Raw genomic sequence first — 112,242 nt, forward strand, 5'->3', positions numbered from 1 at the left:
TTGCCTATGACGCATGGTTTGTTGCTGTATGAATCACTTAAAACCACTGGTTAGCACCTTAGAACATCTCGCGGTTCAAGCGGCGCAAATTGATCGCAAGCGCAGCGAGCATCATCAACCTTTATTTGATGAAACGCTATTTCATTGCAAAGCGCGCTTACTCGTGCCTTGTGTCAAAGAAACACAATCGACTCTCAACACCATTGTGCGAGAGCAAGACAGCGGTCGCTTGACCACATTACGGGCAGAATATTTAACCGAGCGACTCTTTGCTCAGCTCTCTGCGTTGCAACGTGAGATCGCCACACAACCGATCCGAAAAAATGAGCCTAAGCACTATAGCCATTATCAAAAACCGATTAATGTGCTTTATCAAGAGCTGGCCCAGCACCAAGATTGGGAACGACGTTTGATGGAAATGGCGCGCGACAAACTCGCAGAGCTAGAGTGCGCCCCACCCTTTGCCCAACAAAATGCACAACAAGCGTTGTTGTCGACTGAGCAACGCCTAGAGCGATGCCGAGTTTCAAAACTGAAAATTGAAAAACAAATTTCTTACCGTGAGAGACATCAATAATATGACGATGCCTGCAACTGGCCTTGATAGCGCCCCAGATGAAATCAAACTGGCGGTCGACCTCATCTATCTATTAGAAAGCAATAACGTTGATCCACAAACTGCCCTAGAAGCGATTAAAATCGTCCAATCAGATCTACAAGCCAAATTGGCACCGGAAGCATAGATGTTCAAGCTAAACCTCGATATCCCTGATTTTTTAAACACCTATTGGCAGAAGAAACCTGTCATCATCAAAAACGCCTTCAGCCATTTTGCTGATCCTATCTCAGCAGATGAAATCGCTGGATTATCACTGGAAGAGATGGTCGACTCACGTTTTGTCACCAACAAAGACGCCCAATGGACCGCGCAACACGGCCCATTTGAGGAATCGTTTTTTGATACGCTGCCAGAGACCCATTGCCAGCTGATCGTTCAAGCGTGTAACCATTGGCACAGTGAAACTGCGCAACTTATTGAGCCGTTCAAAGCGCTACCACACTGGTTATTTGATGATGTGATGGTGTGTTACTCAGCGCCGCATGGTGGTGTTGGTCCTCATATTGACCAATATGATGTATTCATTATCCAAGGCCAAGGTAAGCGTGAGTGGAAAGTAGGCGCGAAAGATGTCGGCCAATACACGGAAGTGATTCAAGGTGGTGCTTTAAGACAAATTGAAGGCTTTGATGCCATAATTGACGATATTTTGCTGCCTGGTGACATGCTTTATATCCCGCCAGGTTTCCCTCATGAAGGGACAACGCTTGAAGCCAGCTTAAGCTATTCGTTGGGTTATCGTTCACCAACCGAGCAAGAGTTATTGAGCCACTTTGCCGATCACACTATCGCCAATGATCTCGGTAACCATCACATGCATGATCCGGATTTACCGGCGCAAAGCCATTATGGTCAAATCGGAAATCAAAGCCTGACGATGCTCAAACAAATGCTGCACAATGCGATGAATGCCGATGATGTTTTAAATACCTTTATCGGGACTCAGTTGAGCCAATCGCGTCATCAGATGAATCTGATTGAACCGGATCCAGAATATCGCTTGGACGAACTTAACGACCTTTTACAACAAAGTGTCTCCATCGAAAAAGTGCCTGGCTTAAAAGCCTTGTACTTAGAAGATGCAACAGAGCAGTTATTCGTGAATGGCGAATGCTTCACGATTCATAGTGACGATAAAGCGCTACTGAGCCTGCTTTGCGACCAAAACGCGTTCAACAGCGACGATATCATTATGTCGCCCCAGCTTGAAACGCGCGAAACGTTACTCACACTGATTAACAGCGGCTATTGGTACATCGCTTAATCATCGTATTCACTGAAAAGGAATCTAAAATGAAAGTCGTTTCATTTAACATCAATGGCCTCCGTGCCAGATTGCATCAATTAGAAGCGTTGATAGAAAAACATCAACCGGATGTGATTGGCCTACAAGAAATCAAAGTGCATGATGAAGCGTTCCCGTTAGACGCGGTGGAAGCGATGGGTTACAAGGTGTATTACCACGGCCAAAAAGCCCATTATGGTGTGGCAATGCTGTGTAAACAAACACCGATTTCGGTTCAAAAAGGTTTCCCAACCGATAATGACGATCATCAAAAACGCATGATAATGGCGACATTTGAAGACGCGAATGGTGAAAAAATCACGGTGCTTAACGGCTACTTCCCTCAAGGCGATAATATTAGCCATGAAACTAAGTATCCATATAAACGCCAGTTTTATACAGACCTGATGACCTATTTAAACGATCATCATACTAATGATGAAAATATCATTGTCATGGGCGATATTAATATCAGCCCACTCGACTTAGATATTGGCATTGGTGAAGTTAACCGTAAACGTTGGTTAAAAACCGGAAAATGTTCTTTCCAACTGGAAGAACGTGAATGGTTACAGTCTTTATTAGATTGGGGATTCATTGATACCTTCCGTCAAATTCATCCTGACGTGACCGACAAATATTCATGGTTTGATTATCGCTCACGTGGCTTTGATGACAACCGTGGCCTACGCATCGATGTTATTCTAGCAACATCATCACTGGCTGCGCGATGTGTTGAATCCGACATTGACTACCCATTGCGTGGTATTGATAAACCGTCTGATCACGCCCCTATTTGGTCGTCATTCGAATAACAACCACTAATTAAAAGGTTTCTTAAATATAGGAAACCTTTTTAAACAACTGTTTTAAATAAGATTTAAACCACACCACCCCCATCAGAACCATATTAGCAATTTAGTGCTATCGCACCATCAATTAAACCAATGTTAGGATGTCGTCAACTCCTAGTGAAATAATACGGTTTGATATGGAAATCAAAAAAGTCGACTGGCGTACTCTTTCGCCATTTAACAAGACGACGTTTTATACCCTAATTATTGCAGGGTTTTTTCTCAATTCTCTAATATTGGTTGTACCCATCTATAGCTTGCAGGTTTTTGATCGCGTATTAACCAGCCGAAGTCTTGATACCTTATTTTTGATCAGTGCCATCGTGCTCTTTTTGCTTATTATTCAATCCGCACTGGATATTATAAAAAATAAATATTTATATAAAAAATCGGCACAATTGGATGCGCTGGCTTCGAGTTATCTCTATCAAAACTTAATTCACGTTATGCCTAGCGATCAGGCATCACAGCAAGATATCCGTGAAATAAAAACCTTCATGGTTTCACCTGCCTTTGCATCCGCTTTCGATATGATCTGGGCGCCGTTGTTTTTAATGGTGATGTTCTTCCTCCACCCCATTATTGGCTTGGTTGGGCTTTCTGCGGTTATCGTTGTCGGCGGTTTCTCGATTTATATCTTTCGAAGCAAACACAAACAAAATACCGACGCTCAAACCGCAAGTTCAGCCTGTCGCTTTGCGGCAGAACAAGCCGTCATTCATCGCGATCACTTAAAAGCTCAATATCTGTCTGTCGGTCTTAGCCAGCAATTTCAACACATGACCGCAGAAAGAGTCTGGAATGAGCAACAGTTGGGATTAACGTCATCAGCATTGAGTTCAATCGCAAAATGTCTTCGTTTTAGTCTACAGATGGGCATCATGGCCGTTGGGGCCTGGTTGGTCATGGCCAATATGTTATCCGCTGGCGGGATCATTGCGGGATCAATTCTGATGTCTCGCGTATTGCAGCCGTTTGAACAATTAGCAAGTACCTTACAAGCATGGCAAAGCGCGCTGTCTGCAAATAAACGCGTGGCGCACTACTTCGCCCTTCAAAGTGATACCCGCCCAGAAACCACCTTTCCCGATATAAGAGGGGCACTGCACATTGACAATCTTTCTTGGTTCCCACCAAAAGCGACGCTACCGCTACTAAAGAATATTCGCTTGAAACTGGAAGCGGGTAATCGTGTGATGATCATGGGCGACAGCGGCTCAGGGAAAACGGCGCTGTGCCAATTGCTTGTCGGGTTGTATCAACCGAGCTCGGGATCGGTTCGACTCGACGGAGCGGATCTCTCACAATGGCGTGCAGAACAGCTGAAACACACCATTGGGTATGTACCACAAAAATTCGACTTCTTCCCCGGCTCCATCAAACAAAACATCGCCCACTTTGATATAGACATGAGCGATGAAAAGGTCATCTCTGCGGCAAAAGCCATCGGGGTTCATGGCGACATCATTAAACTACCTCAAGGCTACAGCACGCTGCTTGGCCCGACAGGTTTGCCTATTTCTGCTGGTTTACTGCAAGCCATCGCCATTGCACGTGCACTGTATTATCAACCAAAACTCTTGATTCTTGATGAGGCCAATGCGCATCTCGACAACACGCGGCTCAACGCACTTAAGCAATTATTGAAAACGCTCAAAGATAACGGCTCAGCCGTCATCATGATTTCTCACAACGCAGAATTGATCGCCCACGTCGATTGGGTGGTCAAACTGGACAACGGCGAAATAGCGACCGCCCATAAAGCGGAACAACTCAGTAAAGTGCGCGATATAAAACAGGCGGTATCGAATGGCTAATTCAGATTTTCATCAAATAAACCACCATGGAATTGAGTACAAAGATGCCCGTCGCTTAAGCTTTACAACGTCAACCACAAGCAAAATTGCGTTGATGATAGTGCTGACAATGCTCGTGGTTTTTGTCGTTTGGGCTGCGTTGGCTAAATTAAGTAGCGCCGCAATCGCCCCTGGCGTGATCATTGTCGAAACCAAGCGCAAACCCATTCAACATTTTGAAGGTGGCATTGTTAAAGCCATCCATGTTGCGGATGGTCAATCCGTCGAGCAAGGCGACTTACTGATCACATTAGACGATTCAAAAGCCTATGCCGAGCTTTATGGGTTACGCGCACAATGGCAAAGCGAATTGGCCCGTATTAATCGATTGCAAGCGGAGTTGGGGGATAAGAGCATGATCACTTTTGATCCACAGCTGTTGCAACAGGCTGATGAAACCTATGTGAACACCATTCTCAACACGCAGCGACAATTATTTGAAAAACGCCGCTCACTCCACAATGGCGAAGACAAAATTCTGAATGAGAAAATTGCCCAAGCGAATCTTGATTTGGAGGCATTACGTAAACGCTATCAAGCCGACGAACAGAGTCTCTTGTATCTGAACCAACAGTTAGCCATGCATGTAGAACTGCTTAAAACAGGCAATACCTCTAAATCCCGCCTATTGGATTTGAAGCGAGAATATACCGACCTCAACGGTAACCTTGCGGAACTGGATATTAAAATTAATCGCGCACAACGCGAAGTTTCCGAAGCCAGACTGCAAGACACCAATGCGGATTTTAACTACGCCAAGCAGCTTGGCGAAGAAATTCAGCAACTAGAGCGTTCTATAAACGAAACCAATCAGGCGATGAATAATGCCAGACAAGTCCTAAAGCGAATTGAAATTCGCGCTCCCCAATCGGGGATCGTGGTGGGTTTGTCGGTCTTTGCTCAGCAATCGGTGATCGCTCCGGGTGAAAAAATCATGGAGATTGTCCCACAGCATGACCAGCTCATCGTAGAAGCGTTACTTAAGCCAGAAGATATCGATGTGGTATCACTCGGCTTAGATACCGAAGTTCGCCTCAGCGCTTACAATTTTCGCCGCACACCGCCGGTGCGAGGCAAGCTGATCCATATTTCAGCCGACAGAATTACCGACCAAGCATCAGGGTCATCCGCCTACCTTGCTCAAGTGGCTCTTAATCAAGAGGATCTCGCCGCATTGCAAGGGGTAACACTCTATCCAGGAATGCCCGCCGAAGTAATGATTTTACTGAGCGAGCAAACCCCCTTGGATTATTTACTAAGCCCGCTGTCTGTGAGTGCTTATAAAGCCATGCGAGAAATTTAGCTTAGTATACCGCCGGAGTGCTCGACTTAGATTCTTAAGTCAGTATGCCTTCAATATAAAACAAGAGAAACGCCAAACCTATCGTGAGGTGGGGACGGAAAGTTACAGATCTCACGCGTTGAGATGGCTGAACTGCCTCCAATTAATCATAAGATTGATAGAGGAAATGTCATGACAGTAAAACAGGGACACCCTGATCACCTAGAAAACCGTGCAATTGCCCAAGATGCAACACCGCTTTCTATCGACTCACCGATTGACCAAATCATCGTGGATATTGACCGAATTAATGACATCGATACCCAAGATGGCAATGACATCATTATTGGCTTAGGGGGCAATGATGAGATTCATTCCAATGGCGGTCAGGATGTCATTGACGGGGGTAACGGTAACGATGTGATCGCCGCTGGCAGTGGTGAGGATTTTGTTGCAGGGGGCAATGGCCATGACCGTTTAATTGGAGAGAATGGCAACGATGTGCTCATTGGTGACAACGTTGAAAAAGCACTTTCTATCGATCCGTTGAGCGGCAAAATCGCCGTTAATTTTTGTGATGCCACGACGGTAGATTTAAGCCAAGCGACCGCCTTCAACCCAGACGGTTCTGAAGCTCAGCTCTTTGAGAACAATGGTAAATTTGGCGTTTTAGGCAACGGTGAAAGTGGTCGCGCGGGTCAAATAGGCTACAGCTTTGTAGACGAAGACCAAGAAGGCGATCGCACAGGCGCATCCGAAGTACTGTCTATTTCTGTTGATGAGCATTCTTATGCTGCACAAGTATCGATTGATAAACTGTTTAAAGATGAAGGTAAATCCGACGGTTCTAAAGTTCGCGATATCGATGAAGTCGGCGTTTGGACGGTATTACGTGAAGGGATTGTCGTCGCTCATGGTTACTTCACTGCGGGCGAGTTTGATCAAGCCACATTAGAGGCTTATGGCCTTGACCCAGCAAAAGACAATTTAAAAGTGCTGAGCGATGGTAACGGCAAATCAAATGGCATTTTTACTATCGAACCAGAAGATACTGGCTTTGTCGCGTTTGATGAAATTCAATTTTCTGCCGCCATTGGCCACTTCGATAAAAGTGGTTATGGATACTTAGATTCAAGCGACTTCTTTGTTCGTGACGTCAAAACGGTCGGGCTAGACGCCGCTCCTAACAAGCCGCAAGGTGATGAGTTAAATGGCGGCAATGATGACGATGTCCTTATCGGTGGACACGGCAAAGATCACTTAGTGGGTGATGAAAGCCACAACTTCACAGATGGCGTTAGCCTTGATTTATCCGCGGCGAGAGCGACAAACCCCGTTTCCGGATCAGGCGTTGTGAGCCAAGATATCGATGGTGTTGGCGTTGAAGGCAACCAAGAATCTGGCGTTGCTGACCAGTTAGGCCACACGTTTGACCCTGATACTTTAGAGGGGACATCAGAAACGCTAACTTACGATTTGGGTGAAGACCAATACGCCGCTCGCGTGCAAATAGATCGCTTGTTTGCTGACGAAGCGCTTGATGGCAGTAACGAAGTGGGTGTATGGCGTGTGTTTAATGACGGCCAACTTGTGGCATCGGGCTATTTTACCTCTAAAGACATCGACCAAGCCACGATGGACAGCTTTGGGATCGCGCTCACCGACAATATTAAAGTGCTCGACAATGGCACCGGCTCAATAGACGACGGCTTCTTTGATATCACACCTCAAGATACAAACGGCCAATATTTTGACCAAATTCAGTTTGCAGCAGCCGATGGAGTTTTCGATAAAAATGGCCTCGGTACATGGGACTCTAGTGATTACTTCATCAAAGACATCACGGTACTCAATACCGATTCTCTTGATGGCAGTAATCCAGAAGGCAACGACTGGCTAGATGGCGGCGCTGGCAATGATCTTTTAGAAGGCGGCTATGGCCAAGATGTCCTGATTGGCGGAACAGGCAACGACATTCTGATTGGCGATTACACACAAGCCACCGCGATAACAGCGGGTGAAAACGAAGACCTCAACCAATCGGTCGCGTTAAGCCCTGACGGCAGCCAAACAACGCTAACCGAAGACAAAAATGGCTTTGGTGTTGAGGGCAATAGCGAGAGTGGTGTCTCAAACCAAATTGGCTTCAGTTTTGTTGAAAACCCAGAGACTGGCGACATCACCGGTGAATCAGAGACACTGTGCATTTCAATCGATGAAAAAACCGCGGCGGCCGCAATTTCCGTGGACAACTTGTTTGCTGACGAGGCATTCAATGGGGCGAACGAAGTGGGTGTTTGGACAGTGTTTGAACAAGGTATTGAGGTGGCTACTGGGTATTTCACCAGCAGTGAAATCGATGATGAAACCCTTGCCACTTATGGTTTTGACCCAAAAACTGACAATATTAAGGTGCTCGAAAACGGCGACGATTGCTGCCATGGCGAGTTCACTATCTCCCCTTCTGATACCGGCAACGCGACGTTTGATGAAATTCAACTTTCTGCCGCAAAAGGAACCTTTGATAAGAGCGGTTATGGTGCGACAGATTCAAGCGATTACTACCTATCCTCAATCACCACGTACCAAAAAGATGACGTGCTATTAGGTGGTGAAGGCCACGATATTATTGCTGCCGGTCAAGGCTTTGATATTGTTGATGGCGGTGCCGGCCATGACCTTATCCATAGCAACGGTAATGATTATGTTAATGGTGGTGACGGTTTTGACGTTGTTACCGCGGGTGAAGTGAGCACTCAATTCAACGGTGAGCTCATCGATGTTGCCCAAGAAGTTAAACATGCAGTGGATTTTGAGGTCACACAAAGCTCAAAATTGCAAAATATTGAGGCGGTGGTTGGCAGCAGCCAAAATGACACCTTGTTGCTGGATCTCAATGTGGTGGCCGAATCAACACAATCATTGAATGGTCAATCATCCGATGCTTTCTTTGCCTCAAATATCGAGCACTTGGAAATCGCTAATGAGGATTTTACGCTGATGCATGCGGAAACGACCGACGCTAGCGCTTTAGATGGCGCTCTACAAGCGCACTTAGACCAGCTTGGTATGGAAGGGACCGTTTACAGCTACACATTCGCCAATGGCTCGGAAACCCTCTCGGTCTACAGTGATGTCGAGTGGGATCAGGCAGACTTCAACCTACCGGCGTAATCAACCACTATCGGTATATGCCGACAATAAAAAACCGGAGCGCAAGCTCCGGTTTCTTTTAAAGCATAAGAAGGTTAGATAGCAATAAAGTTTGCTTCAACCATTGGATTCACATCCGCTTCGTAATCAACGCCTTCAATACCAAAACCAAACAGCTTCAAGAACTCTTCTTTGTACTCAACGTAGTCAGTCAGTTCTTTTAGGTTCTCAGTGGTAATTTGTGGCCACAGTGCACTGCAGTGCTGTTGAATGTCATCGCGTAGCTCTAAGTCATCCAAACGCAGACGATTCGTATCATCGACTTCTGCCGCGCTGCCATCTTCTTTGTAAAGACGTTGGTTAAACATACGCGAGATTTGTTCAATACAACCTTCGTGCACGCCTTGCTCACGCATTTTCTTGAAGACCATTGCAATGTACAACGGCATAACCGGAATCGCAGAACTTGCTTGAGTCACAACTGACTTCAGCACAGCCACGTTTGCGCTGCCGCCCGTTGCGCCCAGTTTTGCATTCAACTCTGCCGCCGCGCGGTCAAGATCCATCTTCGCTTTACCTAACGCGCCATCCCAGTAGATAGGCCAAGTAAGCTCAGTACCAATATAGCTGTAAGCGACGGTTTTACAGCCGTCCGCCAATACGCCAGCGTCTGCTAGAGAATTGATCCACAATTCCCAATCTTCGCCGCCCATGACCGTTACGGTGTCTTGGATTTCTTGCTCTGTTGCAGGCTCTACGCTTGCTTCAATGATCATATCTTTATTCGTATCAACCGCAGTTGAAGTATAAATTTGACCGATTGGTTTAAGAGTAGAACGGATAACTTCACCCGTTTCAGGCATTTTACGCACTGGAGAAGCCAGTGAGTAAACCACCATATCAATCTGACCAAGATCTTGTTTGATCAAATCGATGGTTTTTTGTTTCGCTTCATTAGAGAAAGCATCACCATTTAGGCTTTTCGCATATAGGCCAGCTTCGCCTGCTAGTTTTTCAAATGCAGCGGAGTTATAAAAGCCTGCTGTACCTGGTTTTTTCTCAGAACCTTCTTTTTCGAAGAACACACCAATTGTTGATGCGCCACCGCCAAATGCAGCCGTGATACGAGAAGAAAGACCGTAGCCACTTGAAGAACCAATCACAAGCACACGTTTAGGTGCGTTTTTGATAGGGCCTTGTGCTTGAGTGTAAGCAATTTGTTCTTTTACGTTAGCTTCACAACCGATTGGATGTGTAGTGGTACAGATAAATCCACGAATTCTAGGTTTGATGATCATATTCAACTTCCTTTAAAAATCTCCGCTAGGATAAAAGGTTCGTCGGGAGATCGCATCTAATTTCTTAAAAATTGCCGGGAAAAGATAAGTGGTTGGAGCACTTTGCAGCAAAATGGCGGCTCTATGCCCAAACATCTTGACGATGTAGGTAGGCGACAAGCGCACAAAGCTTCTAAGCTCCGCGATGTTATTTGATGGGGTTTGAGAGTGCCGGTCAACACCGCGGCAACATCAAGTCGCACGGGACAAGTAGCGCGAGAATAGAGACAATAAGGGCACCCTTTCGGTGCCCTTCGTCTTTACGGTTCAGTTTATTGGTTTAAACGTGACCCTGTCTCATTTCGCCACCAAGCGACTATACTAGGTGCCACTAAGCAGGCACTAAACAAGACTAGGCGACACTATTGAGCTTCGTTGTCCGCTTACTTGTTCGCTTCGCTCGCTGCGGTTTATCGTGCGTACGCACTTGGCTAAGATCATGGCTAAAATGGTCGACCTGAATGGCTTTATATCGTAGCTTATCCGCCTGCAATACTTGCTCGACTTCTTGCGCGCTTAAGACACCCGCTTGCTGTGCTTGCTCTAAACGCATTTTCAAATCCCCTTTGCGAGCCACGATGCCCTCTTTGGCAGCACGATTAAGCTTACGCTCTTGGCTCTTCACGCTGTACATCGCTAGAAACGCATTTTCCATTAAGCCAACGCTGTCATCCTCATCAGCACCGATATAACAAAGGTGCGTCAAGCGATCACGGTGTGCGCCTGGGGTCATCAAACTTTCTGCGATATTCACGGTTAAATCATCACTTGGCTGTTTAAAGCGATTGCCCAACGGGAAAATGACCACTTTGAGTAAGCGACCCACGCCTTTGTGCGGGTAATTACTGAACGCGTTCTGCAACGATTGCGCCCCTTGGTAAAGACAGTGTTGAACCGCATAATGCACATAATTGAGGTCTTGCTGTTGGCGACCATCGTCTTCGTATTTTTTCAATACCGCTGATGCCATATAGAGATACGCGAGGGCATCACCCAAGCGCGCTGAAATAAGCTCTTTACGCTTGAGATCACCACCGAGTGTCAACATCGCAAAATCCGCACTCACAGCGAGTGCACGGCTCAATCGTGTTAAATCACGGTAATAAACTTGAGTTGCGCCACTCATGTCTGACTTAATAAAACGCGAGCCTGTTAATGCCGCACCAAAAGCACCAAAGGTATTTTTGCTGGCATGAGCAATATGCTTGAACAACAGTGCATCAAATTCTTCCGCCGCTTGCTTATGGTCTGGGTTGGCTGCCGCGGCCATCTCTTGCAAAACATAAGGATGACAACGCGTCGCCCCTTGACCAAAGATCATCAGATTACGCGTTAAAATATTCGCGCCTTCTACGGTGATGGCCACAGGAATACCAAGATAATGCGTGGCAAGGTAATTCATTGGCCCATCTTGAATGGCGCGACCAGAGTGAATATCCATCGAATCGTTCAGCACGGTACGTGCCATTTCTGTCATATGGTATTTGGCTATAGCGGTAACAATGCCGGGCTTTTCATCCATATCCAGTGAGGTAGTGGTCAATGTACGCGTTGCTTCCAACAGATACGTTAAACCACCAATTCGGCCAAGCGCTTCGGCCACCCCTTCAAACTTACCAATCGACATGCCAAATTGTTTACGCACATATGCATAAGCGCCAGTGGTTCTTGCCGTAAGATGCCCAATGGCCGTGCCCAACGCTGGCAACGAAATACCACGCCCTGCCGATAAACACTCCACCAGCATCCGCCAACCTTTTCCGGCGTATTCTTGTCCACCGATCAACCAGTCCATCGGAATAAAGACATCTTCGCCACGAGTTGGGCCATTCATAAATGCCAAGCCCAGTGGATCATGACGCTCACCAATTTCTACGCCGGGGTGATCCGCCGGAATTAGCGCACAAGTAATGCCAAAATCTTGTTCATCACCAATCAGGTTGTCTGGATCATACATTTTGAAAGCAAGACCCAAAACTGTCGCGACCGGCGCTAACGTGATGTAGCGTTTGTTCCAACTGATTTGAACACCAAGCACTTGCTCGCCGTTATGCTCGCCATAACACACGACGCCTTTATCAGGAATGCCCCCTGCATCTGACCCCGCTTCAGGGCCAGTAAGAGCAAAGCACGGAATGTCAGTGCCGTCCGCCAATCTTGGCAGCCAATAATCTTTTTGTTCTTGTGTACCATAATGTGTGAGTAGCTCGCCTGGCCCCAAAGAGTTTGGCACCATGACCGTCACAGCCGCACTGATACTGCGCGTAGCGATACGTGACACGATGGTGGAATTAGCCAATGATGAAAAGGCTCTTCCGCCATATTGTTTGGAAATAATGAGTGAGAAAAAACGCTCTTTACGAAGGTATTGCCACACCTCTTCTGGCAAATCACGGTCTTGTTTAATGATCTTATGATCATCAAGCATCGCCATGAGCGTGGCCAGTTCATTATCCATGAACGATTGCTCTTCCTCGGTAAGCGTCGGTTTAGGATATTGGTGCAGTTTATTAAAGTCAGGATGGCCAGAAAACAATTCGCCATCCCACCACACACTGCCCGCTTCCATCGCTTCTTTTTCCGTTTCAGAAAGCGGCGGCAAAACTTGTTTAAACAATTTGAATGCGGGATCGCTGATCCATTTTCTTCGTAGAGAGCTCATAATCCATTCCTTTTGTTCACGTTGTTGCCTTTGCAGGCCTGTTGTTATTGTTATTTCACATATCTCTGTTGCTTCATCTTGCGTCTGTTATTCCATGCTGAGCACTAGCGGGATTCCACACCCTGATTCGCCGCTTTGTATCCGTTTGTACATATCAAGTTATACGTATTAATTCATAAAAATATTCATTCATACCGTTAATCAAAAGAACGCAGCACAAGCTTCGCGAAAGCCCCTTTGATTTGCCCTATTAATCCGCCGCAACACCCGCCGCGAGATAAGGAATAAGCTCGTCCAACACGGTTTGGGCGTCAACCTCTTGTTGGTAATCATTACGCGCGATCTCCGCAAGCGCCTGACTTGATGCCATGGTAAAAACGCACGCGCCCAAGGTAAAATGTAGACGCCAAAATAAGGTTTCGCGGCTCAACTGAGGGTTCGCGGTCAGTACCGATTGGGTAAAGAGAACCAACGTTTCTTGGTAACGCGTGCTGATAAACCAGCGCAAATGACCTTGAACATCGGTATACCCACGTCCTATCAATAACATAAAGCGATTGGTGCCATTAGGGCGTACATGATTGAGTGACATCAATGGCCCTCTTAGCGCTTCAAACACCTGATTCATCGAATAATTTGGGTTGAGATTTAAGGTCAGCAGTGCGTCCGAGACTGCAGGCATGAACGCTTCTAAATATCGACCAAGTACTGCTCTAACCAAGGTTTTTTTGTCACCAAAATGATAGTTGACCGCCGCAAGGTTAACGCCAGCTTTTGAGGTAATGGTGCGCAAAGAAGTGTCATTGAAACCTTGCTCTGCAAACAGAGCTTCTGCGACATCCAGAATTTTCTCTTTGGTGTTTTGCTTTGCGGTCATTTCAATCATCCGTATTAAACGCCTGTTTGAAAATATACACACCAAAAACAACCTTAACAAGTGGTTAACATCACATTTTATAATACTGGTTAGACCAGAAAGAATGCGAGCGAAACTAACTCTCTGAAAACAGATAGAAAGAAAAATTGAAATATTTTTAAAATTTTTTGGAACTGAATCGAAAACGGTCGGTCTGAATAAGTGTAGAGAGCAAAGAGTATGAGTTTAACTGGCCGTCGAGCTCACCTTTTTACTGAAGTATTGGTTACTGAAGTATTTATTGCTGAAAGATTTTTACGCTGCTTTTCCTTATTAACTCCTAATTCATATTATATGTATCCGCCCAGAGCCTTATTGCTCTGGGTTTTTTTTATGTCTGAACATCGCTCAAAAGCATCCTATCTTGAATCGCAATCTGAATAGCCGCAATCAAGATAAGCCCTTATCCAAAGCTTTCCGCGACAAAGCCCTAAAAGTAATGCCCTAGAATCAATAGGTAAGATTGATACTGAAGACGAATATTGCTGAGTATTAAGCTCGAGACGAAGTAAACACGAAACGAGAACTCAATAAGTAATTACTCACCATTCCAGCGCCAATGCCACTCACCAGAGCCAAAAAAGGGAAAGCCCCCTGATCACCAAAAATAAAAAGCACGGTTTGAAAAACAGCAAAATTAGGCATCGCCGATATCAAAGCGCACCCTAAAAATTTCATCCACTGCTTAAGGTGGCCAGCCGCTTCTCCTTGGCTGGCCAATATTTGAAAAGTAAAACAACGATTACCCAACCAAGTGGCGGAAGCTGCGCAAAAAAAGGCCACACTTCTCGCCACTAACAGCGGCATCGAAAAACCATAAACACAAAGGGTAAACAGACTTGCATCGACGATAAACCCAATACCGCCGACCAGCGCAAATTTCACCATCCGGTGATGAAAGAAGGCCATTACACGGGCGGCCGACAGCGATAGAGGCTCCGTTTGCTCTTGGCAGTATATTCAATCACGCAGTTGAGTTTCAGATCTTCAACCAAAGGCTTGATATCTCGCTGCTTTCCGATCAATTGAAACTGCTTCATCGCCATTAAATCGGTCTCACCATCCCATTTCATTGCTTTCCCTGCACTGTAAAACTGCCCTGAGAATGGACGTTTCCCCACATAGTAGGTCTCGATAGATAAATCAGCCCGTGTCAGAATCACCTTATCACTTCGCTTGTTGCCAACCCCATAATGAATCACGCCAAGCGCGATAATGAGCAATAACGGCGTAAGACCGGCCAATCCTTTAAACCACTTGGGATCATGCTCAACATCTTGCAATAAAATAGCGATAATGATCGCCAATGCCGGCACGCCAGGCAGCACATAAGCAGGTAAAATATTGCCCGAAAATGTAAACAGAACCAAAGGTGATAGCATCCAACACGTGGCAAAACTGAGTACGCGACGGTATTGATTAAACGCGGTTTGGTTTTCGTTGTTTCGTCTGTTTTTTATTTTCCAACCGACTAAAATCGGCAAAACCAAGGACCACGGTGCGGCAGAATAAAGCCAAAAGAGCCAAATCATCCCTCTTGGCTCATCATGAGCCGATCCGTAAAGATCCCCTTCCCACCCGCTGACAACAAAGCGCTTAAAGTGCTCACCGACAATGAAATAGTCGATAAATCCTGGGGTCGCGCGTTCTGCTAATACATACCAAGGCAGCGCAATAATAAGCATCAATAAGGTGCCCGTGACGAGCGGGAAGCGACGCCAAAGCGTCATCAATGCGCCTTTTAAACCATGCTGCATGATCAGCCATGGCACCACCGCTAAACCGACCAATACAATCACTAAAGGCCCTTTGGCCAGCAAACCGATCGCCAAGCCAATAAAACCGAGATACCCCCAACCGCGTTGTCCCTGCCAGCAAAAATAGAAACCGACCATCGCAAGAGTCATGCCGAGAGTCAGCGCCATATCGGTCATCACGGCGCCTGCCGCAATGGAAAACACACCACAACTGGCTAACACCACCGACGCAACCAACGCATTGAGATTCAAACGCTTAGCATAGTAGGCAATCAATACCATCACGAATACGCCCGCAAGCCAGTGGGGAAAACGAACCGCAAATTCATTCACGCCAAACACTTCTATGCCCACTGCGCTCATCCAAGTAAACAGCGGCGGCTTCCCCCAAAACGGCACGCCATAATCAAATTGAGGCGTTAACCAATTGCCCGTATCAATCATTAAGCGAGCCATCTCGCCATAGCGGGCCTCGGTCGTATCCATCAATGGATAAGCCCCAAGAGAAATAAGACGAACGACTAATGCCGCGCCCAAGATTGCCCATAAATGTACTCGATTAAAACTCACGCGCGCTTCTCCATCGCTCTAAACACCATTACTGCGGGCTTTTCTTTGATTGATTGAACTAAGTACAACGGCCTTTGTTTGGTTTCGATGAATATCCGCCCGATGTATTCGCCCAACAGGCCAATACTCAATAACTGGATGCCGCCCAATGCCAGCTGTACCACCATTAATGATGGGTAGCCCGCCGTAAGATCGCCCCACAGCATGGTTTTCAGCACAATGACCACACCATAAAAAAACGCGCTGGCTGCAATCAAGGCGCCCGCAAACGTCGCCAAACGCAGAGGACGAATAGAGAATGAGGTGATCCCATCCATTGCCAACCCCAATAGTTTGAGGTAGTTCCATTTGGTTTCCCCACAAAAGCGCGCATCACGGTCAAACGTTAAGGTGGTTTGATTAAAGCCCGGCCATGAGAAAATCCCTTTCATGTACCGATTACGTTCAGGAAGGCGATTAATATGATCCACCACCCGGCGACTCAACAAACGAAAATCACCGACATTTTCCGGAATAGTCGATTTCACTAAGGTATTGAGCAAGCGATAAAACGCGGCGGCGGACAAGCGCTTAAACCAACTTTCTCCGTGACGATGTGCGCGTTGCATATTGACGACATCAAAGCCCTCTCGCCACAACGCCACCATTTGTGGAATCAGCTCCGGCGGATCTTGTAAGTCTGCATCAATCAGCACCATCGCTTCACCACGACTGTATTCCAAGCCCGCGCTCATGGCCGACTCTTTACCAAAATTTCGACTTAACGAGAGACTACGGACAATGCTACTGGTTGATTGGAAGTTCTCGACAATGTGCAGGCTGTTATCACGACTGCCATCGTCTACGTAAACAATTTCACAGCGTTCCTCCATGTTGTCTAATACCGCCACAAGGCGTTCATGAAGTTTTGGCAATACCTCCGCTTCATTAAAATACGGCACAATAACCGATAAGGTGATTGAAGATTCGGTAGACTGGGGAGTGGACGTAATCAGATCCATAAACGATCCTCGCTTGAATTATTCATGCTGCAACTCGTTTGAGTTGTGCGCTTTAAAATGCAATGCGGAAATTTTATGATCGTGGTTGTCGAAAGAATGTTATTGACGTTTTTTTCACATCATTTGTGTTGCTATAGTGTTTGATAACATGGCGCTATCTATGATGTTTACAAGCTCGACTTTTTGCCGGGCATTTAGGTGATAAATGAATAAAGTTTTGTTAGTTGAAGATAATCGCGAAGTTGCCGGCATTTTGTTTGATTACTTTGAATGCCTCGGTATGGAACTCGACTACGCCGACAACGGCGAGCTTGGTTTGCAATTGGCGTTGGCTGGCAATTTTGACATCATTATTCTCGATTTGATGCTACCCCGCATGGATGGCCTCACCGTTTGTAACAAATTACGTGATGCGGGCAATACGACGCCTATCCTGATGCTGACTGCATTAGATAACCGTGAGGATATGCTAAATGGATTTAGCCATGGCGCGGATGACTATTTAACCAAGCCATTCGATCTTGAGATACTTGAAGCGCGAATGCAGGCTTTAATGAAACGTTACCGAGGCAAAGTGGCTTCATGTAACATCGTATTTGGCCCGTTGACTATTGATCAGAAAATACGTCAAGCCTACCGAGAACAAAAGCGACTCGCGTTGAATCCAACCACTTACGCGCTCTTAGAAATTCTGGCACTGAAAGCCCCAGAGGTGGTCACTCGCCAGGAAATTACCCAACAATTGTGGCAAGACGAAGAACCCAATAACGATGTGCTACGCAGTCACATCTATCAATTGCGTGCTCAACTTGATAAACCCTTCAATCAGGCGATGTTAGTGACCGTACCAAAAATTGGCTTCCGTTTAGAGCTCCCTCAATGATCCGTCGATTGAGCAGTACCCGATCACTGACAAGCCGATTAGCGTATTTCTTTGTTGGTATTTCAGTCGCCATGGGATTCGTCACATTTATCGTATTTTCGGTGGCGTTACACTGGTCAGAAGATCGTGTGGGCGAGCGTCGCATCTTGCTGGATAAAGACATTGCGATCGATCGATTTATCGCTGGTGAAGAGGGAAAAATTAAAATCGATGTTTTGACGACTGCCTATAACGACGTCTTATTGTTACCTGAATCCTATCGCCGCTATTTAGAGAATGAGGACCGTTTTCTCGGGGAAATTGAATTCGATCATTACCCTGACTCCCGCATGGTTTACAAAGGCTATTACACCCTTAATGGCCAAGTCAAAGACGTGGTATTGCTCTCAACCATCGACAACGTAGAGTTCAGTTTAGAAGAGGTTGTTTACTCAGGCATTATTGTGGTTTTTATTGTCTCGCTACTGATGTTTTTATTTGGCACGTTACTATACCGCTTATCAATACGGTTGATTGAGCCACTCAATGGTATTGCCGATCAACTCGCACATCAAACTGGCAATAGCGAAAGCGCCTTTACCATCAGCAATGAAGCTGCGGAAGAATTTCAAGTACTGACGCAACGACTTAACCAATACCGTACTGATCTCAATCTCGCACTCAAACGCGAGCAAGCTTTTGCGCGTTATGCCAGCCACGAATTAAGAACGCCTTTGACCGTTTTGAAAGGTGCTGGAACACTGCTGGCACGGACAGAGCAACCTGAGTTTAATCAGCGCCAAATTACCCGAATAAAAAATGCCACCAATCAAATGAGTACGATGGTGGATGCCCTGCTCGGCTTAGTTCGCTATGAACGCAATACTGAGGATACGCCACTGCGTATCATCACCGAAAATGAACTGCAAAGCATCGTGATTGATAATTCCTCACAAGCCATGGAGAAAGATCTCAACATCCATCTGGTTATTGACGCATTGCCACACGTGCAAGCCACACAGCCGGTGATGAATATGATTATTGGTAATTTAATCCGCAATGCGATCGCAGCCTCTGCTGAGGGTGAAATCTCCATTCACGTCACAGACAAGATGATCGAAATTACAGACGATGGCCCTGGTTTAAACAACCAGCCAAATCAAGATGGTCATGGCTTGGGTTTATTGATTGTCGATGACTTGAGTCGTCGCTATCAATGGCGTTTTCGATTGTATAATCACGCCACGCGAGGTTGTGTGGCCAGCATTACATTCTGATCCTGGCACGTGACTCTCGACCTTCCGTACCTGCACCTTGCGAGCCTGCAACTAGCGTGCTCCCTTCTGGTAGTGATGCGATAACGAGCACAATCCACACTGATCATTTACAGCGTTTTGAGCGTGGCTAGGGTATGATTATGCATGCCTTAGACCTTGCTCATAGAACGACAAATGAAGCTTTCCGACACGCCAATCACGCAACATCAATTCGCCAATATCGATTTCTACCTCAAACGCGATGACCAATTGCATCCCCAGTTTAGCGGCAACAAAGCCCGCAAATTCATGGCGTTATTAGAACAAGATTACCCTCAGATCGATACTTTGATTGGCTATGGCAGCGCGCAAGCCAATTCTCTTTATTCGATGGCAGCATTAGCGGAGATAAAAGGCTGGCAGTTGGAATTTTATGTTGACCGTATTCCAACTTGGTTATCAGATTGCCCTATTGGCAACTATCGCGGTGCTTTAGCGCTGGGCGCTCATGTCATTCCCACCGCCCAAAGCGACTTGCACCCGAATGATTACATCGCACAAATTCGACAACCCGATGAACGCTGCTTGGTTGTTCCTGAAGGTGGCCGTTGTTCATTAGCAGAGTATGGCGTTCAACAACTCGCGTTAGAAATTTTAGATTGGACCCAGCAGCAAGCGAACAAGCAATGGGTTGTTGCCCTCCCCTCAGGAACGGGAACCACCGCTTTGTTTCTGCATAAAACGCTCGCAAAGCATGGCATTGAAGTGCTGACTTGTGCTTGTGTGGGTGGAAAAGACTACCTGACAGAGCAATTCCATCAATTGGGTGAAACGAGCCATCCGACGATTTTAGAACTTGAAAGCAAGCATCATTTTGGCAAGTTGTATCCGCGTGACTATGAGGTATGGCAGCAGTTACAAGCTGAGACAGAAGTGACGTTTGATTTACTCTACGATCCGATGATGTGGCAGTGTCTATTAAACTGGTCCCCCCATCATTCTGACAAGACGCTGATTTACATCCATCAAGGTGGCCTGTTGGGTAATGAAAGTATGCTGCCTCGCTATAAACGAAAATATGGAGAATCCAATGACCGACAGCTCAATGACCGATAGTCTAATGGCGCACATCCCTAAACAGCACAATTTTCGGGCACGATTGCCGCTATGCTTTTTCTTCGTGTTGTATACGTTTTCGATTGCCCAGGCGAGCGCAAGCAGCGAAATAAAACGTTATTCAACACCCAGTAAAGCTGCCGTCATCGTTGATGGCTCGGCATTAAACCAACGCGTTTGCTACTATCAAGATCATGCCTATTCGCTCGGAGCTGTTATCGAAGTGGGCAACACCATAATACGTTGTGGGGAAGCGAACGAGTTTGAAACCAATGGGCACTTGAAATGGGTAACGCTGCCCGCAACGCCCCATCAACGTAAGGATAAACATCAGGATCCATCGTAAGAAGTATTTTTTGTTTGCCTGTTACCTTCCAGGGGCGAGCCGTTAGAATTGAAACTCACAGAAATGCAACTAAACGCATAATAAAAACATGACGGTTTAGTAGGCAAAGATGAGATTCGAAACATGGATAGTCGCGCTCTTTATTTGTTCTCCCTTAACGATGGCGCAAGAGCAACACGCCTCTGATACACCTCAGTTCGACAGTCTTTTACTGGTAGAGCCGATACCGCAATATGTCGAGATCAATCGTGATATTGCAAAACTAGGCTGGGTACTATTTAACGACCCTAACCTCTCCTCCAATCAAGCAATCAGCTGTCAATCCTGCCACGACCTCACCACCAATGGTGCAGAAACGACCCGTGTATCCACAGGCGTCAACGGGATTGGCCTGCGCAATTCCCTCACCGTCTTCAATTCCTCACTGAATTATCGTTTTTTTTGGGACGGCCGATCGAACACATTAGAAGATCAAATCAACGGCCCCATTACCAATCCCCTTGAGATGGATTCTGATTGGCCGCAGGTAGAGCGCTATGTTTCACGCTCAGCGCAATACCAACAACTCTTCCTGTCAGCAAACGATCTGACTATCTCGAGTGACAATATTCGCTTGGCTCTGGCGGAATTTATGCGCAGCTTGCAAACCCCTAATTCCACGTTTGATCTTTTCTTACAGGGGGATGAGTTCGCACTATCTGAGCAAGAAAAACGAGGGTGGGACACCTTCCAATCTATTGGTTGTGTGCAGTGCCATCAAGGCCCAAACATTGGCGGAAACATGATGCAAAAATTTGGTTACTTTAGTGAAATCAATATATTGCAAGACACTGGCAAACACCTTGTTACCGAGGAAGACCAGGATAAATTTTACTTCCGTGTGGCTAGCCTTCGTAATGTGGCTCAAACCGCACCTTATTTTCATGATGGTCGAACCCCAACACTCGAAGCTGCGATCAGAATCATGGCAAAAGGTCAGTTAGGAATCGCAATGGAGAATGACACCGTCGCGGATATAGAGGCTTTTCTTCGCACCTTAAGTGCACCAAGGCCCGCCATTTTAGAGGAGTTCGAAAATGAATAGCCAAAAGGTCACAATCTTATTTTTCTCCTCTGTCATTATCGCATTGTTTACACTGGCATATATGAGCTACAAAAATAGTCGTCACATTGAGGGCATTCTCACCGAAGTCACTCATGTGGGGCATAAATTACTTGGGCATCGAGATTCCATTTTAAATTACCAATATCAAGAATCCCGACAGCATTTCAAGTTCACCCAACAAATCACCGACATTGAAAAAGAAGCAAAACAAATGCTCCTTGATGGGCAGAAAAGCCCTTGGCCCTCCATTAGCCAAAACATCAAAAAAGCCAATAGTGAACTGACACAATTTGATGAAAAATTACGCCAGAGTACCAGCATGCTCGATATGCTCGTGGGCATTCAAGTGGCACGAAAGTACGCCTACCTCACACTAGAATCCCTTTTTCAAGAAACCCTAACTAACCGAGGATCATCTGATCTTGAATGGCATTTTATCGATTTCATGAATCAACATTTACTCAATGAGAACATTGCCCACCCGCAAATAAAACAATTTGCTGTTCAATTACGTCTCATTGATAAACGTAGAATTCCATTGCGCAAAGAATTGCTTGATGAACACAATTATGAATTCATTGAACAGACAGAAATGCAAATTCGAGATCTCAGCCACCGAGAACTCAATAACGCTTTAAGCTATTGTTTGGTAGCGGGTTCTCTATTAATTTTCATGTTCGCGATACAAGGGTATTTACGCTTTGTCCATTTAAAAGCGCTCAACCAAGAAATGGCGAGCATCTCTGAAAAAGCAGTGAATGCAGCGAAAGCCAAATCACAATTTCTTGCCACAATGAGCCATGAGTTGCGAACGCCAATGAACGGCGTTTTAGGGATAGCCCAAATTATTGCCGGGGAAACCAAAGAAAACGCGACACAAAAAAACATCAACATCATCCTCAATTCTGGGCAACACCTCATGACGGTGCTAAATGATATTCTCGATTTTTCAAAGATAGAGGAAAACAAATTAGAGCTAGAGGCCGTGAACTTTCATCTTAATCAGGTACTCGATCCTGTCATTAGTGCCATTACTCCGCTCGCCGAAGAAAAGAATCTGCAACTCAACGTCGATAATGCAACACCCAGCCATATGTTTTTTATTGGTGACAGCGCAAGACTGCGCCAAATTATGTTTAACCTTGCAGGCAATGCCATCAAGTTTACTTCCAGTGGGACAATCACCATTAAGGCTAGCGTGGATAATCAAACACCCGCCAATCTAGTCCTCAGCGTCGCCGATACCGGAATAGGCATACCAGAGCACAAGCATGACGCGATTTTTTCCTCATTTGAGCAAGCAGACGCCTCAACTACCCGTGAATTTGGCGGAAGTGGACTGGGCTTGGCTATCGTGAAAAAATTGACCGAACTTATGCAAGGGAAAATCACCTTAACCAGTACTGAGCATGTGGGGAGCACATTTACGCTGACGTTACCTCTCCCGATTGGAGAAAAAGAAATCATGGCGACGCAGACTCAAGTGCCCGCCCCTCAAGCCCGTTTGCGCCCGCTAAAAATATTGCTCGCGGAAGATAACCGAGTTAACGCAATCGTCGCCAAAGGCTTTTGCAGCAAACTCGGCCATCACGTTGAAATTGCAGAAAATGGAAAAATCGCCACTCAAAAAGCGGCGAACAATCACTATGATTTGATACTGATGGACAATCATATGCCAGAGATGAATGGCATAGAAGCAACACATTATTTACGCCATACCCTCGGTTTAAAGACCTTAATTTTTGCCTACACTGCCGATGTTTTTCGTGAAGCCCATGACAATTTTATTACTGCCGGAGCCGATCACGTTCTTACTAAGCCGCTGCAAAAAGAGAGCTTTTATGATGCGATCAATAATTTTAGCCATCGCATTGAACAAGAAAAAGACGTCAATCCAGTCGATTCTAACGTGGTGTACTTACACAGAGAAAACGTTCGAGACTTAAGGCTAACGGAAGAAGAGCTTTCCAAAAGCGCATTATTGCGAGAGGTCAAAGAAGATACCGATGTCTACCACAGCTTGGTCCACTCTCTCGTTGAAGACTTTGAAAAGAACATTGATGAGTTAATTGAAGGCTTTGACGCCGCAGACATCGAACAGTTGGGGCAAACTCTGCATTGCTTAAAAGGGATCGCGCTTAATTTACAGTTAGATCACTTGGCGACGCTGACCATAGAAATTGAACAACAAGTCCGCGCCAATAAAATACCGAGTATTGAGAACTTCCAAAAACTGATCAATCGACTCAGTGTCAACGTTCACCAAGGTAAAAGAGTCATTGAAACCACTCCGGATGTGGATGCTCAGAATGGCTAACCGCTGAAAACCGTTCCGCGACGATAAATAGCCGTCCACCAGCGGCTATTTATCGTTTAACAGCGCGGTTACTTACCAATTTGTTCATAGCAATATACGATGGCGGCCGCCATACCTAGAACCATCAAAGCAGCAAAAGCGACTTTAAATGGGCTTTTCGGATATTCGCCATTCACCTCACCGGTCTGGGCATTCACCAACACTTGGTAGACTTTATTTTTATAGCGATAAGATGAAACCCAAATAGGCAAAATCAAATGCTTGAACGTCGCATTTGAATAGACCGACTGTGACTCGCTAATGATCTGCTTATCCCCGCCAATTTCACGCTCAATCGTCTCTTTAATTCTCTCTTGCATGCGTATTTTGGCGTCGACATAACCTTCTTTGATATTCACTTGATACGTTTCCGCTTGATAACCTTGCAAATAGTGGTCGTTGTAATCGACAATCCTTGCGAGGTTCCATGGTTCTAACTTGTGCAGTAGTTCTTTCTCTACCGAGCGCGTGGCAGGGATCAAAACATCATCAAAATTTTGCGCCACAGAACCAGACACGTAGACCCAACGGGTTTTATGCTCCGATTTGGTCTCTGTTGAACCATCAGCCTTCGTTACGGTAACCGACTCTTGATAGTTCGTGCCTTTTTGGCCGAGATAATCGGTGACGGTATCGCAATCGTAAGTCCAATACGGAATATAAATACCTTGGAATCGCTCTGCCTTGCCCGCGTGTTTTTTCAAATCATTCGGGGCCAAACTGAGTTTTTTAACCCAAACACCAAAATGGCGAATGGCCTCATCACGCTTAATCTGAAAAGGAATAATACCTTGTGGTTTTACTCGCTTGTGGTTTTCCATTCGAGAGAGAACCAATGGCGTATCACAAAAGGCACAATGTGTCGCTTTCACTTCACTGCCAAACTCGGTGGCCGCACCACAGCTATCACATTGCACGGTTAATGCTTCTATTTGCTCATGGCACTCGCTAAAGTTATCCAAGTAGGCGTCAAGATCCAATTCTTCATTCGCCGCTCTTTTCACCGAAGCGTGTTCTATCTCCATCTCGTGTTCGCAATGGGCACAAATCAGTGTTGTGGTTCCCGGCTCATAAGACAAATCTGACGAACAGTTTAAACATTTAACATCAACTAACATGATCTACGCTCCTGGAATTGGCGGCGGAGTCGCCTGGAAAAAGCCCTGTAACTCACTGACTTCAGATACTTTTGTCCAGCTTGCCATGCCTTGCTTCCAAACTAATGAGTGTGGCTGAATACGACCATCCATCGCTTGCTGCTGAATCGCATCGATAGAGAAAGGGCCCGTTTGCTTGCCATCAATAGCAACAAAGTAGACCGATTGTGGGAGCGGCGGCGGAGCGGCGTGTTGCGAAGCGGGTTGAGCGTGTGTGTTTACCGGATTCATCGATTGCGCCATTTGCTGCGCCATCGCAAATCCCATTCCCATTTCCATTCCCGCATTCGCAGTGCCGTCACCATTACTTGCCGCGGCCTCAAGAGCTTCGGCCGCTTGGTATTGGGTGTACTGATTTAGATTACCAATAATGCCCATCGAAGAGCGCTTATCTAACGCTTCTTCGACTTCTGCTGGCAATGAGATGTTTTCAACAAGGAATTTCTCCAACGTCAGGCCATAGGTGGCGAAATCGAGGTTCATCTTTTGTTGCATTAGCAGGGCAAATTCATCGTAATTTGCGGCCATATCCAACACAGGCAAGCCGCTTTCTGCGACAGCATCGGTAAAGCGAGACACCGCCATTGTGCGCAGTTGCCCTTGGATATTCTCTATCTGGAAACAGCCATCAGTACCCACGACTTGCTCAAGAAGCTTTAAAGGTTCATCGACTCGAATATCATAATTACCGAACGCTCGGATACGAATAGGACCAAATTCTGGGTCTCTGAGAAGAATGGGATTTCTCGTTCCCCATTTATTGTCCGTAAAAAGACGCATGCTGATGAAGTAAACTTCCGCTTTAAACGGAGAGTTAAAGCCGTGTTTCCAACCTTTAAGCGTACTCAGAATCGGGAGATTGGCGGTGGTGAGAGAATACATGCCCGGTTCAAAGACATCAGCAATCTGCCCTTCATTGACAAAAATGGCCACCTGTCCCTGACGAACGGTCAGCTGAGCACCATTTTTAATTTCGTTTTGGTAGCGCTCAAAACGCCACACCAAGGTGTTGTGTGTATCATCAATCCATTCGACGATATCGACAAACTCACCGACAATTTTATTCCAAAATCCCATATCCGCTTCCCTGAAGATCTAACCCAAAAAAATGACTAATTTTGTTAGCCATTGATTTATAAGGCTAGAATTATCCTTAACTCAGGTAAGGGTAACAAGAGCAGACCGCGAGACTCTTCAATAGGCGAGCATCTCAACGTTATTCCTTCGATACAGTTCAACTATTCCAATACAACACACAGCCTCGATACAACAAAATGGGCTATCGCATTGTTTTGATCTTAATGCATGACCACCAACTTTTCAGTCATGCATTAATGCTCTGATACCGATGTTACTTTCATCAATGGTGTTGAGCGTCACGATAGAATTGTATAGATTTCATAAGCCATGATAGATAAAATATCGCACCTAATTTTTAGTACTGATTTCCCGCTGAGCGTTATTAAGAGAAATCAGTAAAACGAGACGATGCCATGATTAACGACGAAAGAATTATTGAAACCTTAGACGAGCTAGATGCCTTTCTACTTACGGCAGAAAGTGGTGTATTGGGCCTACAAAACGTAGCAGGTGTGGCATTGGCAACACACAATGGCAGCGGCCGTCGTTTTGTTGCAATACTCGATGACCAAAACCAACTGTTGCTAGGCCGTTGGGTGAGTGAAGACGTATTTAAAAACGGTCAAGATCTTGTGCGTAACGGCAGCAAACGCAGCCGATAAGCCTCAAAAAGGCGAACAACATGCATAAAAAAGCCCGCGATTTATTGCGGGCTTTTTACTCTACGCAGCACGGCATTGGTGCCCGTTATTTCAATTATTTACGCGTAATATTTGCGTTTCATTCTTAACGCAACGTTGACCAAAGCAATCAAAACTGGGACTTCAACCAGAGGCCCAATCACCCCCACAAACGCTTGGTCCGAATTCAAACCAAATACCGCGATAGAGACCGCGATCGCCAACTCAAAGTTGTTCCCTGACGATGTAAACGCAATCGACGCATTTTGGTCATACGGAATACCTAATCGTTTCCCGATATAGAAACTCGCGAAAAACATCACCATGAAGTAGATCACCAATGGAATCGCAACTCGCACGACATCCATCGGTAGCTCAATGATCATTTCACCTTTCAAGCTAAACATCAGAACAATCGTCGCTAACAAGGCAATCAGAGTGATTGGCGATATTCTTGGAATAAACACCTCGTTATACCATTGCGCTCCTTTTGCTGCGACCAACCATTTACGACTTAAGAACCCAGCCAAGAAAGGGATACCGAGGTAGATAAAGACACTTTCAGCAATATCAAGCATGGTAATGTCAACCACCAGACCTTCAAGCCCAAAATACGGCGGTAATACAGTAATAAACAACCACGCCATAAAGCTGTAAGTGATGATTTGGAATCCACTATTGAGGGCAACGAGTGCTGCACCATATTCTTTGTTGCCGCCACTGATATCATTCCAAACCAGCACCATCGCAATACAACGCGCAAGGCCGATTAGAATCAACCCCACCATGTATCCCGGTTGATCGCGCAAGAAAATAATCGCCAACGCAAACATCAAAATAGGACCGACAATCCAGTTCATCACCAGCGAAAGCGTCACCGCTCTTTTATCTCGAGTGACTTGACCTAGTAGGCTGTAATCTACTTTTGCTAATGGTGGGTACATCATTAAAATCAAGCCAATCGCGAGCGGAATGTTTGTTGAGCCCACAGACATGCTTTCATTCCACTCAGCGACTTGTGGAAAGAAGACCCCGATCCCCACACCAACTGCCATCGCGAGGAAAATCCACACCGTTAAATAACGGTCAAGAAAACTCATTTTTTGAGAAGCATCGGCCTGCGCGCAACTTTTGGCATTACTCATAGAAACCTCTTACGTTTTAGTTTGTTCGATTTTTAGAGATTTGTTTCGTCTCTATATAATCTTGAATAAATACATGGCATACCGCTTGGTAAGTTGACCGAACTACGCACCATTATCTGTGCATGATTGACCATTCATCACCTTCAACTCTGATTCGATCAGTGAGCGATTATTGATTAGCGTTATTTCTAGGATTTGCTTTATCCAGGGCGCAAGATCGGGATGGAGACGATAGTAAACCCACTTACCACGACGCTCACCCAGCACGAGATTTTGTTTTCGTAACTCCGCAAGATGACGAGAAACCTTCGGTTGGCTCAACGCTAGCGCATCCATCAAACTACAGACACACAACTCCCCTTCGCTTTGCATGAGCAATAAAGATTTAAGCCGAGTTTCCTCAGACAGCGCTTTATATAAAAAAACAGAATTAGACGACATTTGGCATCCGACAAAGACAACATATATGGAAAAGTATATATATGAAAAACCATATGTCAAAGAATAAAAAGATCAAAAAGCAACCGACAGACGAACGATGCTGCAATATCGTTCGAGCCGTTATAGAGCAAAAATAACGGTTTAGATAAAATGTAAACGGGTGGGATAGCCCTGTCATTGCATAATAAGGAGGCATAATAGGGAGGCATAAAAAGCAGAAAACAAAACGGCCTCTTTAATGCGTTCATCCTTTATAGACAATGCAAAGAGGCCGGTTCACTTAAGTTATCGCAATATTAAAAAGCGCTGAACTACACTTTCCTTATTTTAGCTGGGAGAGATTGCCGCACGGCGGCCCCCACCACCCAATCAAGTACGACACCTTTCCCTTCACGAGTTGGGTCTATCAAACCGATATCGTTGATGTTCACGCCATCTTGACCGTTTGCTTTCACTGGTTGTTGCTTGTCGCCAATCCAGTGGGCGCGTTCACCAAGTTCAGTGTGACCAAAACCATGCTCAAAACCCAGAGTGCCAGGTCGGATCCCAGAGACCACCATCGCCAGTGCCGTCGTACTTGCGGTTGGCGTTTCAATCACAAACTGATCGCCGGTTTGAATGCCCGCGCCCTCAGCGTCACTTGGATGAATGTAAACCGGATTCACCCCTTTAATCGAATTCAAACGTGGCGACAAATTGGATACCGCGCTATGAATATTCGATTTAAAGTTCGTCAAACTGAACGGCCACTCCGCTTTAGGATATTGCGCATCAAGCGGTGTTCCGTCGGAGAGCTTTTGTGGATACCAGGTTGGGCAACCGCTATAAAACTCGCCGGTCATGGTGTTTTTTGCACTACCGACACGCTCGTTCCAAATTGCGACCGGTCGCGTCCATTTGTACTTCATTTGCTCACCTTGGTAAGCCTCAGTCGCGTTTTCAAAACGACCACCACGAGCAAAAATGTACGCCACACGCTTCATTTCATCAGGCATCAGCACTTTTTGCATACTCGGTAACAAGCGCTCCAGACCCGACCACGCAATGTCTTCTGCGCTGACTTCCGGCACGCCACCTTTGATGTAAGCCAAGTTGGCCGCCGAACGAAGATAGAAATCCTCTGCGCTATGAATGCCATGCCATTGCCCTTGAGCATCTTTAATCGCTTGGTCACCAAAGCCGCCAAGTTGCATCTTCTTTGCGACATCAATTAAGAAGTTTTCTAAGCAAATACTGCGACCATCAGCGGTCTTATCAGTGCGCGCTTCAACAATCGGCCAGCGAGCCGTGACAGTTTTCACCGGAACATCATGCCAAGGTGTTGCCATCCCCCAGCTCTCATAGGTCACCGTATCCGGCACGATGTAATCTGACAGTGCTGTGGTTTCATTAATGAATGCGTCGATAGAGACAATCAAACCGAGCTGTTTCGGATCTTTAAGCTTGTCTTCCAACAACGTTTTTAAACCTGGAACCCCATAAATTGGGTTCGCCATATGGTTCACCCACGCCTTCACACGGTATGGATAGCCATCAATGGCCGCAGATAGATGTTCTGTTAACAACGGCGCGGCAAACGGATACCAAGGTGCGCGAGTTGGATAAGGGGATTCACCCGCAGCCACACGACGTTTATATTCACTGGTCTTTTGATACGGGAATTTACTGCGGGAAAGAAATACGCCTTTCGGTGCCACTTTGCCTGCAAATTTGGTGAAGTCATAACGCGGGCCCGCAGCTGAGGTTGGGTATCCCCCCGCTTTCGCCATCGCGCCGCCTTTCATGTTGATATTACCAATCAAAGCATTGAGCATCATGATGGTAAAAGCATTGTAGAAACCGTTGGTGTGCATATTGCCACCATGGGTGTCGACGACCGCTTTAGTGCCATGGCTGGTGAAACGCTTTGCCAGCGCAATGATTTGATCGACTGGGATTTCACATTGCTCACTGTAAAAATTCAAGTCGTACTTAAACGCTTCTTCTTTTAGACACAGCAGCGACGACTTCACGCGCACAGCACCCGATGCGAGTTGCACGTATCGGTCTACGAACAATTCGGCGGCGCCCGTTTGGCTATGCACACCGAACTCACCACTTTGCGCATCAACAATCACGTACGGATCGCTTTCCGATAGCACTTCGCCATCAAAAGGCATTGCCATATCCGAAGCGCGTAAGAATGCACCATGACGAGGATGAGATTCATCGCTGATCACCAGATGGGTCGCGTTACACCAATGCGCCGTGCCCGCTCGTTGCATCGCATTGGCCCCCGGCTGCGCGAGGAATGTTTTGTTGTAGCGCTCGTTTTCGATGATCCACTGGATCATGCCCAACACCAAAGCTGAATCGCTGCCAGGTTTGATTGGCATCCAGTGGTTCGTGTCACCCGCAGCGAGACTTGATGAACCCGCCGGTAAGCTTGGCGTGATGATGGTGTATTCTAACTTGCCTTCCGTACGCGCCTTGGCGAGCTGACGAGATTGACGCTTAAACGGATTCCCCGCTTGCGCTGGCGACATGCCGATAAAGATGATGTATTCCGCGTTGTCGAAATCTGGCTTTAAGTGCGCGTTCTTATCCAAATCATTCATGAACGCGCCGCTACCGGCGCGGAAGGCATAACCACAATAAGAACCATGGTGACCAAAGTTGCGAGTACCAAAGCTATTGAACGCGAAACGCTTAAAGATATCGTCACGTCCTTCGTTACCAGCATTGGTCATCAACAGTTGGTTGGCTTTTGGGCCATATTCTGGGTTTTGCGGATCGACTGGGGTCGTCAAATCACGAATGTCTTTGAGGCCTTCAACATAGCCTTCGCCAAATAAATCGCCGCCATTCACCACTTCATCAACCAGCTGTTCGTAGCTGATCGGCACCCATCGTCCTTCACCACGCTTGCCGACACGCTTAAGCGGCTGAGTGATCCGATAAGGGCTATTGCGAATTTCCAGCATGCCATTACCACGAGCACAGGCGGTAGAACGCCCTTCTAAACCCGCTTCCCCAGCCATGCCCAAATACGCCTCTTTAACCGGCGTTTCGAACGGAATGTGCTGCTGATGGGAAAGTGGATGATACGGGTTACCGACAATCCGCAAAATCTCATCGTTACGATTATCAATACGCACACGCAAGCCACACAGACTCCAACAACCAAAACACATTGATGGCGCAACACGTTGATTCGGGTTTGGAATCAGGTTGCCTTGTTGATTCACTTTGTATTCTGGTTCTAACGAGTTGCCATGGTGAATATCACGTGTCTTTTCGCCTGCGGTGCCATAAACAGCCCCATCAACCATGTGTTTGGTGGTGGTTGCATACCCAGCAGCAAAGGCACCAAGCCCTCCAACAGCAAGCCCTGATTTCAATAACTGACGGCGTTTATTATCCATAATGAAATCCTCTTAAATCAGTGTTGCGTGGCTGCAGAAGATGCAGTTTCACGTTTTGGTTGAATAAGTTCAGTACCCAGTAACGCCAGCGCAATCCAAAGTCCAAACATGCCGACAATACCCAACAAACCATTACTACCGAGTGGTAATTCATAAGGGTAAGGCCCTACATCGTAACGAGCGATAGTTTGCACTTCCATCAAGGTGACCCAGCGAACAGACCAAGCGGTGATCAGTGCCATCACAGACAGGCTCAACACGCGTAAGTAATGAATCGTTACGCCCCGAAACACCAGCAAAGAGAGCACCACACTCAAGTTCAATAGCGATGCAAGAACGGCGATATGCTTTAACCATTCAGGTGATTCATACAGGGATAGTATTGTGCTATTTGAAGCCCAAATCGGCAGCAGTAATAGAGCCAACAGCCCACTCATCATCGTGGTTTGTTTTAGCAAGCGCGTATCGCCCATTGTGAGCATTTTGGTTTTTGATGGGATCAGTAGCCAAATCACTAAAGCAAAACCCACCGCACCAATAAAAGCGGTCACAAACCAAAGTAGCGGCGATGCTGGCTGATGCCATAATTCACGCGATTTCAGCACTGCGATCTCAGCCCCGGTGTACAGCGCAATGCTCAAACCAGAGAGCACGGTAGTGACGGCTACCGACACCATCAATTTGCGACTGGTTTGCCATTGACCGAGTGACAATTTAGACAGCAGTGGCAGCACTTTGCCCGATTGATTGGCGAGGTTGATCAAATCACTACGCAGATACAACCACGCTGTGGCCACCGCTAAAGCGGAAAAGATCGGCAAGAAGATAGCGCCTAAAGACATCCACGACCAAGATGAGAGGTATGGGTAAAAATGCCAAGCACGCCCCGGTTGATGCAGATCCCCCGTTAGCGCAAGTGGCCCAACAATCGCACCGATGGCGAGCGTTAACACCAATGCAGCGCGCAAGCGATGGCTAGTATGAGATTCACACAATAAGGCGATTAAAAATAGGATGGCCGCGGCATAAGCCGAACCGATGTAGAAAAAATACTGCACCGCCCACGGTAGCCAAGCAATGGCCTGAGGTTGAACTAAGACTTCGGTAATGTTCATGCGCGCGCTCCTTGCGGATCATAAATCGCAGGTTGGCCTTCGATATGCTGAGCAAAACGTTCATTCATGCCGATGTAGAACACATGCGGTTTGGTCTCTTCATTGGGCTTAAGCACTTTAAGATCGTCTCGGTGCTCATTCATCAAACGGCTCACTTCGCTACGAGGATCATTGATGTCGCCAATCACGCGAGCGCCACCCACACAGGTTTCCACACAAGCCGGCAACAAGCCTTCTTCAAGACGGTGAGCACAGAAGGTGCATTTGTCGGCAGTCAACGTTTCTTCGTTGATAAAGCGCGCATCGTATGGGCAAGCTTGCACGCAGTAAGCACAAGCCACACAGCGGCTGTTATCCACCATCACGATACCGTCTTCACGTTGGTAAGTGGCTTGCACTGGACAGACCGCAACACAAGGCGGGTTGTCACAATGGTTACATAAACGCGGCAGCATAAAAGACTTCACTTCCTCGGTAACCGATGAACCATCGTCAAGCGTGACTTCATACTGTTTCACTGTGGTGCGGAACTGACCAATGGGCGCTTGGTTTTCAATACTACAGCCCACAGTGCATGCCTGACAGCCAACGCATTTACGCAGATCCACCACCATGGCATAGCGCTTACCTGCGTGACCTTTTCTGTCTGGCTCGTTATTATTTCTGATCACCGTACCTGCGGTTGCTGTCCCTATCCCTGCGATTGGAATAAGTGCCGCGCCCGCAGTCACCGCACTGAGAAAACGACGTTTACTGGAATCCATACCTCACCTGCTAAGACTGATTAAAGCTTGCTGGCATTGTCTTCCCTCCCCCCTCTTGGCTGATATTGTGGATTTCCACATACCGCCATCAATGTTGATCTAAAACAAATATAGAAACCCTCATGTTGCTGTTATTCTGCTATTCCAAAGTAAGAGGATAAAGAAGCCATTCATGAAGACAAACATCGTAAACTTCGTTCGATTATGGATTGCATTTGTCTCTCTTATCTCTGGCATTGCTTACGCCCAGACGCAAAAGAATACCTTAGATTCACACACGGAACTCAAGCCGAAAATCGACGTGGGTGTATTGGCCACTCGGGGCCACCTGTATGCACATCAGCGCTGGCAGCCCACCATTGACTGGCTCAATCAACACATACCTGACGCTCACTTTGTCCTTCATCCTCTTAATTTAGATGGCATGACTCAAGCCGTTGAACAGCAAAGCATGGATTTTGTTCTAACGAATCCGGGGCAAGCCGTACGCTTGGGGCGTCAATACGCACTGTCTTGGATTGCAACACTCACCAGCTCCGCTCCCGAACATTCTAACTATGGCATTGGTTCGGCTTTAGTGGTTCGCGCTGACTCTCCCTACTTAACCCTTGATGACGTGGCTGGCTTACCCATTGCAGCAGTCTCTGAGAACGCTTTTGGTGGTTACCTCACGTTGCGCTACCAAGTGATAGAACAAGGCATTGACCCTAACCATTTCTTTTCTGACGTGCGTTACTTGGGCTTCCCTATCGACGCCAGTCTCTACCAACTCCGTGACAAAAACATCGCCGCTGCGGTCGTGCCCGCATGCCTCAAAGAACAAATGGAAAGTGAAGGCTTGATCGCTAAGGGAGAATTACGCATTCTTAACCCACTCGACTTGCAAAATACCGAATGTTTAGTGTCAACACCACTCTACCCCAATTGGTCATTTGCAAAAACCGAGCGCGGCTCATCTCAACTGGCCAAGCAAATCAGCCGGTCACTGCTTGCAATGCCCGAGAATGCGCCCGCCGCCATGGCCGCGAAAGCCTCCGGTTGGACATCTCCTGTCAGTTTGTTATCGATTGATAAACTCTACCAAGCCATGGATTTACATCCACTGCAACAACCTTGGTGGAAAGACGCCTTGCGTTGGTTACGTGTTCATCAAGAGTGGGCATGGGCTCTTTTTCTGTTGGTGATATTTCTGAATGCTTATCACTTCTGGCTTGAATATCGATTCAGTAAAAGTAAACAAGATTTAGAAGCGACCCTACTGCGACTAAAAGAAAAAAGTGAGATGCTCGAGCACTCGCAGCGTGTGGCCATTGTGGGGGAATTAGGCAGCAGTTTGGCGCATGAGATAAACCAACCACTGGCGGCCATTCGCAACTACAGTGAAGGCGGTCTGTTAAGATTGGCGAAAAAGTGCCCCCATGAAGACATTGTACCGGTACTGGAAAAAATACAGACCCAAGTTGAACGTGCCGATGCCATTGTTCGCCGCCTGCGCACCCTAATTAAAAAACGCAGTGTGACGGTAACGACCTTTGATTTGGAGCCTTTAATTTCAGATACTCTTGAGCTAATGAACTTCCGATTACACAAGCACGCGATTGTGATAGTTCGCAGCTCGGAAGGCAAAAAACAGCCCATTGATGCCGATGCCGTTGGGTTGCAACAAGCCTTGGTCAATGTGATCAACAACGCCATCGATGCCTGTATGTCACAGGAAAAACATCACCCCGCCCATTATCAGGGTAAGACTGCGCTGCACCTTGATTATCAAGCCCACCAAGTGTCGATTCGCCTTATCGATAATGGCACTGGTTTAACGCAAGACAACCCCGCAGACGCTTTTGTTAGCTCTAAACAGGAAGGACTTGGCTTAGGCTTGCCGATCTGCCGTGATGTGGTCGAAATGCATGGTGGTGAATTTATGATTCAATCCATCGAGCCGCACGGTTGTATCGTGGAGCTCACTTTCCCCTACCGTGCGGTAAAATCATTAACCAAGCACAACGCGTTGGTGCAAAAAGGAAATCTAGATGAGTGATAAACAACTTCCCGTCTTTGTGGTTGACGATGATGAATCAATGCGCGACTCGCTTGCATTTATGCTAGAGGAATATGATTTCACGGTGAGTACATTTGTAGATGGCCAAGTGTTTCTTGATAGTGTGGACATACAAAAAGCAGGCTGTGTGATCCTCGATAGTCGAATGCCGAACTTACGTGGCCAGCAAGTACACCAAATCATGAATGATGCCGGAAGCCCGCTGACGGTGATTTATCTTACCGGGCATGGCGATGTCCCGATGGCCGTTGATGCCATGCAAGCCGGGGCGCTTCACTTTTTTCAAAAACCAGTGAAAGGCGACGAATTGGCTCAGGCGATCCTTAAAGGGCAAGCGCTATCAGCCACCAATTTGGACACCGCATTAGCCAAAAGAGCTTATGAGTCACTCACCACGAGAGAGAAGGATATTCTTCGTCTGATTATTGTTGGCAAGCGCAACATTCGCATCGCCGATGAACTGTGTATCGCCATGCGCACCGTCGAAGTTCACCGCGCGAATTTGCTGAAGAAATTTTCCGCAAAAACCGTCGCTGAGCTCGCTTATACCTATGGGAAGATAGTACAGAACCAGTAAACGTAGGTTGGGAGATGGGAGAACGCTAAGTATGGGCATTCCCTTTAAACAACGTTTCTCTGTGATACCCCAAATATAACTTGTGCTCTTTCTTGATTCGGATAGACATATTTTCTCTTAGGCCAATGACTTCTGGCGTTTCAAGATGATCAGATATCAATACCTTGCCGTTATCTGCGAACGAGATAAAACCAAGATCAAAGGCTTTATCAAGGTTTGCGAGTAAAAGTAAGCCATTGAACTCATCCAATCGTTCTTTATTATTAGAGTCACGCCAAGGTTTGATGTGTGAAGCCAACAATAGCTGGGTATTGCGGTACCCTGTTAGAGCGCATCCACCCCACATATGGATCAACTTAGATCTAAAGTAACCCTGCCCCATCCGTGTTTTAACTAAAATGGTCTTTTCGGTTTCGGACAGCGTCTTATCCGTCATCACTTGCTTAATATCGGCGTTCACATCGAACTGCGCGAGATCGGCCAAAAATTTGCTGTAATGAGAAAGAGCCGCACTGTACATGCCCTTACCTTTCGCATCGCGATCTTTGAATACCTCAAGCTGCCGAGCTTTTTCTCCAAGAACAACAAACTTTCGATATGAATTGATATCCGTTAAACGAACGTCTATCGCACCAACCTCAATCAACCAGTTGGAAATAGAACCTTTTATTGCACCAAGATAATTACTGGCTGTTTTTTCTGACTTACCAATATCGACCAACCATTGATGATATAAAGTGGCTAAATCCGACAAATTGGCAACGAGCGCTTCCTTAAGTTCATTGGCAATAATGTAGCTTTTCATATAGTCAAACAGCTCATCATCAAGATAAGCGTAAGCTATCGACTTAGCAGAATAACGGTTCGTTGATGAGTAATCGTAACCCTCAAAGTAAGATAGGTGCCAAAAGCCTTCACTTCTCAAATGGAAGAAGGGATTCTCTGGGGTATTCTTATCATTTCCTTGAGCTAAATTGTCGAAATGATAGGTAAACCGATCTTTAAGAGTTGGGTTAAAGTCGACCCGATTCGTTGCCAAATTACCCGCTTGAATTAAATCCATTACTGCAAGCAACATGCACACTTTATGTGGGCTTTTCTTACCACCAGAACTATTCATTTTTAAGTTCTGAAAACGATCTAAATAATATTCAAGAGACACCGCTTATTTCCTCTCGATACAAGCTTTCTTCAACACGACGGTTTGCCAATGCACCGCATCTCGCGCTAATACGTCCATCGATTCACTGATATGGCAAACCACAAGCCCTACAGCTGCTGCCATTGCCTCTAGCTCTTCTAAAGACACACCATAACTCTCTCGTCCATCCAAGAACTCACCATGGCGCAATGTAACCACCAGCTTTCCCTCTTGCGACAGCAATTCATTTAGCGCCCATAGGGCAGGCTGGCGTTGATTGATTGGAATATGCATCCATACTGCTGACACCACGATAAGTTGAAACTGGAGTGAGAGAGATGTGACTTCATTGAGTAATGGCAGACTATCATCAAACCAAGTAACTGAAGAACCCGTATTGCGTATACCCAATTCACGCAATGCTTTCGCTGGTTCAACAGCAATTACGTCGCAACCGAGTAAATCGAACCATTTGGCATCTCGCCCCGACCCTGCGCCAACATCTAATACACTGGCGCCAGATGGTGGCCAATAGCGCTTCCATGATTGATGCACAGACTCAAAATCTAGGCCGTCATATTGCTTCGCCAATTCAGCTGCATTTTTGTCGTAAAAAGAGGATGTTATGCGCATATGCCATACCAGATAAAAAACTAACCTGATGATATAAGGCTTAAACCTTGATGGCGATAAGGTCGTAGAAAAGCATTAAAATATGTGCGCTAGATCATATCGAGTTAACCACACAGATTAGCTGGCTAGATGTGGTATTGAAAAGCAGAAACGAAAAAGCCTCAGCATTTCTGCTGGGGCTTAGAATGTGGCGGGAGTGAGACGTCAGACTTAAAACCATAACTCATTGATATTGAGAAGATAACATTGAGCAACTCTCTTTTGGTATTACCTCAAGTATTACTTTGTGCAAAGTATCATCATAGGTTATCTTTGCTCATTAAACTTCGTACTCTATTCCCAAAGCTTCCACAAACTTCTTCTCAGCTTCGATAATCATACTTTTCCGTTCAGTCAAAACTTTTCGCTTCTCATGTTCACTTGAGGCTGGACTTAGGGCGTCCAACATTTCTTTTGTAAGAAACATATCCGCAAGATCATCATCTCTCAGTTCATCTGCGTCAATAAACTTACTAAACCTATCACCATATCCTTTCAATCTAGGAACAACACTTTCTGGAAAGAATGCGTTACCTTCACTCTTTACATCCTTAAATAGGTAGGATAGATACATTCCATCCAATTTTTTATCAGACAGATAAGGTTGAAGTTTATGATCTTTCTGTCGGTTCAGCATGAAGAGAATCAAAGCATTTGAACGTACGCTTCCTGCATTTATTTTCTTTGGAAACTCAACAGTTTTAAAAGCTATATTGGGCTTATCACTATACAAGATATCTACATTTTCTCCTACAAGATAAGACCTAAACTGATTATACGCCTCACGTTGCTTACTTATCGTGTAAATAGTGAAATAATTTGAATAAGTGGTCACCCAGAACCACGTTTTTAAATCACTTAACTGCTTATCTGAAGGGTTTTCTAATGTATTAAAAAAATCAGTAATAAAAATAATTTGAGGGATGTAAGGTAATTGTTTTCCATCTAAAACTAATAGTTCTTCGTAAAGAAACTGAGCGGCCTTTTCGATAGAAGCAACCGTTTTCTTTGTCACCTCAATAAAATCATTTCTTTTAGCCAAATCTGCTAGGTTATTGGATTGGTCGAAATATGCTTTTCCGAATGAGTGCGTGATACATTTTAAAATAACATCTCTTGGATTTGGTAAGTTATGGAAGTTGTAGTCTTCTAAACGAATCAATAAGCCGTCAATGAGAGTCCCTAATCTGAAATCACGATCTCGATTATACGTCAAAGCCGAAATCATCCAGTCTGGAGATATATCTGTACCTTTCGAGTTAACTCGGGAAAAAATCTCCACAGCTTGGTCAACACTCCCCCCATTGATAGTTATTGATGGAATTTCATAGTCAATGATCGCGGAACCTAAGTCAGCATAGCGCTCCATGAACAGTTCAACGTCTTCAGGGGGCACATTTGAGGTCAATAAACTAGATTGAAATCTAAAGGCAGCTTTAGTATCTATTAAAATATGCAGTGGAACTTGCCACGCAGTAATCATACTATGAGAGCGAGGAACTAAAAATTCTTCAGTAGACAAGTCATAATAGACGTTAAATTTTTTCTCTCTTAGCTGCTTATCCGTAATGCGGGCACCACTATCCGGGTTGTTCAAACACCCAAATAATGCAGATAATCTTTGAAAACCATCAAGAATAAACCAATAATCTGGAGAGTTAGGCTCAGAAAGTTCAAATCCGCCCATTTCTTCTGCTCTCTCAAAAGACTCAGATTCAGGTTTCCACATTAGAATAGATCCGATTGGATAACCATTTTTTATGCTATCAAATAAATCCTTAATTGCATTAACATCCCAGACAAAATCTCGTTGAAATTTAGGTATCTGTATATCTCCGGAACGAACACTGTCCATCCAGTTAACCAAGCGCCTTACTTTAGTTTCTATCGTTAACTTTTTACTCATAATTGCTCTCGAATTTTTTGGATGATGTCTTTAAGTTCATTCGGATTTTGTTGATGTAAAGTACGCTCGAGTAAAGAGGCTTTATCTACACACTCTAGCTGGAACAGCTTTGGACACTCAGATTTAAAGTCATCCCGTCCTTCTCCGGTAAATCTTTTCAAATCATTTGCTCTAAAAACCACCCTATCTTGCTCATTCACACTTGAGAAAAAAGTCTGGAACTCTTCGGGCAGAGAGTTAAAGTTAACATCACGAAAGCCTTTTTCTAAGTCAAAGTAATCTTTTTGTTCAGGAGAAAGCCTTAAGTAAGCTTCAACAAAAAGGCGATTCTCTGTAACGCGATCAAACGCTATAGCGGGAATATAATTTTCCATTTCTCGCTTTTCTAGAATGTGGTGTGGGACTTGGTTTTCACTCAAAAACTGAACCAGATTTCTTGTACCCTGTTTTAATGGTGCGCCAGAGTACTCCTTATCACTATCAAGTAAGACAAAACACCTCAGATAATCTTTCTTTTCTCTAGTGAAGCGTCCCGAGCCAAAACTCTCTAACTCTGTCTCAATAACTTGTTGGACGGTACTTCCTCCACCCATAACAAATTTAATCCACCTATTGTCGATGTGCTTTTCAATAGCTTTAGAGTCTTGCCTAAAACACTTGAATATCGCTTTTAGGAAGTATGCGTCGTTACGACTATTTTCTAGTATAATTTGAAGAGGCGCGCTAAGGAAATTAAATGCTTCAAAAGGGGAATAGCTAGAGCCTATTGCTACTTTTACTTTATCGTATTTATTGCCCATTTGAACGGATTTAGCAACGCTTTCTTCCCATAACATTTTATCTATATCGCTCAGGCTTCCATACCACTCCGAGTTTTCAGTAGCTTCCACATCATCTATATCACTTTGATAAAAAGTATGCTGATCAGTACAGACATTCCAAACCTTGTTGAGATTTTGCACATCTACTTGTCCTTGGGTAAACAAATCGCGATGGATAGTAAAAAACACGTTAGTTACCTCTTTGAGCCTTCGCCAATCTTTTGGCTTCAACAAAACTTTCATTGAAGATATCATCAGGCCAGAAACTGACATTCCCCTTGGCATCAACATTAATGGGAGTCAACTCGCTAACTCCCGTTTCTTCATCGGCGTCTACAAAATAGATCTTTATCTTTTCAGGTGTTAACACCCCCGAAGCTACAAGGCTTCTTAACCTCAAAACCATATTCTGAGAATGTGTTTCGATAAGATATTTCTTATTTGGATCATCAACGACCGATTTTGCGAACAGCTCCCCCAGTTCACCATGAGCAGCAGGATGTAAATGTAGTTCTGGCTGTTCTAAAACAATTAAAGTTTCTTGGTCTGCTGGTAGGAAAGCCCTTGTAACAATAGGAAGAGCTTGGCTCATACCTTGGCCCACATCCTTAATATTGACGTAAGTTGAAGATTCTTCCTGAACTAGTTCTACTTGGTAAAATGGCGACTTATCCGGATTTATTCTAACTTTCCAACCGTTGAAATGTTTTTTATACCAATCACTAACCTTCTCGACGAAGCTACCACTCCCTTCTTGAGATTTATGAATCAGAATCGGGTAAGCATTCTCACCGTGAGTTCCAAACTTGTCATTTGAACTTGAAGTATGTCGGTTATAACTTCTTTCTGGTAGCTTTCTAAATGGGCCAATGTAGTCAACGTTTAACTTCAATGACAAATCATCTTGCTCTTCCTCATCGAGGCGAGTAAACCCCCTGTACTCATTGCTGTCGTCTGCCAAGTACTCACGCCCATTTTTCAGATGGCGCCATTCAAGAACCGCAAACTGGTCCTTAACAGGGTCCGTTTGAAATACTGATACTTCTAAAGACTCTTCAATGTCAAAAACACCTATCTTCAATGCATTTGCACCTGTCGCTTTTCTACCATGCATTAGGTCTCTAAACTCAGCACCTAACTCAACCCCATTATTTACAAACTGGAGCGGTTCTGGAAAATCGCCTTTTAGAGAGTTCTCTATCATGCTCGGCAGTTTTGCAATTGCACTTTTTCCAGCACTATTTTTTCCCAAGAGTATGGTAATAGGTTTGAGCTCTAATTCTTGTTTATTCTTGAAAGCTTTATAGTTTTCAAATGTTATTTTTTTCATTAATAATGCTCCTCAATATAACCGTACGCCTTGGCGAACAGCTCTTTGTCTTTTCCTAAACCAAACTGCGCTAATGTTAGTAGCAGTGCCTTTTGAATCTCTCTTGGGCCACTGTTCGAGCTTTGCCAGCCTTTAAAGCGTTTGGCTTTTACAATCTTGTCTATCTGTTCAACGACGTCACCAATTACCTTGGGTGTGCTCTCAGGGCGCGTCTCTAAAAATAACTCCGTCAGTGCTTGTTTGTTATCTTCCTTAGTTACGGGCGAGTCGCCCGTTTCACGTTCGGCTTGCACTGTGTCTTTGGCCGTATCAAGTAGCCCTTTCAACCAGTCGATTGCTTTAATAACACCTGCTTCATAATCCTGGCGCAATTTCTCTAAGCGCTCGCCGAGAGCGATAAACTTCGGATTACCGCTGCCTCGCAGACGGCCCATCAGATCAATTTCAAGCTGACTTGCTCGCTTCTCTTGTTCTTTCTCAGTCAACGTGAAGATAGCGTGCTCATCCATAACCAATTCATCAATATCATCACGAATGCGATTGATATCAGTATACTCATGAATCATCTTGATGGTTTCTGGGCCTAGCGCTGCCCAAACAAGAGAACCTGTTTGCCCTACAGGGCGAACTGATTCATAGATTTGTACCAACCACTTATAATCCGCACGATAGGGGGTTAAGAACGCATCTGGGTTAATCGCAGTCCATAACTTAGCTAATACACCGAAAGAGGCTGCAAACTCATCACGCTTCACGTTAGTCGGCAAGCAAGCTTGTGCTGCCATAATCCCGTCAAAGCCGTCGATGGTTCTGTCGACGTTAGGGAAGAAGCTTAAACACTTGTCTAGTTGAGCTGGCAGTAGCTCCTTAAAGGCCTCGATGCCTTCTACAACACCGTCTATCTCTTCAGGATCGTATGCGAGTGCGGTACGCAGGTTCTCAAACACGCCAAGGTAATCAATGATGAGGCCCATTTTCTTACTAACATTATCTGTCTCGTACAAACGGTTAGTACGACACATTGCCTGCAACAAGGTATGGTCACGTAATGGCTTATCTAAGTACATGCAGTAGCAGATAGGCGCATCAAAGCCAGTCAACAGTTTTGCGGTTACAATCAGCAATTGAAGTGGTTGTTTTGGATCTTTGTAATCCTCAATCAGGCTCTTCTGCTTTTGGTCATTACCATCAATCTCTTGCCAACGTTCAAAGTCGGACTCTTTGATAGGCAGCTCAAGATCTTGCTTCCATTTACGCCAGTCCTTGTTAACCTTGCCTTTCTTACTTGCGTCTTCATCTTTGATTGGTGCTTGGTCGACGTTCATGACCACTTCTACCGCATCAAAGCCTAGTTTCTTACCGAGTAAATAATACATCTGAACACAGGCATCTCGGTCATAGACCACAACCATGCCTTTCATCTGCTTCGGCTTTACATGGCTTACAAAGTGATTGGAAATATCTTCGCTTACTGCCGCCATGCGTTTTGGCGCCTTCAACATAATAGCTAAGCGGCCAGCACGTTTAGACAATGCCATTTTCTCATCATCGTCCAGGTCGTTGTCTTTGACCATTTGTTCAAAAGCTTCATCAATCGCTGCACGATCTACACGAAGCTCAGCCAAACGAGGCTCGAACTTCACCGCATTGGTCGCTTTATCTCGTATGGATTGCTTATAGCTGTAGCGGTTCATATAACGCCCCTCATCCTCTTCAGCACCAAAGAGTTTGAAGGTGTTACGGTCGATACCGGAAATCGGCGTACCTGTTAAACCATAGAAGTGAGCATGAGGTAGCGCCCAGCGCATTTTGTCGCCAAGAGAGCCTTCTTGAGTACGGTGCGCTTCATCCACCAGCACAATAATGTTGTCACGACTGTTTAGGCCGTTTTCATTGCTCTCATCGATTTCGACATCTTTAAACTTGAAGACTGTGGTGATCAAAATGCCGCGACTATCTTGTTCTATGTGCTCACCAAGCTTTCTACAGCTTTGTACTTTGATGAGGTTTTTAACATCGGCCCCACCGAAGGTTTCATTAATTTGGCTATCAAGATCTCTACGGTCAACCACAATTAACACGGTTGGATTTTTCAATTTGTTATCCGCACGGAGCATACGAGCGGCATAGAGCATAAGCAAGGACTTACCAGAACCTTGGAAATGCCAGATAAGCCCTTTTTTCGGATAGCCTTTTTTTACACGCTCAACAATTTGCTTTGCGGCTTCAAATTGCGGATAACGCGGCAATATTTTAATGCGTTTAGGTGGCGTGTCTTTACCTGTCTTCACCGTTGAAAAGAGTGCAAATGACTCTAACATTTGAAGCAAGGTTTCTGGATTCAGCAATCCTTCACTGCTATCAAGTACATTAGCTAAACTTGCTGGAATTTCATCTCGCTGGTCGGTTTTATGCCAAGGTCCCCAATCTTTGACTCGGGCATTAATCGCACCATAAGCAAAAGTGCGACCTTCAGAAGCAAAACACAGAAGGTTTGGCACGAAGAACGGCTCAACATTTTTCCAATAATGCTTTTGACCACCCATAAAATCAGCAGCGCCATCTTGCCAAGTCACACTTGGTCGGGTGGCTGATTTCACTTCCCCAACCACCAGTGGGATACCGTTCACGTAGAGAACGATATCAAAGAACACCTCTGTCGCGGCAATGAAATGAACCTGCTGCACGACAACAAAGTGGTTGTTTTCAGGGGTATCAAAGTCAATCAGCTTGATAGTGATATGATCACCATTTTCACCAAACGGTAGGCTCTTTTCTGCCATCAACCATTCATGAAAATTCTCGTTAGCTTTGACTAAACCTGTGTGCTTGGCTTCCAACATCAAGCCACGAAGTTTGTAGATCACTTCATCGGCATAATCTGGATTGTTGTCAATATCAGGGTTTAACGAACAAAGCGCATCTTTAAGCCAAGTATCAACGAAAATATCGTGAGTTTGCTTGGGTAAGCTCTCACCATGGCAGTAATTCCACTTCACTCCGCTTAAGCCTTTTAAACGGTCAATAATTCCATTTTCTGTGACGGTTTGTTCGTTAAACATAAACTTCTCAGTTAAAAATATTATGAGACAGATTTCTGCCGACTAGAGCAACTTGCTTTTTCTTTAACTCCAACGCCATCTGCGTATTCTCAAAAGCATCTAATGCTGAACATATTTGATTAAGTTCGCATTTGGGAGGGACAGATATGATTAAATTACCAGTATTTTTTGTTCCAATATGCTTAATCTTTGTCCCAGCAGCAATACCTAGAAATCCTCCACTTCGATGCTTAAATGTCAATAACCAATAAAGATGACGTGCGCTAATTTTTTCTGAGTAAGCCCTTACTCTAATTAGAGTATTTTGAAAACAGTATTTCCCATCAATATCGAAGTATGCAGAATCGCCCACATCTTCTGCTTCTCCTCCCTCTACAAGAAGAGTGTCTCCAAACTTAAGCTTATATACATCTTGCTCAGCAGCCGTAAAGTTCATTTCTAAGACATCTTCTAGGTTTATTTTCCCACGTTTAATGTTTGCGGGCCTTAAATACCGAAACATATCCTCCCCATCCATATGTTGAGGAGCTCTCTGACGCCCACCCTTTACTTCACCTAAATCAGTAAGTCTTACTTTTGTCCAATGATTCTTTGGTGATAACGAACTAAGCAAAAAGCTATGGAACAGGGTTTTGAAACTATCTAGAGTTTCATTCGTTAAATTAAGAGAATGCTGTGCCGCATCAAAAACGCTTAGCAGTCGCTTAGCCTCCGTAGACTCTTGAGAAGGAATATCGAAACCTGCCAATTCCTTAAATTTTGTTCTAGGCGACAAAGAACCTGTTGATGTTTTTACTGCCCAACTCCAAAACTGCTCAGTCTGTAAGATTAGTGGCAAAATGCTTGAACCTTTGGCTTTTCCTAATGGCTCCAGGACGATAATATCCCCTGAGCAAATGCCGTCAAATTCAGCGATTGCTGCCTTTTTCAAGTATGGACGACGCTTTCCAAAGAGTATCTGCCCTTTTTTGAATACACGCGTAAAGCTAGGTGAGTCATCAGCAATCATTCCCCAACGCTTTATCTTTAACGAACCAGAATCCAGGTGTTCAAGGCCAATGTAACGCTCATAGCCATCGCCAATAGGATCTTTAGTCGTTAGCTTTACTTCTTTACAGATATCACCGAATTTTACAGTTTGTTTATCAGTCATTATTTTTTACCTCGTAACCTAACTGCTCGAGGCTATTAAATAGCTTATTAGTTTGCTTCTTAAGTTGTACTCGGCTCATTTTCCATGACTCAATAGCATGTTCGATATCATGTACTTCCTCACTAACCTTCGCTTTCACGTAAAGTGGAATAGATAAGTTGTATTGGTTTTCACTGATAGTGTTTAAATCAACCAGCGCAGCAATATCGCTTTGGTTATCTGGTTGGAAATAAGCTTCACATAGCACATCTAAATCAGCATCCGATAAACGGCTGTGAGCACGCTCGCGGGTTACATGTTCTACACCGTTGATAAACAGGATCTTGTTTTTACGCTCAACTGGCTTATTGCAGTTAAGTACTACAACGCACGATTCCATTGGCGAGTTATAGAACAGATTTGGCCCAAGTCCTATTACCGCTTCGATAATGTCAGACTCTATCACCTGTTTACGGATCGCTAGCTCTGAGTCACGGAACAGAACACCGTGAGGCCACAGCATAGCCGCACGGCCCGTATCCGGCTTTAAGCTTTTGATGATATGGGTATAGAAGCCATAATCCGCACAACCTTGCGGTGGTACGCCGTACATATTGCGACCATACGGGTCCGCTGCAAACTTTTCACGGTTCCACTTTTTGATGGAGTAAGGCGGGTTAGCAAAGATGACATCAAACTGTTTGAGCTGGTCGTTCTCAATAAACTTAGGGTCGCCTAGGGTATCGCCACGCATAACATCGAACTCTTCAATGTCGTGTAGGAACATGTTCATACGTGCGATTGCAGAGGTTAGCAGGTTTACTTCTTGGCCATACAAATGAACGCCACGCCACTCTTCACCCTGAGAACGTAGGTCCATCACAGCATTAAGCAGCATACCGCCCGTACCACAGGTTGGGTCATACGCACTCTCACCCGGCTTGAGCTTCATAATACGAGTCATCAAATGAACAACAGTACGATTGGTGTAGAACTCGGCTGCGGTATGGCCTGAGTCATCCGCAAACTTTTTGATCAAGTACTCGTAAGCCTCACCCAAGTCATCTTGAGCGACAGACTTAATACCTAGCGGGATTTTACTGAAATGTTGAATAAGATCCGATAGCAAATGATCAGGCAAACGCTCTTTGTTGGTCCACTGCGCATCCCCAAATACACCGTGCAAACGCTCATTCTTTGCTTCAATCAAACGCAGCGCATTTTGAATCGCTTCACCAATATCTTTGCTAGTGTTGCGAACTTTCTCCCAGCTTGCTTCCTCTGGGATATCGAAACGGTGATACATCGACATCGCTGCATATTCGGCATCACCTTCGTGCAGCTCGAGTGCTTCGTTATACTCTTCTAGATATACATCCGATAGTCGCTTAAAGAACAGCAGTGGGAATACGTACTGCTTGTAATCAGACGCATCAATTTGGCCACGCAGGAACTCGGCTGCCCCCCAAAGTAGCTCTTCTAGTTTGTTTTTATTCATAGCTCAAAGCCCTCTTTGATTAACAAGGCTTCTAACTCTTGTTCAGCCACTTCTAATGCCGCTAATTTTTGCTGGAAATCTTTCAATACTTCTTCAACGGTAATGGTTTCTTCTTCTAGCGGCTTTTGTACATAACGAGCGATGTTCAAGTTGAAATCGTTCTCTTCAATCTCGCTATGTGGCACCCAACGTGCGACACCTTCAATGTCGTCAGCTTTAGGGCCTTTGGTGCGCATCTGCTGATAGATATCGTATATGTCGTCTGCTTGTGTTTCTGACAGTGTATTTTGCGCGCGACCTTTGGTGAAGATTTCTTCCGCATTTACAATCAACACATGGTCTTTGTGCTCTTCTGGTCTTGCTTTACGCAACACAAGAATACAAGCAGGAATGCCCGTACCGTAGAATAGGTTTGATGCTACACCGATTACCGCCACGATGCGGTTTTCTTTTAGTAACTTGGTTCTGATTTTACCCTCTGCTCCACTACGGAAAAGTACGCCATGTGGCAGCACGACCGCCATGCGCCCTTTATCATTCAATGAAGCAAACATATGCTGCACCCAAGCGAAATCCCCGTTGGTTTTTGGTGCTAAGCCAAAGCTTGCTCGGCCATAAGGATCACTTGTCCAATAGTCGTAACCCCACTCTTTTAAGCTAAATGGTGGGTTTGCGATTACGCAGTCAAAGTTTTCTAGTTGGTCATTTTTCAAGAATTTAGGGTCACGAAGTGTATCACCACGAATGATTTCAAAGTCTTCTTGTCCGTGTAGGAACAAGTTCATTCGAGCAATAGCTTCGGTAGTCAGGTTCTTCTCTTGACCTTTGATTTTAAGAAGACGTGGATCACCACCGTTCTCTTTAACATGGTGGATGGTTTCAAGCAGCATACCGCCTGTACCACAAGCCGGGTCATATACACTTTCATTAGCTTGTGGGTCTAGAATATTGACCATAAGACGAACAATGGTACGTGGCGTATAGAACTCACCTGCTTTCTTGTTTGCTTTATCAGCAAAGCGCTTGATGAGGTATTCGTAAGCACGACCCATATCATCATTACGCACACTCGATACGCCAAGGTTAACCTTGTTGAAGTGATTGAGTAATGTCGATAGCAGTTCGTCTGATAGGCGCTCTTTGTTGGTCCAGCTCGCATCACCAAAAATACCATGGAGCTGTGGGTTTTCTAGCTCAATGCCACGGAACGAATCTTTTAGGGCTTGACCGATATCCTTGGTTTCTGCAAACACATCTTTCCAATGACAGTTAGCTGGAATTTGGATGCGGTGAAACATATCGCCTTTCGCAAGCTCTTCATCACCCACCTGCTCCAACGCCTCTTCGAACTCTTCATCGTAAACATCACAGATACGCTTAAAGAATAGGATTGGGAAGATGTAGGTTTTGTAGTCTGAAGCGTCGATTGGACCCGTGATTATGTGGGCCGCATGCCAAAGGTGCGCTTCTAAGTCTTTGAGATTTATTAATGTCATTGCTTACTCTTATTCTCTTCTATCCACGCTTCAAGGTCTTCACGTTTGAAGCGCCAAGAACCGCCGACTTTAAAACCAGGAAGCTTTCCTTCGCTTGCTAATCTATATGCTGTTTTTTCGGCCAACTTTAGATAAGCAGCCACCTCTTTCAAGGTTAAAATTTGGTCTACCATTCAGAGTGTTATCTCATGTTGGTTTTATTCATCAGAATTAATGGTGAGAGAATATGGGAAAATTGGGGAATCGGCAATGTGAGATAACTCAATACAAGACTGAGTGCATAGAAAAAATACAAATGCCCACCAGCTTTCGCTGGTGGGTATTCATTCTATTAGTAGCATTTCATAACTATCAATACGGTGATTGCTTGAACGATAGCCTCACCGCGATGTTGACAATTCAGTGACTACAGAGTTTAAGACAAGCACTCACCTAGGGAGTTAGCAATGTCTCTTTGCATTGTATGGGACTCTCGCATAGTGGATAGTCATTCGTACTAAAGTGATTCAACTTTCTGTATGTTTTGTCAAAATAGCGCTTGTCGGACCAAACCTGAATATCGCCGATGACAAACAAGTGTTTTTTGGCTCGGGTAACAGCTACGTTCAACAAATTTGGTTTTGAAGAAGCCCAAGATGCCCCGCCACTGTTTTTAATGTCGCAACCGAGAACCAAAATAACGGTATCATTCTCCTTGCCTTGAAAGGTGTGCACAGTCCCTACGTTGTATTTCAGAAAGTTATTAAACTCCTTTTCATTCCAACTCGAGCTACTAAGCAGCTCTGACTTGCTACGCCTCAGATCTTCTTTCAACTCTTTTCTTACCGCTTTAAATGGTGTTATTAAATAGATGCTGCTTAAGTCGCCATTGTGCGCTGCTAATTCGAGTAAAAGGGCTTTAACATCTTCACCCAACTCACGTTTATACTGTTTGTGTACACAGTCTCCTTGTGAATCATTCCAGCTATTATGTCCTAAAGCCTTATGAATTCTTGGCTCAACGTCTTTATCGTTGTCAGAACCATGTATCATTCGATTGTTATAAGCTATTTCATTCGAAATGCTAAACATTGGCTCGATACATCGGCGATGTACCCATAACGGGATGCCTATCCATTGTTCTTCACCATCCATATCTATCATACAGCCATACGGATTAACGCGATCAGCTAACGTCTGAACTGACCACATACAAGGGTCCCACTTCTCTGATTTTTCTTGCAACTTAGATTTCATTAAGTAGTCAATCAGCTCTGGTGGCGATGTAAACACAGGTTCAATTTGCAGAGGGTCTCCAACAACCACCGCTCGCTTAGCACGAAGCAAACCACCTACCGCAGATTGTGGTACAGCTTGCCCTGCCTCATCAATCATGAGCCAACCTAGAGATTCTGGCGGCAGCTTAGAAAACATATTTCCCAATGAAGCAAAAGTCGTCGAGACCACGGGGACAAACATAAATAGTATCTGCCAAATCTCCAGAGCATTCTCGCGACTCTTCCCTAATACAACATCATTGATTTTTCTTATCTGTGATAGAAAAGTACTCTGTTTGCTGGCTTCTATCAGCCAAGCCTCGTGCAGTTGTAACGCAGCCGAGTAGATGTCAGACCGCAATTCATTAATAGTCACGTGTTGCCAGCATGCGTGCCTCTGCCTATCATGTCCCTCGATATCATCAGTCACTTCCGGTAAGTGATATCCTTTAAACTCCGTTCTATAGGCATCTAACTCATCTAAAAACTTCTGCTTTTTAAGCTCTTTAGATTGAATATCAACCTGCTGCTGTAAAATTTTCTTTGTACATCCTTTTCTCTCGATTTCTTTGGAATCAACATTACCAATAATCAAGCGAATAGATTTTTTGACATTTTCGTACTCACCGAGTTTTTGAGATAGTGAAGCCTTATATTGTTTATTTTTCTTAGTATTAAAGAACCGACTAAACCAACCAGGCGAGTTAACCTTCAATAGCTCAAGGGAAATTGAAATTTCTTCTTCCCTTCTCACTTCAGCATTTCTTGTTGAGCGAAGGACATCTAGCTCTACAGAGAGCGTATGAACATGGTTTTCTAGCTCATCTAGAACTAGGTTCATTTGATGCAAATCAGCATCAAATTGATGTCCATCGAAAGTCTTTTGCAGGCTATCAAAATAGGCTAACTTGTCATTCAACTCATGGAAACGAGATAATTTCTCGTTAAAGGTCTTTTTGGCAATGTGAAAAGAGGGCCCGGTATAAGTTGAGCGATATTGCCAAAAATTCAAGAAGTCTAAAGAGGGCTCTCTAACCGCTGGTTCATTGCCTTTTTCATAGTGATATTTAAAGAAAAAGCGATCGAGAAACCTTTGCCTCTTTTTATAAGCTCCCATAGCAGCTGAGATATTTCCCCAGCTCTGCTTTTTATCGTCCAAAGGTTGTAAACGACCTTTCTTTTCATCAGCACTAACTTGATTTGCTACAGAACGAAAAAAACTGGTATTAACATATCTATCAGCTATCGACTTTGCTTGAGGAAGCTCTTTTGAGATATTTTCAACGGCGGCATTGTTCGATGACGCCACGACCATTTCAAAATCAGTAAGTTCTTTAACAAGGAACCCTTCTGGACTTAACCCATCGCTAGCTTTCGAAAAGGAAGCTAATACTTTCGCTCTCTCAACAATATTTTGTGCAATTATATCCCGCAATAACGTCGTTTTACCTGTGCCTGGAGGACCATTAACCGAGATCACTCCACCTGCTTTCAGCTCCTTGAATACCGTATTGATGGCAAACTGCTGCATTAAAGACATGTTATGCGCGGGCTCTGTCAGCCACCTTCCTTCTGGTGTTTCTTTGGGGTTCAAGTGATTATGAATCAACGGTATCGAATCGTTGGTATACAGATCAACATGCTTATGACTGGATTGTCCCAAGTAGGTTTGAAGGGGCTGGCTGGCCTTGCCAGTAGAAATCGCATTAATGGCCCGCTCTATATCTCGAATATAAAAGCTGTTTAGAATAGGTAACTGAGATTCGTCTTCTTTCGATGAATCATCATTATCGTCTTCAATTTTTCCTGGAGCCTTTTTGTTCTCCAAAAGATTGTCTGACTTCGCCTCATACTCATAAAAAGCCATTTGAAACGGGTAAACCTTTGAGTGCTCTGAAAGCAACAAATCTTGATTAGAAATACCAGCCCATTGGTAAAGCCCCTCAACCAAGCCCATTAGACTTTTCACACAAAGAGTATGCCTTCCCTCTGAGCTAGGATGGTTAGGCAAGGTGGCTTCCCAGCGATCCACAAACTCGTTAAGATCGTCACACCGACTATCAAATCGTTCCTGAGATATACTCCCAGCCCTTCCCCTTAGTAACTCTGCCAAAGCCCACGGTAGCGTGCTTACCGAAAAGGTATCCAACCGAGGGGTACCAAACTCATCCAACATCAATTTAGCAAAGCAAGACGCACCCTCATTATCTCTTCTTTGCTCTATTTCTTCAGAGGCACAATCCTCCTGGCTGCGGGTAGAAAAGTACTCCGCAACTTTTTTATCTATCGCCGATTTATCGAATAATCCCAGATATAGTGTATAAGTACACTTTTTGCCTGGGGTAAGGCCAAGTAAATCACGAGCCGCTGGATCTAGCCACGGAAGTAGATGGTTACCACGAGACTTCAACTCGTGACACGACACATTTACTGGTGCAATTTTACTGTCGTCTTTATCTGGTACTGAGTAGGCTTGAAAAAACTCCACTAAATGCCAGGATTTCAATATATTTATCGAGTCTTCTTTTCTACTATCCACGAATTAACGCCTATCAATACCATCAAATATCATTAAGTTACGATAATATACAGCCTGATTGCATAAGGCGATGAAGAATGACAAAAGACTGATAGAGTGTGACGGCTCCCTTAAATACAAAGCGGCATTGAATTACCTTAAAGCTAGACACTCCTCCATCCACTCATCCACTTCACCTTCCACCCAGGCCACGGCCCTATCCCCCAAACTGATGGATTTTGGAAACTCACCATCATTCATTTTTCGGTAAATCGCTGAACGGCTTAATGCTGTTTTTTCCATTACTTCTTTTAGTTTTAGAAATCTCATGGGACGTCCTCCTATGGCTGTGGTCCTCATGGGATAAGCAAGTTCGGTAAAAAAAAGTAGCATCGGCACATGGTGCACACAATCAAAAATTCTTCAGGTATATGTCATCTCTGTGAATCTATTCCATGACTGATACAGGAAGCCTGAATATGTCCCATTTTCCCCGTTACGGTAGTTTGTTACCTCAAAAAGAATATGAGCACCGTGTGCTCGAAGAAGCCGCTGAAATACTCAAAGATCGTTATGTTCGTGGTGATGCTTTTTCAAGTCCCGCGGCAACCTCTGATTACTTACGTTTTAAACTGGCAGGGTATGAACATGAAGTTTTCGCGGTCATGTTCTTAGACAATCAGCACCGCTTGATTGAGTTTAAAGAGCTGTTTCGTGGCACGGTTGATTCCGCAAGCGTTTATCCTCGCGAAGTAGTGAAAGAAGCACTGCTCGTTAACGCCGCTGCGGTGATCTTCGCCCATAACCATCCTTCCGGCGATCCTGAACCATCACAATCGGACAAACGGATCACTGGGCGTTTAAAAGAAGCGCTCTCGCTGGTGGACATTCGAGTGCTTGACCATTTCGTGGTAGGTGACAGTTGCATCTCATTTGCTGAGAGGGGGTTGCTATGATCATCGATGATTACCGAGGTATCCGGTTGCCAATCAGCTTTTGTGAAACGATAGATAACCTATTGGCACGTTTCGAGGTTCCTGATGATGCAAAACGCCTAGTATTCAACTTTAGAGATCCGACATACTATCAATCCAGAATGGGACTACATCCTGTCGAAATACAATTAAGCAGAGACAATGATCGGGCGCCTTGGTCATTCGCGTTTCTCGCCAGCTTTTCTTATCAAAGCAATAGTACCCATTCCCTTGATGTCGAGTTGTATTTTCATTTACGTAACCATTGGTGTTATCAGCCCGATGCTGGCACTGCTGATCTCTCACAGCCTGCTGTTTTAGATCTTTTCAACACCTGGTGCACAGCACTAGAGCGACACATAAATCGCCGAGCATTCAGCGATATCCAGTTAAGCCAAATCAGTTAAACCCTTTTCTGTTCACTTTAATCTTACCTTTGTAGGAGGCATCACCATGTCTGATATTTTGTTTAATGCTTCAAGCTTGCCTGTTTCAAAATCACTCCATTCCCTTCTGAGTAAAAGTCTTATCGAGAAGCTCGCTGAAGAGGAGCATATTGCCACCAGCACTTATCTCGTATTTAACTTTCGTGATAGTTCCTACAGCGCTGAAGCGGGCGGTTTTCATCCTGTTGAAATTGCTATTGCTCAATCAAGTGATGGGCGATGGAATATTGAATACGCGACAGATTTTGCGTACGTGGGTAGTGCTTATCCTGAGCTGGAACGTTGTCTCGACTTCGACTTTCGAGATCAGTCGTTTTATGCTCAGTACAGTGGGTGGGCGCCAATGAAAGGAAATATCTCAGCCATCGAGCTTTATCAGTTATGGGAAAGTAACTTTCTTACTTACGCCGATATGGAGGTGTATGACCAGGTTTCTGTTACGCCGCAATGAACTTCTCTGAGTTACTTTGCCAATAGCAACAACGCATTCACACCGTGGATTGATGTGCTCACTGAGCACGTTAGATTGAAGGTAAAACCCAGTGTTTGGCCGTGATAAAAAGCCAAAATAAAATGCCAATATAGTGTGCCATTTGAGGCTCTATATCGGCATATTTTATTACAAACGCTCGCCTTTGAGAGAGCAACAAACCCTTGTGGTACAAGGGCTGAGTGCCATCTAAGAACCGAGCATAGGCAAACTGGACTTACAACTTGCTAAGCGCTTGTTTTGCCATGTTATACGCTTCGTTCAACGCTTGATGCATACTTGGGGTTGCTCTGATTACCTCGACGTATTTCTCGCCTCGGAGTGCATCTACCTGTTGCCATAAGTCGCGATTCGCTACTGGCTTTTTGTCTGACTTTCGCCAACCTTTTTGCTTCCAGGTATCAATCCACTCGTTAAACCCACGAACACAAAAATCACTGCTGGTGTAGATGACATCGCCATCACGCGCATACTGCATGCACTCCACCAGCGCAATCAGCTCTAGCTCTGTATTACTGGTGTATCCCTGCATCGGTAAACATTGCTGGTCCATTAACTCACCAGCTTTGTCGTACACCACCAAACCAATTCCACCATCGACACTGGACGCCGTGACTGCAATATACAATGCGCATGATTCATTTTTCATTGTTTGTTCCTTTTCTATTTTGACAACGCAACGTGCTTGTCTCTCATCAGATAAGGATGTGATGTGAAAAATGAAGTACGCTCGCATCACCGTGCCCTGAACCATAAGGACACGTTATGACCACCTTTTCTCCGCTACGCGAGAAGATCTTAAAGGCCCTACTGAAAGCCGCCCTCGCAGGCTATCACCATCTCAGTGCCCACTTTCAAAAGGTCAAAGCTGAAATGACAGAACTCAGTGACCACGATTTATTTGAAGAAACAAAGCATCACCCCACCCTGCACTTACGCAGCCTCTTGGCAAGCTTTGAGCTCATCCAGCGTGGCTACTATCTCAGCGATATTCGTGACGTGAGGAATGACCTTTAACTTCATGCCACAAGTAATCTGCGTGTCAATTCACAAAACCATACCAATAAAATTGAGTGAGACATTATCTGTCTCACTCGTCCGTATTCTTTCACCAATTAACAGCAACGTGCTCTACGTGCAGGTCGAGGATAAAGCAAATGAGTAAAAGCAACGTATTACATCACGTTAATGAACAGTCTCTAAATGACCTTATTCGCCGCCATGAATCATTCACTTTAACGAATGTGAAAAATTTCAACCAAACGGTGAAGAAGGTAGAGCGACTAATAGAAAAACAAGGTCTTTCGTGCCGTATATATACCGCAGGACGCTCTGCCACTATGGCAGCAGCTCTGGCCTCAGGACCCGCAGTCATCTTTGGCTTAGCTTCTGCCGCAGCTATTGCGACACACAAAATAGCGACGTTAAACCCTGACTATGAAATCGCTAAGTATCCACTGGCTGAAAAGCTTGTAGTGAACTTTAAGAAGTAACCCTTACTAGGGCTGTGTGGCCACCAGTCCTCCCATTTTTCCCGCGTTCTCTCCAAAACATTCATGTCTTGGGGCCAGATAAGTGTGCTTAAAATTTGGTGGTCCTATGTCTACTAGTACAAATCGACGAAGTGCCGAGCACCTCGAATTGATATTCGAGATTTATTCATTAATCCCCACAATACGGAAAATAACAGCACGTGAACTGCACCTTGCTCTTAGCGATAAAGGGATCACCCGAAGTAAACGCACTATCCAGCGCGGCCTTGATTGCTTATTGGCTTACTTTGATGTTGAACAGGATGCGACAAGCAAGCCTTATGGTTACCGCCGTACAGCGAATTCAAAACTGGCTTTAGGTCCTCGTGAACACATGGTGTTTTTGTGGGCAGAAGCCTACTTAAAAACGCTTTTACCACGTTCTTACCATCTCATGGTGGATAGTGCTTTCGCACCTTTTAGCACTCTAAGTACCAAGCGCAAACTGATCGATATTCGGCCGCCAGTCACTACTTACTCCAACGAAACAAGCAGTATGGTTTTTGAAACCTTATGTACTGCCGTGTTTTACCAACGTGAAGTTAGGTTATCACTCATAAACCTACCTAAGAGCCTGTATGTCAACCCATTGGGATTTATCGTGGAGCAAGACCATTTTTACCTTGCATACCAATATCGAGACAGCTTTCACGTAGTCCTCATCAATAAGGTTTTGTCTGCGTATCTAACCACTTTTGCTTATCACTACCCCAACAATTTTTCACTTAACAACATTCCCCTTTCCAAGAAGGAACTCACACCATGAAACACACAACGATAAAAACGACCTTGAGCATATCTGGGTTATTACTACTCGCCGCATGTGGCGGTGGTAGCGATAGTAATGGAGGTAGTACTAATCCAAGTACGTCTGCCAAAGTTGGCGGACTGGCGATTGATGGTTATGTTGAAGGTGCTACCGCATTCCTCGACTACAACTTCAATGGTGTGATGGATGAGGATGAACCTCGTGACATCACTGATCAAAACGGGCGCTTCGATTTTGCTATTGAAGAAGATGACTTAATCTGTAAAGAGTACTCGCCAATTATCGTTGATGTACCTGCTGGTGCGTACGACAGCGATTATGGGTTAGTTAATAAACCTTATCGCTTAACCTTTCCACCCTCATTCTCATCTGACAACGTCGGCGAAGATGTATTTGCTACGACTCCATTCACTACAGTGATTTGGTCAGCTGTTGAAACGGATCTATTGCAAAGTGGTGTAAGCAACTGCAAAGAGTTAGCTGCTAATACTGAAGCGCAAAACAAAGTTTCACGTCTAGTCGCCGAGAAGGAATACGAGTTGGGTAACCGCTACAACATTCCTGCTAACGAGCTATACGCAGACTTCATCGCTTCTGGTAACACCGAGCAGCATCAACTAGCCCAGCTTCTAACCAGCGGTCTAGCAAAAGGCTACGCTGAAACTTCAGCTCTAGTCGATGCGAACCCTAACGCTTGGAAAGCTACAGTTGAGTACTACGTTGAGAAAGACGACGCAGGCAATTTCACTAAGTGGTATCGCGAAGAACGCGTGTTCGATGCCGACACACATTCTCTACGTGTATTTGAAGTATCTGCTGACTTAGAAACTGTAGGCCGTCTCATCGTTTACCGTAACAAAATCAAAGCCGAAGAAGGCGCGGTGCAAAAATACACTGATGACCTAATCGACTACCTGCCAGAAATCAGCAAATACGGTTGTGGTTTAACTAATGATTACGTACAGAACTCAAAAGACTACGGCAACGACACAGTTACATTCTCTGTATCAGCTTCTGTTCTAGTTGACGACCATACTGCATGTGCAGATCCACTCGTGTACTCTTCTAGCGTACCTTACGCTAACGTCATTCGTGAATTGAAAGACGGCAATGTGTTACTACAAGCTGGTATGTGGGGTTTTGACTTTGGTAACGATGCTGTTATCGATGACCTAATCAACGATGGTTTGTACTCTAACATCACAGACCCAACAGTGCTGGACCAGTTCTCAACTTGGAACTACTCACTGGACTCAACTGAATCTTACGATGCATCACGTTGGACACGTACATCAGTTGTAAGTACAGCTGAGAAAAATGTCATCACAGACGTGAACAGCAAGGGTATCTGGATTGTACGTACCACTTACCCTAACGGCACTCACCAAACGCAGTGTGGTGACTCTCTAGATACTTTAGTGGACGTGGCTCATATGGGGATGTGTGAAGAACTGCCCATAGTGCCTTCTAACTAATCATAACGAGTCGAGAGGGGATCGCTCCCCTCTTATCTAAGTTCGAGAACACCCAAAACTTCGATATCTATCGCCGTAGTGTTTTGTCTCAACTTTGGCTAAGTAGCTGACTCGTTTAAATAGATCATCTAACTGCTGGTCAAACCTATCTGAATTAAATTCTAACCAATAGGTCGGGTTCTCGGGGAAGTGGACCAAGGTATCACCTTCATCGGCTTTTATATCCAACGCTCGACACCACGCCCTCTTTATCATGTCTGATAAGTTACCTTTTTGCTCGAACCTACCAAGAGAATGGTAGACGTCTTTGTTCAATAACAAGACAAGGTGGTAATGGTGGCTCAATGACGTGCTTCTTTCTTTACACCAAGCATATCGAACCTTACAACTACGAGCAGTTTGACCTCTCCTTTTTTTTCGACTGAGATCAGCTTGAATCTGAGCATCCAACGAAGCAATTAGGTTCTTTATTACACTAGAGTCATCAAACAATAAGGACTTCGCTAAACGTAAGTCCACTCTAATCGCTGTCGTTCGAGGGTATTGTGTAACAGCTTTATCAATCGTGTCGTATAACCTATCGAGATAGTTAAGAACTAAACCACCTTTGGGTGTCAGGATTGGTAATCCGTTAAATGTATCACTTGTCGTCGTTTTAAGTTTTTTGGTTCTGAAGCTCATCGCTATACCTGTTAGTCAATTTAATGGCATAGGATGGGTAGGCATGGTTATTTAATGAGGTTGAAACCTCAATCTAATGAGTGATGATGTTTCGTGGTTAATCCATGAACTATGGAGTAATAATATTACCATACCGCAGCAGCTACATAGTCAATGGGTCCTCAACTAGGTAATCCATCCTAGTTTTTATCTAAAGCTGATCAGAAAATCACATCTGCTCTATCTACTTTCGGTGACAAACCCTAGATTCAACGTATTGAAACAACTCTGAAATAAAGTCCTCCCCTCAGTCATCAAGTACTGCTTTTAATCCAAATCGAATAAGTGGTGTGTTCTTTTATCATTATGTTATCCAAATCCACGCCAATGACACGCCTTCTAGCGAGGGACTCACTGATATAATATTTTGAGCCGACGATATTCAGATCGTAAACGGTGTCATCAGTGCTATATGACGCCGAAATATCACAAGAAGGATACTTCCCCTTTGTAGGTGAATAATGTTGAAAGTCATGAATCAATAGACTGATCGTTTTCAGCTTAGCATCGTGCCCACAATGTCCTCGAATCACTTTTGCTAATGACATGGCAAGTCCCAAAGAAAGAGAAATCAAACAACTCTTCCAAAAACAATGCGTATCTTCTAACCACTCAAGGTCGTTTTGTGCATGGAGGTATTTCTGAGTAAATATCGAGCCTTTCTGAACACGCTGCTGAAGTTCAGAATCTGACTCAAGCAACTGTTCCAGTTTTTCAAACTTATCCATAGTTAGGGATTGCCAATACTTTACCAGTATCAAAGCCGTCAAGAGTTCTAACTTAGCCAAGATACCCAAAGTGAGTCTATGCAACCTTAAAAATGGGTCTAATTCGAGCTGCCGAAGGTTAAAATTATCGACACATTCTTTCTGCGATTGGTTAGCACCTAACATCTTATGCCTAGGTTTCAACCATAATTTCTTCCCGATTAAAAAAGAGAGTTTGAATGGCAGTTCGAAGTCAAACTCATACTTCAAAGAACACTCTTTACCAACTCTATAGACTAGGTAGCACTCGGGGGTCTCATAAATAAAGTCGCTGACGTTTTTTAATATTTCATCAACAAATAGGGCATTCCTTGTGTTTTTCCTCGGCGACAGAAAGCCTAAATCAATCTGATAACGCTTTCCAAACTTGCCGAAGTAGATCGGACATACTCCACCACCAGCCTCACATCTGATAAATCCAATGCTGCGTAGTGTTGCTAGTTGAGATTTCAGACGGCTTTGATTAATCCCCCCCCATTAAGCGGCGTATTTTCCCTTCACTCAATAGCTCTTCACTTCCAGTTGCGGATGACTGAATAAAACCCAATTCATTTGCATGAAGGATAAATATCCCGATCAAAAGAAGGTTTGAGGGCCTAAGTTTTAGCTCTTTTGCTTTTAGGGCAGTCTTAACTTCTGGTGAAAACACCTCCACAAATGCCTCATGAACGGATAGCTCCCCCTCCTCCGTCAATGAGTCGATATAGACAGAATCAAAAGTGAACTCGTGCTTCCCATGCCTTACCTTTATAACCTCACCTACACGGTGAGATTGAAGATATTCAAGTAATTCTGAAACGACCTTATGGGATACTCCAAAGCTATCACGAAGACGTGAAACGGATACATCGATCCTCTTTTCCCTGCCATTCATTCGCTCGAATATTATCGCTAAAAATAAGTATCGTCCTTCAGGAGAAAGTGGACCAATCTCAGATAAAAACTCAATAACACGCACTAGATACAACCATATATACCCTATTTAATAATCAATAATAAGAAAACAACACAAGATTTAAAACTACATTAATCACAAAATTAAAACATGTTTAAATTATTATTTTAAAGTTATATTTTTACGTATACCATCAGTTGAGCATAAACGAATGGGATAGAAGTTCATGACAGAAAAATCACTCGAAAGCAGAATGAGTTGGTTCAAAGCAGATGACCGAGAGATGGCAATCTGGTTAAGAAGCTATGCTAAAAGGCATACATGGATAGAAGATTTGGCGAGTAAGGATACGCCCGATAGATCCCAACTCGACATTAGCTTTGCTCAGAATTTCATCAACAACTGGACTAACACGGAGTCAGTCAGCAACGATGATAAATATCAGGTAAATTTGTTAAGAAGTGCTTGGCGTAGCTATTCAAACCGAACCAAAACATCAACATTTTCGTTGTCTAAAAATGCGCAAAAATCTCTCGACTACCTATCGAAACGACTGAATGTATCTAAAACATATGTAGTGAATGAAACGCTTGTTGCAGCAGTTAAACTCATCAAGAACAACAAAAACAAGAAATTCGAAGCCAACCTTTTACTTCCACAATTGGACCGAGAAGAGCACGTACTTGATTCACTTCTAGAAGAACTATTGGATATTGATGAACTAAAAAAGGAAATTGCAGACTTGAAAGCAGAGAATGCAGTCTTACAGGAATCACTAGTGAGCAATCAAAATGTTACTCCCAAGCCTGAACGTGCACTAGGTCAGAGACGACGACCAGATTGATTTACTATTAGAATCCACAGAAAGAATAATGTAATGACATGAAAATGAGGCAAACGAATGACGTTATCTGCCACATACTCTCCTTCTACTTACGTTAAATAGCGCCACAAAAAGTGATAGAAAATCACTGAGATTACGCGAAGCAATTACTTTTAGGAACCACCTTAGGAACCTGTAAAAAAATCAAATCGACATAAATTGATAACTTTCAATGAATTAAACGTTAAATTCAACTTACGCCAGCCCACCAAACGTTTGGAAAGGGCCAACTCGCAAGAGTTGGCCCTTTTTGTATTTAGCGCAATAACATTTTCAAAACTGGATATAAGTAAACCAGCTGATCCCTTCCCACTCAACTGCCTATAAAACCATAATGAACCCGGTAAAAGACAAGGCTTGAGCCTGTTGTTATTCGTTGCGGTCCAAGAGTACAGTTCTAAATAAGATACCTTGGATTCGCTCGCAGCCAGTCCACTACTGCTTGATTAAATTTAACCAACTTTGACGGTGTGATCCTGCGCTGCGCGTAAATCAAACTCAGCTTATGAGACTTGGCCGACCATTGCGGTAATACTTGCAACAACTCTCCTCGCTCAATCATTGCTTCCACATGCATAAACGGAACACAAGCCAGCCCCATACCTTGTTGTGCCAAAGACAGAATAGCCGTGTAGGTGTTGGCTCGAATATGCCCCGTCACTTGCTTAAAGACAATCTCATCTCCTCGCACCAATTGCAGGTGGTTCCAACGCTCATTTTGACTATTCAGCACAAATGGTAGCTGTTCAATATTGTCTATGGTAACCGTCTCTAAAGTGGTGAAAAAATCCGGCGCGGCAACTAATACGTTACGCATATCACCCAATTCTTTTGCTACCACATCCTCTGGCAATGTATCAAAGGCACGAATCGCCACATCAAACTCACCTAGCTCGATACGCTTTTTTTCTGGGCCAAAATCACAGATCACCTCAACTTTTGGGTTTTGTTGGCAATATGTCGGGATAACGCTCTGGCACAGTGAGCGCCCAAACTCTAATGGTGCGGTGATTCTCAACTCACCACTAATCTCTTGCGCCATGTCTCGCACCCGCATTTCAGCTTCTGTTGCCAACAATTGAATCTGTTTTGCCCGCGTTAATAAGTCACGGCCAGATTCGGTCAAGCTAATCGAACGAGTGGTGCGATGGAAGAGCTTACTATTTAGTGACATTTCTAAACGCTGAATATGCCGAGAAACCAGCCCTTTCGATACATCCAATACATCCGCCGCTTTAGTAAAGCTGCCCTCTTGCGCCACCGTCAAAAAAGTCTGTAGATAGGTCAAATTCATCATTAACACCATTTAGTAAACAGTGCGCTCATTTTGTGTGGTTTTTCTGTAACTCTCAACACCATAAGATACAAAACATAAACACAGCGGAGAAAAACAATGAAAATTTTAGTAATCGGGGCAGCAGGTACCATTGGTTCAGAAGTCACTCAAGCACTTCAAGAGCAGCACGAGGTGGTAATGGCTGGTAAATCAAGTGGTGATGTACAAATTGATATTACCGATCCCAATTCAATTCATGCTGCACTAGATAAAATTGGTAAACTTGATGGCATCATTTGTGCTGCTGGCGATGTGGTCTTTAATACCTTTGAAAAAATTAGCCGTGAAGAGTGGGATGTCGGCATTAATAGCCGTTTAATGGGACAAGTTAATTTGGCACAAATTGCCCTCAGCTACCTGAACGATAATGGCAGCATCACACTGACCAGCGGTATCGTTGCTGATTATCCGATTGCCTATGGTGTCAGCGCCGCGACGCTCAATGGCGCACTTGAGCACTTTGTAATGGCCGTATCACACGAACTACCACGTGGAATTCGTATCAATGCGGTTAGCCCAACAGTTGTGAGTGAATCACTGGCTACTTATGGTGACTACTTCCCTGGTTTTCATTCTATGGCTGCAAAAGATGTCGCGAAATCTTACCTACGTAGTACGTTAGGCATTGAAAATGGTCAAACCTTCAAAGCATTTGCTGGTAACTAACGTCCTTTCCTAGACATAGCCGCTCTATTGAGCGGCTTTTACGTCATTATCAAGTATCAATACTCGTGGCTAAAAGCGCCCCGCCTCTCCTCTAACACAAACTTCCGTTCAAGCTGTTATTATCACGCTACACTATAAAAATGAACGAGTTGCATCACTACTCGTTCTTTCCCTCCCAGACAAATAACAACAAAAGAGGATAAGACTTTGCTCGAACACCATGTTCGCAATTACATTGCCACCAAATTAGCGAACGCTGGCATTAGCAGCGATCCTTATGGTATTGAGTTAACGAGTGTATTCGCCTTGGTATCACTCGCGATCGCGGTATTTAGTTACTTAATTGTTCATCACGTCATTGTTCGATCGGTTAAAAATGTACTGCAAAAAACCAATAAGCCGCTCGCCGAGAGCTTAGCCAAATTCGATTTATTGGGAAAAATATCGCTACTCGTGCCACTGATGATCTTAGATGTGTTGTTACCAATTGCGGTTGGGCACTACGCATTACTCGCTGGCATTCTTGATCGGGTACTCAGCATATTGCTGCTGTTTATGATTATTTGGCTCATTTTTGCCCTACTCGATGCTTTCAATGACATTGCGACCTTTAAAGGCATCACACGTAAGATGCCGATCAAAAGCTTTGTTCAGTTAATAAAGCTGTTCACATTCTTTGTCGGCTTAGTCGTTTTTGTTTCTATTCTAGCCAATGAATCCCCCATTATTTTCTTATCTGGTTTGGGGGTTGCGACGGGGTTTGTGATGCTGGTGTTCAAAGACACCATATTAGGGTTTGTTGCCGGGATTCAGCTTTCTGCTAACCGTATGATCAGCTTAAATGATTGGATTCAGATGAACGCTTATGGGGCGAACGGGACGGTTGAAGAGATCTCGCTGACCACCGTCAAGGTCAGAAACTTTGATAATACGGTCAGCATGTTGCCTGCTTATGCCTTAGTGCAAAATGCTTTTATCAACTGGCAGGGAATGTCCGATTCAGGCGGTCGACGCATCGAACGCTCAGTCAACATTGATGTCACATCCATTCGCTTTATGGATGATGATGAAATCGAATCGATGAAGAAGATCCGTCTGCTGCGCCAATATATTTACGAAACCATGCGCGATATTAATGCGTACAATGAAGAACTTGGTGACGATGCTGATGGCATCGGCAATATTCGTAAGATGACGAATCTAGGTTTGTTCCGTGCTTATCTCAACGCTTATCTGCGCGCCAATAAGGACATTCATCAGTACATGCTCATTATGGTGCGCCAATTGCAACCGACACCCGAAGGGATTCCTTTGCAGGTTTATGCATTCTGTAACAACGTTGATTGGGTGGTTTATGAAGGGGTGCAGGCGGATCTCTTCGACCATATCTACGCCATGATGCCACTATTTGGCTTGCGTCCTTATCAAGCGATTAGCAGCAATGACGCGCTGACAATAGGGGCAGGACGTCAACACTAAATCGCGTCGATGATTAGAGAAATGCTCACTAATCATCGACGTTTTTTCTTTGCTTAAGGCTAAAACCGATCGCTAATTTAGCGTCTTAGCAAAGTCTCCCACTTTTTTCGTCACCGGCAGCCACTCTTTATCGTGTGCTTGCTGCGATACGGTGGTCAACTTCCCATCGGCAACGATCACTTGGCCATCAACAATAGTATGAGTGACGTTTTGTGGATAAGCAGAAAATGCCAAGGTGGCGAACGGATCGTAGTTTGGTTGGGTGTTTGGCGCATCAGTATCCACGATAACGATATCCGCCTTTTTGCCCACCTCTAATGAGCCAATCTCATCGTCCATATCAAGTACGCGAGCCCCACCAATTGTTGCCAATTCCACTAACTCGTAGGGCGTAAATTTGGCGTTGTCGCCATGGTTCGTGCGCGCAACAACCGCGGCATAACCCATGACATTGATGATATCCATTTGATTGGATGACATTGGCCCATCAGTGCCTAAGCCCACATCTAAACCTTTATTAACCATATCCCATGAGGGCGAATAGCCATTGTTGCCTTTGGTATTCGCTTTAGGGTTATGAGCAATACCCACACCATGCTTCTTAAGCAGATCCATGTCTTGTTCATCAAGATGGTTAACATGCGCCGCGACTAAGTTATCAACCAGAAAACCAATGGAATCTAAATACTCAACGACCGATTGGTCTTTGCTCATTTGATCTGAAAAAGCGTCCGTCTTAGCGTCTTCCCACGTAAATTCGGCAAGGTGAGTCAGTAGCGGCACCTGTTTTTCAACCGCGAGGTCTTTGGCTTTGATCAACCATTCTGCCGATACGGTATAAGGAGCGTGGGGGGCAACAGCCGGCGTGATAAGCGGATGGCCTTGCCATTCATCAATGAATTTTTCAGCGTATTCCAAACCGCCGTAGGGTTGCTTTGCATCCACGACAGGAAAACCAATCACGGTCTCACCGAGTACGCCACGAATACCAACCTCTGCGACCGATTTTGCGACTTCGTCTTCGTGGTAATACATATCGGTAATCAAAGTCACACCCGACAATGCCAACTCCATCGCCGCATGGCGAGAAGCGGTGCGGATCAACTCTCGAGACAACATTTCTTTTTCAAGAGGAAACATAAAGTTGATCAAACGATTTTCAACACCATTTTCGCCCAAGCCACGAAACGCCACCATTGGGATATGGTTGTGGGTGTTGATCATTCCTGGCATCACAATGTCTCCACCAGCATCAATCGTGCGTGCGGCTTGATATTGCTGCTCAAGTGCCATCGAGCCAATGGCGATAATGCGATTGCCCTTAACCACAATCACGCCATCATCAATGATTCTTTGCTGACCATCCATCGGGAGAATCTGAGCATTTTTGATCATAAGATCCGCAGGCTCGCTAGCAAAAGAAGGCAAGTGAACACAGGCTAACGCGACCGTAGCAGCAACCATTGTTTTCGTGAACTTTTTCATGTATTTACCTATATAAACACGAACAGATGAACGACAAAATATGGCGCTGATATTAACGACACTACTGGGAATTCTGTAGATAAATTAAGCACGACTTAGCGACGAGATTCACAGTTTCAATAAATCCTCTGTCGCCGCTCGCCCTCCCTTGCTCTCGGTACTCCGATAATCCCATCCGCGCCGTTTTTAATCCGCTAAATTTAATCTCGATCAATTGTCTTACAAATTTAATCCATCGTTCATCTTCCATTGTCTACACTTGGGAGTGATTAACATCACATAGATAAGGAGTTAACCATGATCACTGTTTATCGGGAATACCCTCTTTCTAACCATCCTAACTTGCATGCTCGTGTTGAAGTCAATCCAATCGGACAGCTTGATATAGAAATCGTTGAACTCTGTGAGAAGCACAGCTCTGAATTTGATCATTTGTCATTTGAATCAAAAGGCAGCGCAATTTGTGTATGTGGAAAAGACCAACTTTCTGCCTGGCAATTGAGTTTAACCAATGGTGATGGGCGAGAGCTTTCATTACTGATCGATAAAGCCAATGAAGAATACGAAACGTTAATGCGTGACTTGATGTAATTCATCACGACGGTTTACACAAAGAAAGCTTATAGCGGTAGTCGAAACTGTGAGTTATTGATATATCTGACCTATTCTATTTATGGCATTCTCAACATACTGAATAAAACGCTTAAATGGATGGCCTAATATGGACAGCAATACGCCAAAGCTTTCTTTACGTACAATCGAATCAACCGATTATCCCGAATTGGCACAATTGATGGATCTTGTTTTTCATGATGTCGGCGGCTCTTGGCCGCGAATGACCATTATGGATCTCATTCATCAATTTCCAGATGGTCAAATATGCATTGAAGATAACGGCAAAATCATTGGGGCCGCGCTGACAATCAAAGTCGACTACAACCGCTTCTCTCTTCCTCATCTGTACACCGACATCATTACTGAAAATAACGTCATTCAAAACCAAGTTACGGGTGACGCTATGTATGGTCTAGATGTCTTTGTTCATCCCGATTACCGCGGATTACGTTTAGGTCGTCGACTCTATGATGCCCGTAAAGAGCTGTGTCGTAGTATGAACTTTAAAGCCATTCTGGCTGGGGGGCGCATTCCGCATTATCACCAACACGCAAGCGAAATGAGCGTGGCAGACTATATTGATAAAGTAAAACGCCGCGAATTACACGACCCGATCCTTTCATTTCAATTGGCCAATGGCTTTGATGTAAAACGCATCATGCGCAACTATTTGCCTGAAGACGATGCCTCAAAAGGGTATGCAACGCTCTTAGAGTGGGATAATTTTTTCTACGAAGACGACGTGCAATCGGTCCATGATGTCGAAAAAACACTAGTTCGAATTGGGGTCGTTCAGTGGCAGATGCGCGCCATGAATGATTTGGAAGACCTGCTCGATCAAGCCGAATTTTTCATCTCATCATTGGCCAATTACAAAGCCGATTTCGCCCTCTTCCCTGAGTTTTTCAATGCGCCACTCATGGGCTTACAAAAAGATCAAAACTCGGTCGAAGCCATTCGCTTTCTGGCCAGCTTTAGTGAAGAGATCAAATACCGCTTCTCCCAAATGGCGGTCACGTACAACATCAATATCATCGCAGGTAGCATGCCCGTCATTGAAGACAACAAGCTGTATAACGTCGCTTACTTACTGCAGCGAGATGGCCAAATTGATGCGCAATATAAAGTACACATAACACCGCATGAAGAAAAAGATTGGGTGATTGATGGTGGCAATAAAATTAACGTCTTTGAGACCGATGCCGGCCGAGTCGGTATTCTAATTTGTTACGACAGCGAGTTCCCTGAGTTGGGAAGAATGATGGCCGAAGAAGATGTCCAAATCATCTTTGTCCCATTTTGGACCGACACAAAAAATGGCTACCAACGTGTACGCATCTGTTCACAAGCACGCGCGATTGAAAACGAATGTTATGTGGCAATCGGTGGCAGCGTCGGCAATTTGCCTCGCGTCGACAATGTGGATATTCAATACGCGCAATCCGCCGTTTTCTCACCTTCGGATATTTACTTTCCGCACGATGCGACCTTAACTGAAGCCAGCGCAAATACTGAAATGATCATTTTCGCTGATGTGGATTTAACCAAGCTAAAGCAACTGAATACGGAAGGCTCTGTGACGAACTTACGTCATCGTCGCCTTGATCTCTACGGTGGTTTTACCCAAGCGAAAAAATAGCAACGTTCTTTCCTATCGCCGTCATCTATCCGCCTCAAATACTCGAAGAGGCGCCTCTGGAATGACGGCTTTTTTATATCCCTCGCTCAGTATTCATATCCGTATCTCGGCAATCGCTTCGACCCTGCATCGCACAATTCACAACACAATTCACAACACCGTTCAAAGCACAGTTCATAACATAATGGTTGCATCAATTTTTGGTCAGATCCTTCTGTGCCTCACAATTACGGCACACGCAGTTGTGTAAAGTTAACTCTGCGGGCAAGTTCATTGGCATAGACAAAAAGGAGAGCCAAAGATGAAAATCATCCATCACGGCGGTAAGGACACCATCACCGGGTCTTGTCATGAACTACGTGCTGATGAGACATCCATTTTGATTGATTGCGGGCTATTTCAGGGAGCGGATGAACGGGCGCTTGAAATTGAGTTTGCCACTGAGCACCTCAATGCGTTGCTACTGACCCATTCACATATTGATCATGTTGGCAGAATACCGTGGTTGCTGGCGAGCGGGTTTACACAACCCATCTATTGCACAGAAGCCACCGCAGAGCTGGTTCCGCTTATGCTAGAAGACGGGCTAAAGCTGCAATTGGGCTTATCGACAAAGCAAACCCAACAAGTCATGAGTCGTTTAAAAGCACAATTGAGACCTCAATCCTATGCTCAATGGTTCTCCTTGCCTTCGAATGGAAAATCAACTCTCAAAGCACGCTTTCAACATGCTGGGCATATTCTTGGTTCGGCCTATATTGAAATTCTCCTACCCAATCAAGAAGTGGTCGTTTTTTCAGGCGATCTTGGGCCCAAAAACACGCCGTTATTGCCCGACCCGATTCCACCAAAACGTGCCGACTATCTCTTCATCGAATCAACGTATTGCCGTAAACATCATGACGACATTCACACCCGATCGCAGCGATTGCTCGCGATCATTGAACGCTCACTCGCCGATGGTGGTGCGATTTTAATACCTGCGTTTAGTGTGGGACGAACCCAAGAGCTGCTCTTTGATATTGAACAACTGATCCATCAGAATAAAATTTCAACCAACCTCCCCATTATTTTAGATTCCCCAATGGCGCAGCAGGTCACCCAATCTTATCGTCGATTTAAAACACTTTGGGGACAAGAAGCAAAAGCGCGCCTTGCCGAACATCGTCACCCATTGGCTTTTGAGCAGTGCATCACCATTGATGATCATCGTAATCACAAACGTTTAGTCAATCGATTAGCGTCGACGGGAGAAGCTGCGATTGTCGTCGCCGCTTCGGGCATGTGCCAAGGCGGGCGCATTATGAACTACTTGCAAGCGCTGTTGCCCGACGATCGCACCGATGTGTTACTGGCTGGCTATCAGGCTCAAGGGACGTTAGGCCGTGCGATTCAAAATGGCGATAAACAGGTTAGCATCGATGGGAAAGAGATTGAGGTAAAGGCGCAAGTCCACACCATGTCAGGGTATTCAGCTCATGCTGATAAAGCCGATCTGTTCGATTTCATTCACGGCATTTCTCTTCCCCCCAAAGAAATTCACTTAATTCATGGCGAATCCGATAACAAAAAGGAATGGGCAAAGGAGCTCAACTCAAAAGGCCATCACTGCGTTATCCGTTAATCGCCTTTCATACACCGATATCTCATTGATACCGCATTGATATCGCATGCAGGCTTGCTCACGAAGATAGCACACAGCCCTTAATGAGTGGCGCGTAAACGGCGATAGCCCGACAGCAAAGCAAGCATAAGAAGACCACTCATGAGGCCGATGATTCCGTTTCCGATCGTCGAGTACGTCGCAGAGAGATAAGGGATCTGCGGCAACACACTAACGACGCTTTCCAGTCCATGGTGTATGAATGACAAGCTATGCACGATAATGCCACCACCGACAAGAAACATCGCGATCGTGCCAACAACCGTCAAAAATTTCATCAGTTTTGGCGCCATAGACACCAAACCATCACCCAGCAAACTTAGCGCCCCTTCACCTTGGCTTTTGCGTTGTAAGTAAAAACCTAGATCGTCCATTTTTACAATGCCAGCCACCAAGCCATAAACGCCTATCGTCATGAGGACGGCAATTAAACTCATCACCAGCACTTGTGTAATGAATGGATGGCCTTGTACTGTTCCTAACGCAATGACAATGATTTCTGCGGATAAAATAAAATCGGTACGAATCGCCCCTTTGATTTTCTGCTGTTCATAGTCGGCGAGATTGTCTGCCGATAAATCAGAGTTATCCGTCGGTTCCGCATCAGAGTGAGGGTGAAAAAGTTTCTCATGCACTTTTTCGGCACCTTCAAAACACAAAAACAAACCGCCCACCAGCAGTAAAGGCGTGATCAACCACGGTGCGATAGAACTAATCAGCAGTGCCGCTGGAACCAATATCAGCTTATTTTTAAACGAACCTTTGGCAACACTCCAGACCACCGGAATTTCTCGCTCAGCACGCACACCGGAAACTTGCTGGGCATTAAGCGCCAAATCATCCCCTAGTACCCCAGCGGTTTTCTTTGCTGCGACTTTCGACATCAAAGCCACGTCATCTAATACCGTCGCAATATCATCAAGAAGGGTTAATAAACTTAAGCCTGCCATTTTCGTTTCCTTATCTTGGAATAGCACTCACTCGTGACTGATCACTTTTTTTAGCGTTTAGATCATCATAGGCTAAAAACACAACGTCTTACTGCCAATACAAAAAAAGCGCCGAATCGGCGCCTTTGATGTTCATTGGTTCAGTCTTCCACAACGTTACGCTTGCAACGCCTGCGTCAGATCATCAAGAATGTCATCGATGTGCTCAATACCCACCGATAAGCGAATCATTTCAGGGTAGACCCCTGCGTTCGCCTGCTCTTCTGTACTCATTTGACGATGCGTGGTTGACGCTGGATGACAAGCTAATGACTTCGCATCACCAATATTGACTAAGCGTTTGAATATCTGCAACGCGTCATAGAATCGTACGCCCGCATCATAGCCATCCTTAAGACCAAATGACAAAATAGCAGAGGGCTTACCTTTCATGTATTTTTCTGCCAATGGATAAAATGGCGAATCCGCAAGACCTGCGTAACTCACCCAACTGACTTTATCATGCTGCTGTAAGAACTCTGCCACCTTAAGGGCATTCTCTGTGTGACGCTCCATACGCAGCGATAACGTTTCTAACCCCTGCATTAACATGAATGCATTCATTGGCGATAACGCAGCACCCGTGTTGCGTAGCGGCACTGTGCGGGCACGACCAATAAAGGCGGCCGGACCGAAAGTGTCGGTATAGACCACGCCGTGATACGACGGCTCAGGTTGATTCATCACCGGGAAGCGCTCTTTATGTTCGGCCCATGGGAATGTGCCGGCATCAATGATCGCCCCACCCAAGGTGGTGCCATGACCGCCTACATATTTGGTCAGTGAATGAACCACAATATCCGCGCCAAATTCAATCGGTTTACATAATGCTGGCGTCGCGACCGTATTATCAACAATCACCGGCACACCTTGAGCGTGTGCGACTTCGGCGACGCGCTCAAGATCAATGATGTTGCCAGCAGGGTTGCCGATACTCTCGCAATACACCGCCTTGGTGTTCTCATCAATCAGCTCAGCGAGACTTTCTGGGTTGTCATCTTTGGCAAAACGAACTTCAATCCCCTGCTTCGGCAGCATGTGAGCAAATAACGTATAAGTTCCGCCATACAGCTGCGGTGTCGAGACAATGTTATCGCCCGCTTCCGCTAAGGTTAAAATGGCATAGTTGATCGCCGCACTGCCTGCACTCACCACCAAACCCGCAATCCCACCTTCCAATGCAGCCATGCGCTTTTCCAACACGTCATTGGTTGGGTTCATGATGCGTGTATAAATATTTCCGGGAACCTCGAGGTTAAATAGATCGGCGCCATGCTGAGCGCTATCAAACTCATACGCGACCGTTTGATAAATCGGGGGCGCGACAGATTTCGTCGTCGGTTCTGTTTCATAACCAAAATGAATCGCTAGTGTTTCGTCTTTCATAACTCATCCGTGATGTGGGTATTAGATAAGTGATAATGCGCTTTTCTGAGTGGTGAATAAAGCACCAAAATCAGGCAATTTGAGCCGCATCTAATCAAACCGCTCTCAATCACAAACGGATCCAATAAAACCTATCGCCGGAAAATAAACATAAAAAAAGGGTTAGCCAAATGGCTAACCCTTAGAAATACAGTGTTGTTCAAACAAACAATTATGCCGCGACTTGCTCAGCAGCAACGATTGGCTTGATACGCTTTTCGCCAACTGGCAGCACTACGCGGCCGAATTCGTTGTTTAGCACTTGAGCCATTGCGAAGTAGATTGCGCTTGCGCCACAGAAAATACCTTCGATACCCGCAATAGTGCCGATAACTGAGCTACCCGTGAAATCACGTGCTGCCAGTAGGAAGAACAGGATAGTCAGGGAACCAAAGACCACTTGTTTCGCAACTGGGTAGCAAAGAGAACCGATAAACATGAAGCCTGTGAAGATACCCCAAAGTGCTAGGTACCAACCCATGAAGCTTGCTGGGCTTGGTGCAAGACCCATGTTAGGCATTACAAGAATACCCACTAGCGTCAGCCAGAAAAGACCGTAAGAAGTGAAAGCAGTGGTACCAAAGGTGTCGCCACGCTTAAAGCACATCATACCAACAAGCACTTGGCCAAGGCCACCGTAGAAGATACCCATTGCTAGGATCATTGAATCGATTGGAAAAAAGCCTGCGTTATGGATGTTAAGCAGGATAGTTGTCATACCGAAACCCATTAGGCCTAGTGGGGCTGGGTTAGCCAGTTTTGTTGACATTGGCGCGTACCTTTCAAAAATGTTTATAAAAATTACGCGCGAATTTTAAGCCACAGCCAGTTAAACACAAGGAGCGGGTTATGAAAACTTAGATTACACAAATACGCAATAAGACGAATATCCCACACTTCAACGCGTTAAAGGAGAAATCAATGGAACAGGCCGCGTCCTGTCGATTATTTAATCTTTATGCGGCCTTTTTGTACAATTAAATAACCTTTACCACTTTGCAAAACTCACACGCGACAGATATAAAAAAACCAGCCCTAAGGCTGGTTCTTATCACAACGTTTTAAGTGGAAATTATTCCCACTCAATCGTTGCTGGTGGCTTACCTGAAATATCGTAAACCACGCGAGAAATACCGTTTACTTCGTTAATGATACGGTTAGAAACCTTACCTAAGAAGTCGTATGGTAGGTGTGCCCAATGAGCGGTCATGAAGTCGATGGTTTCTACTGCACGTAGCGATACAACCCAATCGTATTTACGGCCATCGCCCATTACGCCTACAGAGCGTACTGGTAGGAACACGGTGAATGCTTGAGAAACTTTGTTGTAAAGATCCGCCGCGTGCAACTCTTCAATAAAGATAGCGTCTGCACGACGTAGCAAATCACAGTACTCTTTCTTCACTTCACCAAGAACACGAACACCAAGGCCTGGTCCTGGGAATGGGTGGCGGTAAAGCATGTTGTAAGGAAGACCTAGCTCTAGGCCAATCTTACGTACTTCATCTTTAAATAGCTCACGCAGTGGCTCAACCAAACCCATCTCCATATCGTCTGGCAAACCGCCAACGTTATGGTGAGATTTGATCACGTGCGCTTTGCCTGTTTTAGACGCTGCAGATTCGATTACATCTGGGTAAATCGTACCTTGTGCTAGCCATTTAGCGTTCGTCAGTTTCTTCGACTCTTCATCAAAGATATCAACGAAAACGTGACCAATGATCTTACGTTTCGTTTCTGGATCTGATTCGCCTTCAAGCGCGTTCAGGAAGCGCTCTTCCGCGTCAACTTTAATGATGTTTAGACCAAATTGATCACCAAACATATCCATTACTTGTTGCCCTTCGTTTAAACGAAGTAGACCGTTATCAACGAATACACACGTTAGCTTGTCGCCGATTGCGCGGTGCGCAAGCATTGCCACAACAGAAGAATCCACACCGCCAGATAGGCCAAGAATCACTTCATCATCGCCGACTTGCTCTTTAATACGAGCAACCGCGTCTTCGATGATTGATTCAGAAGTCCATAGACGCTCACAACCACATACGTTCAGTACGAAGTTTTCCAGCATCTTAAGGCCGTTTTTAGTGTGCGTTACTTCTGGGTGGAACTGAACACCGTAGTATTTCTTCTCTTCGTTCGCCATTGCAGCGTAAGGACATGTATCCGTTTGTGCAATTTTAGTGAAGTCAGATGGAATTTCGACAACTTTGTCACCGTGACTCATCCAAACATCTTGCGTTGCTTCAAGGCCTGCGAACAGTGCTGATTCGCCAGTCACTTGTACTGCTGCGTAACCAAATTCACGCTCATCAGAACCTGCAACTTTACCACCAAGCTGTTCTGCCATGGTCTGCATGCCGTAACATACACCAAAGACAGGAACACCTGAGTCAAAGACATATTGAGGAGCTCGTGGAGAGTTTGCTTCCGTTACACTCTCAGGGCCACCCGATAGGATGATGCCATCTGGGTTGAATTCACGAATATCCGCTTCTTCTACATCCCAGCTCCAAAGCTCACAGTAAACACCGATCTCACGAACACGGCGCGCTACTAGCTGAGTGTACTGAGAACCGAAGTCCAGAATCAGAATACGTTGGTCATGGATATTTTTTGTCATTTTGGGCAGTCTTATAAGCTAAGTTATTACAACGGAGGCGAGTTTACCCGCCTCACATTAATGCTTCAAGGAAAAAGCAAACGTTTACGTACGATTAATTCTATCGGAAGAATTAGCCTCTACGGTAGTTTGGCGCTTCCTTAGTGATCTGAACGTCGTGCACGTGAGATTCCGCCATACCTGCACCTGAGATACGAACAAATTCTGCTGTAGTACGCATTGCTTCAATCGTTGCTGAGCCAGTTAGACCCATGCTTGAACGTAGACCACCCATTTGTTGGTGAACGATCTCTTTCAAGTGACCTTTGTATGCGATACGACCTTCGATACCTTCTGGAACTAGCTTGTCTGCTGCGTTATCAGATTGGAAGTAACGGTCTGAAGAACCTTGTGACATCGCGCCTAGTGAGCCCATGCCGCGGTAAGATTTGTATGAACGACCGTTGTAAAGAATCACTTCACCCGGTGCTTCTTCTGTACCTGCGAACATTGAACCAACCATCACACATGATGCGCCGGCTGCGATTGCTTTACAGATGTCGCCAGAGAAACGGATGCCGCCATCAGCGATAACTGGAATGCCGTATTCGTTTGCCACTTCTGCTGCATCTGCAATAGCCGTTACTTGAGGAACACCCACACCCGTTACGATACGAGTTGTACAGATTGAACCTGGGCCAATGCCCACTTTCACTGCGCTTACACCCGCTTCGATAAGGGCTTTAGCGCCTGCGCCTGTTGCTACGTTACCGCCGATGATGTCTAGATCTGGGAATGCTGCGCGAGTTTCGCGGATACGATTTAGAACACCTTCAGAATGACCATGAGAAGAGTCGATAAGTAGAACGTCAACACCGGCTTCAACCAGCGCTTTAACACGCTCTTCGTTACCAGCGCCTGCGCCAACTGCTGCGCCTACACGTAGACGACCTTGCGCATCTTTACATGCGTTAGGTTTGGTTTCTGCTTTGTGGAAGTCTTTTGCGGTAATCATACCGGTTAGTTGGAACTCGTCGTTTACAACCAGTACTTTTTCAACACGAGCACTGTGCATTTTCTCTTGAACTTCTTCACGAGATGCACCTTCTTTAACAGAAGCTAGACGCTCTTTCGGTGTCATTACAATATTCACTTTCTTACTTAAATCAGTAACAAAGCGCACATCACGACCAGTGATGATACCAACAAGCTCGTTGCTTTCAGTCACAACAGGGAAGCCCGCAAAGCCGTGTTTTCTTGTCAATTCAACCACATCCGCGATTGTCGCATCAGGGTGAACAGTGACAGGATGAGTAACAACGCCCGCTTCGAAAATCTTCACTTGGTGAACCATTTCAGCTTGTTGTTCGATAGACATGTTCTTATGAATGAAACCAATACCGCCTTCTTGCGCAAGGGCAATCGCTAGACGAGCTTCAGTAACTGTGTCCATAGACGCAGAAATCATTGGGATGTTCAGAGAAATGTTTTTCGTTAGCTGAGTGCGAAGATCAGCTGTGTTTGGGAGAACAGTGGAGTGAGCTGGCACGAGTAGTACGTCATCGAATGTCAGCGCTTCTTTGGCAATTCTTAGCATTTGCAATATCTCACAATTAAAGGAGTAAAAAAAACAATCCAGGTCCCATCGTTTCGCATAATGAGGGCAATAAGTCAGGGTGACTCGTTACATTTGGATTAGATATTGCGGTGGGATTATACGGTTAACGCATACGCTTGACCACTAGTTTTTTTAATTTTTTTCTTGCATTTACCCCTTTGCTATGTATTATCTTGCCGCTAACTTCCATACTCACGCCCACGGAACTTAGCTGTGTCATCTCTGACCAATCAAAACATCTTCACTGTTTCTCGTCTTAATGCCGAAGTGCGCTTATTACTCGAAAATGAAATGGGGATTGTGTGGTTAGTGGGTGAAATCTCTAACTTCTCTGCACCCGTCTCAGGTCACTGGTACCTCACGCTCAAAGACTCTCGCGCTCAAGTTAAATGCGCCATGTTTCGTGGCAACAATCGTCATGTCAGCTTCAAACCCACTAACGGCAACCAAGTTTTAGTCAAAGCACGCCTCTCACTTTATGAACCGCGTGGTGACTATCAATTGATCATCGAAAGCATGCAGCCTGAAGGTGACGGTCGTTTACAGCAGCAGTTTGAAGAACTGAAGATGAAGTTGGCCAGTGAAGGATTGTTTGCCCAAACCAGTAAGCAAATTTTACCTGAACATCCTAAATGCGTCGGGGTTATCACCTCAAAAACAGGCGCAGCCTTGTTTGACATTTTGGATGTATTAAAGCGCCGTGACCCTTCCCTTCCGGTGGTGATTTACCCTACCATGGTGCAAGGGGAAGACGCTGCGATTCAGATTGCTCAAGCCATTGGTCGCGCCAATACTCGTAACGAGTGTGACGTGTTGATCGTAGGTCGCGGAGGCGGTTCGTTAGAAGATCTATGGTGTTTTAACAACGAGATTGTCGCGCGTACGATCGCAGCCAGCCAGATCCCGATCATCAGTGCTGTCGGTCATGAGATCGATGTGACGATCGCTGACTTTGTCGCGGATATGCGTGCTCCGACCCCTTCCGCCGCGGCTGAGTTAGTCAGTCGTGATAACAGCCATAAAGCGCAAGGTATTGCTGGGCGCGAGCAGAAGTTGTTTGGCGCATGGCGCTACTACCTATCACAGCAAAAACAGCAACTCAATCGCTTACAGCACCGCCTTGAAAGACAGCACCCTAGCCAGCAATTGCAGCGTCAAAGCCAGCAACTCGATGAGCTAGATGGTCGCTTGCAGCGTGCTATGCAAAAATTCGTCGCCCAACGTCAGCAAAAGTTAGAGCGACAGTTACATCGCCTTCAACTCAATTCACCCGCTAAGCGTTTGAGTGCTCAACAAGCCTCGCTCGCACGTGTCGAACAGAAGTTGTTGGATGCTATGGATAGAAAGCTGCTTAATCACCGTCATCAATTGGCCTTAGCCGCAGAGAAGCTCGATGCCGTCAGCCCGCTGGCGACGCTCAAACGTGGTTACTCTATTACGCAAGATGCCCATGGCCAAGTCGTGCAATCAGCAGAGAATGTGAAAACAGGCGACACACTCATCACCCGTTTAGCCGATGGTGAAGTCCGCTCAACCGTCAATTAATTCTGCTCACCGTATTGACGATGCTCTTTCTACGACAAGCTCTTTACAATAAATAATGCCGCTTCTATAAGCGGCATTATTTTTAGGTTCCATAACGAATTCTTTCGCTGCTCTTTGTTTCTCTATTCTGACTTTTGAAATTCAAATCGAACCCGAGATTTCGATTTGAGCTCGTTACAGCGACTGCTATGACAAAAATAGTTCGCTGCCCCACAAGCCTGTAATTTCTCTAACTTTGCCTCACAATCAGGACAAAATGCGATTTTATTAAAATCGGCAGCACAGTGTTGGCAATGGTAACGTCCTTGCCAGTCCAACTCGTTATGGCACTGCGGGCAATGATTCTCGCTCATTTTTCTACTTCCTTATTCAGATTGATCGTATTGTGGATCGACCAATAGACATAGGCTTTGATCTTCGTCACATCACACTATCTCTTGCTTATTGTTGACCAAAGAGCACACCTTCACCCAAGATGATCTTTATAAGATCATCGGCTAAATCCAAGTTGATCAGCGATCACCCCTAAAAAGAATATTTATATCACCACACGCCGAAAGCATAAGTTACATATCCTGCATTTGGATTTAAGACAGATTAATATTCCAATAAGTGGGTTTTAAATCGATATTTCAGCATTTGATAAAAAATATGGGCTTTTAACCCGCAACGATGACATTGGTCTGCATTTCTATGTAATTTAGCGCTGTTTCTTTCAGCGTAACTTGCATGCTTCCTAGATCCGATAGGCCATCAATGTGACTACCACCGCATGGCATCGTCACTGGAATAGACTCACCGAGATCGCAACGCCAGTAGCGAGAGTCAGTAAGGTGATCACCGTCACACACCATGTCAACTTTCGATTGCAACGCAAGCCAGACTTTAACTTGTTGATTAACAAGGATTTCTATTTCAGTTAATTTTTCTACCATCTCCACACTATTCAAACCACGCTTGCGTAATGTCTTACCTAGGCGATAGCTATCAAGGCATTGATCTGGTGTCACAAAACTGGTCTCTTGCGCATAGCTATTAAAATCGTTGTAGCCGTGCGGATCTTTACGGTCGGCTTCTTTACGCCAATAGCCTTCCGTACTCAGAACTTTGTTAAGAGCCAAAAACGCCAGATGACCAGCACTGTGCCCGCGACTCAGCGATTGCTGATAGGCCTTATCAACCGTCAAGGTTACTTTTTCACCCTCTGCCGGTGAAATAGCCGTGGTATTGCTCAAACAATGCACCACGACAAAGACCCAGCCCGGCTCATTGCGTTTTACGGGGATTGCTTTATCCACAAATAACTGACCGTTCGTCAAATTGACCGCACCCACAAAACAATCCTCTACAACGATCGTCTCTCCGCCAATGGTCACTGTTCCCTTATCCGCCGGATGATCAGGCCAAATATGGCTGACTGGATGAAACGGCGTTTGATCGGTCACAAGATAAAGCCATTGGTCATTACGCTCTATAAGCTGAACATTGGCGTCTAGTTGCCATGTTTGGTGACAAAATTGAGTAATCGTTGGATTGATAGAAGTCGTTACGGATTCGGTCATGATAATCGGTGCCATTACTAAGAATAAAAATAAAAATCAAAAGGTTCAGATACAAAAAAAGCGCCTTTATTGTAGGCGCTTTTCTATTTAAACGATCAAACTACCGTTATTTTTTACGATTTTTAACCATGCTCATCATGCGTTTACGGTTACGCTCTTGAGACAGTGTCATCTTCGTTGTTTTGCCTTCAAACGGGTTTTCACTATTCTGGAACTGAATGCGAATAGGTGTACCCATGATCTCTAGCGCTTTACGGTAGTAGTTCATCAAGAAACGCTTGTACGAATCAGGCAGTTCTTTAACTTGGTTACCGTGAATAACGATGATTGGTGGGTTGTAGCCACCTGCGTGCGCGTATTTCAATTTAACACGACGGCCACGTACCATTGGCGGCTGGTGATCATCGGTTGCATTTTTCATGATACGCGTCAGAACAGAAGTACCTACACGCGTCGTTGCCGAGTTGTATGCTTCTTGTACTGATTCAAACAAGTGACCCACGCCTGTACCGTGCAGTGCAGAGATGAAGTGGATACGTGCAAAGTCAACGAAACCTAAACGGCGATCAAGTTCTTTCTTCACTTGCTCTTTAACATCGTTGTTTAGACCATCCCACTTGTTTACCGCCAGTACGATTGAACGACCAGAGTTCAAAGCAAAGCCTAATAGGCTGAGATCTTGATCTGAGATGTTTTCACGCGCGTCGATAACCAATAGCACCACGTTCGCATCTTCAATCGCTTTCAATGTTTTAACCACTGAGAATTTCTCAACGGTTTCATTGATGTTTTTACGACGACGAATACCCGCAGTGTCGATCAATACATATTCACGGCCATCACGTTCCATTGGAATGTAGATAGAGTCGCGAGTCGTTCCTGGCATGTCATACACAACCACACGTTCTTCACCAAGAATACGGTTAGTCAGTGTTGATTTGCCTACGTTTGGACGACCAATGATTGCCATTTTGATTGGCTGATCTTGAAGACGCTTGAATTCTTCTTCTGCTTCTTCTTCGGTGTAATCTAGCTTTTCTTCATCTTCATCGATGAAGTCGGTTAGATCTTCGATTTCGCCTTGTGCATCTGCAATCATTTTTTCTGCAAATGGGTTTAGAGCAAGATCGATAAGTTGACCAACACCACGACCGTGAGCCGCAGCAATTTGGTACATATCACCCATACCAAGTTGCCAGAAATCAGCACTTGCCGCATCAGGGTCAATACCATCAACTTTGTTTACGACCAGCATAGCTGGCTTTTCAATTTTACGTAAATGTGCAGCAATTGATTGGTCTGCTGGCGTTAAACCTGCGCGACCATCTACAAGGAATAGCACCACATCCGCTTCATCAATCGCCGCTAGCGATTGTTGAGCCATTTTGGTTTCTACACCTTCTTCCGAACCATCAATACCACCGGTATCGATGACGATAAAATCATGCTCACCAAGCTTCGCTTGGCCATATTTACGGTCACGAGTTAAGCCAGGGAAGTCCGCAACAAGCGCATCACGCGTACGAGTTAAACGGTTAAACAACGTAGACTTACCTACGTTTGGACGCCCTACCAGAGCAACAACAGGAACCATAACAACCTCTACAATATTCTTTTCTTATGTAGTTATAGGTAACGACTGACAACTTTGCTTGTTGCCAAGCTCATCACCAAATAGTTACCTATAACCACAACTTTAGGATTAAACACTTGTTTTATATGAACAAAACGGCCCCAATCTGTCACCAGAAAGGAGCCGAATGTGAATTATATCACGAAATTATTGACTGATCGTTAGTTTCTTTACATCGCCATCGCGAGTAACAACCACATAACCATCATCCAGCTGCACTGGCGGGACCGCAAAACCACTGCTATCCACTTCTTGTTGTGCAACAAACTCCCCTGTCGCGCGCTCGATCCAGTAAAGATAACCTTCACTGTCACCCACGACGAGGTAGTTATCAATCACTTTTGGCGCCGTGACTAAGCGGTGCTCAAGTTGCTTGTTCTTCCACAACTCGGTGCCACTTCGTGCATCAACGGCCACGAGATGATCTTTATCTGTAACGACAAACAAACGGCTGCCGTCACTCGCTAGATCCGTCGCTGAAGAATAGCTGCGTTTCCAAGCCGGTTGACCTGAGCGCAATTCGATCGCGGTTAGCTGACCGTTATAACCCACAATGTACAGCGTTCCGCCAATCACCACCGGAGAAGCATCAACATCGACAATGCGGTCAATTTCCGTTGCCCCTTTTGGTGTCCCGATTGGCTGCTGCCAAATCAGTTGACCATGCTGAACAACTGCGGCTGCAAGACGACCATTCGCCGTTCCCCAGAAGATACCGCCAGAGACAGCAACCGGCGCACTGTTACCACGCAAAGTTAGGTTCGGAACTTCAGTACCAATCGCCCATTTTTGCTCGCCGGTAACTTGATCAAGTGCCAGCAAAAAGCCTTCGCTGGTATGCACAATAACCAGGTTATCGTCTGTAGCAGGTGCCGCTAGCACTTCACCTTGTACTTTAACACGCCAAATAAGCTCGCCCGTGTCTTGGTCAAGCGCAATCACTTCACCATTTTCACTGCCGATGTATAACTTATCGTATGCTGCACTAATGCCGCCCGAAAGACGCGCTGGAACATCTTGCTCCAATTCGGCTTCCCAAAGTGTTTCACCACTTTCTGGGCTGAGTGCTTTCACAACGCCATCACGGCTCGCAACGAACACTTTTCCATAAGCAAATTCAGGCGAGAGTTTTGAGAAGTACTGGTCAACCCCGTCTCCTACTGAAGTGCTCCACACTGATGTTGGTGTGAATTCACTTTCAACTTGAGGCACGGGCGCCATGATGATGGTGTCTTCTTCACTCGCACAACCGGCTAAAACGCCTAAAATGGCAGCGGCGGTTAAGGCCTTGTTCAGCATTTTCTTCATCCAAAAGATCCTTACTTGGCGAGATCATCCAATTTCATTTTCAGTACTTCTGTCGCATCACCGGCTTGTTGTGCTTCGGTATATGCGGCATAAGCACCTTCTGCATCGCCTTTACGCAGTAAGATATCGCCTTTTAGCTCTTCAACACGACCCGTCCAACCCGAGTCAGTGATGTTTGCTAGCTGTGCGATTGCGCTATCAAAATTACCTTGCTCAGCTTGAAGACGTGCAAGACGGAAATTGATCACCGCCAGTAGCGCCTGATCTTGAGTTGCGTCTTTTGCCCATTGAAGTTGGCTGATTGCATCATCCAATTTGTTTGCTTCAACTTGTACTTTCGCTAACTGAAGTGCTGCTAATACGCTGTACTCTGAATCACCATTCGCTTCAATAAAAGACTGTACTTGCGTTTCAGCTTGCGCACCTGTCGCCGCTAAACTTTCAATCGCTTTGGTGTAGCTAGCCGAAGCTGCTTCTTGAGCCGCGATCGTTGTATCTTGGTAGTAACGCCAGCCAAATAAACCACCTAGGCCGATCACTGCACCAAAGATCACGGCTTTGCCGTTTTCTTTCCACCAATCTTTGATCGCTTCAACTTGTTGTTCTTCGGTATCGTAGAGTTCCACTTCCTGTCCTCTTAATATCAGAAAAGTGGCGATTCAGATCGCCACTTTCAAAATTTAAATTCGATTAGATAAATTCAGCCAATTTTGCGATAACTTCAGCTTGGGTATACGTTTCTTGCGTACCGCCAACTAAGTCTTTTAGTACCACGGTGTTGTCTGCAACTTCGTTTTCACCCAATACAAGTGCAACCACTGCGCCCACTTTATCAGCACGTTTGAATTGCTTTTTAAAGTTGCCACCACCAAAGTGGTTCATAACACGTAGACCTGGTACTTGTTCGCGTAGCTGTTCAGACAGCTTCATGCCCGCCATCATCGTACCTTCGCCAGCGGTCACCATGTAAACATCAACACTGCGGCGTACGTCAGTCAGTTCTAGTGTTTCAAGCATCAATACCAGACGCTCTAGACCCATTGCAAAACCCACTGCAGGTGTTGACTTACCACCTAGTTGTTCAACTAGACCGTCGTAACGACCACCACCACAAACCGTACCTTGAGAACCAAGGCTCTCAGTGACCCATTCAAAGACCGTGCGGTTGTAATAATCAAGGCCACGAACTAGGCGTTCGTTAACGTTGTATTCGATACCTGCAGCATCAAGAAGTTCACACAAACCGGCAAAATGTTGCTTAGATTCTTCGCCTAAGTACTCAGAAAGACGAGGAGCATCACCTAAAATAGCCTGAACGTCAGGATTCTTCGTATCCAGAACACGCAGTGGGTTAGTGTGCATGCGACGCTTACAATCTTCATCTAGCACGTCGATATGTTGCTCAAGGAATGCAACCAATGCCGTGCGGTACTCTCCGCGATCTTCTTGAGAACCGATAGAGTTAAGCTCAAGACGAACGTGCTTATCGATGCCTAACTCACGCCATAGGCGTGCTGTCATCATAATAAGTTCAGCATCAACATCTGGACCATTTAGACCAAATACTTCAACACCACACTGGTGGAATTGACGGTAACGACCTTTCTGCGGACGCTCATGGCGGAACATAGGCCCCATGTACCACAGACGCTGTTCGTCACGGTTGATCAGGCTGTTTTCAATACATGCACGTACACAACCCGCTGTACCTTCAGGGCGAAGCGTTAGGCTATCGCCGTTACGATCATCAAAGGTGTACATTTCTTTTGAAACGACGTCGGTCTCTTCACCAACCGCGCGGCTGAATAGGTTTGTTTCTTCAACGATTGGCATGCGCACTTCGTTATAACCGTATGCGCTAACTACGTTTTTCACTGTGTTTTCAAGTTTTTGCCACAGTGGTGATTGAGTTGGGAGACAGTCGTTCATGCCTCGGATTGCTTGAATAGTTTTTGCCACAATAATTACCGTAATTTGTATTACTTCGTTGAAATTTAGTCTTGAACTTTAATGTCGATGCGGTTGCTTTCGTCCATCAGTGCCGCTTTGGCGCGAATTTTCGCTTCCAAAGTTGCCACAAGGTCTTGGTTATCAAGACGCTCTTTTTGACGCTTGCCATCTTCGTAGAAAGCACTTTTGTTGCTGCTGCCTGCGAGACCAAGGTGAGAAACTTCTGCTTCACCAGGACCGTTCACCACACAACCAATGATCGATACGTCCATTGGCGTAATAATGTCTTCTAAGCGCTCTTCAAGCGCGTTCACTGTATTAATCACATCAAATTCTTGACGTGAACAGCTTGGACAAGCAATAAAGTTGATGCCACGTGAGCGAATACGCAGTGACTTCAAAATATCGAAGCCCACTTTAATTTCTTCAACTGGGTCTGCCGCCAAAGAAATACGCAATGTATCGCCGATGCCTTCCGCCAACAACATGCCCAAGCCTACCGATGACTTCACCGCACCCGCTCGGGCACCGCCAGCTTCAGTAATACCTAAATGCAGTGGTTGATCGATCTGCTTCGCGAGCAAGCGGTATGAATCCACCGCAAGGAACACATCTGAGGCTTTCACGCTCACTTTGAATTGATCAAAGTTAAGACGATCAAGAATATCGACGTGACGCATTGCCGATTCAACTAACGCCGCAGGGGTTGGCTCGCGGTATTTCATCTGGATTTCTTTTTCCAGAGAACCACCGTTTACACCAATGCGAATAGGAATGTTTTTGTCACGCGCACAGTCAACAACCGCACGAATACGCTCTTCGTTACCGATATTGCCCGGGTTAATGCGTAAACAGTCCACCCCGTATTCTGCGACTTTTAGTGCGATACGGTAGTCAAAGTGAATGTCTGCCACGAGGGGCACATTCACTTGTTGTTTGATCAATTTAAATGCTTCAGCAGCATCCATAGTAGGAACGGATACGCGTACGATATCTGCACCCACTTTTTCTAACGCTCGAATTTGGGCAACAGTCGCTTCCACGTCTGTTGTTCTGGTGTTCGTCATTGATTGCACCGCAATCGGTGCGCCGTCACCAATAGGCACATCGCCCACGTAAATTCGAGTCGATGGGCGACGTTTGATAGGAGATTCGTATTGCATAATCGTATCTAAGGTAAGGTGAATCGTGCTACTTTGCCTGAAGTATACCCAGAAAGGTCGACAGGTTCACTCGCTAATGTAATAGAAACGTTTTCAGGTGCGCCTAAAATAACTTTATAAGGCTTTTTACCTTCAACTTGTAATGTTTGTCCGGCTTTCTTAATGCCAGTCTCTAACGTTTTTCCGGTCGCATCTTTGACTTGTATCCAGCAATCATCGCTGAATGCCATGGTCATTAAATTGGTACTGACAATTTCAGCAGCCGGTGGGGTGATCTCTTCTGTAATCGTCGCATTATCGGCTTGAACCGCGTCAGATTCATTGTTGATTTCTGTGTCAACCGCGTCTGTCGTTACTGGCTCTGCCGGCGATAACGAATCAACTTCGCCAACGGGCTCTTCTGTCGCTAACGCATTTTCTGCATCTGCCACTGATTCGGTTTGGATATCCGGTGCGTTTTCTGAGGCCGATGCCACCAGCGCAGGTTCATCCGCAATCACAACTTCGACAACATCTTTTTGCTGATTTTGCCACCACCACACAGATGAAATCGCGACGATGACCGCCACAATCCCCCAGGTCAGTGCCATGATGCGACTGTCGTGCCTTTCACGATTGGTTTTTCGTGAGAAGCTCTTCATTGGTTGCTCTTGAGGTTGAGAGCCCAAACACTCATCTAAGGCAGAAAGAACTAAGTCTTCATCTACCCCAACGACTTTGGCGTAAGAACGCAAATAGCCGCGAGTGAATGTGGCAACTTGATCCGCTTCAAAATGATTATTTTCAATTTGTTCAATCAAAGCAACACGCAAACGTAAGCGATCAGCAATCTGCTTTTGCGATAGGCCAAGTTCTTCACGTTTCTGTTTTAGTATTGTACCCGCTTCAACTCGGATAGCGTTTACATTGTCTTCTGTTGCTGGAGTTGGTTGATCCGCGTTCATAGTTCTCTTTCTCTGGTTTACATTGAAACATCCATTTTTATTATTTTTTGTTCGTCGTTGGATTTGCTCAATGTCATTCAATGCGCTAATCAATCTACTGATTTAAAGACGTCTTGCGAGCAAGATATGCAATTCAATCATCAGTAGATCGCCTCTCCTTATTACCGAACCGTTTTCTGTGCAATGCAACAGAGGGTACGGTTATAGGTATAACTGTTAATTCTAATAGATATCAAGCACGAAACAACACAACTAAGAGAGATAAATTACAGCAAGCTCAAGGTTTTTCTAAAAACTGACATTCTAAGTGGATAAAAAGCCAACAAACGTCGACAAATGACTTAAAAATACGATGAGCGCTGTTTTCTCAATCAAATAAAAAGCCAGAGCAAATGCTCTGGCTTTTTGAAATTTTGCTAATTTATAGCGCTTTAATGTCGATGCTTTCGCCCTTGGCGGCTTTCGCAACGGCCGTACGTTTCGTACGGTCAATCACGTCACCCACTAATTGACCACACGCGGCATCAATATCATCACCACGCGTTTTACGAGTCGTCACTGTGTGCTCATATTGCATCAGTGCTTTCTGGAAGCGATCGATACGTGAGTTGCTTGGCTTTTTGTACGGCGAACCTGGGTATGGGTTAAATGGAATCAGGTTAATCTTACACGGCGTGTCTTTCATCAACGCAGCCAGTTCATGTGCGTGCTCAGTGCCATCATTCACATGATCAAGCAATACATATTCGACGGTCACACGGCCACGGTTTGCATTTGATGAAGCGATGTAACGACGTACTGACGCAAGGAACTCTTGGATGTCCCAACGATCGTTAATTGGCATGATTTCGCTGCGCAACTTATCGTTTGGCGCATGCAAAGAGATCGCCAGCGCAACGTCAATTTTACCGGTCATTTGGTCAAGACCAGACACGACACCTGACGTTGATACCGTAACACGGCGCTTAGACAGACCAAAACCAAGGTCATCCAGCATGATTTCTAACGCAGGAATCAGGTTTTTCATGTTCAGCAGTGGCTCACCCATGCCCATCATTACCACGTTGGTAATTGGACGGCGGCCCGTTTCTTTTTGTAGGCCAATTTCACGCGCAGCACGCCATACTTGACCAATAATTTCAGACACTTTTAGGTTACGGTTAAAGCCTTGCTGTGCCGTTGAGCAGAATTTACACTCCAGCGCACAACCAACTTGTGAAGACACACACAGCGTCGCGCGATCTTCTTCTGGGATGTACACCGTTTCAACATCTTGATCACCAACACGCATCGCCCATTTAATGGTGCCATCCGTTGAATGCTGAGCCGCAGAAACCACTGGCGCTTTAATTTCGCAGCGCTCTTTCAGCTTCTCACGCAATACTTTGTTGATGTTGTTCATATCGTCGAAGTTATCCACACCAAAATGGTAGATCCACTTCATCACCTGTTCGGCGCGGAATGCTTTCTCATTTAATTCTTCAGCAAAGAATGTACGCAATCCTTGGCGATCGAAATCGAGCAGGTTGATTTTTTCAGTGGTCATGGTGTCTCTCAAGCAACGGAACATTATTAAGGGCGCGGATTTTACAGTCTTTAGCCAATGACAACAAGTGTGACAACAGCCTGTTTTGCTAAGACATTCAAATTGCAGTGATTAAATTTTGCACACAACGAGAACTGTGGTCATTTACTCGTTAATTGTTTGATCTGTTCAACAATGGCTTTTAAACCATTACCACGCGATGGGCTAAGGTGAGTAACCAGCCCTAATTGATCAAAGTATGCGTCGATATCAAACGTTTGAATTTGCGCGCTAGTTTTACCGTGGTATGCCGCCATCACAAGCGCAATTAAGCCACGTACAATACGGGCATCAGAGTCCGCACTGAAGTACCAAAGCCCATCAACTTGCTCGCTGACTAACCAGACTTGGCTTTCACAGCCCGAAACCATCACTTGATTCGATTTGAATTCTTCAGGCATCACGGGCAGTTTTTTACCCCATTGGATCACCTGACGATAGCGATCTTCCCACCCTTGAAAATTCTGCATTACCTCAACGATATGTTCCGCGGTAATGTTGTCAGAACCTGCGGCATAGCCGAAAAGGCATACTGGAAACGATGACATAGCCTCTCTCCTACTTTGCGTGTTTCTGGATCAGTTTTTCAAGAATACGTGCAACCGCGACAAAGCCAAACGTCGCCGTTACGACCGTTGCTGCACCAAAACCGCTGGCACAATCCATACGTTTTGGCCCTTCCGCAGTTGCTTTTACACCGCACACAGAACCGTCGGCCTGTGGGTATTTCAGCTGTTCCGTTGAAAATACGCAGTCTATATTGAATTTACGCTGTGGATTGGTTGGGAAATTATGGTGACGACGCAAGGTGTCTTTAATTTTCTTCGCCAGCGGATCCTGAATCGTTTTGGTTAAATCCGCAATCTTGATTTGCGTAGGATCGGTTTGACCACCCGCACCACCGGTTGTGATCACTTTAATTTTATTGCTGCGGCAATAGGCAAGTAAGGATGCTTTCGCACGCACACTATCAATCGCATCCAGCACATAATCGTATTCTTTGGTTAAGTACTCGTGCTGATTATCAGGCGTAATAAAATCATCAATCAAATTAACCTTACATTCTGGGTTAATCAGTTTTACACGATCGGCCATGACTTCAATTTTGCTTTGCCCAACGGTGCCGCTCATCGCATGGATTTGACGGTTGATATTGGTCACGCACACGTCATCCATATCAATCAATGTCAATTCACCCACACCGCTGCGAGCCAGAGCTTCAACCGCCCATGAACCAACACCGCCAATACCAATTACGCACACGTGTGCCGCTCGGAGGATTTCGACTTCGCTGTTGCCATAAAGACGGCGAGTACCACCAAAGCGTTGGTTGTAATTATCTGAAGCTGGAGTGTCTAATTCACGCATGACGTAAACCCTGTAAATCGGTTACAAAAACAAAGAGTGCGTTTTATACGCACTCTTTATTGAAAAGTCTAGACTCGCGGTGCGCCGGCCAATGCGGCTCCGCGTGAATGATTATTTTTGCTTCTCTGGCGGCATCGCCCAAGGCGCTTGTGTGGCCGAACCGTCTAAGCCTAACTTCCAAACTCGACCAAAATGTTTGTAATGGCCGGCTTCTGTGCCCGCTCGAGGCCCCATACCATGGTACAGATCGAGGTGATTTTGTTTCACAGCACCACCGGTATCAAGCACGATCAATAAGCGCAGTTGATGCACACCACTCCAGGTACCATCCGGTTTAAGTAGCGGTACTTCGGCTAAAATTGGGGTTCCCATCGGGAAGATTGAGCGATCACCGGCGACAGACGCCATTGGCAATAACGGAATACCCGCAGAGCCCGTGACGGGCGCATCAGCGCGGGGAGCAAAAAAGACATATGAAGGATTCTGCTCTAGCAGTTCACGAACTTTGGCTTCATCGTTCGCCAGCACCCACTCTTTGATCGCTTTCATTGACATTTTTTCACGTGAGACTTCGCCACGCTCAATCAATACTCGGCCAATACTCACGTAAGCTTTATTGTTTTTACCACCGTAAGCGAAATATTCAAGCGAGTCATCATCTTCAAAATGCACAAAACCACTGCCTTGTACTTCCATTAAAAATGGGTCGATCATGTTCGCCGCATAGCCAAGCTCTAGTCCTTTCCCTTCTAGCGCTCCGGCATTAATCTCCGCTCGTGTTGGGCAATTATCGCTGCAATCGGGTTTTGCATAGACTGGGTATTTATACTGTTCATTCGCCTGATGGCGCAGCTCCATGACTGGTGAGAAATAGCCGGTGAATAGCACGTTACCTTTGCTGTCTCCACCGCCTAGTTGTGCGGTTTGGATATCAAATTTGGCGAGATCACTCGGATCACCGCTTTCAAGTACCCATTCATTGAGTTTTTCATACAGAGGTTGATACACCTTCGCCATTGAAGGCGACTTCATCACCACCTGCTCGGCTTGTTTATGAAATTCAGTGAAATCTCGGCTACTGTCTGATTGCACATTTTCAACAGCGTTGAGCGTTTTGTTAAACTCAACATCTTTATACTGTTGTGCGCGTTCGGTTGGCTGAGCACAGCCAAAAAGCAGCGACGCGACTGCCAAAGGAAGGTATTTTTTCATTGCGAATAAGAGTCCATGAACACCGAGTTGCGAGCATGACAAACTCTCTATGCCAGAGTCAACGTTACGATGGTTAATGAATGTGAATTTTAACGAGATTTGACATAAACCGGTTGATAAAGCGCCTCAGACGCCAATTTCATTTCATTCCAATTGTGATAATAGAAGTGAAAAACTCGCTCTTGGGCACCATGCTGATAACGCAGCGTCTCACCATCAAAGCTGATTTGAGTATCCACAACGCCGCCATTCACCGCGACGCCTGTTTGATTGATGACAATCTGCTCCGCCAGATAAGGCGCAACATCGTATTCAACCCAAGTGCCATAAATCAATGATGGTGGGTAAGCAACCTGCTGGTATTTCGAGTAAAGCGCCGTACCCAATGTTATCGAAAGAAACAGGCTGGCCCCCGCACCGATCAAAAAGAAGAATGTTCCCCCTCGACGTTTCAGCCCATTCGCCTTCCATAAACCTGCACTTTGAACGGTTTTATCGGCAGCATTTTTTTTCGCGATAATGCTCATAAGCTGATGACCTGATGGGAAAAATCAATCTATAACATGCTATTTTTTCCCTCACAATCTCACTAAAGCGTTTATTGGGTCTTTATTCCAAAAAAATCGCTTGCCAACTTTAGAATAAATTTGCACTATAATCACATATAAATTCACCCATGGATTGTAATGTGAAAATACGTAGCACCGCATTAGTTAAAGGATTTCGTCAGTCAACACCTTACGTCAATGCCCACCGAGGAAAGACCATGGTGGTCATGTTAGGGGGCGAAGCGGTTGCCGATGAGAACTTTAAAAATATCATCAGCGATTTGGCGCTCCTTCATAGCCTAGGCGTGAAAATCGTACTGGTGCATGGTGCTCGTCCCCAAATCAACGCGATGTTGCAACAAAATCAAGTCATCAATGACTGTCATAAAGGCGTTAGAGTCACGGATGAAACCAGTTTATCGCTTGTCATGCAGGCCGCAGGTCAACTGCAACTGGCCATTACTGCACAGCTTTCAATGAGCTTAAGCAATACCCCTATGGCGGGGACTCAACTGAATGTCGTCAGTGGTAACTTTGTGATCGCCCAACCACTTGGTGTGGATGATGGCGTCGATTATTGCCACAGCGGACGCATCCGTAGAATTGATATTCAAGGCATTAATCGCATGCTTGATCAGGGCTCGATTGTTTTGCTCGGCCCCATCGCCAGCTCCGTAACCGGCGAGTCTTTCAACTTACTCTCCGAAGAAGTGGCAACCCAAGTGGCTATTCGCCTTAACGCGGATAAGTTAATTGGTTTTTGTTCAGCGCAAGGCATTATTGATGAACAGGGCGGCGTGGTCGCAGAATTGGTGCCGCGAGAAGCCGAACTGGTGTTAGCGAAATTAGAAACCGACGTGGATTGCTCTCAAGATAACGCCTCTGGCACTTTACGATTTTTGCGCGCAGCGATCACCGCGTGTCGTGCCGGCGTGCCGCGCAGTCACTTAGTGAGTTACAAAGAAGATGGCGCTCTTATCCAAGAACTCTTTTCTATCGACGGGATTGGTACCCAAGTGGTTTACGCCAGTTCAGAACGAGTGCGGATCGCTGACATCGATGACATTGGGGGCATTTTGGATTTGATTCGCCCATTGGAACAACAAGGCATTCTTGTGCGTCGTTCACGCGAACAGTTAGAGCAAGAAATCCATCAATTCACCATTATTGAAAAAGATGGTCTGATTATTGGTTGTGCTGCGCTCTACCCCTATCGAGATGACAGCATGGCAGAAATGGCCTGCGTTGCGATTCACAAGGATTATCGTGATGGTAATCGTGGCTTAATTTTGCTGAACTACATGAAGCAGCAATGTCGCCAAGAAGGCATAAAGCAACTTTTTGTCTTAACGACTCACAGTCTTCACTGGTTTAGAGAGCAAGGGTTTTATGAAGTTGGGGTTGAGCAATTGCCTTCACAAAAGCAAAATCTCTATAACTATCAAAGGAACTCAAAAATTTTAGCCACCAGAACCTAGCGCTTAAAATCTGGTCTAACCTGTTAAAATTCAAACAAAAACAACTCAAAAAATAACAATAATGGCCACTTAACATGGCCATTATTTACGTTTGTCTCAAATATAAGCTTTATTTCATATATTTTGTTGGTTAATATTCACCCAGTTCACATGGTTGATTGGATTCAACTTCAACTAAATTGCTAGACCGCACGGATTGCTTTGGTCGATATCAACGTCAACTAAGAGCAACACTATGAAAACGATAATTTGTAATTCACTACAGAGCTTTTGGGATATGGCAGAAAACGATCTGCTGATTAATCTCGATGTGCACTGCGTATTTCCGACTTCGGAGCACTTACAAAAATTTATTATCAATTCTCAGGAAAAGTACCAAATACGCAGCATCTCTTTTACCAGCGCATTTTTATAAGCGCTGACCCACTTTCGCTTGCTGTGAAGAACCCGCTAAAAGCCAAGGACGGTTTAAAACCTTAACCTTTCAGTCGGACCATTAAACCACTCGCTCGTTCTGTCATCACTTTAACGCCTCGTTTGACCACCTCAGGTTGCGCATAAAGCGCTAAACGTTTTTTCGCACGTGTGATGCCGGTATAAATCAATTCACGCGTCAAAATAGGACTAAAGTCTTTTGGCAAAATTATTACGGTAAATTCAAATTCACTGCCTTGTGATTTATGAACCGTCATGGCATAAGCGGTTTGATGTTCAGGCACACGGCTTGGCAGCACTGATTTCACACTGCCATCGGGTAATTCAAAAAAGACTTTGAGACGAGGTTCTGCCAATGAATCATCCAACATACAGATGCCGATATCACCATTGTATAAACCAAGTGCATGATCGTTACGACTAATCATCACAGGACGACCGTGATACCAAAGTTCATCTTGAGTTTGAATGCGTTTACGCGCCACCAACGCTCGCTCAATACGATGATTTAAACCGCTGACACCAAAGTCCCCTTCACGCATGGCGCACAGCAGGCGACAACGAGCAAACGCATCAAGCCCTGCTTTTGCCAGCTGAGTCATACTTTCTTGAACGCCGCTCTCTGAATGGGTTTGGCGCACCGCAATCCGTTTGAGGTAATGGCTGTATTCCGCCACCATGGTCTGAATCAGCTGATTGTAGTTTTGCATATCAAGCGGAAACTGCTCAATATCCTCAAAGCCACGCTGCCAAACCGCGTCAAGTTGATAAGCCGACCCCGAATTGACGGCTTTTGCTAACTGGCCAATGCCGGAACGCGCATCAAAGCGATAGCTCTTTTGCAGCATACACAAGCTATCGCCGACACGACTGCCTTTATTGTTCGCATGCTGATTGGCTAATGTGGTGAACCCCGACAATTGCGCAATTAACTCCCCTTGCGCACTGCTGTAACCATAATGATAAAAAGAACAGATATCGCCTAATACCGCCCCCGCTTCAACCGACGCCAGCTGATCTTTATCCCCCAGCAAAATCAAGCGAGCATGCTTGGGCAGAGCCTCAACGACTTTGTACATCATGGATAAATCGACCATCGATGCTTCATCCACAACCAAAATATCTAGGTGCAGTGGATTCGCTTGGTTGTGGCGAAACTCTGCGCTATTAGGTAGCGCACCTAACAAGCGATGTAATGTGCTTGATTCGGTCGGAATCGCCGCTTTTAACTCAGGGCTAACCGGTAATTGATCCACGGCTTTACCAATCGATTCGGTAAGACGTGCCGCCGCTTTACCCGTTGGAGCCACTAACTTAATGGTCGGTGTGTGGCCACTTTGTTGTGCTTGCTCAATCAGTGCCGCCAACAATTTGGTCACCGTTGTGGTTTTACCGGTCCCAGGGCCACCGGAGATCACCGCAAAACGTTTCGTCAATGCAATCGCTGCCGCGACTTTCTGCCAGTTGACGCACGCCGCTTGTGGCACAAGCTGATCCAATGAAGAAAGCTGCTCTGCGCGCGTGGCGTGCAAAAGCACTTGATCAATCGAGCTCCAATCGAGTTGGCTGTCATCCACCACATCCAGATGATCGCACACCAGCTGTTGGCGCTGTACTTGCGTCAGACTCTGTGAATGCGACAACGCGGAAAAAAGAAAGTGATAGCTACGAGCAAATAAATGATCGAGCAATTGGGACAGCTTTTGCACCTCTGTAGGCTTTAAGATCATCGCAGCCCCAAAGCCGGTTAACTTTTCCGCTAAGGTCACTTCATAATGCCAATAGCGGTGGAGATAAAGCCTTTCGCCATCAAACACCAAAGGCAATGGATCGGCCTCATGCTCTTTCGGTTTACTGACCCACGGCGATTGTTGTAGTAACGCGGCCCAATCCACAGCCAACAAAGACTGGTTGAGTTCGAGTGCGGCTTCGCCATACAAGCCCACCTTCGTCGCGAGATCCACCGCTTGGCCTTGTACATCCTTCAGAGGCAAACAAATATGGCCTTTGCCTAACTCGCTACTCAGCACGCCAGTAATAAATGCCAGCTCTGGATGTTGGGATTTTGCCTCAATAAAACGCGCAAACTGATAATCAAGCTGACGAAGAGAGCCCTTTGTCGCTAAACGCTTAAGGGTGGTCATTAATACACTCATAGACCCAACTCCATTTGCCCTGCCGCGTTATCGCGTCTTTCAATCAACTCGCCATCAATCAATTTATCTAACTCAGTTAAAAATTCAAAACTCGGTTTGGCGGAAAAAATACCATGCTCGCCTGCACCATCCATACCCCGCAAGAACAGGTAATACACCCCACCGAAGTGGCGTTGATAATCATAATCCGCCACGCGACTACGCAAAAAACGGTGCAGTGCTAGCGCATAAATTTGGTATTGCAGATCGTAGCGGTGATCCGCCATCGCTTGACGCAAAGCATCACCATGATAATCCACGATGTCATCGCCTAAATGATTTGATTTCCAGTCGAGCACATAGTATTTACCCTGATGTTCAAACACCAAATCGATAAAACCTTTGAGCATCCCCTGCACGGTTTGGAAGCCGAGATCGCCCGCTTTCGCCGATAACGGGTCATTGCGTTGAATCACACGGTTGAGCTCCGCTGACGCCAACACTTCAATCGGCAGTAAAAATTCCATTTCCACCAGACGTTGTGCTGGCCCTTTTTGATTGAGACGCAGATCTTTGCCGTCCAATGGTGTCGCCAATACGGTATCAACGAGTTGTTGGAGAATCGGCAACCACTCGATATCGAGCTGTTCGCTTTCCATTAACGCGATAATTTTGGCCTGATTCTCTTCACTGCTGGCGGGTTGGGTAAATTCCACTTCCTCAAACAATGAGTGTAAAAAAGTGCCTGGACGCGCACCGCGAGGGAAAGTAAAAATCGAACGAGCCGGCTCTAATAGTTCTTGTTCATCTTGCTCGCCAGATGAATCGACATCGAGCCTTAATAGCTCACTCGACGCATTATCATGGTGGTGAGAACCTTGTTTCACTAAGCCGGAATAACTGGTAATGCGCCAACCGCGATCAATCGCTTGAGTCAGTTCTTTGGCATGCAAAGTACATTCAACCTCCCCATGGGTCACAAACCCATGCGGGTGTGATTCCGGTAATCCTTCGAGCACAACACAAGGCAGACCTTTGGTATGTAACTCTATTGCTTGGGTCAAATCGCTCACGCCACCCGCTTGGCCATTTTGCAATAAATAGCCCATCGCACTGTGGTGGACACCTGTCGGCTCTTTGGTTGAACGACCATTACGCAATGGTGCTGCACCGATAAAACAACCATAAACGGCACGGGTTAGCGCCACGTAAATCAAACGCAGGTCTTCTGCTAATCGCTCTTTGTCGGCTTGTGCTAACGCGGCTTTATCACGGTTAATATCTAAAATAGTGCGATCGCTTTCTGCGTCATAATATTTCGCCTCACTGGCTTCACGGTAACTCAAGACAAAAGGCAAAAAGACCAAATCGTATTCCAATCCTTTCGATTTATGGATGGTGACGATTTGCACCAAATTGCGCTCAGACTCCAAACGTTGGATCTGATCGTCACTGCCACCAAAGCCATTTTGTGCATCGCTGATCGCTTGTGCGAGCCAGCGTAACAGACCATGGTCGCTATCAAGTTCACCACTGGCTTGCTGCAACAATTCGCCCAAGTGCATCAAATCCGTCAGGTTTCGTTCGCCGCTGTCTTCTTCCAATAAGCGTTCCGCGATATGGCGTTTACTCATAACGGCGCGCAGCATCGGCAGCACACCCCGTTGTAGCCACAACTTACGGTATTCTTTGTATTCGTTAACCGCGTTTTCCCACGCCGTTTCATCGTTATTGAGCGCATCCAAACTGCCCGCATCTAACGCGAATAACTCTGACGCTAAACTGGCGCGCAAAGCACGATCGTTTTCAGGGGTTAATACCGCTTGCAGAAGACGTTGCACATCTTGCGCAACCGCCGAGCTAAACACGCTATCACGGTTAGATAAATAGACACTGGCAATGCCTTGCTTCGCCAGCGCTTCTTTGATCATTCGACCTTCGTTACCGGTGCGCACCAACACGGCGATATCGCCCGCTTGAATCGCCTTATCGCCTTTATCACTGCTAAAGTGCGCTTGCTGTTGCTGCGACGCCGTTAAAATAGTTTGGATTTCATCCGCAGTCGCTTGAGACATCGCTTTGAGGTATTCGCCCTTTGGCAGCGGTTTGTCTTCTGCTTCTTGCAACCAATAGGTCAGTGCGGGCTGTGTTTTACCATTGAGTGACCAAGCGCGTTTATCAGCACTTGGGCTCGCCGCAACCGGTAAAAAAGGAATGTCTTGATCGTAAATAAACGCGCTGTCAGGCAAAGCAAACACTTGGTTAACCGCCGCGACCATATCGGCACTTGAACGCCAGTTAGTACCCAGTGTGAAATGCGATGAAACCTGATTACGCGCTTTGATATAAGTAAAAATATCCGCGCCACGAAAGCCATAAATCGCCTGCTTCGGATCGCCAATCATAAACAAGCCGCACTCGGGATGATCTAAGTAAATTCGACTGAAAATACTGTATTGCAGCGGGTCGGTATCTTGGAATTCATCGATCATCGCCACTGGATACAAGCTGCGAATACGCTCGGCCAATGCGCCAAGTTCATCCGCATCCATCGCCGCCGACAAGTTGGTAAGCAAATCATCAAACGACAGCCACTGCTTTTGTTGTTTCGCTTTGGCTAAGCTCACTCGACAATGCTCAATCGCATGGGCCAGCAGCGGCGCTTTAAGACTGATTGGCTGGCTGATGAAGGCTTCCACTTGAGCAAACACAGCATGCTCAGGCGCTTTCCCTTTGGCCGTTTTCTCAATGAGTATATTTTGAGCAAAGCGTTCTAATTGCTCAGGAAATTCATAGCCAGTCGTGTCGCTGCTCGCCCAAGCGCCGACCGCGTCCAACCAAGTCGGGAGGGATTTTTTTGTGTAGCTGCGTTTGTTGATATCAGAGTCGCTGATCAACGCAAGAAAATCATCGGCGCTCTCACGCCACAGCGCTTTGAGCTGATCAATTTTCGCTAAATTCTGCTGATGTAACTCACTCAAATCCCCTTGCATTGCAGCAACGGAGAGCTGCAAAGGAGCGCCGGTTAAGTAACGCGAAATTTCACCTAATAATGCCGATGGTGAGTTCCAGATTGAGCGCACTTCACCGGCCAATTTGAGCGGTAATGGGTAAAAGTTACGACGCCAATAATCGGCCACCACTTGTGCTTTAAGATGGCTTTCATCGGTAACGAATTCATTATTAAAACGACTACCTGATTCAAAGGCATTTTGCGTGAGCATGCGCTGACAGAAGCCATGAATGGTGTAGACCGCCGCTTCATCCATTTGTCGTTCAGCTTGCAATAAAATCATCGCCGCTTGCTTGTGATCGTCGATTTCAGCAAGCAAAGGTTTGATGACAGGATCGGTACTTTCTCCCCGAGCAAACGCCAAACGCGCATCATGAATACGCGCGCGAATACGATCGCGCAGCTCCGCGGTTGCCGCCTCGGTAAACGTCACCACCAGAATTTGATCGACCGTTAATGGCGTTTGGTGGCGCGTATCACCCTTGCCATGCCCTAGCAACAAACGCAAATAGAGCCCAGCAATCGTGAAGGTTTTTCCGGTGCCTGCCGACGCTTCAATGAGTCGAGCGCCATGCAATGGGAACGTCATCGTCTCTAGTGAGGTGACAACTGAATTCGATGTCATAACAATCAAACCTTTATGTAACTTCTGAATCAAATCATTCACATTCTTAAATGTGACTTAGCCTTGATATTGAGTGTTTATCTGCGCCTAAAACAAAAGCGGCAAATTTAATGGGAGCGCTCTCACAGAACCTCCCCCAGTTAAGCTTTAATATCCGCGCCACGTGTTGAGCAAGTTATCAATTTGCCAACCCACCGAATAATGGTCCCTCTGACCACTGGCCGCACAGCGAACGCCCTACACATTAATAACGATTTACTGGCGGCCAACCACTTCTCTGCACAATTTATCTGCAATGTCACAACCTTAATTGCCACACACCTAAACCGCTGGACCACCAGACTGTCGTTATTCATCATGCGCGTCTTTAACCAATAGTCTTGGTGCTTGAATGACCAATGCCGCTAATGAACGTACGTCTTGCGCTAAGGTCTCATTCCATTGTGGCCAAATACGACTTATGTAAGCGTTGTTCCCTTCGCCACTGCTCATAAAACCATCGTTAAACGACTCAGCCATTTTTTTCAGCGATTTTTCTTCGTCATCCGCCCAAGCGCCACCACGACTAAAGCCCGCTTCAATCGACGCCAGTGAGGTTTTTGGGAAGTAAGCCAGTGGCTGCGTCATGCCTTGATAGAACAAACGCACCAGCTCCGCCAATAAGTTTTTGGCGTAATCACGGTCATCAATCGGTGGATAAATCAGATGCACGACGCCTTCTTTGCGATCATAACCCATCATATGCGTGCGCTTGGCGATCCCCATGGCTGACATCGCAAGATGATCAATCCACGCCGACAAATAATCTTGTGGGCGAATTTTTCCGCTGCGATAGCGAACGAGTCCCGATTGATAAGACTGAGTCAGCCAACCTTGCAATAAGATCGGTTTGCCTTCTCCAAGCACATCAAACGTAAGATTGATTTCAATATCATCGCCCGGCGCGCTGGTCACAAAACGCAACGCTTCTACTAATTGCTCCGCTTGCACGCGATTGGTTTCAAACTCGATATCCCCGAACGCCCCGACCGGCAACTTGCCTTGAGCGCGCTGCTGATCGACAAAGGTTTGCACCGTTTGTTCAGGATTAGCATTGGTTTGCAACGGCTCCGTCAGTAAACGATCCAGTAATGCGTCGCGGATTTGATAACTCTCTAAACCGTCGAGAATAAACGGCTCTTCATCGGGCATGATCGGCAGTGGAGGTTCAAACATCACTTTTAAGCGGCGATTGAAGAAATACTGCACTGGTAAGCGCCAAAAACGTTGCAGTTCCACCAAATCCAAATCAATTGGGTAACTGACGTCGGCCAGATAATCACTCAGCTGGCGGTTAAATTCACCACTGCGTTGACCTTGACGATTCGCCGCAGGTAGCCACTCTTTCGCGTAACTGGTGTGGCTCGTAAACGAGGTCGAAGTATCGCTAAACGAGGCTGGGCTAAACGGCACCATCGCATGCTGTCGGTGCAAATTAGCCAGCAATTTGTCACCGGATTCATCACAACTCAGATCGGCATCGTCCGCCAAACGGTAGTTCTGATGGCAATATTCCAGCAGCTCAGAGACCAAAACCGACGGTACGCGCTCAGTGTTATCTTGAATCGAGCGGCCAACATAACTGATGTAGAGCGTTTGCTGCGCAGACAAAAGGGCTTCTAAAAACAGATAACGGTCATCGTCACGACGAGAACGATCGCCCGCTCGAGTGCGACCATTCATCAAATCAAACCCTTCTGGTGGCATTGAACGTGGATAAACGCCGTCATTCATGCCCAGCAAGCACACCGCTCTAAAAGGAATGGAGCGCATTGGCATCAAGGTACAGAAGTTCACTTGACCGGCTAAGAAACGCTGACTCACGCGAGTACCCGACAGTTTATTTTGTAAATACTGGCTAATAATACTCGGGGCAAGATCCGCGTGATAAGCGGCATCATCAAGCTGTTCTCTTAGCGAAGTGAGGGTGTCGCGAATCGATTTTAGAGCAACTTCGCCCTCTAATTCGACTTTGAAAAAATCATCCAACATGGCGGTCAGCAGCTGACGCCAATCATCAATACTGTGTGCATTGGCGAGTTGGTGGCGATAGCAACTCACCGTATCAATAAAGTGTGCCAGTTTGCCCGCCAGTTCAGCCCCCATACCTTGCACTTCGTTATATGGCGATAGCGATTGTTGCCCATCATCAAAAAGCCCCGCCGATTCGGGCATCGCATAACCCAATAGCATCCGTTCGATACCGAATTGCCACGTATTTTGCGCAGTGGCAGGCAAATCAAACTCTGCGCCTGTCTCAGGATTTAACCCCCAACGAATACCCGACTCTTCAACCCAAATCTTCGCTTGTAAAAACTCGTCTTCACTCAAATCAAAACGGTTTAGGATCGCCGGAATTTCCAATAACTCTAATAACTCAGACGCTAAGCAGCGGGTGTTGGCTAAATTCAATAGCTGCATAAATGCGGCTAGGATTGGACTTTCTTGATCAGCACTGCGGTCAGAAATCGAATAAGGGATAAAGCGTTCGCCCGGCGCGTTACCAAACACCGCTTGAATCGCAGGGCTATAAGCGTTGATATCCGCCACCATCACAATAATGTCGCGCGGTTTTAGGCTTGGGTCGGCATCAAACATGCTGAGTAATTGATCGTGCAGCACTTCCACTTCGCGCATTGGGCTGTGACAAGCGTGCAGGGTTAGCGAATGGTCATCACCACGCACCACTTGTTTGTGGTGGCTTGAGGTTAACTGTTGATCATCTTGATGTTCTTCAAGATTGAGGATGTCGGCCTGCAATTGCTGCAATAAGGAGTCACGCCCCATATCGACAAAGGCTTCAATCTCATGAGATTCCAATTGTGACAACAAGTACATATTGTCACGGCCCAATTTCCCCATCGATGCTAAGAGGCTATTACCGACCACATCGGTATGCAGATCGGCATTTTCACCATCAAGCACATGAGAGTCGGCCTCATCAAAAGCAAGATTATCTTCGATGCTGCCTTTGAGCTGATCGCTCTCCCCATCAATCTCCGAATGCTCGTCGCGCCATACCAAGTGTTTACGCTGCTTCGCCGCGAGCTTAGCGAGGAATTTTCTGTCTCGCACATCGCCCCAGTAATAACGGCAAGGGTTGGTAAACATTAAATGCACATCGATATGCTCACCGAGCGCTTTAAGCGCATCCATATAGCGCGGAGGTAATGAGGTAATACCAAACACAAACAAACGCTTAGGTAAATTTTCAAAGCGACCTTGGTAGCTCGCTAAGCTATCGATGAAATGCTCATAAAGATTCGCACGGTGATACGGCGATTGTCCAAGCGCTAGGGTGTGGTCGTACAGCGCTTGCCACAAAATCGGCTGCCACGGATGTTCATCACCAATCTCCGCGACAACTTGGCCTGATTCCCAAGCGGCAATCCATTCTGGGCGATACACTAAATAGCCATCGAAGATATCGGCAATTTTTTCCGCTAACTGATAGAGCTTTGAGCTGTCGCTGTCATCTTCTAAATAACGCTGGAGGGGAGCAAATTCCGTTTGGTCGAGTAAGCCCGGCAAAATCTGCATCAGCTTCCAACCCATCGATTCCTTGTTAAAGGCACTGCGCTGAGGTACATCCGCCAATACTTGCGTGAACATGTTCCAGATAAACGTCGCAGGAAGCGGGAAATCGATGTTGGCAGCAACACCAAACTCTTTTGCTAACGCCATTTTGAGCCACTGCGACATACCCGGGCTTTGAACCAATATTTGTTCTTTTTCAAATGGGTTCTCAAGCGGGTCAATTCTAACCAGCTCAACCAGGAGGGATTTCAGTACATCAACTTGATTGGAGTGATAAACAGTAAACAAAATAGACGCTCAAAATGGTTAGCAAAACTGACTTGAGCGTAGCATAACTGCCCTGTATTTACTGCCGATTTGACTCGTGTTTGCGTCGTGTTGCTGCTTATTTATTCAAACGATAAAAACCAATAAACCAAGAGGGTACAACACGTACCACTCTTGGTTTATGACACAGAGAAAGACCATCACACAGAGAACAAAAGTTTGCGGTTTCTATTTACTTCCGCGGCGCATGATCACTTTGTGTGGCTGATAGAAATGGAAGTAACGCGCGGCCACATAACCCACCACTAAGGTTGCAATCCACAATTCAACCAACGCTAAACCATGCACTTGTGCAACATAGTGATCCGCGACATTGATATTATGCATCCAAGCGCTCAATTTAAACAACGCCGTCGAACCGATCACCATTGGGAAGGTAAACGCGGCAAAACCGGCACTAAAAGGTAAACGAAGCAATTTAATAAACGCTAAATAGATCACGACGGTCATCAAGACAGCAATACCAAATAGCACACCAATAATTACTGGCGATGGATCGCTCGTCACGCTGAGGTAACCGGCCAATGAAAGACTGGCAGGCGCCGCCAAAATCGCTAATGTTGGCTTCGCCGCGTCTGGAATTTCTTGCGCAAAGATCAAACGGTAGATCATTGCAGGCAGCATGACCGCATAAGCAACAAGACCGAAAATTAATGTTCCTTGAGCGATAAAGGCCAGGTGAGGGTTACCTGAAAAAGAAACATCCGCCACCACAATACCCACCGGTGGTACAAACCAGCTTGGCACCATATGATGCAGTTCAAACGCTTGCGAGCGGTGGCAAATAAAGCTGGCTAAGAACGCAATGTGCAACGCAACCGCGAATAACCATAAAGCGTCACCCGCCCATGGCGAGAATTGACCAAGTGCATTCGACACAACCATGGTCGCCATCGCAAAAGTCGGTACCACACTGCCCACAACGGGGTGAGCCAGATCTTCGCTTAAAAGATGACGATGAAAGAAGAACTTCACGGCAAGAATCACCAACAATAAAGAGGCAATGGCAGCACCCGTCAATTGACCAATACCATTTAAGTCAGCGGCGTTCTCCCAACACCAGCCGAGACTTGCAATACCCAACGCCAATCCTGCCATTGGTGTTGGCGCGCCGAATACTTTTGCTTTTGTTGCTGTGATCATGGCTCACACTCCGCTCAATCTCTTTGTTATGCCATCATTCTACGCTTGCACTTTGTTAATATATATCTAATTATTTAAAACTCATGTTCAGTTAAACTAAACAAAGACTAACTCGACACTTCTTCAAGAAAGTTAAACCGGAAAATGAATCATTTATGGCCGTTAATATCTCGCTAAAGCAGCTCAAGGTTTTTTCCACCATCAACCACTGCGACACGTTAACCGAAGCCGCACAAACGCTCTTTCTCTCTAAAGCCGCGGTAAGTATGGCGCTGGCAGAGCTAGAAAAACAGCTTGGCCATTCATTATTTGATCGGGTCAATAAGCGCTTAGTGCTCAATCAAGAAGGGCAAAAATTGCTGCCGTTGGTCGATGAATTACTGCACCGAGCAAAAGACATTGAACAATTACTTGAAGATGATTCGACGTTAACGGGCCAACTGCGAATTGGCGCGAGTGATACGATTGGCAATCAAGTTGCGCCTTACCTCCTTAGCGCCTTTCGTCAACAAACAGGGCATCAAGCTCAAAGCCTCTTTATTTCAAACTCTGCATTGATTTGCGAGAAACTGGTCGACTATGAGCTCGATCTTGCACTGATTGAAGGAAAAACGTTGCACCCAGAACTTGTCTCAACGCCGTTTAGCCAAGATGAAATGTGCATCATTTGCAGCCCACACTCATCACTCGCAAAAATGGCGATACCCGCGGTGAGTGACTTAGAAAACAGTGCTTGGATCTTACGTGAGCCGGGATCCGGTTCACGCGAGTTCTTTTTACGTGCCATCGCCCCGCGTATCGAGCATTGGCAAGAAGCCTTTCAGCTCAATACCACCGAAGCGCTCATCAATTGTGTCTCAGCAGGTCTTGGCCTTGCCTGTCTTTCTCGTTTAGCGGCAGAGCCCGCACTAAAAGATGGCCGAGTGATCACACTTGATTTGCCACTGGATATGAAGCGTCGCTTTTGGCTGCTTGTCCATAAAGAAAAGTACCAAAATCCGTTACTGAAAAATTTTATCGAATTTTGTTATCAGTGGGATCAAGCAACACCTCCAGCCACTCAATAACCACAGAAGCAACCGCCGAACAAAAACCGGGCAACCGAAAAGGCACGGCACAAATGGTGAGCATCTGAGTCGCACTTTTAAGCTGTCATCTAGACTTATTTGGTTAAAAACTGTATAAACAGCCAGTAATTGAACATTAATTAGAGCTAGAGGAACCACCATGGCTGTAATCGTAAAATACGTAGTAGAACGCAACGGAGAAGAGAAAATGACTTTTGCCTCTAAAGCGGAAGCGGATGCTTATGACAAAATGCTGGATACAGCAGACGAGCTATTTGCACTACTCGGTAAAAGCGACATTTTAGAAGACGAAGCGAAGCAAGAAGACTTGGCGATGTTCTTAGCTCAAAACAAAGATGAATTGCTTTACGCAATTGGCGCAAAGCGTCGTCCTGCACCAAAGAAAGCGAAAAAGATTGAAGCTGTCGCGGATATTGAGCAAGACGAGCAAGAAGAAGACGCAGCGTAATTAACGCTCGCGAGCCCCTCTTCATCAGACGAGTCTGCGCTCGCTGTTCTTGAATAATAAAAAACCGAAGCCATGGCTTCGGTTTTTTATTGTCTTCACCTTGTGTGACATAACGTGAAGGTCAATTAATTACGGATTAGTGCTCACCCATGTCGCCAAGCTCACCGTGAGAAGTTCGCCCTTTAAAATCATGGTTAAGCTCTTTGTTAAGCTCCGCTTCAACATGACCTGGTGCTTGAGTGCTGCCTGAAATCAAACGATACATCGCAGGAATCACGAACAAGGTAATCAAGGTCGCAAACGCCATACCAAAGAAGATCACCGTACCCACAGCCACTCGGCTTTCGTAACCCGCTCCCGTTGAAAGAATCAAAGGAATCGCACCCGCCAGCGTCGTAAATGCCGTCATCAAGATCGGACGTAAACGACGTGCAGAAGCGTCAATGATGGCTTTTTCAAACTCCAAACCGCGATCGCGTAATTGGTTGGCAAATTCAACAATCAAGATGCCGTTTTTAGTCACCATACCGATCAGCATGATCATGCCAATTTGGCTGTAGATATTGAAACCTTGATCCATAACAAACAGACCAAAGAAGCCACCAAATACCCCCATCGGGACGGTAAACATCACCACCAACGGGTTAATAAAGCTTTCAAACTGCGCGGCCAGTACGAGATAAGCCACCAGCAATGCCAATGCAAAGACCACCATCACACTCGATTGGTTCTCTTTATAATCTTTCGATTCACCGGAATAGCTTACGCTCACGTCATTTGGCAATATTTCAATCGCTTGCTGATCCAAATAATCCAATGCATCGCCCAGCGTATAACCATCAGAAAGGTTGGCTGAAATCGTCACCGATTTTTGCTTATTGTAGTGAGATAAACGTACCGATGATGCGACTTCTTCAATCTTAGTCACCGCATCTAACGTCACTAAATCGCCCGATGCTGTACGCATGTAAATCTGTGTCAGATCCGCGGCATTACCAAAGCTATTTTCATCACCACGCAAGTAAACATCGTACTCTTCGCCACGTTCGACAAAGGTTGTTTCGCGTTTACCGCCAAGCATCACTTCAAGGGTTTCAGAGATCTCCGAAACGCTAATGCCCAGTTCAGCCGCACGTTGTTTGTCTACCGTTACCAATAGCTCTGGCGTTTTCTCTGAGTAGTTGATTTCCGCCCCTTCCATAAAGGGAGATTCTTCCGCCAACAGTTTCAGTTTTTCAGACCAATCTTTCAGCTCTTGATAATCCGCACCGCCTAATACAAATTGTACCGGCTCACTTGAACCACCTCTAAAGCCCGGTGTGAACGGGAACGCACGCACATCAGCAATACCAGACAGTGCTTTACGAACCTCACCCAGCGCTTGTTGCGCAGTAACAGAACGATCATTCCAGTCGTCCAGTATCATGATCACAAAGCCAGTTTGGTCACCCGCCATACCGCCAAACGCCGGCGTTTGAATACTGAATGACTTTAGGAAACCTTGTCCAAGTAGCGGCATTAAGCGCTCTTCAACAATATCCATATTCGCCGACATACGGTTGTAACTGGTCGCGTCAGCACCACGAACAAAAGCAAAGATGACGCCGCGATCTTCACTTGGCGTGAGCTGTGACGGTACTTGCTGCATCAAGCCATAGCTGCCACCCATACACGCTAAAATCACCACAGGCGCAGCCCATTTCGCTTTCAACGCGGCAATCAATAGATTGCGGTAACTTTTCTCTAAACGGCTAAATAAGCGTTCAATAAAGAGATTAAAACGACTTGGTTTCACATTCGATTTAAGAATCTTGCTACCAAGCACTGGCGTGAGTGTTAACGCGATCAATGAAGAGAAAATCACCGACATCGCCAGCAATACGGAGAACTCGGTAAACAGCAAGCCCACCATGCCATCCATAAAGGAGATTGGCAGGAACACCATCACTAATACCAAGGTGGTTGCGATAACGGCGAAACCGACTTCGCGTGTCCCTTTATAAGCCGCAAGCAGTGGTTTTTCACCACGTTCAATGTGATGGAAGATATTTTCAACCACCACGATGGCATCATCCACCACCAAACCGATGGAAAGAATCAACGCCATTAACGTGATTAAGTTAATCGAGAAGCCAAAGAAGTAAGCGGCTATAAATGAAGAGATCAATGATACCGGCACGGTAACGGCAGGAATCAGGGTCGCTCGAGCTTGACCAATAAAGATGTACAGTACAAGAATAACCAGACCACCAGTGATGAATAGCGTGCTATACACCTCGGCAATCGAGCGCTCGATAAAGACGGTTGAATCATAATCGACCGCTAAGCGAGTCCCAGCAGGTAAAAACTGTTGAACGGTCTCGACTTCTTTATGCACTGCCGTCGCAACTTCAAGCGGGTTAGCGTCCGATTGCGGCACAATGCCCAAGCTCACGTTGACCACACCGTCGCTCTTAAAGGTCGAATTTTCGTTCTCAGCACCGATGTAAACATCTGCGATGTCTTTGAGGTAAATCGGTGTGTTGTCGCTCGCGCGGCGCACCACAAGGTACTCAAAATCCTGGGCGGTTTTGTAAGTGCGGGCGGTACGTACCGACATCACGGTTTGATCGTTACGAACTTCACCACCTGGGCTTTCTAAGTTTTCATTACGCAATGCTTGAGTAATATCCGCGGTAGTCACGCCACGCCCAGCCATTAATTCTGGCTTGAGTTTGACGTACATAACCTTGTACAAGCCGCCCGAGATATCTACCGAGCTCACCCCTGAAATCAAACTAAAACGGTCCATCAATACGCGTTCAACGTAATCTGTCAATTGCGTTCGGTCGAGATTGGATGAGCTTAAGTTGATGTATAACGAGGCTTCACCTGAACCATTGTTTTTATAAACAATTGGATCGTCGGCTTCTTCAGGCAGTGAGCGCTGTGCACGTGCAACCGCATCTCGCACATCACTCACCCCGGTATTCAAGTCGTACCCTAGATCAAAGGTAATCGTAATGCGTGACATGCCATTACGCGTGGTTGAGGAGATTTCATCAATGCCACTGATCCCCGACAACTGATCTTCCAGTGCCGACGTTATTTGGCTTTCAATGATGGTGGCCGATGCGCCGTCATAACGCGTACTGATCGACACCACTGGGCTCTCAATATCCGGCATTTCTCGCACGGCGAGTTTGGAGAACGAAACGATACCAAACACACACAACAGCAAGCTGAGTACCAGAGCCGAGACTGGCCTTTTTACTGAAACATCAGATAACCACATTACTTGTCACCTTTTGCTTGCTGTGGCTTTTGGTCTGCACTGCCTTGTTCTTTAACACTTGCGCCATCACGCATGTTAACGATGCCTTGCACAACAATCTTATCGCCAATGGTTAGCCCATCGGTAATGACAACTTGGTTTTCAACACGTGCGCCCAGCAATACTTGAGTGCGCGTCGCTTTGTTATCATCACCAATCACGTAGACATAACGTTTTGTCCCTGAGTATTCCAATGCTTGAACGGGAATAATCGGTGCGTTAATCGCAGGGAAATCCATATCAGCAGACACCAGCATACCCGGCTTCAATTTTAACTCGCTGTTTTGGAAGTTGATTCGCACACGTAAGTTGAGGGTCTCTTGATTAATACGCGAATCGATCCCCACCACTTCGCCTTGGAAGACTTGTTCACCCCAAGCACTAGTGGTGGCTGAAACTTGCATGCCTTTTTCAATCTTGGCAAGGTAACGCTCTGGCACTTGCAGATCCAATTGCATCACTGACAAATCATCAAGCGACAGTAACTCTGTCCCTGCAGACACCATTTTTCCGCGGCTAAAGTCGATAAAACCGATCGTGCCTGCAAATGGCGCACTAATGTGCAAGTCTTTTAAGTTCGCATTGGCGGCATCAAGGCGTGCTTGAGCGATCTCAACATTGGTCTTTTGCGCATCGATTTCTGTTTGCGTAATCGCATTACGCTTCACCAAACGCTCAAATTCTTTCAGCTTACGCTGCTCATCTTTTAAATACGCCTGCGCTTCTTTTACCGAAGCTCGCGCTTTATCATCATTAAGTTGGATCAGCAGTTGATCTTTATTAACTTCTTGATTGGCTTTTACAGCAATAATTTCCACCTTTCCGGTGGTTTCTGGCGATACCATCACCGATTGCGCCGCTTCCAATTTACCGACTAAAGACAGAGATTGGGAAACTTGGTGGGTTTGGACTTGCTCAGTCACAACAGTGACGGCTTGTGAACCTTGTGGACCACGAGCGAATGCAGCCGGAGAAGCGCTTAAAATTGACGCAGTAAGCAACGTTAGAATCAGTTTATTTTTCATTACTATGTATTCATCCAGAAATATCTATCCTCATTTTACTCGTAATTTCGTGCTAGAAACGTCAAGGAATGTAAATCCTACTCACTCTATCGCAATTAAAAATCACCTCAATTGGTAGTAAAACGTTCAATTACAGGCATCTTTGTCCAAAAAGACACCATTCAACTCAAAATCAGAAGAAAAACGCTTTACAGTATTTAGGAGTTTGCTATGATGCGCTCCGAACTTGAGAGATGCGTTGGGAAAACTTCTTTTAAGTATAAAAATACCCTGGAGGGGTTCCCGAGTGGCCAAAGGGAGCAGACTGTAAATCTGCCGGCTCCGCCTTCGATGGTTCGAATCCGTCCCCCTCCACCATATTTTTTCTTGTGATTCTCGTAAAGAGTCTTGTAAGAAACAAACTTGAATGAATGTGTTGGGAAAACCTCATTTAAGCTTACTTTGTGAAGAGTAAGAAAACACCCTGGAGGGGTTCCCGAGTGGCCAAAGGGAGCAGACTGTAAATCTGCCGGCTCCGCCTTCGATGGTTCGAATCCGTCCCCCTCCACCATATCTTCTCTGCTTTATTAAAGTATGAGAACAACTTGAATGAATGTGTTGGGAAAACCTCATTTAAGCTTACTTTGCGAAGAGTAAGAAAACACCCTGGAGGGGTTCCCGAGTGGCCAAAGGGAGCAGACTGTAAATCTGCCGGCTCCGCCTTCGATGGTTCGAATCCGTCCCCCTCCACCATCTMTTTGCTGCTTTCTTACAGATTGAG

General features: G+C 45.5%; 90 protein-coding genes, 3 tRNA genes and 1 riboswitch (1 of these 94 cut by a window edge). Of the genes, 38 read left to right on the forward strand and 55 right to left on the reverse strand.

Annotated elements, in window-relative coordinates; translation table 11 throughout:
- The 8 genes from OJ16_RS02130 to OJ16_RS02165 all read left to right on the forward strand — a co-directional run.
- Positions 1 to 32, forward strand: partial view of a sulfite exporter TauE/SafE family protein gene (locus tag OJ16_RS02130; protein ID WP_040986881.1) — the end only. The gene continues 748 nt to the left of window position 1, outside the view; only the last 32 of its 780 coding nucleotides appear in the window; its start codon lies off the left edge, out of view; its stop codon occupies positions 30 to 32.
- Entirely contained in the window at positions 29 to 577 is a 549-nt protein-coding gene (locus OJ16_RS02135; RefSeq protein WP_040986883.1) for a primosomal replication protein, read from the forward strand. Before OJ16_RS02130 ends, OJ16_RS02135 begins: the two co-directional genes overlap by 4 nt.
- 1 nt (position 578) lies before the next feature.
- Positions 579 to 743 (forward strand): pleiotropic regulatory protein RsmS, encoded by a 165-nt coding sequence (rsmS, locus tag OJ16_RS02140; RefSeq protein ID WP_040986885.1) that lies wholly within the window; start codon positions 579 to 581, stop codon positions 741 to 743.
- Complete coding sequence (locus OJ16_RS02145; protein WP_040986887.1) at positions 744 to 1,883, forward strand: ribosomal protein uL16 3-hydroxylase; 1,140 nt, start codon at positions 744 to 746, stop codon at positions 1,881 to 1,883.
- A gap of 29 nt (positions 1,884 to 1,912) precedes the next feature.
- Positions 1,913 to 2,719, forward strand: a complete 807-nt coding sequence (gene xthA / locus OJ16_RS02150; RefSeq protein ID WP_040986889.1) for an exodeoxyribonuclease III — start codon at positions 1,913 to 1,915, stop codon at positions 2,717 to 2,719.
- A 176-nt stretch (positions 2,720 to 2,895) separates the two neighbouring features.
- Positions 2,896 to 4,575 carry a type I secretion system permease/ATPase gene (locus OJ16_RS02155; RefSeq protein WP_040986891.1) on the forward strand — a complete coding sequence of 560 codons (1,680 nt, stop codon included), beginning with the start codon at positions 2,896 to 2,898 and terminating at the stop codon, positions 4,573 to 4,575.
- Positions 4,568 to 5,917, forward strand: coding sequence for an HlyD family type I secretion periplasmic adaptor subunit (locus OJ16_RS02160; RefSeq protein ID WP_040986893.1), 1,350 nt, complete (start codon positions 4,568 to 4,570; stop codon positions 5,915 to 5,917). The genes OJ16_RS02155 and OJ16_RS02160 overlap by 8 nt, the downstream gene beginning before the upstream one ends.
- A gap of 61 nt (positions 5,918 to 5,978) precedes the next feature.
- Positions 5,979 to 6,057, forward strand: a riboswitch (cyclic di-GMP riboswitch).
- Positions 6,058 to 6,088: 31 nt separating this feature from the next.
- A complete protein-coding gene (locus OJ16_RS02165) occupies positions 6,089 to 9,070 on the forward strand; it encodes a calcium-binding protein (protein ID WP_040986895.1) in 2,982 nt (993 codons plus the stop codon).
- Positions 9,071 to 9,144: 74 nt separating this feature from the next.
- On the opposite strand, the gene fabV is transcribed toward OJ16_RS02165, so the two are convergent.
- The 6 genes from fabV to OJ16_RS02195 all read right to left on the reverse strand — a co-directional run bounded on the left by fabV (position 9,145) and on the right by OJ16_RS02195 (position 17,292).
- Positions 9,145 to 10,347 carry an enoyl-ACP reductase FabV gene (gene fabV / locus OJ16_RS02170; RefSeq protein WP_040986897.1) on the reverse strand — a complete coding sequence of 401 codons (1,203 nt, stop codon included), beginning with the start codon at positions 10,345 to 10,347 and terminating at the stop codon, positions 9,145 to 9,147.
- Between the two features lie 391 nt (positions 10,348 to 10,738).
- On the reverse strand, positions 10,739 to 13,048 hold the full coding sequence (locus OJ16_RS02175) for an acyl-CoA dehydrogenase (protein WP_040986899.1): 2,310 nt from the start codon (positions 13,046 to 13,048) through the stop codon (positions 10,739 to 10,741).
- A 250-nt stretch (positions 13,049 to 13,298) separates the two neighbouring features.
- The gene (locus OJ16_RS02180; protein WP_040987128.1) at positions 13,299 to 13,925 is read right to left on the reverse strand and encodes a TetR/AcrR family transcriptional regulator; all 627 of its coding nucleotides are present in this window, start codon (positions 13,923 to 13,925) and stop codon (positions 13,299 to 13,301) included.
- A 531-nt stretch (positions 13,926 to 14,456) separates the two neighbouring features.
- Positions 14,457 to 14,873: a GtrA family protein gene (locus tag OJ16_RS02185; RefSeq protein ID WP_040986901.1), complete on the reverse strand. Its 417-nt coding sequence runs from the start codon at positions 14,871 to 14,873 to the stop codon at positions 14,457 to 14,459.
- Complete coding sequence (locus OJ16_RS02190) at positions 14,873 to 16,291, reverse strand: ArnT family glycosyltransferase (RefSeq protein WP_040986903.1); 1,419 nt, start codon at positions 16,289 to 16,291, stop codon at positions 14,873 to 14,875. The genes OJ16_RS02185 and OJ16_RS02190 overlap by 1 nt, the downstream gene beginning before the upstream one ends.
- Positions 16,288 to 17,292, reverse strand: a complete 1,005-nt coding sequence (locus tag OJ16_RS02195) for a glycosyltransferase family 2 protein (protein ID WP_040986905.1) — start codon at positions 17,290 to 17,292, stop codon at positions 16,288 to 16,290. The genes OJ16_RS02190 and OJ16_RS02195 overlap by 4 nt, the downstream gene beginning before the upstream one ends.
- Before the next feature lie 205 nt (positions 17,293 to 17,497).
- On the opposite strand from OJ16_RS02195, the gene OJ16_RS02200 reads away from it, so the two are divergent.
- The 6 genes from OJ16_RS02200 to OJ16_RS02225 all read left to right on the forward strand — a co-directional run bounded on the left by OJ16_RS02200 (position 17,498) and on the right by OJ16_RS02225 (position 24,294).
- The gene (locus tag OJ16_RS02200) at positions 17,498 to 18,175 is read left to right on the forward strand and encodes a response regulator transcription factor (RefSeq protein WP_040986907.1); all 678 of its coding nucleotides are present in this window, start codon (positions 17,498 to 17,500) and stop codon (positions 18,173 to 18,175) included.
- The gene (locus OJ16_RS02205; protein WP_040986909.1) at positions 18,172 to 19,431 is read left to right on the forward strand and encodes a sensor histidine kinase; all 1,260 of its coding nucleotides are present in this window, start codon (positions 18,172 to 18,174) and stop codon (positions 19,429 to 19,431) included. Before OJ16_RS02200 ends, OJ16_RS02205 begins: the two co-directional genes overlap by 4 nt.
- A gap of 174 nt (positions 19,432 to 19,605) precedes the next feature.
- Entirely contained in the window at positions 19,606 to 20,526 is a 921-nt protein-coding gene (locus OJ16_RS02210; protein ID WP_040986911.1) for a pyridoxal-phosphate dependent enzyme, read from the forward strand.
- A gap of 4 nt (positions 20,527 to 20,530) precedes the next feature.
- Positions 20,531 to 20,872 carry a DUF1496 domain-containing protein gene (locus tag OJ16_RS02215; protein ID WP_052810431.1) on the forward strand — a complete coding sequence of 114 codons (342 nt, stop codon included), beginning with the start codon at positions 20,531 to 20,533 and terminating at the stop codon, positions 20,870 to 20,872.
- Between the two features lie 109 nt (positions 20,873 to 20,981).
- On the forward strand, positions 20,982 to 21,956 hold the full coding sequence (locus OJ16_RS02220; RefSeq protein WP_040986912.1) for a cytochrome-c peroxidase: 975 nt from the start codon (positions 20,982 to 20,984) through the stop codon (positions 21,954 to 21,956).
- Positions 21,949 to 24,294 (forward strand): ATP-binding protein, encoded by a 2,346-nt coding sequence (locus tag OJ16_RS02225; protein WP_040986914.1) that lies wholly within the window; start codon positions 21,949 to 21,951, stop codon positions 24,292 to 24,294. Before OJ16_RS02220 ends, OJ16_RS02225 begins: the two co-directional genes overlap by 8 nt.
- A 68-nt stretch (positions 24,295 to 24,362) precedes the next feature.
- On the opposite strand, the gene OJ16_RS02230 is transcribed toward OJ16_RS02225, so the two are convergent.
- Together OJ16_RS02230 and OJ16_RS02235 are read right to left on the reverse strand one after the other, a co-directional pair.
- Entirely contained in the window at positions 24,363 to 25,451 is a 1,089-nt protein-coding gene (locus OJ16_RS02230) for a hypothetical protein (protein ID WP_052810415.1), read from the reverse strand.
- 3 nt (positions 25,452 to 25,454) lie between these two features.
- On the reverse strand, positions 25,455 to 26,567 hold the full coding sequence (locus tag OJ16_RS02235; RefSeq protein ID WP_040986915.1) for an SPFH domain-containing protein: 1,113 nt from the start codon (positions 26,565 to 26,567) through the stop codon (positions 25,455 to 25,457).
- A 416-nt stretch (positions 26,568 to 26,983) separates the two neighbouring features.
- On the opposite strand from OJ16_RS02235, the gene OJ16_RS02240 reads away from it, so the two are divergent.
- A complete protein-coding gene (locus tag OJ16_RS02240) occupies positions 26,984 to 27,232 on the forward strand; it encodes a hypothetical protein (RefSeq protein ID WP_040986917.1) in 249 nt (82 codons plus the stop codon).
- Positions 27,233 to 27,330: 98 nt separating this feature from the next.
- Here OJ16_RS02240 and arsB read toward each other — a convergent pair whose 3' ends face one another.
- The 5 genes from arsB to dsrO form a co-directional block, all read right to left on the reverse strand.
- Entirely contained in the window at positions 27,331 to 28,395 is a 1,065-nt protein-coding gene (arsB, locus tag OJ16_RS02245; protein ID WP_040986919.1) for an ACR3 family arsenite efflux transporter, read from the reverse strand.
- A gap of 102 nt (positions 28,396 to 28,497) precedes the next feature.
- Positions 28,498 to 28,836 (reverse strand): metalloregulator ArsR/SmtB family transcription factor, encoded by a 339-nt coding sequence (locus OJ16_RS02250; protein ID WP_040986921.1) that lies wholly within the window; start codon positions 28,834 to 28,836, stop codon positions 28,498 to 28,500.
- Positions 28,837 to 29,147: 311 nt separating this feature from the next.
- Positions 29,148 to 32,240, reverse strand: coding sequence for a tetrathionate reductase subunit A (locus tag OJ16_RS02255; protein ID WP_040986923.1), 3,093 nt, complete (start codon positions 32,238 to 32,240; stop codon positions 29,148 to 29,150).
- A gap of 17 nt (positions 32,241 to 32,257) precedes the next feature.
- A complete protein-coding gene (gene nrfD / locus OJ16_RS02260; protein ID WP_040986925.1) occupies positions 32,258 to 33,355 on the reverse strand; it encodes an NrfD/PsrC family molybdoenzyme membrane anchor subunit in 1,098 nt (365 codons plus the stop codon).
- Complete coding sequence (gene dsrO / locus OJ16_RS02265) at positions 33,352 to 34,119, reverse strand: sulfate reduction electron transfer complex DsrMKJOP subunit DsrO (protein WP_040986926.1); 768 nt, start codon at positions 34,117 to 34,119, stop codon at positions 33,352 to 33,354. The genes nrfD and dsrO overlap by 4 nt, the downstream gene beginning before the upstream one ends.
- Before the next feature lie 172 nt (positions 34,120 to 34,291).
- On the opposite strand from dsrO, the gene OJ16_RS02270 reads away from it, so the two are divergent.
- Together OJ16_RS02270 and OJ16_RS02275 are read left to right on the forward strand one after the other, a co-directional pair.
- Positions 34,292 to 36,157 carry a sensor histidine kinase gene (locus OJ16_RS02270; protein ID WP_040986928.1) on the forward strand — a complete coding sequence of 622 codons (1,866 nt, stop codon included), beginning with the start codon at positions 34,292 to 34,294 and terminating at the stop codon, positions 36,155 to 36,157.
- Positions 36,150 to 36,755, forward strand: a complete 606-nt coding sequence (locus OJ16_RS02275) for a response regulator transcription factor (RefSeq protein WP_040986930.1) — start codon at positions 36,150 to 36,152, stop codon at positions 36,753 to 36,755. Before OJ16_RS02270 ends, OJ16_RS02275 begins: the two co-directional genes overlap by 8 nt.
- A gap of 25 nt (positions 36,756 to 36,780) precedes the next feature.
- Here the strand turns inward: OJ16_RS02275 and OJ16_RS02280 are convergent, their stop codons facing one another.
- From OJ16_RS02280 to OJ16_RS02340, 12 genes are all read right to left on the reverse strand, one after another.
- Positions 36,781 to 37,917 carry an HNH endonuclease gene (locus OJ16_RS02280; protein ID WP_040986932.1) on the reverse strand — a complete coding sequence of 379 codons (1,137 nt, stop codon included), beginning with the start codon at positions 37,915 to 37,917 and terminating at the stop codon, positions 36,781 to 36,783.
- 3 nt (positions 37,918 to 37,920) lie between these two features.
- Positions 37,921 to 38,529: a class I SAM-dependent methyltransferase gene (locus OJ16_RS20115; RefSeq protein WP_040986934.1), complete on the reverse strand. Its 609-nt coding sequence runs from the start codon at positions 38,527 to 38,529 to the stop codon at positions 37,921 to 37,923.
- Positions 38,530 to 38,848: 319 nt separating this feature from the next.
- Entirely contained in the window at positions 38,849 to 40,474 is a 1,626-nt protein-coding gene (locus OJ16_RS02290; RefSeq protein ID WP_040986936.1) for a DUF262 domain-containing protein, read from the reverse strand.
- Positions 40,471 to 41,538 (reverse strand): hypothetical protein, encoded by a 1,068-nt coding sequence (locus OJ16_RS02295; RefSeq protein WP_152613809.1) that lies wholly within the window; start codon positions 41,536 to 41,538, stop codon positions 40,471 to 40,473. The genes OJ16_RS02290 and OJ16_RS02295 overlap by 4 nt, the downstream gene beginning before the upstream one ends.
- Entirely contained in the window at positions 41,486 to 42,625 is a 1,140-nt protein-coding gene (locus OJ16_RS02300) for an AAA family ATPase (RefSeq protein WP_052810414.1), read from the reverse strand. The genes OJ16_RS02295 and OJ16_RS02300 overlap by 53 nt, the downstream gene beginning before the upstream one ends.
- Entirely contained in the window at positions 42,625 to 45,687 is a 3,063-nt protein-coding gene (locus tag OJ16_RS02305) for a type I restriction endonuclease subunit R (RefSeq protein ID WP_040986940.1), read from the reverse strand. The genes OJ16_RS02300 and OJ16_RS02305 overlap by 1 nt, the downstream gene beginning before the upstream one ends.
- 7 nt (positions 45,688 to 45,694) lie before the next feature.
- On the reverse strand, positions 45,695 to 46,840 hold the full coding sequence (locus OJ16_RS19700; protein WP_082030203.1) for a restriction endonuclease subunit S: 1,146 nt from the start codon (positions 46,838 to 46,840) through the stop codon (positions 45,695 to 45,697).
- The gene (locus tag OJ16_RS02315; RefSeq protein WP_040986942.1) at positions 46,833 to 48,317 is read right to left on the reverse strand and encodes a type I restriction-modification system subunit M; all 1,485 of its coding nucleotides are present in this window, start codon (positions 48,315 to 48,317) and stop codon (positions 46,833 to 46,835) included. The genes OJ16_RS19700 and OJ16_RS02315 overlap by 8 nt, the downstream gene beginning before the upstream one ends.
- Entirely contained in the window at positions 48,314 to 49,813 is a 1,500-nt protein-coding gene (locus OJ16_RS02320; protein ID WP_040986944.1) for a type I restriction-modification system subunit M, read from the reverse strand. The genes OJ16_RS02315 and OJ16_RS02320 overlap by 4 nt, the downstream gene beginning before the upstream one ends.
- Positions 49,810 to 49,986: a methylation-associated defense system helix-turn-helix domain-containing protein MAD1 gene (mads1, locus tag OJ16_RS02325; RefSeq protein WP_009842282.1), complete on the reverse strand. Its 177-nt coding sequence runs from the start codon at positions 49,984 to 49,986 to the stop codon at positions 49,810 to 49,812. The genes OJ16_RS02320 and mads1 overlap by 4 nt, the downstream gene beginning before the upstream one ends.
- 259 nt (positions 49,987 to 50,245) lie before the next feature.
- Entirely contained in the window at positions 50,246 to 53,608 is a 3,363-nt protein-coding gene (locus tag OJ16_RS02335; protein ID WP_040986956.1) for a DEAD/DEAH box helicase, read from the reverse strand.
- Positions 53,609 to 53,740: 132 nt separating this feature from the next.
- A complete protein-coding gene (locus OJ16_RS02340; RefSeq protein WP_072599938.1) occupies positions 53,741 to 53,947 on the reverse strand; it encodes an AlpA family transcriptional regulator in 207 nt (68 codons plus the stop codon).
- A 119-nt stretch (positions 53,948 to 54,066) separates the two neighbouring features.
- On the opposite strand from OJ16_RS02340, the gene radC reads away from it, so the two are divergent.
- From radC to OJ16_RS02355, 3 genes are read left to right on the forward strand one after another with little or no spacing between them, the layout of a single operon-like run.
- On the forward strand, positions 54,067 to 54,543 hold the full coding sequence (gene radC, locus OJ16_RS02345) for a RadC family protein (protein WP_040986962.1): 477 nt from the start codon (positions 54,067 to 54,069) through the stop codon (positions 54,541 to 54,543).
- On the forward strand, positions 54,540 to 54,968 hold the full coding sequence (locus OJ16_RS02350) for a DUF2787 family protein (RefSeq protein WP_040986964.1): 429 nt from the start codon (positions 54,540 to 54,542) through the stop codon (positions 54,966 to 54,968). Before radC ends, OJ16_RS02350 begins: the two co-directional genes overlap by 4 nt.
- 46 nt (positions 54,969 to 55,014) lie before the next feature.
- Positions 55,015 to 55,458, forward strand: coding sequence for a DUF2787 domain-containing protein (locus OJ16_RS02355; protein WP_040986966.1), 444 nt, complete (start codon positions 55,015 to 55,017; stop codon positions 55,456 to 55,458).
- A 256-nt stretch (positions 55,459 to 55,714) separates the two neighbouring features.
- Here the strand turns inward: OJ16_RS02355 and OJ16_RS02360 are convergent, their stop codons facing one another.
- The gene (locus OJ16_RS02360) at positions 55,715 to 56,233 is read right to left on the reverse strand and encodes a ribonuclease HI (RefSeq protein ID WP_082030206.1); all 519 of its coding nucleotides are present in this window, start codon (positions 56,231 to 56,233) and stop codon (positions 55,715 to 55,717) included.
- 29 nt (positions 56,234 to 56,262) lie between these two features.
- Between OJ16_RS02360 and OJ16_RS02365 the strand changes: the two genes are divergently transcribed.
- From OJ16_RS02365 to OJ16_RS02380, 4 genes are all read left to right on the forward strand, one after another.
- Positions 56,263 to 56,514 carry a hypothetical protein gene (locus OJ16_RS02365; protein ID WP_040986973.1) on the forward strand — a complete coding sequence of 84 codons (252 nt, stop codon included), beginning with the start codon at positions 56,263 to 56,265 and terminating at the stop codon, positions 56,512 to 56,514.
- A 140-nt stretch (positions 56,515 to 56,654) separates the two neighbouring features.
- Positions 56,655 to 56,990: a hypothetical protein gene (locus tag OJ16_RS02370; RefSeq protein WP_040986977.1), complete on the forward strand. Its 336-nt coding sequence runs from the start codon at positions 56,655 to 56,657 to the stop codon at positions 56,988 to 56,990.
- Positions 56,991 to 57,096: 106 nt separating this feature from the next.
- Positions 57,097 to 57,795 carry a hypothetical protein gene (locus tag OJ16_RS02375; RefSeq protein WP_040986979.1) on the forward strand — a complete coding sequence of 233 codons (699 nt, stop codon included), beginning with the start codon at positions 57,097 to 57,099 and terminating at the stop codon, positions 57,793 to 57,795.
- Positions 57,792 to 59,273, forward strand: coding sequence for a hypothetical protein (locus tag OJ16_RS02380; RefSeq protein WP_040986981.1), 1,482 nt, complete (start codon positions 57,792 to 57,794; stop codon positions 59,271 to 59,273). Before OJ16_RS02375 ends, OJ16_RS02380 begins: the two co-directional genes overlap by 4 nt.
- 36 nt (positions 59,274 to 59,309) lie before the next feature.
- Here the strand turns inward: OJ16_RS02380 and OJ16_RS02385 are convergent, their stop codons facing one another.
- The 3 genes from OJ16_RS02385 to OJ16_RS20185 form a co-directional block, all read right to left on the reverse strand.
- Positions 59,310 to 59,954 carry an inovirus Gp2 family protein gene (locus OJ16_RS02385; protein WP_040986985.1) on the reverse strand — a complete coding sequence of 215 codons (645 nt, stop codon included), beginning with the start codon at positions 59,952 to 59,954 and terminating at the stop codon, positions 59,310 to 59,312.
- Between the two features lie 293 nt (positions 59,955 to 60,247).
- The gene (locus OJ16_RS20180) at positions 60,248 to 60,970 is read right to left on the reverse strand and encodes a hypothetical protein (protein WP_236688407.1); all 723 of its coding nucleotides are present in this window, start codon (positions 60,968 to 60,970) and stop codon (positions 60,248 to 60,250) included.
- 253 nt (positions 60,971 to 61,223) lie between these two features.
- Complete coding sequence (locus OJ16_RS20185) at positions 61,224 to 61,718, reverse strand: hypothetical protein (RefSeq protein WP_236688406.1); 495 nt, start codon at positions 61,716 to 61,718, stop codon at positions 61,224 to 61,226.
- 163 nt (positions 61,719 to 61,881) lie between these two features.
- On the opposite strand from OJ16_RS20185, the gene OJ16_RS02395 reads away from it, so the two are divergent.
- Positions 61,882 to 62,499 (forward strand): hypothetical protein, encoded by a 618-nt coding sequence (locus OJ16_RS02395; RefSeq protein WP_040986986.1) that lies wholly within the window; start codon positions 61,882 to 61,884, stop codon positions 62,497 to 62,499.
- A 436-nt stretch (positions 62,500 to 62,935) separates the two neighbouring features.
- On the opposite strand, the gene OJ16_RS02400 is transcribed toward OJ16_RS02395, so the two are convergent.
- Positions 62,936 to 63,832 (reverse strand): LysR family transcriptional regulator, encoded by an 897-nt coding sequence (locus OJ16_RS02400; RefSeq protein WP_040987138.1) that lies wholly within the window; start codon positions 63,830 to 63,832, stop codon positions 62,936 to 62,938.
- Positions 63,833 to 63,931: 99 nt separating this feature from the next.
- Here OJ16_RS02400 and OJ16_RS02405 point away from each other — a divergent pair, with 99 nt between their 5' ends.
- The gene (locus OJ16_RS02405; protein WP_040986988.1) at positions 63,932 to 64,540 is read left to right on the forward strand and encodes a short chain dehydrogenase; all 609 of its coding nucleotides are present in this window, start codon (positions 63,932 to 63,934) and stop codon (positions 64,538 to 64,540) included.
- Between the two features lie 207 nt (positions 64,541 to 64,747).
- The gene (locus OJ16_RS02410) at positions 64,748 to 66,019 is read left to right on the forward strand and encodes a mechanosensitive ion channel family protein (protein ID WP_040986990.1); all 1,272 of its coding nucleotides are present in this window, start codon (positions 64,748 to 64,750) and stop codon (positions 66,017 to 66,019) included.
- 72 nt (positions 66,020 to 66,091) lie between these two features.
- Here OJ16_RS02410 and OJ16_RS02415 read toward each other — a convergent pair whose 3' ends face one another.
- Positions 66,092 to 67,504, reverse strand: coding sequence for an amidohydrolase family protein (locus tag OJ16_RS02415; RefSeq protein ID WP_040986991.1), 1,413 nt, complete (start codon positions 67,502 to 67,504; stop codon positions 66,092 to 66,094).
- Between the two features lie 297 nt (positions 67,505 to 67,801).
- Here OJ16_RS02415 and OJ16_RS02425 point away from each other — a divergent pair, with 297 nt between their 5' ends.
- The 3 genes from OJ16_RS02425 to OJ16_RS02435 all read left to right on the forward strand — a co-directional run bounded on the left by OJ16_RS02425 (position 67,802) and on the right by OJ16_RS02435 (position 71,382).
- Entirely contained in the window at positions 67,802 to 68,095 is a 294-nt protein-coding gene (locus OJ16_RS02425) for a hypothetical protein (protein ID WP_040986995.1), read from the forward strand.
- A 130-nt stretch (positions 68,096 to 68,225) separates the two neighbouring features.
- Positions 68,226 to 69,758, forward strand: a complete 1,533-nt coding sequence (locus OJ16_RS02430) for a bifunctional GNAT family N-acetyltransferase/carbon-nitrogen hydrolase family protein (RefSeq protein WP_040986997.1) — start codon at positions 68,226 to 68,228, stop codon at positions 69,756 to 69,758.
- 301 nt (positions 69,759 to 70,059) lie between these two features.
- A complete protein-coding gene (locus OJ16_RS02435) occupies positions 70,060 to 71,382 on the forward strand; it encodes an MBL fold metallo-hydrolase (RefSeq protein WP_040986999.1) in 1,323 nt (440 codons plus the stop codon).
- 80 nt (positions 71,383 to 71,462) lie between these two features.
- On the opposite strand, the gene OJ16_RS02440 is transcribed toward OJ16_RS02435, so the two are convergent.
- The 5 genes from OJ16_RS02440 to guaB all read right to left on the reverse strand — a co-directional run bounded on the left by OJ16_RS02440 (position 71,463) and on the right by guaB (position 78,037).
- On the reverse strand, positions 71,463 to 72,371 hold the full coding sequence (locus tag OJ16_RS02440) for a DUF808 domain-containing protein (RefSeq protein ID WP_040987002.1): 909 nt from the start codon (positions 72,369 to 72,371) through the stop codon (positions 71,463 to 71,465).
- A 156-nt stretch (positions 72,372 to 72,527) separates the two neighbouring features.
- On the reverse strand, positions 72,528 to 73,796 hold the full coding sequence (locus OJ16_RS02445) for an O-acetylhomoserine aminocarboxypropyltransferase/cysteine synthase family protein (protein WP_040987003.1): 1,269 nt from the start codon (positions 73,794 to 73,796) through the stop codon (positions 72,528 to 72,530).
- Positions 73,797 to 74,007: 211 nt separating this feature from the next.
- Positions 74,008 to 74,604, reverse strand: coding sequence for an acetate uptake transporter (locus OJ16_RS02450; protein WP_006710170.1), 597 nt, complete (start codon positions 74,602 to 74,604; stop codon positions 74,008 to 74,010).
- Between the two features lie 303 nt (positions 74,605 to 74,907).
- The gene (guaA, locus tag OJ16_RS02455) at positions 74,908 to 76,461 is read right to left on the reverse strand and encodes a glutamine-hydrolyzing GMP synthase (protein ID WP_040987015.1); all 1,554 of its coding nucleotides are present in this window, start codon (positions 76,459 to 76,461) and stop codon (positions 74,908 to 74,910) included.
- 112 nt (positions 76,462 to 76,573) lie between these two features.
- On the reverse strand, positions 76,574 to 78,037 hold the full coding sequence (gene guaB / locus OJ16_RS02460; RefSeq protein WP_040987016.1) for an IMP dehydrogenase: 1,464 nt from the start codon (positions 78,035 to 78,037) through the stop codon (positions 76,574 to 76,576).
- 234 nt (positions 78,038 to 78,271) lie between these two features.
- Between guaB and xseA the strand changes: the two genes are divergently transcribed.
- Positions 78,272 to 79,603 (forward strand): exodeoxyribonuclease VII large subunit, encoded by a 1,332-nt coding sequence (gene xseA, locus OJ16_RS02465; RefSeq protein ID WP_040987017.1) that lies wholly within the window; start codon positions 78,272 to 78,274, stop codon positions 79,601 to 79,603.
- A gap of 122 nt (positions 79,604 to 79,725) precedes the next feature.
- On the opposite strand, the gene OJ16_RS19705 is transcribed toward xseA, so the two are convergent.
- The 13 genes from OJ16_RS19705 to OJ16_RS02525 form a co-directional block, all read right to left on the reverse strand.
- Complete coding sequence (locus OJ16_RS19705; RefSeq protein WP_082030204.1) at positions 79,726 to 79,956, reverse strand: zinc ribbon domain-containing protein; 231 nt, start codon at positions 79,954 to 79,956, stop codon at positions 79,726 to 79,728.
- A 306-nt stretch (positions 79,957 to 80,262) separates the two neighbouring features.
- Positions 80,263 to 81,165, reverse strand: a complete 903-nt coding sequence (locus OJ16_RS02470) for an alanyl-tRNA editing protein (protein WP_040987018.1) — start codon at positions 81,163 to 81,165, stop codon at positions 80,263 to 80,265.
- 106 nt (positions 81,166 to 81,271) lie between these two features.
- Complete coding sequence (der, locus tag OJ16_RS02475) at positions 81,272 to 82,759, reverse strand: ribosome biogenesis GTPase Der (protein WP_040987021.1); 1,488 nt, start codon at positions 82,757 to 82,759, stop codon at positions 81,272 to 81,274.
- Between the two features lie 186 nt (positions 82,760 to 82,945).
- Positions 82,946 to 84,106 (reverse strand): outer membrane protein assembly factor BamB, encoded by a 1,161-nt coding sequence (gene bamB, locus OJ16_RS02480; RefSeq protein WP_040987023.1) that lies wholly within the window; start codon positions 84,104 to 84,106, stop codon positions 82,946 to 82,948.
- An 11-nt stretch (positions 84,107 to 84,117) separates the two neighbouring features.
- Positions 84,118 to 84,732: a YfgM family protein gene (locus OJ16_RS02485; protein WP_040987025.1), complete on the reverse strand. Its 615-nt coding sequence runs from the start codon at positions 84,730 to 84,732 to the stop codon at positions 84,118 to 84,120.
- A 64-nt stretch (positions 84,733 to 84,796) separates the two neighbouring features.
- Positions 84,797 to 86,065: a histidine--tRNA ligase gene (gene hisS, locus OJ16_RS02490; RefSeq protein WP_040987027.1), complete on the reverse strand. Its 1,269-nt coding sequence runs from the start codon at positions 86,063 to 86,065 to the stop codon at positions 84,797 to 84,799.
- Between the two features lie 35 nt (positions 86,066 to 86,100).
- Positions 86,101 to 87,219, reverse strand: a complete 1,119-nt coding sequence (gene ispG / locus OJ16_RS02495) for a flavodoxin-dependent (E)-4-hydroxy-3-methylbut-2-enyl-diphosphate synthase (RefSeq protein WP_040987028.1) — start codon at positions 87,217 to 87,219, stop codon at positions 86,101 to 86,103.
- Between the two features lie 8 nt (positions 87,220 to 87,227).
- Complete coding sequence (locus OJ16_RS02500; RefSeq protein WP_040987029.1) at positions 87,228 to 88,163, reverse strand: RodZ domain-containing protein; 936 nt, start codon at positions 88,161 to 88,163, stop codon at positions 87,228 to 87,230.
- 421 nt (positions 88,164 to 88,584) lie between these two features.
- Positions 88,585 to 89,709, reverse strand: a complete 1,125-nt coding sequence (locus tag OJ16_RS02505; protein ID WP_040987033.1) for a bifunctional tRNA (adenosine(37)-C2)-methyltransferase TrmG/ribosomal RNA large subunit methyltransferase RlmN — start codon at positions 89,707 to 89,709, stop codon at positions 88,585 to 88,587.
- A 140-nt stretch (positions 89,710 to 89,849) separates the two neighbouring features.
- A complete protein-coding gene (gene csdE / locus OJ16_RS02510) occupies positions 89,850 to 90,296 on the reverse strand; it encodes a cysteine desulfurase sulfur acceptor subunit CsdE (protein WP_040987035.1) in 447 nt (148 codons plus the stop codon).
- 10 nt (positions 90,297 to 90,306) lie between these two features.
- A complete protein-coding gene (tcdA, locus tag OJ16_RS02515) occupies positions 90,307 to 91,116 on the reverse strand; it encodes a tRNA cyclic N6-threonylcarbamoyladenosine(37) synthase TcdA (RefSeq protein ID WP_040987036.1) in 810 nt (269 codons plus the stop codon).
- 111 nt (positions 91,117 to 91,227) lie between these two features.
- Positions 91,228 to 92,328 carry a murein transglycosylase A gene (gene mltA, locus OJ16_RS02520; protein WP_040987038.1) on the reverse strand — a complete coding sequence of 367 codons (1,101 nt, stop codon included), beginning with the start codon at positions 92,326 to 92,328 and terminating at the stop codon, positions 91,228 to 91,230.
- Between the two features lie 89 nt (positions 92,329 to 92,417).
- Positions 92,418 to 92,855 (reverse strand): DUF2850 domain-containing protein, encoded by a 438-nt coding sequence (locus tag OJ16_RS02525; protein ID WP_052810308.1) that lies wholly within the window; start codon positions 92,853 to 92,855, stop codon positions 92,418 to 92,420.
- Between the two features lie 161 nt (positions 92,856 to 93,016).
- Here OJ16_RS02525 and argA point away from each other — a divergent pair, with 161 nt between their 5' ends.
- Positions 93,017 to 94,354, forward strand: coding sequence for an amino-acid N-acetyltransferase (gene argA / locus OJ16_RS02530; RefSeq protein ID WP_040987040.1), 1,338 nt, complete (start codon positions 93,017 to 93,019; stop codon positions 94,352 to 94,354).
- Between the two features lie 235 nt (positions 94,355 to 94,589).
- Positions 94,590 to 94,769, forward strand: coding sequence for a hypothetical protein (locus OJ16_RS20190; RefSeq protein WP_040987042.1), 180 nt, complete (start codon positions 94,590 to 94,592; stop codon positions 94,767 to 94,769).
- 61 nt (positions 94,770 to 94,830) lie between these two features.
- Here OJ16_RS20190 and recD read toward each other — a convergent pair whose 3' ends face one another.
- The 4 genes from recD to OJ16_RS02560 form a co-directional block, all read right to left on the reverse strand.
- Positions 94,831 to 96,945 carry an exodeoxyribonuclease V subunit alpha gene (recD, locus tag OJ16_RS02540; protein WP_040987044.1) on the reverse strand — a complete coding sequence of 705 codons (2,115 nt, stop codon included), beginning with the start codon at positions 96,943 to 96,945 and terminating at the stop codon, positions 94,831 to 94,833.
- Entirely contained in the window at positions 96,942 to 100,562 is a 3,621-nt protein-coding gene (gene recB / locus OJ16_RS02545) for an exodeoxyribonuclease V subunit beta (RefSeq protein WP_040987142.1), read from the reverse strand. The genes recD and recB overlap by 4 nt, the downstream gene beginning before the upstream one ends.
- A gap of 348 nt (positions 100,563 to 100,910) precedes the next feature.
- The gene (gene recC, locus OJ16_RS02555; protein ID WP_040987049.1) at positions 100,911 to 104,426 is read right to left on the reverse strand and encodes an exodeoxyribonuclease V subunit gamma; all 3,516 of its coding nucleotides are present in this window, start codon (positions 104,424 to 104,426) and stop codon (positions 100,911 to 100,913) included.
- Positions 104,427 to 104,633: 207 nt separating this feature from the next.
- On the reverse strand, positions 104,634 to 105,608 hold the full coding sequence (locus OJ16_RS02560; protein WP_040987051.1) for a TDT family transporter: 975 nt from the start codon (positions 105,606 to 105,608) through the stop codon (positions 104,634 to 104,636).
- Between the two features lie 155 nt (positions 105,609 to 105,763).
- Between OJ16_RS02560 and OJ16_RS02565 the strand changes: the two genes are divergently transcribed.
- Both OJ16_RS02565 and OJ16_RS02570 read left to right on the forward strand, forming a co-directional pair.
- A complete protein-coding gene (locus OJ16_RS02565; RefSeq protein ID WP_040987053.1) occupies positions 105,764 to 106,675 on the forward strand; it encodes a LysR family transcriptional regulator in 912 nt (303 codons plus the stop codon).
- Between the two features lie 160 nt (positions 106,676 to 106,835).
- Entirely contained in the window at positions 106,836 to 107,144 is a 309-nt protein-coding gene (locus OJ16_RS02570) for a YebG family protein (protein ID WP_005594192.1), read from the forward strand.
- Positions 107,145 to 107,280: 136 nt separating this feature from the next.
- Here OJ16_RS02570 and vexH read toward each other — a convergent pair whose 3' ends face one another.
- Complete coding sequence (gene vexH, locus OJ16_RS02575) at positions 107,281 to 110,418, reverse strand: vibriobactin export RND transporter permease subunit VexH (protein ID WP_040987058.1); 3,138 nt, start codon at positions 110,416 to 110,418, stop codon at positions 107,281 to 107,283.
- Entirely contained in the window at positions 110,418 to 111,482 is a 1,065-nt protein-coding gene (locus tag OJ16_RS02580) for an efflux RND transporter periplasmic adaptor subunit (protein WP_040987059.1), read from the reverse strand. Before OJ16_RS02580 ends, vexH begins: the two co-directional genes overlap by 1 nt.
- Before the next feature lie 272 nt (positions 111,483 to 111,754).
- Here OJ16_RS02580 and OJ16_RS02585 point away from each other — a divergent pair.
- The 3 genes from OJ16_RS02585 (at position 111,755) to OJ16_RS02595 (ending at position 112,214) form a co-directional block, all read left to right on the forward strand.
- Positions 111,755 to 111,839: transfer RNA gene (locus OJ16_RS02585), tRNA-Tyr, on the forward strand.
- 108 nt (positions 111,840 to 111,947) lie between these two features.
- A tRNA-Tyr gene (locus OJ16_RS02590) sits at positions 111,948 to 112,032 on the forward strand.
- A 97-nt stretch (positions 112,033 to 112,129) separates the two neighbouring features.
- Positions 112,130 to 112,214 (forward strand) — tRNA-Tyr (locus OJ16_RS02595).
- Positions 112,215 to 112,242: the final 28 nt, after the last annotated feature.

This window comes from Vibrio renipiscarius (assembly GCF_000827885.1).
GTDB lineage: Bacteria > Pseudomonadota > Gammaproteobacteria > Enterobacterales > Vibrionaceae > Vibrio > Vibrio renipiscarius.

Coding starts and splice junctions, on each gene's coding strand:
- OJ16_RS02135 (WP_040986883.1), top strand. CDS start 29: ATGAATCACTTAAAACCACTGGTTAGCACCTTAGAACATCTCGCGGTT.
- rsmS (WP_040986885.1), top strand. CDS start 579: ATGACGATGCCTGCAACTGGCCTTGATAGCGCCCCAGATGAAATCAAA.
- OJ16_RS02145 (WP_040986887.1), top strand. CDS start 744: ATGTTCAAGCTAAACCTCGATATCCCTGATTTTTTAAACACCTATTGG.
- xthA (WP_040986889.1), top strand. CDS start 1,913: ATGAAAGTCGTTTCATTTAACATCAATGGCCTCCGTGCCAGATTGCAT.
- OJ16_RS02155 (WP_040986891.1), top strand. CDS start 2,896: ATGGAAATCAAAAAAGTCGACTGGCGTACTCTTTCGCCATTTAACAAG.
- OJ16_RS02160 (WP_040986893.1), top strand. CDS start 4,568: ATGGCTAATTCAGATTTTCATCAAATAAACCACCATGGAATTGAGTAC.
- OJ16_RS02165 (WP_040986895.1), top strand. CDS start 6,089: ATGACAGTAAAACAGGGACACCCTGATCACCTAGAAAACCGTGCAATT.
- fabV (WP_040986897.1), bottom strand. CDS start 10,347: ATGATCATCAAACCTAGAATTCGTGGATTTATCTGTACCACTACACAT.
- OJ16_RS02175 (WP_040986899.1), bottom strand. CDS start 13,048: ATGAGCTCTCTACGAAGAAAATGGATCAGCGATCCCGCATTCAAATTG.
- OJ16_RS02180 (WP_040987128.1), bottom strand. CDS start 13,925: ATGACCGCAAAGCAAAACACCAAAGAGAAAATTCTGGATGTCGCAGAA.
- OJ16_RS02185 (WP_040986901.1), bottom strand. CDS start 14,873: ATGGCCTTCTTTCATCACCGGATGGTGAAATTTGCGCTGGTCGGCGGT.
- OJ16_RS02195 (WP_040986905.1), bottom strand. CDS start 17,292: ATGGATCTGATTACGTCCACTCCCCAGTCTACCGAATCTTCAATCACC.
- OJ16_RS02200 (WP_040986907.1), top strand. CDS start 17,498: ATGAATAAAGTTTTGTTAGTTGAAGATAATCGCGAAGTTGCCGGCATT.
- OJ16_RS02205 (WP_040986909.1), top strand. CDS start 18,172: ATGATCCGTCGATTGAGCAGTACCCGATCACTGACAAGCCGATTAGCG.
- OJ16_RS02210 (WP_040986911.1), top strand. CDS start 19,606: ATGAAGCTTTCCGACACGCCAATCACGCAACATCAATTCGCCAATATC.
- OJ16_RS02215 (WP_052810431.1), top strand. CDS start 20,531: ATGGCGCACATCCCTAAACAGCACAATTTTCGGGCACGATTGCCGCTA.
- OJ16_RS02220 (WP_040986912.1), top strand. CDS start 20,982: ATGAGATTCGAAACATGGATAGTCGCGCTCTTTATTTGTTCTCCCTTA.
- OJ16_RS02225 (WP_040986914.1), top strand. CDS start 21,949: ATGAATAGCCAAAAGGTCACAATCTTATTTTTCTCCTCTGTCATTATC.
- OJ16_RS02230 (WP_052810415.1), bottom strand. CDS start 25,451: ATGTTAGTTGATGTTAAATGTTTAAACTGTTCGTCAGATTTGTCTTAT.
- OJ16_RS02235 (WP_040986915.1), bottom strand. CDS start 26,567: ATGGGATTTTGGAATAAAATTGTCGGTGAGTTTGTCGATATCGTCGAA.
- OJ16_RS02240 (WP_040986917.1), top strand. CDS start 26,984: ATGATTAACGACGAAAGAATTATTGAAACCTTAGACGAGCTAGATGCC.
- arsB (WP_040986919.1), bottom strand. CDS start 28,395: ATGAGTAATGCCAAAAGTTGCGCGCAGGCCGATGCTTCTCAAAAAATG.
- OJ16_RS02250 (WP_040986921.1), bottom strand. CDS start 28,836: ATGTCGTCTAATTCTGTTTTTTTATATAAAGCGCTGTCTGAGGAAACT.
- OJ16_RS02255 (WP_040986923.1), bottom strand. CDS start 32,240: ATGGATAATAAACGCCGTCAGTTATTGAAATCAGGGCTTGCTGTTGGA.
- nrfD (WP_040986925.1), bottom strand. CDS start 33,355: ATGAACATTACCGAAGTCTTAGTTCAACCTCAGGCCATTGCTTGGCTA.
- dsrO (WP_040986926.1), bottom strand. CDS start 34,119: ATGGATTCCAGTAAACGTCGTTTTCTCAGTGCGGTGACTGCGGGCGCG.
- OJ16_RS02270 (WP_040986928.1), top strand. CDS start 34,292: ATGAAGACAAACATCGTAAACTTCGTTCGATTATGGATTGCATTTGTC.
- OJ16_RS02275 (WP_040986930.1), top strand. CDS start 36,150: ATGAGTGATAAACAACTTCCCGTCTTTGTGGTTGACGATGATGAATCA.
- OJ16_RS20115 (WP_040986934.1), bottom strand. CDS start 38,529: ATGCGCATAACATCCTCTTTTTACGACAAAAATGCAGCTGAATTGGCG.
- OJ16_RS02290 (WP_040986936.1), bottom strand. CDS start 40,474: ATGAGTAAAAAGTTAACGATAGAAACTAAAGTAAGGCGCTTGGTTAAC.
- OJ16_RS02295 (WP_152613809.1), bottom strand. CDS start 41,538: ATGAAAGTTTTGTTGAAGCCAAAAGATTGGCGAAGGCTCAAAGAGGTA.
- OJ16_RS02300 (WP_052810414.1), bottom strand. CDS start 42,625: ATGAAAAAAATAACATTTGAAAACTATAAAGCTTTCAAGAATAAACAA.
- OJ16_RS02305 (WP_040986940.1), bottom strand. CDS start 45,687: ATGTTTAACGAACAAACCGTCACAGAAAATGGAATTATTGACCGTTTA.
- OJ16_RS19700 (WP_082030203.1), bottom strand. CDS start 46,840: ATGACTGATAAACAAACTGTAAAATTCGGTGATATCTGTAAAGAAGTA.
- OJ16_RS02315 (WP_040986942.1), bottom strand. CDS start 48,317: ATGAATAAAAACAAACTAGAAGAGCTACTTTGGGGGGCAGCCGAGTTC.
- OJ16_RS02320 (WP_040986944.1), bottom strand. CDS start 49,813: ATGACATTAATAAATCTCAAAGACTTAGAAGCGCACCTTTGGCATGCG.
- mads1 (WP_009842282.1), bottom strand. CDS start 49,986: ATGGTAGACCAAATTTTAACCTTGAAAGAGGTGGCTGCTTATCTAAAG.
- OJ16_RS02340 (WP_072599938.1), bottom strand. CDS start 53,947: ATGAGGACCACAGCCATAGGAGGACGTCCCATGAGATTTCTAAAACTA.
- radC (WP_040986962.1), top strand. CDS start 54,067: ATGTCCCATTTTCCCCGTTACGGTAGTTTGTTACCTCAAAAAGAATAT.
- OJ16_RS02350 (WP_040986964.1), top strand. CDS start 54,540: ATGATCATCGATGATTACCGAGGTATCCGGTTGCCAATCAGCTTTTGT.
- OJ16_RS02355 (WP_040986966.1), top strand. CDS start 55,015: ATGTCTGATATTTTGTTTAATGCTTCAAGCTTGCCTGTTTCAAAATCA.
- OJ16_RS02360 (WP_082030206.1), bottom strand. CDS start 56,233: ATGCGAGCGTACTTCATTTTTCACATCACATCCTTATCTGATGAGAGA.
- OJ16_RS02365 (WP_040986973.1), top strand. CDS start 56,263: ATGACCACCTTTTCTCCGCTACGCGAGAAGATCTTAAAGGCCCTACTG.
- OJ16_RS02370 (WP_040986977.1), top strand. CDS start 56,655: ATGAGTAAAAGCAACGTATTACATCACGTTAATGAACAGTCTCTAAAT.
- OJ16_RS02375 (WP_040986979.1), top strand. CDS start 57,097: ATGTCTACTAGTACAAATCGACGAAGTGCCGAGCACCTCGAATTGATA.
- OJ16_RS02380 (WP_040986981.1), top strand. CDS start 57,792: ATGAAACACACAACGATAAAAACGACCTTGAGCATATCTGGGTTATTA.
- OJ16_RS02385 (WP_040986985.1), bottom strand. CDS start 59,954: ATGAGCTTCAGAACCAAAAAACTTAAAACGACGACAAGTGATACATTT.
- OJ16_RS02395 (WP_040986986.1), top strand. CDS start 61,882: ATGACAGAAAAATCACTCGAAAGCAGAATGAGTTGGTTCAAAGCAGAT.
- OJ16_RS02400 (WP_040987138.1), bottom strand. CDS start 63,832: ATGAATTTGACCTATCTACAGACTTTTTTGACGGTGGCGCAAGAGGGC.
- OJ16_RS02405 (WP_040986988.1), top strand. CDS start 63,932: ATGAAAATTTTAGTAATCGGGGCAGCAGGTACCATTGGTTCAGAAGTC.
- OJ16_RS02415 (WP_040986991.1), bottom strand. CDS start 67,504: ATGAAAAAGTTCACGAAAACAATGGTTGCTGCTACGGTCGCGTTAGCC.
- OJ16_RS02425 (WP_040986995.1), top strand. CDS start 67,802: ATGATCACTGTTTATCGGGAATACCCTCTTTCTAACCATCCTAACTTG.
- OJ16_RS02430 (WP_040986997.1), top strand. CDS start 68,226: ATGGACAGCAATACGCCAAAGCTTTCTTTACGTACAATCGAATCAACC.
- OJ16_RS02435 (WP_040986999.1), top strand. CDS start 70,060: ATGAAAATCATCCATCACGGCGGTAAGGACACCATCACCGGGTCTTGT.
- OJ16_RS02440 (WP_040987002.1), bottom strand. CDS start 72,371: ATGGCAGGCTTAAGTTTATTAACCCTTCTTGATGATATTGCGACGGTA.
- OJ16_RS02445 (WP_040987003.1), bottom strand. CDS start 73,796: ATGAAAGACGAAACACTAGCGATTCATTTTGGTTATGAAACAGAACCG.
- OJ16_RS02450 (WP_006710170.1), bottom strand. CDS start 74,604: ATGTCAACAAAACTGGCTAACCCAGCCCCACTAGGCCTAATGGGTTTC.
- guaA (WP_040987015.1), bottom strand. CDS start 76,461: ATGACAAAAAATATCCATGACCAACGTATTCTGATTCTGGACTTCGGT.
- guaB (WP_040987016.1), bottom strand. CDS start 78,037: ATGCTAAGAATTGCCAAAGAAGCGCTGACATTCGATGACGTACTACTC.
- OJ16_RS19705 (WP_082030204.1), bottom strand. CDS start 79,956: ATGAGCGAGAATCATTGCCCGCAGTGCCATAACGAGTTGGACTGGCAA.
- OJ16_RS02470 (WP_040987018.1), bottom strand. CDS start 81,165: ATGACCGAATCCGTAACGACTTCTATCAATCCAACGATTACTCAATTT.
- der (WP_040987021.1), bottom strand. CDS start 82,759: ATGGTTCCTGTTGTTGCTCTGGTAGGGCGTCCAAACGTAGGTAAGTCT.
- bamB (WP_040987023.1), bottom strand. CDS start 84,106: ATGAAGAAAATGCTGAACAAGGCCTTAACCGCCGCTGCCATTTTAGGC.
- ispG (WP_040987028.1), bottom strand. CDS start 87,219: ATGCAATACGAATCTCCTATCAAACGTCGCCCATCGACTCGAATTTAC.
- OJ16_RS02500 (WP_040987029.1), bottom strand. CDS start 88,163: ATGAACGCGGATCAACCAACTCCAGCAACAGAAGACAATGTAAACGCT.
- OJ16_RS02505 (WP_040987033.1), bottom strand. CDS start 89,709: ATGACCACTGAAAAAATCAACCTGCTCGATTTCGATCGCCAAGGATTG.
- csdE (WP_040987035.1), bottom strand. CDS start 90,296: ATGTCATCGTTTCCAGTATGCCTTTTCGGCTATGCCGCAGGTTCTGAC.
- tcdA (WP_040987036.1), bottom strand. CDS start 91,116: ATGCGTGAATTAGACACTCCAGCTTCAGATAATTACAACCAACGCTTT.
- mltA (WP_040987038.1), bottom strand. CDS start 92,328: ATGAAAAAATACCTTCCTTTGGCAGTCGCGTCGCTGCTTTTTGGCTGT.
- OJ16_RS02525 (WP_052810308.1), bottom strand. CDS start 92,855: ATGAGCATTATCGCGAAAAAAAATGCTGCCGATAAAACCGTTCAAAGT.
- OJ16_RS20190 (WP_040987042.1), top strand. CDS start 94,590: ATGAAAACGATAATTTGTAATTCACTACAGAGCTTTTGGGATATGGCA.
- recD (WP_040987044.1), bottom strand. CDS start 96,945: ATGAGTGTATTAATGACCACCCTTAAGCGTTTAGCGACAAAGGGCTCT.
- recB (WP_040987142.1), bottom strand. CDS start 100,562: ATGACATCGAATTCAGTTGTCACCTCACTAGAGACGATGACGTTCCCA.
- OJ16_RS02560 (WP_040987051.1), bottom strand. CDS start 105,608: ATGATCACAGCAACAAAAGCAAAAGTATTCGGCGCGCCAACACCAATG.
- OJ16_RS02565 (WP_040987053.1), top strand. CDS start 105,764: ATGGCCGTTAATATCTCGCTAAAGCAGCTCAAGGTTTTTTCCACCATC.
- OJ16_RS02570 (WP_005594192.1), top strand. CDS start 106,836: ATGGCTGTAATCGTAAAATACGTAGTAGAACGCAACGGAGAAGAGAAA.
- vexH (WP_040987058.1), bottom strand. CDS start 110,418: ATGTGGTTATCTGATGTTTCAGTAAAAAGGCCAGTCTCGGCTCTGGTA.
- OJ16_RS02580 (WP_040987059.1), bottom strand. CDS start 111,482: ATGAAAAATAAACTGATTCTAACGTTGCTTACTGCGTCAATTTTAAGC.